The 107,059-nt window shown below is 41.9% G+C and carries 96 protein-coding genes, 1 tRNA gene, 2 pseudogenes and 2 riboswitches; of the genes and pseudogenes, 56 read left to right on the plus strand and 43 right to left on the minus strand.

Translation table 11 applies throughout. The features are described 5' to 3' along the window. Window positions 1-72: 72 nt before the first annotated feature. The 4 genes from HWQ36_RS02925 to HWQ36_RS02940 form a co-directional block, all read right to left on the minus strand. On the minus strand, window positions 73-444 hold the full coding sequence (locus HWQ36_RS02925; protein ID WP_292697919.1) for a transposase: 372 nt from the start codon (window positions 442-444) through the stop codon (window positions 73-75). A gap of 201 nt (window positions 445-645) precedes the next feature. Then, complete coding sequence (locus HWQ36_RS02930) at window positions 646-1,758, minus strand: ferrochelatase (RefSeq protein ID WP_292698075.1); 1,113 nt, start codon at window positions 1,756-1,758, stop codon at window positions 646-648. Window positions 1,759-2,164: 406 nt separating this feature from the next. Beyond that, window positions 2,165-2,497, minus strand: a complete 333-nt coding sequence (locus HWQ36_RS02935; protein ID WP_292697921.1) for a LemA family protein — start codon at window positions 2,495-2,497, stop codon at window positions 2,165-2,167. Beyond that, window positions 2,455-2,823, minus strand: a complete 369-nt coding sequence (locus HWQ36_RS02940) for a LemA family protein (protein WP_292697923.1) — start codon at window positions 2,821-2,823, stop codon at window positions 2,455-2,457. The genes HWQ36_RS02935 and HWQ36_RS02940 overlap by 43 nt, the downstream gene beginning before the upstream one ends. A 283-nt stretch (window positions 2,824-3,106) precedes the next feature. On the opposite strand from HWQ36_RS02940, the gene HWQ36_RS02945 reads away from it, so the two are divergent. The 3 genes from HWQ36_RS02945 to ilvB all read left to right on the plus strand — a co-directional run bounded on the left by HWQ36_RS02945 (window position 3,107) and on the right by ilvB (window position 7,282). Beyond that, window positions 3,107-3,727, plus strand: a complete 621-nt coding sequence (locus HWQ36_RS02945; protein ID WP_292698077.1) for a hypothetical protein — start codon at window positions 3,107-3,109, stop codon at window positions 3,725-3,727. Between the two features lie 246 nt (window positions 3,728-3,973). Next, window positions 3,974-5,236 (plus strand): MFS transporter, encoded by a 1,263-nt coding sequence (locus HWQ36_RS02950; protein WP_292697924.1) that lies wholly within the window; start codon window positions 3,974-3,976, stop codon window positions 5,234-5,236. 132 nt (window positions 5,237-5,368) lie between these two features. Further along, window positions 5,369-7,282 carry a biosynthetic-type acetolactate synthase large subunit gene (ilvB, locus tag HWQ36_RS02955; protein WP_292697925.1) on the plus strand — a complete coding sequence of 638 codons (1,914 nt, stop codon included), beginning with the start codon at window positions 5,369-5,371 and terminating at the stop codon, window positions 7,280-7,282. A 375-nt stretch (window positions 7,283-7,657) separates the two neighbouring features. Here the strand turns inward: ilvB and HWQ36_RS02960 are convergent, their stop codons facing one another. After that, window positions 7,658-8,122, minus strand: a complete 465-nt coding sequence (locus HWQ36_RS02960; RefSeq protein WP_292697927.1) for a CYTH domain-containing protein — start codon at window positions 8,120-8,122, stop codon at window positions 7,658-7,660. 300 nt (window positions 8,123-8,422) lie between these two features. On the opposite strand from HWQ36_RS02960, the gene HWQ36_RS02965 reads away from it, so the two are divergent. Both HWQ36_RS02965 and HWQ36_RS02970 read left to right on the plus strand, forming a co-directional pair. Continuing rightward, on the plus strand, window positions 8,423-8,782 hold the full coding sequence (locus HWQ36_RS02965; protein WP_292698079.1) for a VOC family protein: 360 nt from the start codon (window positions 8,423-8,425) through the stop codon (window positions 8,780-8,782). 309 nt (window positions 8,783-9,091) lie between these two features. Beyond that, window positions 9,092-10,432 carry a recombinase family protein gene (locus HWQ36_RS02970; protein WP_292697929.1) on the plus strand — a complete coding sequence of 447 codons (1,341 nt, stop codon included), beginning with the start codon at window positions 9,092-9,094 and terminating at the stop codon, window positions 10,430-10,432. A 226-nt stretch (window positions 10,433-10,658) separates the two neighbouring features. On the opposite strand, the gene HWQ36_RS02975 is transcribed toward HWQ36_RS02970, so the two are convergent. The 3 genes from HWQ36_RS02975 to HWQ36_RS02985 all read right to left on the minus strand — a co-directional run bounded on the left by HWQ36_RS02975 (window position 10,659) and on the right by HWQ36_RS02985 (window position 13,552). Beyond that, entirely contained in the window at window positions 10,659-11,741 is a 1,083-nt protein-coding gene (locus HWQ36_RS02975; RefSeq protein ID WP_292697931.1) for a glycosyl transferase, read from the minus strand. A gap of 21 nt (window positions 11,742-11,762) precedes the next feature. Beyond that, window positions 11,763-12,275, minus strand: coding sequence for an ATP-binding protein (locus tag HWQ36_RS02980; protein ID WP_292697933.1), 513 nt, complete (start codon window positions 12,273-12,275; stop codon window positions 11,763-11,765). 86 nt (window positions 12,276-12,361) lie between these two features. Next, window positions 12,362-13,552, minus strand: a complete 1,191-nt coding sequence (locus HWQ36_RS02985; protein ID WP_292697935.1) for an aminotransferase class V-fold PLP-dependent enzyme — start codon at window positions 13,550-13,552, stop codon at window positions 12,362-12,364. Between the two features lie 530 nt (window positions 13,553-14,082). Here HWQ36_RS02985 and HWQ36_RS02990 point away from each other — a divergent pair. The 12 genes from HWQ36_RS02990 (at window position 14,083) to HWQ36_RS03045 (ending at window position 29,246) form a co-directional block, all read left to right on the plus strand. Further along, on the plus strand, window positions 14,083-15,543 hold the full coding sequence (locus HWQ36_RS02990) for a TM0106 family RecB-like putative nuclease (RefSeq protein ID WP_292697937.1): 1,461 nt from the start codon (window positions 14,083-14,085) through the stop codon (window positions 15,541-15,543). A gap of 132 nt (window positions 15,544-15,675) precedes the next feature. Continuing rightward, window positions 15,676-16,860: an esterase-like activity of phytase family protein gene (locus HWQ36_RS02995; RefSeq protein ID WP_292697939.1), complete on the plus strand. Its 1,185-nt coding sequence runs from the start codon at window positions 15,676-15,678 to the stop codon at window positions 16,858-16,860. 296 nt (window positions 16,861-17,156) lie between these two features. After that, window positions 17,157-18,779: a serine/threonine-protein kinase gene (locus HWQ36_RS03000; protein WP_292697941.1), complete on the plus strand. Its 1,623-nt coding sequence runs from the start codon at window positions 17,157-17,159 to the stop codon at window positions 18,777-18,779. A 95-nt stretch (window positions 18,780-18,874) separates the two neighbouring features. After that, the gene (locus HWQ36_RS03005) at window positions 18,875-20,401 is read left to right on the plus strand and encodes a serine/threonine-protein kinase (RefSeq protein WP_292697943.1); all 1,527 of its coding nucleotides are present in this window, start codon (window positions 18,875-18,877) and stop codon (window positions 20,399-20,401) included. 110 nt (window positions 20,402-20,511) lie between these two features. Beyond that, window positions 20,512-20,585 (plus strand) — tRNA-Asp (locus tag HWQ36_RS03010). 138 nt (window positions 20,586-20,723) lie between these two features. Continuing rightward, the gene (gene gltX, locus HWQ36_RS03015) at window positions 20,724-22,169 is read left to right on the plus strand and encodes a glutamate--tRNA ligase (protein WP_292697945.1); all 1,446 of its coding nucleotides are present in this window, start codon (window positions 20,724-20,726) and stop codon (window positions 22,167-22,169) included. Between the two features lie 223 nt (window positions 22,170-22,392). Further along, complete coding sequence (locus HWQ36_RS03020) at window positions 22,393-22,887, plus strand: hypothetical protein (RefSeq protein WP_292697947.1); 495 nt, start codon at window positions 22,393-22,395, stop codon at window positions 22,885-22,887. Between the two features lie 447 nt (window positions 22,888-23,334). Continuing rightward, window positions 23,335-25,221, plus strand: a complete 1,887-nt coding sequence (gene ftsH2 / locus HWQ36_RS03025; RefSeq protein WP_292697949.1) for an ATP-dependent zinc metalloprotease FtsH2 — start codon at window positions 23,335-23,337, stop codon at window positions 25,219-25,221. A 129-nt stretch (window positions 25,222-25,350) separates the two neighbouring features. Further along, window positions 25,351-27,651 (plus strand): tetratricopeptide repeat protein, encoded by a 2,301-nt coding sequence (locus tag HWQ36_RS03030; protein ID WP_292697951.1) that lies wholly within the window; start codon window positions 25,351-25,353, stop codon window positions 27,649-27,651. Between the two features lie 23 nt (window positions 27,652-27,674). Then, window positions 27,675-28,034 carry an ADP-ribosylglycohydrolase family protein gene (locus HWQ36_RS03035; protein WP_292697953.1) on the plus strand — a complete coding sequence of 120 codons (360 nt, stop codon included), beginning with the start codon at window positions 27,675-27,677 and terminating at the stop codon, window positions 28,032-28,034. Then, complete coding sequence (locus HWQ36_RS03040; protein ID WP_292697955.1) at window positions 28,025-28,636, plus strand: ADP-ribosylglycohydrolase family protein; 612 nt, start codon at window positions 28,025-28,027, stop codon at window positions 28,634-28,636. Before HWQ36_RS03035 ends, HWQ36_RS03040 begins: the two co-directional genes overlap by 10 nt. Window positions 28,637-28,700: 64 nt before the next feature. Continuing rightward, window positions 28,701-29,246 carry a hypothetical protein gene (locus HWQ36_RS03045; protein ID WP_292697957.1) on the plus strand — a complete coding sequence of 182 codons (546 nt, stop codon included), beginning with the start codon at window positions 28,701-28,703 and terminating at the stop codon, window positions 29,244-29,246. Window positions 29,247-29,510: 264 nt separating this feature from the next. Here HWQ36_RS03045 and HWQ36_RS03050 read toward each other — a convergent pair whose 3' ends face one another. Continuing rightward, window positions 29,511-30,821 (minus strand): aminopeptidase P N-terminal domain-containing protein, encoded by a 1,311-nt coding sequence (locus HWQ36_RS03050; RefSeq protein WP_292697959.1) that lies wholly within the window; start codon window positions 30,819-30,821, stop codon window positions 29,511-29,513. 812 nt (window positions 30,822-31,633) lie between these two features. On the opposite strand from HWQ36_RS03050, the gene HWQ36_RS03055 reads away from it, so the two are divergent. Then, window positions 31,634-32,875, plus strand: a complete 1,242-nt coding sequence (locus tag HWQ36_RS03055; protein WP_292697961.1) for a VCBS repeat-containing protein — start codon at window positions 31,634-31,636, stop codon at window positions 32,873-32,875. Window positions 32,876-33,048: 173 nt separating this feature from the next. Here HWQ36_RS03055 and HWQ36_RS03060 read toward each other — a convergent pair whose 3' ends face one another. From HWQ36_RS03060 to HWQ36_RS03095, 8 genes are all read right to left on the minus strand, one after another. Then, entirely contained in the window at window positions 33,049-33,816 is a 768-nt protein-coding gene (locus HWQ36_RS03060; RefSeq protein ID WP_292697962.1) for an MBL fold metallo-hydrolase, read from the minus strand. A 3-nt stretch (window positions 33,817-33,819) separates the two neighbouring features. Next, the gene (locus HWQ36_RS03065) at window positions 33,820-34,419 is read right to left on the minus strand and encodes an aminodeoxychorismate/anthranilate synthase component II (RefSeq protein ID WP_012408079.1); all 600 of its coding nucleotides are present in this window, start codon (window positions 34,417-34,419) and stop codon (window positions 33,820-33,822) included. 237 nt (window positions 34,420-34,656) lie between these two features. Beyond that, window positions 34,657-35,112, minus strand: coding sequence for a diacylglycerol kinase family protein (locus tag HWQ36_RS03070; protein WP_292697968.1), 456 nt, complete (start codon window positions 35,110-35,112; stop codon window positions 34,657-34,659). A gap of 152 nt (window positions 35,113-35,264) precedes the next feature. Then, window positions 35,265-35,792, minus strand: a complete 528-nt coding sequence (gene ybeY, locus HWQ36_RS03075; RefSeq protein ID WP_292698081.1) for an rRNA maturation RNase YbeY — start codon at window positions 35,790-35,792, stop codon at window positions 35,265-35,267. Between the two features lie 222 nt (window positions 35,793-36,014). Next, on the minus strand, window positions 36,015-36,170 hold the full coding sequence (locus HWQ36_RS03080) for a DUF3285 domain-containing protein (protein ID WP_012408076.1): 156 nt from the start codon (window positions 36,168-36,170) through the stop codon (window positions 36,015-36,017). Between the two features lie 175 nt (window positions 36,171-36,345). Beyond that, a protein-coding gene (gene prfB / locus HWQ36_RS03085) for a peptide chain release factor 2 (protein WP_292697973.1) occupies window positions 36,346-37,468 on the minus strand; the annotation gives its coding sequence in 2 pieces (ribosomal slippage) (window positions 36,346-37,395 and window positions 37,397-37,468; 1,122 coding nt in all). 116 nt (window positions 37,469-37,584) lie between these two features. Next, window positions 37,585-38,755 (minus strand): PCRF domain-containing protein gene (locus HWQ36_RS03090; protein WP_292697974.1). Its coding sequence is split into 2 segments (ribosomal slippage): window positions 37,585-38,679 and window positions 38,681-38,755, totalling 1,170 coding nucleotides; the frame shifts between segments, so codons are not numbered across the junction. Between the two features lie 241 nt (window positions 38,756-38,996). Next, window positions 38,997-39,725 carry a Bax inhibitor-1 family protein gene (locus tag HWQ36_RS03095; RefSeq protein WP_265272475.1) on the minus strand — a complete coding sequence of 243 codons (729 nt, stop codon included), beginning with the start codon at window positions 39,723-39,725 and terminating at the stop codon, window positions 38,997-38,999. Window positions 39,726-40,062: 337 nt separating this feature from the next. On the opposite strand from HWQ36_RS03095, the gene HWQ36_RS03100 reads away from it, so the two are divergent. Beyond that, entirely contained in the window at window positions 40,063-40,848 is a 786-nt protein-coding gene (locus HWQ36_RS03100; protein ID WP_292698083.1) for an RNA polymerase sigma factor SigF, read from the plus strand. Window positions 40,849-40,985: 137 nt separating this feature from the next. On the opposite strand, the gene HWQ36_RS03105 is transcribed toward HWQ36_RS03100, so the two are convergent. Together HWQ36_RS03105 and bchD are read right to left on the minus strand one after the other, a co-directional pair. Further along, the gene (locus HWQ36_RS03105) at window positions 40,986-41,612 is read right to left on the minus strand and encodes a Uma2 family endonuclease (protein ID WP_292697975.1); all 627 of its coding nucleotides are present in this window, start codon (window positions 41,610-41,612) and stop codon (window positions 40,986-40,988) included. Window positions 41,613-41,646: 34 nt separating this feature from the next. Further along, a complete protein-coding gene (bchD, locus tag HWQ36_RS03110) occupies window positions 41,647-43,680 on the minus strand; it encodes a magnesium chelatase ATPase subunit D (RefSeq protein WP_292697977.1) in 2,034 nt (677 codons plus the stop codon). Between the two features lie 75 nt (window positions 43,681-43,755). Between bchD and HWQ36_RS03115 the strand changes: the two are divergent. The 5 genes and pseudogenes from HWQ36_RS03115 to HWQ36_RS03135 form a co-directional block, all read left to right on the plus strand. Next, window positions 43,756-44,172 (plus strand): annotated as a pseudogene (locus HWQ36_RS03115) (hypothetical protein); the annotation flags it as partial. A gap of 515 nt (window positions 44,173-44,687) precedes the next feature. After that, window positions 44,688-45,452 (plus strand): NYN domain-containing protein, encoded by a 765-nt coding sequence (locus tag HWQ36_RS03120; RefSeq protein ID WP_292697979.1) that lies wholly within the window; start codon window positions 44,688-44,690, stop codon window positions 45,450-45,452. Window positions 45,453-45,586: 134 nt separating this feature from the next. Further along, complete coding sequence (gene rnc / locus HWQ36_RS03125; RefSeq protein WP_292697981.1) at window positions 45,587-46,273, plus strand: ribonuclease III; 687 nt, start codon at window positions 45,587-45,589, stop codon at window positions 46,271-46,273. An 82-nt stretch (window positions 46,274-46,355) separates the two neighbouring features. Then, window positions 46,356-46,772: a XisH family protein gene (locus HWQ36_RS03130; protein ID WP_292697982.1), complete on the plus strand. Its 417-nt coding sequence runs from the start codon at window positions 46,356-46,358 to the stop codon at window positions 46,770-46,772. Further along, a complete protein-coding gene (locus HWQ36_RS03135; RefSeq protein WP_292697984.1) occupies window positions 46,760-47,095 on the plus strand; it encodes a XisI protein in 336 nt (111 codons plus the stop codon). The genes HWQ36_RS03130 and HWQ36_RS03135 overlap by 13 nt, the downstream gene beginning before the upstream one ends. A gap of 25 nt (window positions 47,096-47,120) precedes the next feature. Here the strand turns inward: HWQ36_RS03135 and HWQ36_RS03140 are convergent, their stop codons facing one another. Beyond that, window positions 47,121-48,311, minus strand: a complete 1,191-nt coding sequence (locus HWQ36_RS03140) for a HAMP domain-containing sensor histidine kinase (RefSeq protein WP_292697987.1) — start codon at window positions 48,309-48,311, stop codon at window positions 47,121-47,123. Window positions 48,312-48,727: 416 nt separating this feature from the next. Next, window positions 48,728-48,939, plus strand: a riboswitch (cyclic di-AMP (ydaO/yuaA leader). Between the two features lie 97 nt (window positions 48,940-49,036). Between HWQ36_RS03140 and ntrB the strand changes: the two genes are divergently transcribed. The 5 genes from ntrB to HWQ36_RS03165 all read left to right on the plus strand — a co-directional run bounded on the left by ntrB (window position 49,037) and on the right by HWQ36_RS03165 (window position 54,581). After that, complete coding sequence (gene ntrB / locus HWQ36_RS03145) at window positions 49,037-49,888, plus strand: nitrate ABC transporter permease (protein ID WP_292697989.1); 852 nt, start codon at window positions 49,037-49,039, stop codon at window positions 49,886-49,888. Between the two features lie 303 nt (window positions 49,889-50,191). Further along, window positions 50,192-51,634 carry an ABC transporter substrate-binding protein gene (locus tag HWQ36_RS03150; RefSeq protein WP_292697991.1) on the plus strand — a complete coding sequence of 481 codons (1,443 nt, stop codon included), beginning with the start codon at window positions 50,192-50,194 and terminating at the stop codon, window positions 51,632-51,634. A gap of 107 nt (window positions 51,635-51,741) precedes the next feature. Then, window positions 51,742-52,602 (plus strand): ABC transporter ATP-binding protein, encoded by an 861-nt coding sequence (locus HWQ36_RS03155; RefSeq protein ID WP_292698085.1) that lies wholly within the window; start codon window positions 51,742-51,744, stop codon window positions 52,600-52,602. 17 nt (window positions 52,603-52,619) lie between these two features. Continuing rightward, window positions 52,620-52,752, plus strand: a riboswitch (cyclic di-AMP (ydaO/yuaA leader). Between the two features lie 206 nt (window positions 52,753-52,958). Continuing rightward, window positions 52,959-53,576, plus strand: coding sequence for a universal stress protein (locus HWQ36_RS03160; RefSeq protein WP_292698087.1), 618 nt, complete (start codon window positions 52,959-52,961; stop codon window positions 53,574-53,576). A 633-nt stretch (window positions 53,577-54,209) separates the two neighbouring features. Then, window positions 54,210-54,581 carry a DUF2237 domain-containing protein gene (locus tag HWQ36_RS03165; RefSeq protein ID WP_292698089.1) on the plus strand — a complete coding sequence of 124 codons (372 nt, stop codon included), beginning with the start codon at window positions 54,210-54,212 and terminating at the stop codon, window positions 54,579-54,581. Window positions 54,582-54,702: 121 nt separating this feature from the next. Here the strand turns inward: HWQ36_RS03165 and HWQ36_RS03170 are convergent, their stop codons facing one another. Both HWQ36_RS03170 and HWQ36_RS03175 read right to left on the minus strand, forming a co-directional pair. Further along, entirely contained in the window at window positions 54,703-56,748 is a 2,046-nt protein-coding gene (locus HWQ36_RS03170; protein ID WP_292697993.1) for a response regulator, read from the minus strand. A 4-nt stretch (window positions 56,749-56,752) separates the two neighbouring features. Further along, a complete protein-coding gene (locus HWQ36_RS03175; protein WP_292697995.1) occupies window positions 56,753-57,325 on the minus strand; it encodes a chemotaxis protein CheB in 573 nt (190 codons plus the stop codon). Window positions 57,326-58,119: 794 nt separating this feature from the next. Here HWQ36_RS03175 and HWQ36_RS03180 point away from each other — a divergent pair. The 5 genes from HWQ36_RS03180 to HWQ36_RS03200 all read left to right on the plus strand — a co-directional run bounded on the left by HWQ36_RS03180 (window position 58,120) and on the right by HWQ36_RS03200 (window position 62,645). After that, on the plus strand, window positions 58,120-58,620 hold the full coding sequence (locus HWQ36_RS03180; protein WP_292697997.1) for a DUF2231 domain-containing protein: 501 nt from the start codon (window positions 58,120-58,122) through the stop codon (window positions 58,618-58,620). Beyond that, a complete protein-coding gene (locus HWQ36_RS03185) occupies window positions 58,617-59,213 on the plus strand; it encodes a DUF2231 domain-containing protein (RefSeq protein WP_292697999.1) in 597 nt (198 codons plus the stop codon). Before HWQ36_RS03180 ends, HWQ36_RS03185 begins: the two co-directional genes overlap by 4 nt. Before the next feature lie 132 nt (window positions 59,214-59,345). After that, entirely contained in the window at window positions 59,346-60,272 is a 927-nt protein-coding gene (locus tag HWQ36_RS03190) for a cytochrome c oxidase subunit II (RefSeq protein WP_292698001.1), read from the plus strand. A 13-nt stretch (window positions 60,273-60,285) separates the two neighbouring features. Next, window positions 60,286-61,947, plus strand: a complete 1,662-nt coding sequence (gene ctaD, locus HWQ36_RS03195) for a cytochrome c oxidase subunit I (protein WP_292698003.1) — start codon at window positions 60,286-60,288, stop codon at window positions 61,945-61,947. A gap of 95 nt (window positions 61,948-62,042) precedes the next feature. After that, window positions 62,043-62,645, plus strand: coding sequence for a heme-copper oxidase subunit III (locus tag HWQ36_RS03200; RefSeq protein WP_292698005.1), 603 nt, complete (start codon window positions 62,043-62,045; stop codon window positions 62,643-62,645). A 151-nt stretch (window positions 62,646-62,796) separates the two neighbouring features. Here the strand turns inward: HWQ36_RS03200 and HWQ36_RS03205 are convergent, their stop codons facing one another. The 4 genes from HWQ36_RS03205 to HWQ36_RS03220 all read right to left on the minus strand — a co-directional run bounded on the left by HWQ36_RS03205 (window position 62,797) and on the right by HWQ36_RS03220 (window position 66,191). After that, window positions 62,797-63,558, minus strand: coding sequence for a DUF4058 family protein (locus HWQ36_RS03205; protein WP_292698007.1), 762 nt, complete (start codon window positions 63,556-63,558; stop codon window positions 62,797-62,799). A 155-nt stretch (window positions 63,559-63,713) separates the two neighbouring features. Then, the gene (locus HWQ36_RS03210) at window positions 63,714-64,493 is read right to left on the minus strand and encodes a hypothetical protein (protein ID WP_292698008.1); all 780 of its coding nucleotides are present in this window, start codon (window positions 64,491-64,493) and stop codon (window positions 63,714-63,716) included. 176 nt (window positions 64,494-64,669) lie between these two features. Then, on the minus strand, window positions 64,670-65,506 hold the full coding sequence (locus tag HWQ36_RS03215; protein WP_292698091.1) for a protein-glutamate O-methyltransferase CheR: 837 nt from the start codon (window positions 65,504-65,506) through the stop codon (window positions 64,670-64,672). Between the two features lie 148 nt (window positions 65,507-65,654). Next, window positions 65,655-66,191, minus strand: a complete 537-nt coding sequence (locus HWQ36_RS03220) for a hypothetical protein (protein WP_292698010.1) — start codon at window positions 66,189-66,191, stop codon at window positions 65,655-65,657. A gap of 233 nt (window positions 66,192-66,424) precedes the next feature. Here HWQ36_RS03220 and HWQ36_RS03225 point away from each other — a divergent pair, with 233 nt between their 5' ends. The 4 genes from HWQ36_RS03225 to HWQ36_RS03240 all read left to right on the plus strand — a co-directional run bounded on the left by HWQ36_RS03225 (window position 66,425) and on the right by HWQ36_RS03240 (window position 68,173). Next, a complete protein-coding gene (locus HWQ36_RS03225) occupies window positions 66,425-66,559 on the plus strand; it encodes a Uma2 family endonuclease (protein ID WP_366828305.1) in 135 nt (44 codons plus the stop codon). 299 nt (window positions 66,560-66,858) lie between these two features. Further along, window positions 66,859-67,410 (plus strand): DUF2231 domain-containing protein, encoded by a 552-nt coding sequence (locus tag HWQ36_RS03230; protein ID WP_292698011.1) that lies wholly within the window; start codon window positions 66,859-66,861, stop codon window positions 67,408-67,410. A gap of 141 nt (window positions 67,411-67,551) precedes the next feature. Then, window positions 67,552-67,968 (plus strand): DUF2809 domain-containing protein, encoded by a 417-nt coding sequence (locus tag HWQ36_RS03235; protein ID WP_292698012.1) that lies wholly within the window; start codon window positions 67,552-67,554, stop codon window positions 67,966-67,968. Beyond that, window positions 67,946-68,173, plus strand: a complete 228-nt coding sequence (locus HWQ36_RS03240) for a DUF167 domain-containing protein (RefSeq protein WP_292698013.1) — start codon at window positions 67,946-67,948, stop codon at window positions 68,171-68,173. The genes HWQ36_RS03235 and HWQ36_RS03240 overlap by 23 nt, the downstream gene beginning before the upstream one ends. 101 nt (window positions 68,174-68,274) lie before the next feature. Here the strand turns inward: HWQ36_RS03240 and HWQ36_RS03245 are convergent, their stop codons facing one another. Continuing rightward, window positions 68,275-68,886 (minus strand): glutathione S-transferase family protein, encoded by a 612-nt coding sequence (locus tag HWQ36_RS03245; RefSeq protein ID WP_292698015.1) that lies wholly within the window; start codon window positions 68,884-68,886, stop codon window positions 68,275-68,277. Between the two features lie 198 nt (window positions 68,887-69,084). On the opposite strand from HWQ36_RS03245, the gene HWQ36_RS03250 reads away from it, so the two are divergent. From HWQ36_RS03250 to HWQ36_RS03265, 4 genes are all read left to right on the plus strand, one after another. Then, entirely contained in the window at window positions 69,085-69,786 is a 702-nt protein-coding gene (locus HWQ36_RS03250) for an SOS response-associated peptidase (protein ID WP_292698016.1), read from the plus strand. Between the two features lie 226 nt (window positions 69,787-70,012). Further along, window positions 70,013-70,534: a photosystem I assembly protein Ycf3 gene (locus tag HWQ36_RS03255; protein WP_094328752.1), complete on the plus strand. Its 522-nt coding sequence runs from the start codon at window positions 70,013-70,015 to the stop codon at window positions 70,532-70,534. Window positions 70,535-70,617: 83 nt separating this feature from the next. After that, the gene (gene gatC, locus HWQ36_RS03260) at window positions 70,618-70,911 is read left to right on the plus strand and encodes an Asp-tRNA(Asn)/Glu-tRNA(Gln) amidotransferase subunit GatC (protein WP_292698020.1); all 294 of its coding nucleotides are present in this window, start codon (window positions 70,618-70,620) and stop codon (window positions 70,909-70,911) included. A 1,100-nt stretch (window positions 70,912-72,011) separates the two neighbouring features. After that, window positions 72,012-72,524, plus strand: coding sequence for a hypothetical protein (locus tag HWQ36_RS03265; protein ID WP_292698022.1), 513 nt, complete (start codon window positions 72,012-72,014; stop codon window positions 72,522-72,524). 166 nt (window positions 72,525-72,690) lie between these two features. On the opposite strand, the gene HWQ36_RS03270 is transcribed toward HWQ36_RS03265, so the two are convergent. From HWQ36_RS03270 to HWQ36_RS03285, 4 genes are all read right to left on the minus strand, one after another. Beyond that, window positions 72,691-73,473, minus strand: coding sequence for a peptidylprolyl isomerase (locus HWQ36_RS03270; protein WP_292698093.1), 783 nt, complete (start codon window positions 73,471-73,473; stop codon window positions 72,691-72,693). Window positions 73,474-74,123: 650 nt separating this feature from the next. Next, window positions 74,124-75,671: an HlyD family efflux transporter periplasmic adaptor subunit gene (locus HWQ36_RS03275; RefSeq protein WP_292698024.1), complete on the minus strand. Its 1,548-nt coding sequence runs from the start codon at window positions 75,669-75,671 to the stop codon at window positions 74,124-74,126. A gap of 207 nt (window positions 75,672-75,878) precedes the next feature. Further along, window positions 75,879-78,917: a peptidase domain-containing ABC transporter gene (locus HWQ36_RS03280; protein ID WP_292698026.1), complete on the minus strand. Its 3,039-nt coding sequence runs from the start codon at window positions 78,915-78,917 to the stop codon at window positions 75,879-75,881. Between the two features lie 21 nt (window positions 78,918-78,938). Beyond that, on the minus strand, window positions 78,939-79,538 hold the full coding sequence (locus HWQ36_RS03285; protein ID WP_292698028.1) for a helix-turn-helix domain-containing protein: 600 nt from the start codon (window positions 79,536-79,538) through the stop codon (window positions 78,939-78,941). 1,511 nt (window positions 79,539-81,049) lie between these two features. Between HWQ36_RS03285 and HWQ36_RS03290 the strand changes: the two genes are divergently transcribed. Both HWQ36_RS03290 and HWQ36_RS03295 read left to right on the plus strand, forming a co-directional pair. Beyond that, the gene (locus tag HWQ36_RS03290) at window positions 81,050-81,232 is read left to right on the plus strand and encodes a hypothetical protein (protein WP_292698030.1); all 183 of its coding nucleotides are present in this window, start codon (window positions 81,050-81,052) and stop codon (window positions 81,230-81,232) included. A 36-nt stretch (window positions 81,233-81,268) separates the two neighbouring features. Then, the gene (locus tag HWQ36_RS03295; RefSeq protein WP_292698095.1) at window positions 81,269-81,916 is read left to right on the plus strand and encodes a Uma2 family endonuclease; all 648 of its coding nucleotides are present in this window, start codon (window positions 81,269-81,271) and stop codon (window positions 81,914-81,916) included. Window positions 81,917-82,053: 137 nt separating this feature from the next. Here the strand turns inward: HWQ36_RS03295 and rpmB are convergent, their stop codons facing one another. From rpmB to HWQ36_RS03310, 3 genes are all read right to left on the minus strand, one after another. Further along, on the minus strand, window positions 82,054-82,290 hold the full coding sequence (rpmB, locus tag HWQ36_RS03300; RefSeq protein WP_292698032.1) for a 50S ribosomal protein L28: 237 nt from the start codon (window positions 82,288-82,290) through the stop codon (window positions 82,054-82,056). Window positions 82,291-82,497: 207 nt separating this feature from the next. Continuing rightward, window positions 82,498-84,486 (minus strand): molecular chaperone HtpG, encoded by a 1,989-nt coding sequence (htpG, locus tag HWQ36_RS03305; RefSeq protein ID WP_292698033.1) that lies wholly within the window; start codon window positions 84,484-84,486, stop codon window positions 82,498-82,500. A gap of 218 nt (window positions 84,487-84,704) precedes the next feature. Next, on the minus strand, window positions 84,705-85,346 hold the full coding sequence (locus tag HWQ36_RS03310) for a methyltransferase domain-containing protein (RefSeq protein ID WP_292698035.1): 642 nt from the start codon (window positions 85,344-85,346) through the stop codon (window positions 84,705-84,707). A 602-nt stretch (window positions 85,347-85,948) separates the two neighbouring features. Here HWQ36_RS03310 and HWQ36_RS03315 point away from each other — a divergent pair. The 3 genes from HWQ36_RS03315 (at window position 85,949) to HWQ36_RS03325 (ending at window position 88,796) form a co-directional block, all read left to right on the plus strand. Next, the gene (locus HWQ36_RS03315; protein ID WP_292698037.1) at window positions 85,949-87,274 is read left to right on the plus strand and encodes an AAA family ATPase; all 1,326 of its coding nucleotides are present in this window, start codon (window positions 85,949-85,951) and stop codon (window positions 87,272-87,274) included. Beyond that, window positions 87,271-88,398: a tetratricopeptide repeat protein gene (locus HWQ36_RS03320; RefSeq protein ID WP_366828311.1), complete on the plus strand. Its 1,128-nt coding sequence runs from the start codon at window positions 87,271-87,273 to the stop codon at window positions 88,396-88,398. Before HWQ36_RS03315 ends, HWQ36_RS03320 begins: the two co-directional genes overlap by 4 nt. A gap of 95 nt (window positions 88,399-88,493) precedes the next feature. Next, complete coding sequence (locus tag HWQ36_RS03325; RefSeq protein ID WP_292698039.1) at window positions 88,494-88,796, plus strand: hypothetical protein; 303 nt, start codon at window positions 88,494-88,496, stop codon at window positions 88,794-88,796. 108 nt (window positions 88,797-88,904) lie between these two features. Here HWQ36_RS03325 and clpB read toward each other — a convergent pair whose 3' ends face one another. Together clpB and gloA are read right to left on the minus strand one after the other, a co-directional pair. Beyond that, the gene (clpB, locus tag HWQ36_RS03330; RefSeq protein WP_292698040.1) at window positions 88,905-91,547 is read right to left on the minus strand and encodes an ATP-dependent chaperone ClpB; all 2,643 of its coding nucleotides are present in this window, start codon (window positions 91,545-91,547) and stop codon (window positions 88,905-88,907) included. Window positions 91,548-92,382: 835 nt separating this feature from the next. Further along, window positions 92,383-92,817, minus strand: coding sequence for a lactoylglutathione lyase (gene gloA, locus HWQ36_RS03335; protein ID WP_292698042.1), 435 nt, complete (start codon window positions 92,815-92,817; stop codon window positions 92,383-92,385). A gap of 256 nt (window positions 92,818-93,073) precedes the next feature. On the opposite strand from gloA, the gene eno reads away from it, so the two are divergent. Continuing rightward, a complete protein-coding gene (gene eno, locus HWQ36_RS03340; protein WP_292698044.1) occupies window positions 93,074-94,363 on the plus strand; it encodes a phosphopyruvate hydratase in 1,290 nt (429 codons plus the stop codon). Between the two features lie 2,071 nt (window positions 94,364-96,434). Here the strand turns inward: eno and argC are convergent. Beyond that, a complete protein-coding gene (gene argC, locus HWQ36_RS03345; RefSeq protein ID WP_292698046.1) occupies window positions 96,435-97,493 on the minus strand; it encodes an N-acetyl-gamma-glutamyl-phosphate reductase in 1,059 nt (352 codons plus the stop codon). 445 nt (window positions 97,494-97,938) lie between these two features. Between argC and ribBA the strand changes: the two genes are divergently transcribed. Then, entirely contained in the window at window positions 97,939-99,612 is a 1,674-nt protein-coding gene (gene ribBA / locus HWQ36_RS03350; protein WP_292698048.1) for a bifunctional 3,4-dihydroxy-2-butanone-4-phosphate synthase/GTP cyclohydrolase II, read from the plus strand. 61 nt (window positions 99,613-99,673) lie between these two features. On the opposite strand, the gene HWQ36_RS03355 is transcribed toward ribBA, so the two are convergent. Further along, the gene (locus HWQ36_RS03355; protein WP_292698050.1) at window positions 99,674-100,552 is read right to left on the minus strand and encodes a peptidoglycan recognition family protein; all 879 of its coding nucleotides are present in this window, start codon (window positions 100,550-100,552) and stop codon (window positions 99,674-99,676) included. Window positions 100,553-101,282: 730 nt separating this feature from the next. Next, the gene (locus tag HWQ36_RS03360) at window positions 101,283-101,513 is read right to left on the minus strand and encodes a type II toxin-antitoxin system HicB family antitoxin (protein WP_292698052.1); all 231 of its coding nucleotides are present in this window, start codon (window positions 101,511-101,513) and stop codon (window positions 101,283-101,285) included. 35 nt (window positions 101,514-101,548) lie between these two features. Between HWQ36_RS03360 and HWQ36_RS03365 the strand changes: the two are divergent. Next, window positions 101,549-101,965 (plus strand): annotated as a pseudogene (locus HWQ36_RS03365) (transposase); the annotation flags it as partial. Between the two features lie 190 nt (window positions 101,966-102,155). Here the strand turns inward: HWQ36_RS03365 and HWQ36_RS03370 are convergent. Genes HWQ36_RS03370 through ndhC form a run of 3 tightly spaced genes read right to left on the minus strand, consistent with a single transcriptional unit; the run spans window position 102,156 to window position 103,769 of the window. Next, window positions 102,156-102,686 (minus strand): NAD(P)H-quinone oxidoreductase subunit J, encoded by a 531-nt coding sequence (locus HWQ36_RS03370; RefSeq protein ID WP_292698054.1) that lies wholly within the window; start codon window positions 102,684-102,686, stop codon window positions 102,156-102,158. Continuing rightward, window positions 102,679-103,416: a photosynthetic/respiratory NAD(P)H-quinone oxidoreductase subunit K gene (gene ndhK / locus HWQ36_RS03375; RefSeq protein WP_292698056.1), complete on the minus strand. Its 738-nt coding sequence runs from the start codon at window positions 103,414-103,416 to the stop codon at window positions 102,679-102,681. Before ndhK ends, HWQ36_RS03370 begins: the two co-directional genes overlap by 8 nt. Next, complete coding sequence (gene ndhC / locus HWQ36_RS03380) at window positions 103,407-103,769, minus strand: photosynthetic/respiratory NAD(P)H-quinone oxidoreductase subunit C (protein ID WP_104908259.1); 363 nt, start codon at window positions 103,767-103,769, stop codon at window positions 103,407-103,409. The genes ndhK and ndhC overlap by 10 nt, the downstream gene beginning before the upstream one ends. Window positions 103,770-104,060: 291 nt before the next feature. Here ndhC and HWQ36_RS03385 point away from each other — a divergent pair, with 291 nt between their 5' ends. The 6 genes from HWQ36_RS03385 (at window position 104,061) to HWQ36_RS03410 (ending at window position 106,530) form a co-directional block, all read left to right on the plus strand. Continuing rightward, complete coding sequence (locus tag HWQ36_RS03385; RefSeq protein WP_292698061.1) at window positions 104,061-104,396, plus strand: rubredoxin; 336 nt, start codon at window positions 104,061-104,063, stop codon at window positions 104,394-104,396. Window positions 104,397-104,628: 232 nt separating this feature from the next. Beyond that, window positions 104,629-105,648 (plus strand): photosynthesis system II assembly factor Ycf48, encoded by a 1,020-nt coding sequence (locus tag HWQ36_RS03390; RefSeq protein WP_292698063.1) that lies wholly within the window; start codon window positions 104,629-104,631, stop codon window positions 105,646-105,648. 165 nt (window positions 105,649-105,813) lie between these two features. Beyond that, window positions 105,814-106,062 (plus strand): cytochrome b559 subunit alpha, encoded by a 249-nt coding sequence (psbE, locus tag HWQ36_RS03395; RefSeq protein WP_012411800.1) that lies wholly within the window; start codon window positions 105,814-105,816, stop codon window positions 106,060-106,062. 9 nt (window positions 106,063-106,071) lie between these two features. Beyond that, on the plus strand, window positions 106,072-106,209 hold the full coding sequence (gene psbF, locus HWQ36_RS03400) for a cytochrome b559 subunit beta (protein WP_012411801.1): 138 nt from the start codon (window positions 106,072-106,074) through the stop codon (window positions 106,207-106,209). A gap of 8 nt (window positions 106,210-106,217) precedes the next feature. Next, complete coding sequence (locus tag HWQ36_RS03405; protein ID WP_094332364.1) at window positions 106,218-106,340, plus strand: photosystem II reaction center protein L; 123 nt, start codon at window positions 106,218-106,220, stop codon at window positions 106,338-106,340. A gap of 70 nt (window positions 106,341-106,410) precedes the next feature. Then, complete coding sequence (locus tag HWQ36_RS03410; protein ID WP_012411803.1) at window positions 106,411-106,530, plus strand: photosystem II reaction center protein J; 120 nt, start codon at window positions 106,411-106,413, stop codon at window positions 106,528-106,530. 219 nt (window positions 106,531-106,749) lie between these two features. On the opposite strand, the gene HWQ36_RS03415 is transcribed toward HWQ36_RS03410, so the two are convergent. Then, window positions 106,750-106,860, minus strand: a complete 111-nt coding sequence (locus HWQ36_RS03415) for a photosystem I reaction center subunit VIII (protein ID WP_084227157.1) — start codon at window positions 106,858-106,860, stop codon at window positions 106,750-106,752. Window positions 106,861-107,059: the final 199 nt, after the last annotated feature.

Below are 107,059 nucleotides of genomic sequence, written 5' to 3' on the forward strand. Positions count from 1 at the left end.
TCTATCTCATGATATTGACAAACTCCTTGCCCTTGTGGAATGAATCAGCCCTGCCATGCTGCGGGGTCTAAGTTAGATGCACGAAGTTTTGCGGCTAGTATTTGCTCGCTTTGAATTAATCACTTTTCCAACTGTCAGCGCAAATATTGGGTCGTGACGTAGAGTTTCATGGTCATTTATATCTTCATAACCCATGATTAAGCCATATATCCTTTGTGCAATTAAGCTGTGAACTGGATGTAAAACTTTATTTGGCTCTCGGTAATCTTTGAAACATGCTGCCAATTGTGATGTTATTTCTCTTTTCCTGTCTAGTTCCGCAATTAGTATTAATCCTGCATCAGATGTTACAGGCTCACCCTTGAAATTAACTACAACTGGACGTGACTCTACTTGTCCAAATACGAACTGTTCCGGTATACAATGATTTTTATTTGGGGTCATACTTTAAACTGCTGGAATTGTTTTGCAATATACATTTTGGCAGTTTTTGACCCCTATTTCTTCAAACTTCGTGAGAAATCCGGGTATTGTGGTGTACGTAAGAGCCAAAAGAATAAAAAATCCCATACCTTAAAGCATGGGAGTATCAAATTATTACACCATAAATGTAGGATGAGCAAAGCTTTACCCACCACACTCAACTTAATGATGGTGGTGATGATGATGCCCAGCGAGTTGGGGATTAACTGCCAAAGCTTGCTCTGACAACAACTCTGCAATATGATCGTTAGCCCATTGGGCCACCATTGCCAAAAATTCTGGGCGATCGTTAACGCAAGCCATTTGCACGTAGTTTGTGCCAGGATGCTGTTTCTCTAAAGCATGGATGATATGGTGTACATCCAATAGAGTTTCGTGGTTTTCTGTGGCAAAGCCAATTGGCATAAAAATTACCACTTTTGCACCCAATTGAATCAGGTTATTTGCTGCTTGCTCGGCGTTTGGCTGTGTCCAATCAATTAAGGGCGTGTCATGATTGAGCCAACCCACCGAGATTAACGGATAGCGATTAATCAACTTATCCCGAACTAAATCGTACATTGCTTCACTTTCGGCAATCCCAGAAGTAAAGCCTTTAGCTTTATGGGGACAGCCGTGGTTCATTAGCACAATGCCGATTTGAGAAGGCAGATAAGCTGCGGCTAACTCAGCAATTTTCTCTTCAACCAGATGAGCCATCAAATCGATGTAAGCTGGTTCGTTGAAGAAAGAAGGAATGTAACGCTGTGCTTTAACCCAGTGTTCCTCACCATCAGTCAACTCAACGAGAGCATTGTTAACTTGCTCGATCGCAATGCCACTGGTAAAGATAGAATCAACAACTAGCAGTGGGTAAATCAGCAGCTTATCGAAGCCTTGGTTTTTGATTTCTGCCAAGACTTGGTTGGGTAGAAAAGGAGCGCAAAAGTTAAAAGCCTTGAAAACTTGAACCTTATCGCCCCATTTTTCTTGTAAATTCTTCTCAATCCCAGCCCGTTGCTGTTCAAAGATGGCATTGTGTGGGGAGATAAAATCGTGGTGTGTGTGTCCCCACTCATGGCGGTCAAATAGCGCCAAAAGCTTTGCTAGGGGCGGATAAATCCAGGTTGGTACTGGTGCAAATTTTGCTGTCAGTAGATTTAAAGCCTGTTCGTTATAGTTGGCGAAATCTTCGTAGCTTTCGACTTCGCCGTAGCCCATAAGCAGTACGGCTACACGGTCTTTACCTGATATTTGCTCGTGACTATGTTGTACTTTTTCCGGCGTGGCAACCACAATTAGTTCCTCAATATAACCAGAGTGCAGAGACATTTGGAGTTAGAGAATAGTTTACACATTTTCCCTACTAGTAACTTATCCTATCCCATCCAGGGGGATAGGATGGGTGGGGAAATCAAGATAATACATCAAAAGACATACAAAACTTACGTGGGGCATTGGGCATCCCTTCCCTGCGGGACGCTACGCGAACGACTTTGCGGTTCCTGAGCATAGCCGAAGGGCAGGGCAAGTGGGCATGGAAAATTGAACCAATGCTAATACGGTTCGGTTAAGCCAAGAGACGCGATAAATCGCCGTCAAGACGAAGGATTGATTATTGTAGAGATAATTTAACTATTACGTTTAATCATTCTTGATTGTGTGTGGAAGTAAATTTTGACATATTTTTTCAAATTAAAAATTACTTAGAATTTATTTCAATATTTACATTATTTTTGGCTTGTGGATTAGCTTTAAACTGTAACTTTAATTGATATTTCATCCACCAAGCTATAATGTTTGTCGGAAACATTTCTACAGCATTGTTGTATTCAGTTACGGCAGAGTTATAAAATCTTCTAGCGGCGGAAAGTTGTTCTTCTACTTCATTCAAGGAATATTGTAATTTGATAAAATGGTCATTTGTTTTTAATTCAGGATATGCTTCCACTGCTACTAGAATTCTGCTTAACATTCTCGAAATTTGGTCTTCTACGGCAACTCGGCTATTACAGCGCTTCCGGCTATTATGCAATACAGTTTTTTTCCTTGCCCTCTCCTATCAAAGCTTTCAGATTTGGGAATGTACCTCATAGCTGCCGTAAGTGCTGTATTACTTAAACTTTTTGAATTTACTGTAGTTATGAGCCTACTAATTTCTATCAATATTTTTTGCTCAAATTGCATATACATTTGAGCTAATGTGACAAGTCTAGGTATCAAATCACTTCTTTTTTGTAGAATTACATCAACAGTAGAAAACGCATTATCAAATTGATTCTTTTTATAAATTAAACTATTGTATAAAACGATAGAATATATTAACAATAAAATTATAAAAACAATTATGAAAACAAGCATCTGATTGATAGAATTAATCTAATGCTATTTATAACTTAAATTAATACTTTTTTGAAATAGTATTCTTTCGGAATAATATGTAAAGCAGGTATATTTGCTCAGTAGAAATAAGGTAATATATAGCCATGCTATCTGATTTGTGAAAATTCGCGTGTGCAGATTCCCGACTTCTTTAAGAAGTAGGGGATCTAACTTTTCATGATAACTAAAAGCTAGCTGGTACGATATATATCCGAGTGTAAGCACAAAGAATTATCTTCCAATGCCCAATCCGAATATACAGATGAGTATAATTATTTGCCCTGGAATTCATGAACCAGAGTTAACTGAAAGCTTTAAAGTCGGATTATTAGATATGGTTTCTAATGGCGATATTGACCAAAATTCAGCAAATATACTGATTTATCCGGGTAAAGATGTTTTAGTTTTATCAGCATTGCACATTTTGCAGTTTTTGCGCGTTAGCGTAGCTCACCACAGGTATCGCTTGACCGGCTCTTTAAAATCACCAATTATATTTATTAGCTTTAGTGCTGGTGTAGTGGGGGCAATAGGGGCAGCGCATTTGTGGCAACTCTTGGGTGGTAGTGTGAAAGCTTTTATTGCTATAGATGGATGGGGAGTACCACTACAGGGTAATTTTCCGATTCATCGGATGAGTCATGATTATTTCACGCATTGGAGTTCTTGTTTGCTAGGTTGTGGGCAAAATAACTTTTATGCACAACCAGCAGTCGATCATTTGTCTATGTGGCGATGTCTAACGAAAAGCCGCTCTCCATCTACCTCCCAGACTGTACAAGGCTGGTGGGTAGATTCATCCATTGAAATTTATCCACCCAAAGGTTATCTGACAGCAGATGAGTTTTTGCTTATGCTGTTAAAGCGCTATGAAGCAAATTAGTCCGGACAATGGAATTACGAGTTAGGAGTTAGGAGTGGGGAAGGGAAAAGGTTACAGGTGACACGGTACAGGGGACAGTCAAGAAAAACTATGCCCCAATGCCCCATACCCAATGCCCAATACTTCGACTTACCTCGGCTTCGCCCTTCGGCTACGCTCAGGACAGGCTCGGCACAAGTCGCTCAGTACAAGTGCCCAATGCCCCATCCCCCATGCCCCATCTACCCAAAGAAAGAAAGTATCTAAATGTTTCCAACTGAACCGGCTGCTGTTAATAACGGGTTTGGCGCACTGCTAAAAAACCGTGGTTTTATGCTCCTGTGGATTGGGCAACTGGTGTCCCAGTTAGCAGATAAGGTTTTCTTCGTTTTGATGATTGCTCTCTTGGAGAATTACTCACCGCTTCCTGGGTTAGCACAAAACTCGATGTACTCAACTTTGATGCTGTCCTTTACAATACCAGCCATTTTGTTCGGTTCTGCTGGTGGTATCTTTGTTGACCGCTTGCCAAAAAAGCTAATTATGGTTGGCTCAGATGTCGTGCGGGGAATATTAACGCTGTGTCTTCCCTTGTTACCACGACAGTTTTTGATTCTATTAATCCTGACTTTTGCCATCTCCACGGTGACGCAGTTTTTTGCACCAGCTGAACAAGCAGCCATTCCCCTGTTGGTGAAGCGAGAGAATTTGTTAGCAGCTAATGCGCTGTTTACCAGCACGATGATGGGAGCTTTAATTGTTGGCTTTGCTATCGGAGAGCCGATTTTAAGTTTGGCGAAAAGCTGGATGGGAGAAGAATACGGTCAAGAGCTTGTGGTTGGTGGATTATACATATTATCGGCTGCAATCATGCAACCGATTAAGTTTAGAGAACCCAAACGAACGAGGGAACATCGGGCATCAAATAACCCTTGGACTGAATTCACTGAGAGCCTGCGCTATCTCAAGAAAAACCCTTTGATTTTGAACGCCATGCTGCAACTGACAACTTTATATTGTGTGTTTGCAGCGTTAACAGTGCTGACGATTCGATTAGCTGAAGAGTTTGGTTTAAAAGAAAAACAGTTTGGCTTTTTCTTGGCAGCAGCAGGGGTGGGTATGGTATCTGGTGCAGCGATTTTAGGTCACTGGGGTGATAAATTGCATCACAAGCCCCTACCCTTAATTGGATTTTTGATGATGGCACTAGTTTTAGGGGTGTTCACTTTTACGCACAACCTATTACTGGCGCTAGCACTCTGTGCATTTTTGGGTATAGGTGCTGCCCTAATTGGCGTACCCATGCAAACTTTAATTCAACAGCAAACACCACCTACCATGCATGGTAAAGTATTTGGCTTTCAAAATCATGCTGTTAACATCGCTCTGGCTTTACCCTTGGCGATTACTGGGCCATTAACTGATGCTCTGGGCTTGCGAATTGTGCTTGTAGGAATGAGCGTTATTGTTGTAGTTGTCGGTGTTTGGGCTTGGAAAAATACCCGCAATGTCTTGCAAGACGTAATTTAATTAATGTAGGCTTATAATCTAGCTTTATATTTAATATATAAAATTATCAGATTTTGATTGAACTTTTCAATTAAAATGAAATCTTAAATACAGAATTCAGCATTAACTTTAGCTATAGTCTGAGGTTTGACCGTGCGTTCACTAAGTGTCTCCGCAGGAGAATCGCTCTCCCAAATTAGTCTCCCACAAACTGAGAATCACAAACAATCTCGTGCTTCTAGCCCGCCAGTCCTGCCCAAACGCGCATCTGGCGGTTTTGCTCTACTTGACAGCCTTCATCGTCACGGCGTTGATTATATTTTTGGTTATCCTGGTGGAGCAATTCTACCAATTTACGACGACCTGTATAAAGTTGAAGCGACTGGTGCTATGAAGCACATTCTCGTGAGACACGAACAAGGCGCAGCCCACGCCGCAGACGGTTACGCCCGTGCAACGGGAAAAGTAGGAGTATGTTTTGGCACTTCTGGCCCAGGGGCAACTAACTTGGTGACAGGGATTGCCACTGCCTACATGGATTCAATCCCGATGATTGTGGTTACGGGGCAGGTAGCACGTCCGTCCATTGGTACAGATGCCTTTCAGGAAACCGATATTTACGGGATTACGCTACCGATTGTGAAGCACTCTTATGTAGTGCGCGATCCTAAAGATATGGCGCGAATTGTCGCCGAAGCTTTCCACATCGCTAGCACTGGGCGACCGGGGCCAGTTTTGATTGATGTCCCCAAGGATGTAGCTTTAGAAGAATTTGACTATGTACCCGTAAAACCAGGTTCAGTGAAGTTACGCGGTTATCGTCCCACGGTGAAGGGTAATCCAAGGCAAATTCATGCTGCAATTCAGTTGATTACTGAAAGTCGCCGGCCGCTATTGTATGTCGGTGGTGGTGCGATCGCAGCTGGCGCCCATGAAGAAATCAAAGAACTAGCTGAATTATTCGACATCCCTGTCACCACAACCTTAATGGGGATCGGTGCATTTGACGAACATCATCCCCTCGCGTTGGGAATGTTGGGGATGCACGGCACTGCTTACGCTAACTTCGCCGTAAGTGATTGTGACTTGCTGATTTGTGTCGGCGCTAGATTTGACGATCGCGTTACAGGTAAATTAGACGAATTCGCCTCCCGCGCCAAAGTCATTCATATCGACATCGATCCCGCAGAAGTCGGCAAAAACCGCGTTCCCGAAGTGCCCATCGTCGGCGATGTGCGGAACGTCTTAGTAGACTTGTTGCGTCGCTGCAAAGAAACAGGCGTTAAGGCTACCCCTAATCAAAACCAAGAATGGTTAAATTTAGTTAACCGTTGGCGCGAAGAGTATCCTCTAATAGTGCCGCACCATGCCGACAGCATTTCACCCCAAGAAGTGATTGTAGAAGTCAGTAGTCAAGCACCACACGCTTTCTACACCACAGATGTGGGACAACATCAAATGTGGGCAGCACAATTCCTCAAAAACGGCCCAAGGCGCTGGATTTCTAGCGCGGGTTTGGGAACGATGGGTTTTGGCTTACCTGCTGCTATGGGCGCTAAAGTAGCGTTTCCTGATGAAGAAGTGATTTGTATCAGTGGCGATGCTAGTTTCCAAATGTGTTTGCAGGAATTGGGAACATTAGCACAATATGAGATAAATGTCAAGACAATAATTATCAATAACGGCTGGCAAGGGATGGTGCGCCAGTGGCAGCAAGCCTTCCATGGTGAGCGTTATTCATGCTCCAATATGGAAGTAGGGATGCCAGACGTAGAGCTATTGGCACAAGCATACGGGATTAAGGGTATGGTGATTAGCGATCGCAGTCAATTAAAAAATGCGATCGCCGAGATGCTGGCACACAAAGGCCCAGTGATCTTAAATGTCCACGTCACCAGAGACGAAAACTGCTATCCAATGGTAGTCCCTGGTAAGAGCAACGCTCAAATGGTCGGCTTGCAAAAGCGATCGCCCAAAGCAGCAGCAGAGCCAGTGTATTGTAGTAACTGCAATGCCAAAAATGCTCCTACCCACAACTTCTGCGCTGAGTGCGGGACGAAGTTGTAACGCTTTTTAGATAATTCTGACCAGAGAGCAGGGGGGAAATGCTAGAATTCCCCTGCAAAAAGGGTTTCAGAGCAAATAAATTTTGATAACCATAGTTTTCGCCCTCACCCTAAATCCCTCTCCCAGAGATGGGAGAGGGACTTTGTGAAATTCTAGCTCCCCGAATCCCAGATATGGGGGATAGGTTGGGGGATGAGGGTAAATCCTTATTCATTAGAGTTGAACTACAGGTTTCAAGATAGACGTGGTTTAGTTCCCAATATTTTCGCAATTAAGCTGAAAAGCATCTAAGTTGAATAATCAAATTAAATAAAAATCTTGTGGGGTGGGCAACATGAGCGCCCTAATTATACAAATTAAATGCGGAACAGCTGCTTACCATTGTGAAAAAGGGTGTTTTACTAAATTGCTGTTGAAATATCTGGAATCATCAGAAACTTCTTGTCCAATCCAACTTGGTAGTTCAATTTTTTGATTTTCATCATTCAGTTCAACTTCTGCTAAAATCAATCCTTTATTAACACCATCAAACTCATCTATTTCCCAAATCAAACCACCCGATTGTATTTTATATCTGATTTTTTCTATAAAGGGACGTTCACATAATGCCTCAAGCATTTCTTGAGCATCTTCAACAGGAATAGGATACTCAAACTCTAATCTCGAATATTTTATATTGGGGCCTTTAATAGTCAAATAACTTTTTTCCCCTACTATACGTATACGCACAGTCGCTTTGTCTTGTGTGGCAATGTATCCTTGACGATATACACTACCTTCACATAATCCTCTCCAGCTATCTCCTCTCACTAAATATTTCCGCTCTATTTCTTTTGCCATTTTACTTACCTGATTATTTGCTTTTGTTTAGAAACAAACTGAGTTATTTTCAAAAAGAAATCCATGCGATCGCTCTTTTGCACAATGACTATCCCCTAATTCAGCGTTTCCCCATTAGTCAACTGCTGTCAGGATTCAAGTCTGTCAAATTTTTCAACTGCATACTCTGACTCTAATACACCCTTACCTGACTTTAAAATATGTTGGTAATAACAAGCCCTACTAGGGGTGAGGAATAAGCATTCCGTAAGGGTTCAAAGTACGTCAAAATTTAGATAAATGCGATCGCACTTACCGACAATGCAGATTACCCAAAGTCTCCATACAGCAATTCTTGTGACTGACTTAGAACGCTCTGAACACTTTTATGGCAAAGTATTAGGATTATCCAAAATAGATCGTTCTCTGAAATACGCTGGTGCATGGTATCAAGTCGGTAACTATCAAATTCACCTGATAGTTGCACCTACTGTCCCCACCGAAAACCCTAACGAAAAATGGGGACGCAACCCCCACGTCGCTTTCTCAGTGACTAACTTGGACGCTGCAAAACAAGAGTTGCTCAATCATAATTATCCCATTCAACCCAGCGCTTCCGGTCGCCCTGCCCTATTTACTCAAGATCCTGATGGAAATATTATTGAGTTGAGTCAGGAGTGAGGGGGAGTGGGGAGTGGGGAGTGGGGAGGTAGGGGAGGCAGGGGAGCAGGGGAGGCAGGGGAGGCAGGGGAGCAGGGGAGCAGGGGAGCAGGGGAGGCAGGGGAGGCAGGGGAGGCAGGGGAGGCAGGGGAGGCAGGGGAGGCAGGGGAGCAGGGGAGGCAGGGGAGGCAGGGGAGCAGGGGAGGCAGGGGAGGCAGGGGAGGCAGGGAGGCAGGGGAGCAGGGGAGGCAGGGGAGCAGGGGAGCAGGGGAGGCAGGGGAAGAAGAACTATTTATTGATTATTGACCAATGACAAATGACAAATGACCAATGAAAATAATTGCCTACTCTTACACCAATCCGCTATTAGAATCTGCTCCCGATCAAGCTGATTGGGGATGGGAGGTGGATTGGATTTATGAAGATTTGGGTAAGCCAGAGTCTTCTGGACAGACTACGCGAGAGTCCTTTGGACACGCTACGCGAACGCAATTACAACAATTATTTACCGATTGCGAAACTGAAGCAGCAGATTATCTTTTGATTCGTCGGTTGGAGGAATTGGGGGATACTGTAGAGGAAATTAGCGATCGCTTGCATAAACTCGAAGCGATGGGAGTAGCGATAATCGCCACAGAACAGCCCTACACTTCCGAAAATTACCCTCTGGGTGCTGACTTGCTAAATTTGCTAAATGCAATCCAACGTCAACAACGTAGTCGTCGCATCCGTCAAGGACACGCCCGGAATCGTCTTGAGGTTGCACCGCCACCCGGTAAAGTTCCCTACGGCTATCGCAGAGGTAAGGGAAAATATACTATCGATCGCAGTACTTCACCAGTAGTCAAAGATTTTTTTGAACACTTTTTACTCTATGGTTCCCTGCGGGGTTCGGTTCGTTACCTGGCGAAAAAATACGGCAAAAAAATCTCTGTCACAACTGGGCGACGCTGGTTGACTAATCCAGTTTATCGCGGCAATACAGCTTACCAAAATGGTGAAATTATTTCTAATACCCATATTCCGATAATTTCTAAAGAAGAAGCAGCCCAAGTTGACCGACTTTTACGCCGTAATAGCCGTTTACCATCCCGAACTGCTAGTGCTAGGCGTTCTTTAGCTGGGTTGGTTGTCTGTGCTGAGTGTCAGTCACATCTGACAGTTACTCGTGTCACCCAACGCAACCAAGATAAGGAGTATCTTTATTTACGTTCTACTAGCTGTCTTCAACGCCCTAAGTGTAAGGCTATTCCCTACCAAGAAGTGTTGGAACATACAATTGAAACCGTTTGCCGCGACTTACCCTTAGCTGTAGCGGGGATGAATTTTCCCCAATTGGATGCAGTCAAGAATAGTTTAGGACAAGCGATCGCTCGTCAACAAGAAATACTTGCTCAGTTACCCGCTTTAATCGAAACTGGAATTTTAGATGTTGAAACAGCAAAGCTAAGGGCTTACAAACTCCGCACAGAAATTTCTACACTCGAAGCAAAATTGGCGACTCTTCCCCCAGTTAATTTGCGTTCTGTTGCTCAAGCTGTTTCAATACCGCAATTTTGGTTAGATTTGTCGGAAACAGAGCGACGATTTTACTTTCGAGAATTTATCAGACAAATTGAGATTACTATTCAAAATAAAGAATTAAAACTCAAAGTTATCTTTATTTTTTAATATAAAAAATATTAAACTCAACAAGCACACCCATAGTCCTCTAAGAAGTCGGGGATCTAATTTTTCACCAATGACTTAGGATTGCTATATTCATATATAGCTTTTCCTAATCAAATGAGATACATCATAGCCCCCTATCGAAGAGCGGGGAGGGGGTTGGGGGTGGGGTTTTTGTACCTCACTCAACTGGGAACCGCTATATTAATTTATACTATTTTGAATGACTTTATTTGGTCTGTAAATAATTGAGAACCGCTTTAGCGATCGCTTCATTACCATCCTTAGCAATTAGCTGGGATTGCTTTGGTCGTTGGGGTAACTGATGCAGAAAATCCCAAGTCCCTTGAAAAAACTCAGATGGGGTGATGATTTGATGCTGGTTATAATTAGTTATGCCTTCTACTAGAAAAGTTGCTTCGGCAAAATCCTCACGGGGGATAGTAACAATAGGTACACCGAGTAGTGTAGCTTCAGCAAAAGTACTATAGCCAGGTTTAGAGACGACTCGCCCACAAATAGGCATAAAATCTACAGGTCGGTATTTACGGTCATTAATTTTCACTAAATTAGGCAAATCAGGCGCAGATTGATCGAAGACGATAAATTGCCAATCTGGGAATTGCCGCAGGTTATCGTAGGGGATTTGCTGCAAACCCAAGCCGCCAAAGGTCAACAAAATAGTTTTTTCGATAGGTGCAGTTATTCCCCAAAAAGAACGTAAATCATCAGCAGAGTAATGGGGGGAACCGCCTGTTAGTCCGACATCTGTGATATTGTTGAAAGCTTGCATCGGTTCGTGGAAAGGGAGACGGAATAGGCGATCGCACTTTGAGTACCAATCACTAATCCAATCTGCAACTGCTGTAAATTCTCCTCCCCAATCCCGGTAGATCAAGTCCCAGCCAAAGTTACTCATCATCCAGCAAGGGATATTTGCACCTTTGGCAAACCCAGGAGCAAGGAAGGGAATATCTGCCAAGATGAGATGAACGCGATTTTGGCGGATAAAATTCACTTCTGAGGCAATCAGCGAATTTTGATGTTTCTTAATATCCAGCAACTTTTCTAAAGTCGCTACTTTATCCATTGTCAAGCTATCGGTTTGCACCACACCCAAATCAAATGCACGGGGACGATAGATGAAATCGCCTTCTATATAGCACTCTAGCAACCAGCGCGGGGCAGTAGTAACAAGAATTAGCAGGACTTCTGGACATAATTTTTGAATTGTCGCAGCTACAGAAGCAATGCGGGTAGCATGACCAAAACCGTGGTTAGTTATGGCTAAGTATAAGATTGGGCGTTCCATTTTAATTTTAAAAATTATGAATTATTGGATAATACAATTGAGTTCTAGCCAATCTTTGATAGTGCATTCATTCTGGAATAGCAAAATATTTTCATCTACTTCAGGAGGCTGAAAATTTTGCATTAGTTCGGCGAAAATTTCCTTTTTGATTCCTTGACGTTTTTTAGTCTGTTCATTCATTTGCATTCTTATGTAAATTTCCTCTAGCGGAACATCGAGGTAAATTACTTTGGTTTCATAATTATGTCGTTTGGCGACCTCTCTAAATCTGTCACGCAACCAACGAAAACAGTTTGTATCATCAAGAACGATGTCTTGTTCTAGCTGCATTAAATTATCCAAAATACCAATTGCGATCTGGTGAGTATTTTCCCACTCTTCAACGGAAATACCATCTCCACCAAAACCAAGTCCTCGCTCTTTATTGATATCATCCAGACTTACAGATGCACAGTTTAGGTAATTGACTATTGCTTTAGCCAAGGTACTTTTACCGGAAAACGCCAAGCCACAAAGTAAATAAAGGGTTTTCATTTAGTTCAGCAGAGTTAAGTACAGCCTCTTAACTGGAGATAGCATAACGCACTAGTAAAAGTGCGTTACAGCACACCCTACTTATCCTACATTTTGCAAAAGCTTTGAATCGCCTCAAGCAATTGGTCGATTTCCGATTCTAAAGTCAGGTAATGGGTGGTGACACGTATACAGCTAGGATCGGCAATTGTCCGAGTTAATATGTTTTGTGAGTCTAAAAATTGTACTAATTTGAGATTAGCTTGGGGCTGATTATTTGCAAGTTGGAACGATACTATACCGCATTCGGGTGGGGATGTTCGCAAACATTTAACATCGGGTAACGATACTAAGCGCTGCCAAAGATACCCACTATTTTGACAAATTTGCTCGTAACGTTCCTGTGAAGTTCCCCATTGCTGATGAATTGCGATCGCTTCCTTTAACCCAACATACAACGGATAAGCTAAGGTAGACACTTCATACCGTCGCCCATCTGGAAGCCAGTCAACAGGCTGAGATTGACTATCCACAACAATACCATTCAAGCCAATAAACGTAGGTTTCAGGCTTTCTCGTGCTTCTGGTCGGACATACAAACCACCAGCACCCGTAGGGCCACATAGCCATTTGTGACCAGTGAAAGCATAAAAATCTACACCCAATTCTGTCAAGTTTAAAGGCAATAAACCAACAGATTGGGCAGCATCTATCAATAAAAAAGAATGATTATTTCTGCATACTTCGGCAATTTTGTCAAGAGGTAAAACTTGACCAGTATTCCAGAAAACATGACTTAATATTACAAGACGGGTATTAGGACGTAAGTGGTGGGCAATAACTTTTACAGGATCGCCCTCATTTAAAGTCGCCTTCAGAGGACAGGTAGTAACTTCTACCGCAAATCTCCGCGCGATTTCCTGTGTGGTGGCAATCACGCCTGGATGTTCGCAGTCTGAGAGCAGTATATGGTCGCCAGAATGCCAGTCGATACCCCACATAGCGATATTACAGCCAACTGTGACATTCTGGGTAAGGGTAATTGTCTCACTTGGTGCATTTAACTCCGAAGCGATCGCAACTCTTGCGGCTTGAGTCTGCGGTGCTATCCAGCGATACGCCTCATTACCAAAGGGGCCTATTTGCTGAACATAAGCCTGAGTTTCGGTCATAGCATCCATTGCCCTTTGGGGCATTGGCCCTTGTCCCCCATAATTGAAATAAGTCTTATTGGCTAAAGCGGGAAATTGCTCTCGATGGCTATGCAGCCTGGTTTGGGCGACAGAAAGACTAGTCATAATTTCTAAGGGATATCTTTTGTTTACAGGCTATTGATACCTAGTAGCAATGGTAAAAATAGGCATGAGATTAATTTTAGCGATCGCAGCCAAATCTTATCTCGTAATCAGTAACGTTGCAGGAGGCAGAAGGAGTAAATCAGTAGTGACAGTATAGAATAAACGGCAAATCATGTGTAATATAGCGCTTCTCGAATGGATACAATACAGTTTGACCTCTCTCCAAACCTCTCTCCTAAGAGGAGAGAGGCTTTGAATCTTGCTCCCCTTCCCTACAAGGGAAGGGGCTGGGGGTTATGTCTGTATTGCACTCAACTGAGAACCGCTATAGTCTGTGAATTCAACTTTGACGAGTAGATAAATTCTTCAATTTCTCTTCTTTCCTTCTTCCTTGGCGGACTTCGCGTCTTTGCGGTTCGTTCTTTCCCCTTCAAACTTCGCTTGACAGACCAGTAGAGGCGATCGCCACTTGCAAACTTTAGTTGTCTAAGTTACCCCCACATAATACTAATTCTTGTTAACTTAAAAGAATGCTAATTAATGCTGAACTCCTACTGCAATATCAACGCTGTAAACGCCGAACTTTTCTAGATATCCACGGTGACAAAAGTCAGCGCGATGCACCCAATGAGTTGCTGCGGAAACTGCAACAGGACAAAATCGCTCATCAGCTAGGTGCTTTGGCACAGATGACTTACCACCAACCAGATTATTCTTATGGAAACTGGGAAATAGCAGAGAAGGCAACTTTAGAATTGATGGAGCGTGGGGTTGAGTATATCTATAAAGGAGTACTCCTAGCAAATTATTCTGAAGCATACACTTTACTGAGTCGTCCAAATTTACTCGTCAAACAGCCAGGAAAGTCTCGTTTTGGAGATTGGATGTATGTCCCGGCTAGTATTGAACTGGGTAAGCGCCCTAAGCAAGAATATCAAGTTGTCGCTGCATTTCATACCCAAGTTTTGGCAACAGTGCAGGGAGTTGTACCAGAAACAGCTTTGCTGATATTGCGAACCAAAAACACCAACTATACGGTGGATTTGTTTAAATGGATGCCACGGATGCAGCAAATTCTGGAGGAGTTTATTGAAGTTTTAGAGTTACCGAATTCGCCAGAGGTGTTTATTTCTCGGCAAAAGTGCAATTTTTGCCACTGGTATAGTCAATGTTATGCGATCGCTCAATCTGAAAAACATCTCTCACTATTACCAGGCGTAACACCTCTTCGCTACACTCAACTCCAAGACGTAGCCATAACCACACTAGAATCTCTTGCTAATACCAGTCCCAGCACCTTAGAAAATCTAGTTGGTTTTGACCCTAAAATAGCACCCAAGCTAGTAGTGCAAGCTCAATCTGCATTGCAAAAACGACCCCTAATTTTACCCTACCCGCTACCAATAGAAGATATTACATTCACAGCACCCATAGAGCTTTACTTTGATATTGAGGCACAGCCAGACTTAGATTTAAATTATCTTTTGGGGGTTTTGGTAGTTGATAGACTTGCCAACACAGAACAGTTTTATTCGTTTTTAGCAGATAAACCAGAAGACGAAGAATTAGTTTGGCAGCAATTTTTGGATTTAGTTTGGCAATATCCCGCAGCGCCAATTTATCATTTTTGTGTCTACGAGTATGATACAGTCAAACGGCTAGCAAAGCTTTACAACACTCCCAACGCCTCAGTGCATCCTGTACTGAACCGATTTGTGGATGTGTATGAACAATTAACCCAGAGTGTAGCATTACCTGTAGAAAGTTATGCCCTCAAAGCGATCGCCCGTTGGTTAGGATTTGAGTGGCGGGAAAAAGAAGCTAGTGGTGCCAAATGTATTTACTGGTACGATCAGTGGTTAGAAACAGGCGATCGCACCTTACTAGAAATTATCCAAAGCTACAACGAAGATGACTGCCGCGCTACCCACAGAGTAAAAGACTGGCTTGTAAACTTTTTTCAGGACGAATATGGTTTGCGACTAGCTTAAGTGATTTCGTATTTTATAAAAGTTTTCAATTTGTTGGAATATACATTATTTTTAGCAGCGCACAGATGTGTAGTGCTATATTCTTCAGCGTGATATCTTATTTGTTAATTTTACACTCTCACAAAAAACTCTATGCGGCTAATTAAAAAAACCTTCGCAATCCCACGAATTATCTACTTCTTTATCCCGATTATAGTTATCAGTTTTTTCTTCACAAACTTACCATCAAGCGCCGTTGAAGTTAGTAACATAGAGTTTATCGGTGAAGCTACTTTACCGAAAGGTTTAATCTTTAAGAAAACCGAGGTTGGAGGTTTATCTGGAATTACATATAATGCAAAAGACAACCTTTATTATGCTATTTCTGATGACCGTGGACAAAAAGCGGCTGCCCGCTTCTACACCCTGAAAATAGATTTAAGCAAGGGTTATCTAAAAAAGAGCGGAGTTATTCCCGTAGATGTCACCACATTATTAAATGAAACCGAGCAAACATTTCGTCCTGGTGAAACTGATACAGAAGGTATTGCATTAACTAATAAATCAACTGTATTTATTTCTTCTGAAGGCGATGCTGCAAAACTAATTAATCCTTTTATTAAAGAATTTTCACTATCTTCTGGCAAAGAAATTACAACACTTCCCATCCCAAACAAATTTTTGCCAGATAAAACTGCTAAACAAGGCATCCGCAACAATTTGGCTTTTGAAAGTCTCACCATCACACCCGATAAAAAGAATCTATTTACAGCCACCGAAAATGCTCTTATTCAAGATGGTGTTGCAGCTAAACCTAACATCGGTAGTCCTTGCCGGATTTTGCAATACAACTTGCTCAACAGCCAGCCAGAAAAGGAGTTTCTTTACCAGACAGAACCAGTTTCACCCTTTTTAAATCTGACTGGCAAATTTGCTAGTGGATTACCTGATTTACTTGCTCTCGATGATCAAGGGCACTTCCTAAGTTTAGAACGGTCTTTTACCGGTTTAGGATTTGCTATTTCCCTGTTTCAGGTTTCTTTAGAACAAGCTGATGATATTCATCACATAGATAGTCTTTTAGCAGTTGACTCCAAAAATATTAAACCAGTTCAGAAAAAACTACTGTTAGATTTGAGAACCCTAGATGTACTGCTAGACAACATCGAAGGCTTAACTCTTGGTCCTAAACTACCCGATGGTCAACAATCATTAATTCTTGTGAGCGATAACAATTTTAACTCACTGCAACGTACCCAGATACTAGCCTTTAAAATTAAAATTGAAACACCACTGATCAGATTACTACGCCGTTTACTGCCGAATCTCAATCGTTAACTGTACAGATTTATCGCGCCTTTACTGCTATTTACTTGTTTAAAGCTTATTCCTGTGTATTCACGGAATTTACTAGGTAGCTTTATCTAGTCTATTCGTAGTTTCCGTGTAATTTCTCAACCGTATTCATTAATAAATATGTTACATAATATTTAGGAAATTTTACAGACAGATTAACCTTAATAGCAGGATATGATTAATTTCCTACAAATTCTGATATTTTTTAGATTTAAATGTAGTACTTAACTAGACTTATTAAAATAATTTGCCAACAATATTTTTCATAAATGATTTTTATGCCACAAAAAGAAATTGAGAATATGGTAGGGCAAAAAGCACAATTAGACAATTACATTGGACAATTTTTAGATAATCGCTACTTAATCAAGCATTTGATTGGCAAAGGGGGAATGAGTAGAGTTTATTTAGCAGAAGATACTGCTAAAGGTGGTATGCCGATCGCAATCAAAATCTTATCATTTAGTTTGGCGAACCAGCACATGTCCCAACGCTTTGCCAGAGAGATTTTTATTGGCGCTCAATTGGGCCGCAAAAGTAAACATATTGTTCGTATTTTAAATTATGGGTTTACTGAGGATAAAACCCCTTTTTATGTCATGGAATACCTCAAAGGAAAAAATCTCAAGCAAATTCTTAAAATTCAGCCCTTAACAATATCGAAATTTTTGAAGATTTGTAATCAAATTTGTTTAGGCTTACAATGTGCCCATCAAGGTATCAGCCTTAAAGGAGAAATTTATCCCATTGTTCACAGGGATATAAAACCCGAAAATATATTCCTTAGTGAAGATAGTAAAGAAGGGGAAATTGTTAAAATACTTGATTTTGGCATCGCCAAATTTTTAACAGAACGAAGTGGAATGACTCTGACAGATTCTTTTATTGGCAGTTTACCTTACTGTTCTCCAGAACACATGGAAGGTCGCAAATTGCTAGATGTGCGCTCTGATATTTACAGTTTGGGAGTACTAATGTTTGAGATGCTAACAGGAAAACATCCATTTCAGACCAAAAGTAACTCCTTTGGTACTTGGTATCAAGCGCATCGCTTTCAAATGCCACCTACAGTTGAAGAAGTGAATCCGCAAGTCAAAATACCGCAGGTATTAGAAAAACTATTGATGAGTTGTTTAGCGAAAGAAGTAAGCGATCGCCCGCAAAATGTCAACCGAATATTAGAATATTTAGAAAAGGTTAATAGTCAGATTAATGATGTTATTCCTAACAATAGTAGCGACATTATTAAAGTCTCACTTCCAGTTCAATTAGTACCTGCAACTTTCTTATCAGAACAAGAGTGTTTACAGAAAAATTGGCCTAAGAACAAACCAATTGGCGCAATTGGTTTTCCCCATTTATTACAAACTCCTCAAAGACCTATACCAACTTTTTGGGCAATGTTGCCCAAACAAGAGATTACAAAATTTTTGAATAAAGTACACAGCACTGAATTTATTAGTCAAATTAATGTATATCCGATGCTATTGTGGGTAACAGTGCTATACGATGCCCAGCCTTCTATGACTAAGTGGCTACCTTATTTTCTAGATTTGAAAGATAATAAAGGGCAAAATATAGCACGTAGTTTAGCAGAGGTAGGCTACTATCATCTACTATTTTTTCCCCTAGAAGATCCAAACCGTTGCTCTCATGTAACAACCTTAAGTCTCACAGCTAATCAGCGCCAGCAACTTATAGATTGGTTAGATATGAGTCAACAGTCAAATGAATTAATTTTGTCTAATCAAGCTAAAAATCTTCTAAAAACAGAGTACGAAAAACTGAAATTAGACATTTTACAAAAGTTAGCCGCAGAGCATAAAGCTGACAAAGAAGGGTTAAAAAATTGGATGAATAAATTATTGGGGATTTTTTTTAAACTTTTATCGCGTTCTTAAAAGTGCGTGATTAAAATGCTAGCCACCATTACCTAATTATATTCTTATGTGTGTATTACTAACTTTAAATAGACTCAGTAGCAGAGGTAAATAAAGTGAATCAAAGCCCATTTACATCTCCAAGTAGTACGGGCTTACTTGCCAATCGTTATCAACTCAAGCAATTAATTGGTAGCGGTGGTATGGGTGAAGTTTTCTTAGCAAATGATATTTTGTTAGGAGGTATACCAGTTGCTATCAAGTTTTTGACTCAGACTGTTGTTGATAGCAAGATGCAACAAGACTTTGCTCGTGAAGCTTTAATGAGTGCAGCTTTGAGTCAAAAGAGCTTACACATAGTCCGGGCGTATGATTATGGTGTGAATGAGAAAGGAAAACCATACTACGTTATGGAATATCTATGCGGTAAGAGTTTAAAGGATTTAATTCCGCTACCATTGTCGATGTTTTTGACTCTTTCCCGCCAAATTTGTTTGGGCTTACAGTGTGCCCATCAAGGCATTAATATTGACGGCAAAATTTGTCCGTTGGTTCATAGAGATATTAAGCCTGCTAATATATTAGTTATTCCCGATCCGATATTAGGTCAGTTAGTTAAAATTCTCGATTTTGGGATTGCTAGATTTTTAAATTATGCATCAACAGCTAGTACAAGCAGAGGATTTAATGGCACTTTACCCTACTGTTCTCCAGAACAGCTAGATGGAGAAAAATTAGATAGTCGCTCTGATATTTATAGCTTGGGTGTAATGATGTTTGAAATGCTCACAGGTAAAAAGCCTTGGGAACCCGAAACTGATTACTTTGGTGCTTGGTATAAAGCACATCACTTTGAACAACCCAAAACGATCGCAGATGTTAAACCCACTCTTAAAATACCTCAGAAGCTAAATAATTTAATCATGTCTTGTCTTGCAAAAAAATCTTGCGATCGCCCCCAAAATATCGCTCAAATTTTGCAAGTATTAAATAGCTTAGAACAATCTAATTCTACCACTTTACCAACAACTTTATCCTCTAATCCCATCCTTAGCCGTCCCCTAGATTCTGGATTACCAATTGCAGTAGAACAAAGCTGTCGGCAACTTTTGTGGCCTCCAAATAAACCAATTCAAGAAATTGTTTTTCCCCAGCTTCTAGATACCACACAAGGAACTATGACAGCACTATGGTTGATGTTGCCTAAACAAGAAATCAAAAACTATGCTCTTTCTACCCGTTACAACCAGTTTATCTTCATAACATCCCCTCACCCAATGCTGTTATGGGTAACTGTACTCTACAATCGGGAATTGGCTCCTAAGTGGCTACCCTGCTATTTAGATATGCAAAATCCCCAAAATCTTAGGATGGTAACTTTCCTGGCTGAAAATGAACACTATCCTTTGATTTTATTTTCTTTGGAAGCACCACATTCCTGCATGAACGTTCTCAGCTGTCGCATCGAGCCAACTCAGCGACAAATGTTGAAAACCTGGGTGCAACAGAGTTATAGTCTACCACCAGCTTCTAAGCCCCAGTTGGGCAAACAGCTATTAAAGCAGCAGTATAAACAAATGCAATCCCGGATATTGCAGCATCTGGAATCCAAGCCCCAGGTTGTATTATCAAGGTCTATTTAATGAAAATTCGTAATTTGGAGAGACGGGGCGAAAATAATTTATAGTTTCCCACTCCAAAATACTTGACAAGCAGAAAAAAAATAGTGATAATAGCAAAGTTGACCAAACAAGGGACTGTAGTTCAATTGGTTAGAGCACCGCCCTGTCACGGCGGAAGTTGCGGGTTCGAGCCCCGTCAGTCCCGTTCTAAATTTATGAGTAGTGAATCACCGAACTGAACTTCGGTGCTTTTGGGTTTCGAGTTCCCCAAAAGGATTGACCCAGAATTTGGGGTTTGAATATAAGCTACATTTATCATGCTTTGCGAAAGAGAGAATTAACTGTGACTGTTAGAGTCCGTATTGCACCGAGTCCAACCGGAAATTTACACATTGGTACAGCTAGAACGGCTGTATTTAACTGGTTATTTGCCCGTCACCACGGCGGAAAATTTATATTACGAATAGAAGATACAGACCTAGAGCGATCGCGTCCCGAATACACCGACAATATTCTTGAAGGACTGCGCTGGTTAGGACTGAACTGGGATGAAGGGCCATTTTTCCAATCCCAACGCCTGGATCTTTATAAAGAAGCAGTACAAAAACTGCTAGAAAAAGGATTAGCCTATCGCTGCTACACCACCAGCGAAGAACTAGAAGCACTAAGAGAAGCCCAAAAAGCTAGAGGCGAAGCTCCTCGTTATGACAACCGTCACCGCAACCTCACCCCAGAACAACGCGCCGCATTTGAAGCAGAAGGTCGTTCTTCTGTGATTCGCTTCAAAATTGAAGATGGGCGGGAAATTGTCTGGAATGACCTAGTAAGGGGAAAAATGTCTTGGCGAGGTAGCGATTTAGGTGGTGATATGGTCATCGCCCGCGCCTCAGAAGAGGGTAGCGGTCAACCTCTATACAATTTTGTCGTTGTAGTGGATGACATCGATATGCAAATCACCCATGTCATCCGGGGAGAAGACCACATCGCCAACACCGCCAAGCAAATTCTGCTATATGAAGCAATGGGTGCAAAAATTCCAGAGTTCTCCCACACGCCGTTAATTTTGAACATGGAAGGGCGCAAGCTTTCTAAGCGGGATGGTGTTACTTCCATTTCTGACTTTCAGAAAATGGGCTTTACCTCTGAAGGTTTGGTGAATTACATGACATTGTTGGGTTGGTCGCCACCAGACTCGACGCAAGAAATATTTACTTTAGAAACAGCAGCCAAAGAGTTTGGCTTTGAGCGTGTAAATAAAGCAGGCGCAAAGTTTGACTGGGACAAGCTGGATTGGTTGAACAGTCAGTATATCCACAATACGCCAGTAGATAAACTCACAGATTTACTCATACCCTTTTGGGAAGCGGCTGGCTATAAATTTGATGGTGGAAGAGAACGCCCCTGGTTAGAACAGTTAGTAACTTTAATTAGCCAGAGTTTGACTCGTTTGGTAGATGCAGTAGCTCAAAGCCAACTGTTTTTTAGCGATACAGTTGAATTTAGCGAAGAAGGCAGTACGCAACTAAAGCAAGAAGGTTCTACTGCTGTCCTTGAGGCGATTGTCACAGCTTTAGAAAATCAGCCGCAACTGTCGGAAGCCGCCGCCCAGGATATTATTAAACAAGTGGTGAAAGAGCAAAAAGTCAAAAAAGGCTTATTAATGCGATCGCTCCGAGCAGCCTTAACTGGAGATGTTCATGGCCCCGACCTCATTCAATCTTGGTTATTACTAAATCAGATTGGTTTGGATAAGTCGCGTTTGAGTAGGGCAATAACAGAAGCTAATTAGCAACTACTTCCAGATTTTAGAAATATTTTAGATTTTAGGGGCGCACAAACGTGTGCCCCTATCCATAAGGTAGAGCAACTATAAAAACAAGAAATCATTGACTAATTACTAATGAATCATCCCAAATTTCAAATCTAAAATAGGTAGTCAATTCTCCCCACATTGGGAACTTGGTGTGTAAAATTCATGTCTTCAAAAACACTTAGAAGCGAACGTAATTACAATGCCGACAAAAGCGCTCAATAGAGGGATGAGATTATCGTTGATGATACTTACGCTCTTCATCACATCGACAGTTAACTCTGTGACTGATGCTCAAGAAGCGCCAACGATATTTGGAGATGTCACCATTAGTCCCCAGTTTTCGCCAGACCCCCTGACAGTTCGCGGGATGAGTGGTGGTTCAATATCTGGGAGTCAAGTAGGTGCCAGAAGTGAAACAGCCACTGGCCCTTGTACCGGATTTGTTGATGAAACACCAGACCACACATTAGCCCTAACAAGTAAATTCGACTACCTAAAGTTGCAAGTCCAAAGTCCTGAAGACACCACCATAATTATCAAGGGGCCAGGCGGTACTTGGTGCAATGACGATTTTGATGGCAAAAATGCCGGCATTGTTGGTGAATGGCTGCCTGGAAGTTACCAAGTTTGGGTTGGTTCCTACGAAAAAGGTAAGTATCTTCCTTACACTCTCAAAATTACCGAAGTTAAGTAGGGAATGGGGCATTGGGCATGGGGCATGGGGCACGAAGAAGAGACAAGGGAGACAAGGGAGACAAGGAAGAGGGGGGAGACAAAGAAGAGACTATTCAATAATTCCCCCTTGTCCCCCTTGTCCCCATCATCTTCCTCACTCCCCCTAAATAGATGATTGTCAGGGGCTGGAACGACATGAAAAGCATTGTGGAGAAATTATCCGTGGCTTTGCATCCCGTTGCGCTCTCTTTTCTCGTGCGATTTTGTATTAAAATTAAGTTAACTTTGATTAAGATTCTTGTTGGCATTGCCATAATGCTTTAATCAGCTTATGGCAGTGGATGTAAGAGATCAAATTAAACAAAATGGATTTATAGACATCCGTTTAACAGCTTAAAGTGACAGAGTGATTAACATTCGGTTGCTAATGCTAACGAATTGTATAGGCATCTAGAGGCAAATTAAGATGAAATTCTCTTGGAAAGTCGTAGTACTCTGGACATTGCCGGCTTTGGTAATTGGTTTTTTCTTCTGGCAAGGGGCCTTTGCAGGCGCTCCTACTGACATGAATAAGAATACAGCCAATACCCGCATGACTTATGGTCGCTTTCTAGAATACTTGGATGGCGATCGCGTCAGCAGTGTTGATCTCTACGAAGGCGGTAGGACAGCTATTATCGAAGCCCGCGATCCAGACATCGAAAATCGCGTCCAAAGGTGGCGGGTAGATTTGCCTGTTAACGCTCCTGAGTTAATTAGTAAGCTCAAAGAAAAAGATATTAGTTTTGATGCTCATCCCATGCGGAATGATGGCGCAATCTGGGGATTGTTGGGCAATCTCGTGTTTCCAGTTTTATTGATTACCGGATTGTTCTTTTTGTTCCGGCGTTCTAGCAACCTCCCCGGCGGGCCAGGTCAAGCGATGAACTTCGGCAAATCCAAGGCGCGTTTCCAAATGGAGGCGAAAACCGGGGTCAAATTTGATGATGTAGCGGGTATTGAAGAAGCTAAGGAAGAACTACAAGAAGTTGTCACCTTCCTGAAGCAGCCAGAAAGATTTACTGCTGTAGGCGCACGGATTCCCAAGGGAGTGCTGTTAGTTGGGCCTCCTGGAACTGGTAAAACTTTACTAGCAAAAGCGATCGCTGGCGAAGCAGGCGTACCTTTCTTCAGTATTTCCGGTTCGGAATTTGTGGAAATGTTCGTTGGTGTGGGTGCATCCCGCGTCCGCGATTTGTTCAAGAAAGCTAAAGACAACGCTCCTTGTATCATCTTCATCGATGAAATCGACGCAGTAGGACGGCAACGGGGCGCTGGTATCGGTGGCGGTAACGACGAGAGAGAGCAAACTCTCAACCAGTTGCTCACTGAAATGGACGGGTTTGAAGGTAACACAGGCATCATTATTATTGCTGCTACCAACCGTCCCGACGTACTAGACTCAGCCTTGTTGCGTCCCGGTCGCTTTGACCGCCAAGTAACAGTTGATGCACCCGATATCAAAGGGCGTTTGGAAATCTTGCAAGTCCATTCACGCAACAAGAAACTAGACCCTAGCGTATCTTTAGATGCGATCGCTCGCCGCACTCCTGGATTCACTGGGGCTGATTTAGCCAACTTACTCAACGAAGCGGCAATTTTGACTGCTAGAAGACGCAAAGAAGCGATCACCCTCCGCGAAATTGATGATGCTGTAGATCGGGTAGTCGCTGGGATGGAAGGCACTCCTTTGGTGGATAGCAAGAGCAAGCGCTTAATTGCATACCACGAAATTGGACACGCCTTAGTGGGAACTTTGTTAAAAGACCACGACCCAGTGCAGAAAGTTACCTTAATTCCACGGGGACAAGCACAGGGTTTAACTTGGTTTACTCCCAACGAAGAACAAGGGTTAATTTCTCGTTCTCAGTTGAAAGCTAGAATCACTGGTGCTTTGGGCGGTCGCGCTGCTGAAGAGGTGATTTTTGGGGCTGCCGAAGTCACAACTGGCGCTGGTGGAGACTTGCAGCAGTTGTCGGGAATGGCCCGGCAGATGGTGACTCGGTTCGGGATGTCCGACTTAGGGCCACTTTCATTGGAAAGCCAGCAGGGTGAAGTGTTCTTGGGTCGTGACTGGACAACTCGATCTGAGTATTCCGAATCAATCGCTTCTCGCATTGATGGACAAGTCCGAGCGATCGTGGAAGAATGCTACGAAAACTCGAAGAAGATTATCCGTGAGCATCGCACTGTCACCGATCGCTTAGTCGATTTGCTGATCGAAAAAGAAACCATTGACGGCGAAGAATTCCGCCAGATTGTGGCTGAGTACGCTGAAGTTCCTGAGAAGCAGCAGTACGTACCGCAACTGTAACCACTGTTCTAAAATCACTGAAATGGGTATGGTCAAAAGGCTATACCCATTTTTATTTTAGGTATTAATACTAAGTCATTTTATTTAGTGTCAGGGAATACTAAGCATAGTTAAAAATTTGATATTGCTATGCAATACCTAATCTACCCGATCGCAATTTACGTTCTACTGATTGTTATTCGCTATTTCATTCTCTTTTTACTACTTTGCAAATCTCAGATTCAATATCCCAAGTACCAGATTACAAAGGCTGATACAGTTCCTATCTATTTAAAAGATTTATTTCAAATTCCCATTAAAGAACTAGAGCAATTCGGTTTTCTTCCATGCAGCTATTTGCAATATCAACCAATCAGCAAAGCCTATCAGCAAATAAATTGGGAACTTCTTTTATATAACAAAGCACTCAAAAGCTATGCCACAGTAGTTATTCGTCGTTTAGTCGAATCTGTCAATTTATTTGATATAGAGTTTTATACCTTTTTTAAGGATAAAACTTTATTGCTGACTGTCAACGGCAAACAGCATGGACTTATCGGTGAGTTTCCCAACACTATTGTTCAGGATGTTTATACCAGCGAAGTATCAGTACAATGGCAGACTCATCAAGATCATCTCAAACAATTAACTACCAGCAAAACACCTTGTGGTTTATCACCAGAGTCTTTTGCTCAAGCACTACAGATACAGATGAGTGGCTATGTTAGTAACTTAGCCAAGACGGGGAAAATATCACCAATCAAGGGAACAGAGTTATTTCAGATACATTGGTTAACAGTCCTGAGATCGCTTAACCCGATGACGCAGGGTAACAAGAAAGCAGCAAATATCATCAAGCAACGCAGACAACAAGCCAAAACTGATTCCAGCATTTTACAAGAAATCCCTATAGAACTGGAAGTAGAGGGATTTAAACAAATGCAGTATACCCAAACCGGTCTGGTGGGTAAAAAATTTCGTACTTGGCTTTTTTTGGGTAGTCTAGGGTTGTTTATCGCCAGTTATACAAGCTTTCTTACTCCACAAAGTGTGGTGATTTTCATCGCTGTATTGTTTTTCCATGAAGGCGGACATTTATTGGCGATGAAACTGTTTGGTTATCGTGATACCTCTGTTTTATTCGTACCGTTTTTAGGCGCTTTAGCAACAGCCCATAAAGATGACGCCACACTCACCCAAAAGTTTTGGATATCTTTAGCAGGGCCATTACCAGGGTTAATTTTGGGGATTGGGTTGGCGGTTCTTGCACCTTTGGGTAGTGATTATCCTGATTGGGTACAAAAAACAAGTTGGACGCTGATATTTCTAAACTTGTTCAATCTACTCCCGATTTATCCTCTAGATGGAGGACAAATTGCTGATTTACTGGTGTTTTCTCGTTTCCCTTACATTGGTGTTTTATTTAAAGTCTTTGGTGTGATTATCTTAGGATTTATAGGAAAAGATAGACCAATGTTGTTGTTATTTGCGATGTTGATAGCTATGGGTATCCCTAATAGCTTTCGCAGCGCTAAAATTAATCATAAACTTCAAAAAGAACTACGACGAAATCCACCCATAGATCGGGATAATCTTCTGCATTTCATATTCAAGTATCTGAAGCAACTCGGATATGGAAACTTGCCTTTCAGTAAAAGATACGCCTTAGTAAAGGGATTGATTCAACAGCAGCACGAATACCATAGTAAATGGAAAACTAGAGTTTTTCTATTAGTTATATACTGTGTAACCTTGTTAGGTGGAATGGTAGGCACTCTGCAAGCTATTACTCCTAGTTGGGTAAGTTTATTAACTAACTATTCTAAAAGTTCTCAGCAAAGACTTGAGCAGATCAGAAAAAATAGACAACAACAAATTGAGCTTACAACTACTGCTTTACGTACAAATCCCAATGATGTTAATCTTTATGTAAAGCGATCGCGGGCGCGTTTGGGACTGCATGACTATAAAGGCGCACTAGCAGATTATGACCAAATTGTGCGCTTAAAACCTGACGATATTGAATCTCGGATGACTCGTGCCAACTTTCGTAATAGATTAAAAGATTATAAAGGCGCGATTCAAGATTATAACGAGATTTTGCGGCTTAACCCCAAAAATGTCAGTAGTGTCTATTACCAGCGAGCGCAAGTTCTTAATCATCTGGAAGACTATAAAGGAGCGATCGCTGATTACAACGAAATTATTAAATTGAATCCCAAAGATAACTACGCTTATATCTCTCGTGGATATACTCGTCAAAAACTCCAAGATTACAAAGGTGCGATCGCAGATGCTAACTATGTAATTCAGCTAAATCCTAAAGAAGCAGAAGCATATATGCTACGTAGTGAAGTTCGTCGTCATTTGGGAGATAATCAGGGAGCGATCGCAGATGAACAAACTGGAAATACTCTTTTTAAAGCTATGGATGAGGAAGATCCTAGTTGATAAAAACCAATTATTAATGATTTATGTCAACAAATAACGATCTTCGCCTAATTCGCGCTCAATCCTCCCTTGAAGGTTTATCAGTGGGTGATGCTTTTGGAGAGCGATTTTTTCTGCATCCAGATGTGGCAAAAAGTCTGATTGTCGCCCGTGCTATCCCTCCATCACCTTGGTACTACACTGACGATACCCAGATGGCGCTCTCAATTGTGTCTATTCTCCAAGAATACGGGGAAATTAACCAAGACGGTTTGGCACAAAGCTTTGCCAACCAATACGATAGCCAGAGGGGTTATGGTGCAGCAATGCACGGGCTGTTAACGCAAATACACAATGGCGAATCTGTGCTTGTGATTTATCGGAGAGAACGCCAGTGGAATTAGCAGCTACTCTGCTGGGAAATGGCGCTCATGTCTCAGCACAAGATACAGTCCCTTTTGCACTATGGTGTGCTGCCCAACACCTTTACAACTACGAAGAAGCACTGTGGTTAACTGTAAGTGGCTTGGGAGATAGAGATACTACTTGTGCGATCGCAGGTGGTATTGTGGCGATATCTACAGGTGTAGAAGGTATTCCCACGGCATGGGTGCAAGCGCGAGAACCTTTGCCTAACCATAAGCAAGAAACAATCACACTCTTCCGTCCCACTGGGCCAAAAGAACTGGCTTTGATTAGGGAAAGTGGCGATCGCAAATTTCCTCCTCGAATACCTGAACAGCCTATTTTCTACCCGGTACTTAACGAAGAATACGCCGCACAAATTGCCCGGAACTGGAATGCGGCAAGTACTGACACAGGATACATCGGCTATGTAACACGTTTTCAGGTGCGTGCAGAGTTTTTAAGCCGCTACTCCGTAAAAACTGTAGGCGGTTCTATACATCAGGAATATTGGATACCTGCGGAAGATTTACCTGAATTCAACCGTAATATCGTTGGTTTGATTGAAGTAATATCAGAATTTCGCCAATCAACAACTTGAAAATCTGAAACTGTTAGCATAGGTACTGTGTGCAAAAATCTACCTACTTTTATTCCCACAATTGATGAATAATAAAGTTAAATTATTGACTCTTGCTTCCTTAACGTTGGCAGTTTCTTCTCTAACTGTCAGCACAGTTGTTGCACAGATAAAACTGACAAATCAATCGAAATTGTTCATCAATGGAATCGGCACAGTACGAGTTGGGATGACTGTTTCCCAAGCGGCAAAGGCTTCTGGTACTAAGCTAGTGGGCGATTCACCGAATAACAGTTGCTACTACGTTAAGCCACAAAACGAACCCCAAAATATTTTGTTTATGGTTACAAAAGGTCGTATTTCTAGAGTCGATGTGCGGCAGAATACCCAAATTACTAGCCTCAAAGGTGCAAAAATTGGAGACACCGAAGCGCAAATCAAGTCCCTCTACCCAGGACGAATTAAAGTCACACCTCATAAATACGTCAAAGGTGGACACTACTTGACACTTATCCCGAAAGACCGTGCTTACCAGAACTATCGTGTGATATTCGAGACTGATGGTAAGGTTGTTACTCAGTTTCGCTCAGGTAAACTACCAGAAGTTGAATTTGTTGAGGGCTGTTCATGATCTGAGATACGATCAAAGTCAGTTTCTTAGATTCAGCAACTTGCGTAGCTTGCCGCCATAGGCATCAATTTTAGGAATTCTGACAATGACTCTGATGGCTTGTCCGCAATTTTAGCTTGGGGATAGTTAGTACAATGTCTAAGCTAGTAATGAAAAGTTTGTAGTAAGCACTTTAGTGCTTAGAAAATAAGGACTAAAGTCCTTACTACGAACTTGCTTACCCATCAATTGAAACTTGACATACTAGTACACACCATCCCTTTTTTATCTTTCCAATTCATCGATTGCTTTGGGAACCCCCGCAGTTAATACCTCATGTCCATCAGATGTAACTAACACATCATCCTCAATCCGAATACCAATGCCAATCCATCGGGGATTAGTCTCTGGTTGGTCTTCTGCTAGTTTGGTGTCAGGCACAATATATAGTCCCGGTTCCACTGTCAAAATTTGGCCTGGTTGTAAAATCTGCGGTTTGTCTTCACCGTGCTGGTAAACTCCCACATCATGAACATCTAACCCTAACCAATGACTGGTGCGGTGCATATAATATGGCTTATATTTCTCTTCTTCAATTAACTTATCAATTTCACCTTTGAGGATGCCAAGTTCAACTAAACCTTCCGTGATAACACGCACTGCTGTGTCGTGAACTAATCTGAAGGGATTACCTGGTTTCACTTGAGCGATCGCTTGTTTTTGCGCCTCCAATACAATCTCATACAGCGTCTTTTGTTCTGGCGTAAATTTACTCCCGACAGGAAATGTCCGCGTAATATCCGAGTTGTAATAACCGTAAGCACAACCGGCATCAATTAGCAGTAATTCTCCATCCTGCATTTGACGATTATTTTCAATGTAGTGGAGTACGCAAGCATTCACACCAGAAGCCACAATCGAAGGATAAGCTGGCCCCATTCCACCCCGCACTCGAAAGATGCGTTCCATCTCCGCCTGAATTTCATACTCATAACGTCCAGGTGCGGCGATTTCTTGGGCGTAATTGTGTGCAACAGTAGCGATCACTACTGCTTGACGCATTAACCCCAACTCAGCTTCACTTTTAATTAGTCTCATACTGTTGAGAACAGGGCCAGTATCTTCAATAGCGATCGGCCCAGTACCGCGTTTAGGATAAGTCCGCAGTAAACTTTGGTAATGTTGCAGGATTTGGTCATTAAAAGTGCGATCGCGTCCTAAGTGATAATAAATACGGCTGGCTTTTTCCAAATACTGCGGCAACTTTTCATCTAACTCGCTAATGGGGTAGGCTTCATCAGCACCATAAATTTCCTTGGCTGCATCTACCCCAGAAAGATAACCAGTCCATACTTCCTTTTCGCGATCCTTCGGTTGGACAAACAGCACAAACCGATGTTCTGAATGATGTGGCGCTAACACTGCTACTGCCTGTGGTTCGTTAAAACCAGTCAGGTAGAAGAAATCACTGTCTTGGCGATAAACATACTCGACATCGTTGTGCATCACTGCCATTGGCGCACTGCGAAAAATGGCTGTGCCATCACCAATTTTTGCCATTAACTGCTCACGACGCTGCCGATATTCTGCTTGCATAGCTGATGTATATATTAAAGTATTGTGTTATTTTACACTTGTGGCAACCAGCAGATGCACAGATTATGCTTCTTGGTAGTTGCTAATCTAAGTTATTCTAACCAATATTTGTTTGAACTCAAGTCATAAATAATTGCTGAATAATCAATTATCTTCAGGACTTACGCAAACAATAGATAGCCGAAACCTTGATTTCTAGGTAGGGGCAATTCATGTAGAGGCAAAGCGGTGAGCCAGTCCGGTGGGCGGGTTCCCCCGCATAAAGGAACTGGCGTTAGCGTAGCGGTAGCGAGGTACAAGTAAGTGTCACCCGCAGGGTATTTCCCCTACTGCGTGTAGTTTTGCGTAAGTTCTAATATAAATTTTGGGAGTTCAGAAATTCAACAATATACCGTAAAAAATATAGCTGGTGTAGATATTTTTAATGACTACTTAACTATATTTAAATGTCACAAAATATAGATAATCATAGGGCTGAACTATCTACAAATCATCATATATGATTTGGTTTATTTAAGGTATTTTTTTTTAATAAAATCTTTAATATTGTAGTCTCAATCTGCTTATCATAATTCAAATTAAATTTATGTGTACATATAACACAGCAAAATATTTTGTAATTGCTTATCTAAGACTTGAAATTTTAGTAGCGATCGTTTAAAACAAACATATATTTATCTTAAAAGACTGACATTTATCAAAAATAAATGCTTATAAAGAAATATTTAAAAACTAGTAAATGTTATTTTGTTACAGAAAAGTATTTCAAAAAAAAGTTAAAAAAATATGACAGCCAATAATAAAAATTCACCATGCCTGAAAATCCAAATTCCTCACCCTTAGCTTTGAATACATCTCGATTAGCATCAGATTCTTTTGCAAAATCAGAAATCTTGACAACTTCTCTTAAAAGTTTAAATTATGATTTGGGATTTGGGAGTAAGAGTTCCTCGTATGCCCTACAAAATGAACCAGCGACCCTGCCTGTCAAAACGTCAGCAAATCCCAATCCTAATCCTTACCTAACCAGTGCAGCGATTACTCCTGACTTCAACGGTGATGGCAAAACAGATAAAGTTTGGGTTGATTCTACAACCGGTGAGATTATCATTCGGTTGATGGATGGCACAAAGGTTCTTGAACAGGGTTCTTTGGGTCAATTTGACCTATCCGCCTATGATTACAAAATTGCCGATTTCAATGCTGATAGTAAAACCGACTTCTTATTACGCAATAAGACAACCGGCGAGAACAGCATTGTGCTGATGGATGGAACTAAAGTTGCTTCTGCAGCTGCTCTATCTAGCGTTGATGCAGCCTGGAGTCCTCAGATAGGGGATTTCAACGGCGATCGCAAAACCGATATCTTCTGGCACAATACTACAACCGGTGAAAACGCTATTTGGGAGATGGATGGCACCACAGTTGTCAATGCAACTGTTCTAGACACTACAGATACCGCTCTAACTCCTACCATTGTTGATTTTGACGGCAATGGCAAGAGCGATATTTTCTGGCGCAATGCGACAACTGGCGATAACAGCGCTTGGTTTATGGATGGTGCCCAAAAGACTGAATTTGCGCTGCAATCCCAAGACGCAGCCTGGACTGCTAGCCTTGGTGATTTCAACGGCGACTATAAGACTGACATTCTGTGGAGAAACGCTCAAACAGGTGAAAACAAAGTTTGGACGATGAATGGTATCTTAGTCACAGAAGGCGCTTTGGGAACACTTGACTCATCCTGGACTTCCAAAATTGGTGATTTCAATGGTGATGGTAAGACCGATATCTTCTGGCACAATGGAACCACAGGTGCGAACACCGCTTGGTTAATGGATGGCACAACAGTTGCGACTGAAGCTTTCTTACCAACTAATAACGCGGCTTTGACACCATCCCTTGGCGACTTCAACGGCGATGGTAAGACCGATATCTACTGGCGCGATCAGACAGCAGGTTCAGACAACATTTGGACTCTAGATGGGACAACAGCCGTTGAGAATCCCATCAGCGATGCAGATAAGCTTGGTTCAGGGTGGTATACGTTCTAAAAATTAAGGGCATGGGGCATGAAGAAGAGACAAGGAAGAGGGGGGAGACAAGGGAGAGACTTGTTCAATAATTCCCCCTTGTCCCCCTTGTCCCCCTGCTCCCCTGCTCCCTCATCCCCCGGTTGGTGAGCGAAGTCGAACCACATCTCCCTCATCCCCATTTCCCCTACTGCTCAAAACTTGTAAGTCAAAACCTGAATTTCCCCCTTTTCTGGCAATTTACCAGGGCTAATGGAAATACTATCTCCATTGCTACGCCGCACTGTCGTACCTTGCATTAAGGTCAAAAAATCATCAAGTGGTGAAATATCGCACTTAGTAGCATCAGCCGCCTGTGTCCGGTAATGAGTCGGAATCACCAGCTTGGGATTTAACACTTGAATAGCCTGCTTTGCTTCTTGAGCATTGTAGGCTTTTGCGCTGCCTCCCACTGGAATAAATACTACATCGGGTCGTCCCATCAAGATTTTTTGCTCAATGGAAATGGGTGCAGCAGCTCCCCCTAAGTGTAAGATATTAATCCCGGCTTGCTTCCAACTCCAAGCAGTATTTGAGCCAAATTGCTTACCACTTTTGCGATCGTGGTCTATGGCGATTCCTTGGAATTTAATACCTTTAAACTCATAAACTCCTGGTTCATAGATGAGTTTTGCATTTCCCGGTAGTACGTCCACAGCACCTTCATCCAGCAATTGACTACTAATCAGTACCAAATCTGCTGCAACTTTCGGTGGACGATATTTAGCAGTACAGCCAACTGTCCGAAATGGATTGACGAGAACTTTCGCACCACCACCAGTAAAAAGAAAGCAAGTATGACCCAACCACTGAACTGATAAACCGCTAGATTGTGCGTCAGCTTGAGATTTAGAACCCAAGGTAGTAACTAAAGCTGTGGCCAACCCCGCCCCAGCATAGCCCATCAACTGTCGTCGTTTCATTAATTATGCTCTTGACTGTAACTGTTCCAGAAAATTTCGCAATAACTGTTTTCCTGAAGATGTCAGGACACTCTCTGGGTGAAATTGGACGCCCTGAATGTGAGGATAGTTCCGGTGTCGCACTCCCATGATGGTGTTATCTTCAACCCAAGCGGTGATTTCTAACACATCTGGGCAAGTCTCACGTTCGATTACCAAACTATGATACCTAGTGGCGATGAGAGGATTTTCTAATCCCCGAAAAACCCCCACCCCAGTGTGAGATACCTGAGAGGTTTTGCCATGCATCAACTCTGGAGCAGGAATTATTTTACCACCGAATACCTGACCGATGCTTTGATGTCCCAAACAGACACCCAAAATTGGCAACTCTTGTCCTAGCTGTTCAATCAATTCTAAGGATATACCCGCATCTTCTGGGCGACCAGGCCCAGGAGAAATAACTACGGCTTCCGGCTTTAATGCCCGAATCTCATCTATGGATATCTTGTCGTTACGAAAAACTTTAATATCATCTGCTACTGAGAATTCTGCTGCCAATTCTCCCAGATATTGCACTAAATTATATGTAAAACTGTCGTAATTGTCGATAACTATAATCAAAGGTCATCACTCCTGGTTTTTAGCTCTCATCAGATTACTCATACTATTTGTTCGCTAGATATAAAAATAACGCTAACGTAGATACATAAATATGAAGCGACTACTCTCCGACAAGCCACTTCTCAAATTTTGAATTTATTATAATATCTTCTCCACAGTGGATTGGGTAGAGTGCGATTCTCTTACCAAGTCGCTTGGCGATGCCTGGGTTGGGCTATTCGGTCTCGCAAATTATATTTACAAAGCCGATATAATTAACCTTACCAGAGGAGGGAGCAATAGCGTACCAGCTACCAGAACCGCTACCAAAGCAGAGACAAGGACTGCACCAGCCGCACAATCTTTAGCAATTTTTGCCAATTCATGGTATGTCTGCTTAACGGTTAAGTCTACAAGAGACTCGATCGCTGTATTTAGTAACTCTAATGCCAAAACTAAACCACTAGTTATACCAATTACCGCTATTTCCACGGCTTGCAGTTGCAAAAATACGCTTAAACCGATCGCCATTGCACAAACACTTACGTGGATGCGAAAATTACGTTGAGTTTGAAAACTATAGCTGATTCCAGCCCAGGCATATTTAAAGCTAACAAATAAATTAGAGGCTACTTTCCAGGAAAATTCCCGTTCGTTAGACACCAGTGTTTGTAACGAGGTAGGCGTTGGTGATGGAGAAATTTTTGGGGACATAGACTTAAAAAATACAAAAATAGAGTTGCTACAGTGGGAATATTCGCCGATCTTAATGGCAGAATTAACTTTGAGGCAATCTTTAAGCAATTTTCCACAGAAGTATTATAAAAGTATTACCCAAAATTAACATTAAGGACACATAACTACTGCTATTCCATGTCAATAGCAATACCTATTGCCTTCAGCAATCTTACTTGCTGTTTTAACATTCGCCCCAAACTTTCCTCATCAGGATGATCCCAGCCCAACAGGTGTAATAAACCGTGAGATGCTAACCAAGCTAGCTCAGTTGGTAAGCTATGTTCCTGCTGTTTAGCTTGACGCTGTGCTGTATCTACAGACACGATAATATCACCTAAGTATAATGGTACAGACGCAAGCATTTCTTTGCTTTGCGGAAAATCCACTTCTAAAGCAGCAAAAGCTAAAACGTCTGTGGGCTTATTTTGTTGACGATACTGAGCATTCAGTTCTTGAATTTGCGAGTCATCTGTCAAACGCAGCCCAATTTCATAACTTGGCGCTGGCGGAATTTGAGGGTGAAGTATTTCCAGCCAGCGATTAAACCAATTTTCCCAAGTTTCAGGAGGAATTCGAGTATCAGTGTCCGCAATTTTTACAGATGTTGTCGGGGACAAATCGTAAAAAGAATCTTCTACATATAGTTCAACGCTCAGGGGCACATAGTCTCCTTGTCTCCTTGTCTGAGGTTTACGGTTTGTCGTTAAGACTGTCCTTTGTCATTCGTCATCTGTCCTTTGAAATATAAATGACAAATACTTCGGCTTACCTCGGCACGAGTTGCTCAGTACAAATGACAAATGACTAATGACTAATGACTAATGACTAATGACTAATGACTAATGACTAATGACAACCCTCACCAGTTGCGTAATAGCTTAGTGAGTTAAGTAAGCAAGACCAACAAGGAGAGCTAAAAGCCCTACAGCAGTCAACGCAAAATGCTTCAGGGAAGTTGCACCTTTCCGCACCATGTTTCGCATGGCGAGTTTTACGTAGCTAGGTTGAGGTTCTGTTGAAGGAGAGTTGCTCATAGTTATTTGCCTACAGACTCTTTTATAACTGTAACAGTTGGTCTGGGACAGAATGGCGATCGCTTGCATATTACTCAGAAATTTCTCTGAAAACGCCCCAATCTGAAATCCTCAAAAATCAAAAGTGCTAAGTAATGTTAAAAATCATTACTTAGCACTTGTAAATAATCCCAAATTATGATTCAGGATTTTCTACTAATTTGTTTTCTTGTCGTAAATAAGCCTGGATGAATGTATCAAGTTCGCCATTCATTACATCGCCAATCCCCGTTGTTTCTGTATTTGTACGTAAATCTTTCACCATTTGATAAGGGTGAAATACATAGTTACGGATTTGGTTTCCCCACGAGGCCTCGACCATATCGCCACGAATTTCGGCAATTTCTTGGGCGCGTTGCTCTTTGGCGATAACCAAAAGCTTTGCTTTGAGGCGATTTAGGGCTTTCTCTTTATTTTGCAGCTGCGATCGCTCTTCTGTACAGCGCACGGCAAGACCCGTGGGAAGGTGAACAATCCGCACCGCAGTTTCTACTTTGTTGACATTCTGCCCACCTTTACCACCAGACCGGGTTGTGGTGATATCCAAATCTTTATCTGGAATATCCAATTGCACAGAGTTATCAATCTGTGGCATTACTTCCACCCCTGCAAAACTAGTTTGTCGTTTACCGTTGGCATTAAAAGGGGAAATCCGCACTAAGCGATGTGTACCCATTTCTGAACGCAAGTAACCATAAGCATAGCGACCAGTAATTTCTAGGGTTGCCGATTTAATTCCGGCTTCATCACCTTTCGACTCTTCAGCTAAAGTTACCTTATAGCCATGAGCTTCGCCCCAACGGATATACATCCGCATGAGCATAAATGCCCAGTCTTGGGAATCTGTGCCACCGGCACCAGCACTAATCGTCAGTACAGCACCTTCTGCATCATAAGGGCCAGAAAGTAACTGTTGTAACTCCCACTGATCCAGGTCACGATTCAGTTTAGTGATGGTAGATTCCGCTTCTTGGAGTAATGCCTCATCGGTTTCTAACTCCAACAACTCAACAACTGCCCTAGTATCTTCTAAATTAGCGTGCCAGCGATCGTATTGCTGGAGGTGGGCTTTTAGGTCGTTAAGTTCTTGTAGCGTTTGTTGGGCCTGGGTTTGGTCATCCCAAAATTCTGGCTGTGCTGATATTTTTTCGAGGTCTTGAATTTTGGCTGTCAGTGCAGGTACGTCAAAGATAGTCCTGGGTTTTACCCAGGCGGCTAGACAACGTTTCGATTTCGCGTTTTAGTTCTAGGACATCCATAATGCTTGCTGAATGATAAATAGAGCGCTTTGGATTAAAAAATTGCTCTTTATTCTACTTATGTTTCTTGATTTTAGCTGTAGTTGGACAAATTTTTTCTGCACTAGTTACAAAAGTTACTTGAAATTATCAAGTGCTTCTTTACCCACTGAAGTAGTGTGATTTAGCTGTTGCAGATAGGCTTTGATAAACAAATCAATTTTACCGTCTAATACCTCTGTCGCAGCAGGTGTTTCTACATTGGTACGTAAATCTTTCACCTTGGTGTAAGGATGCAAGATATATTCCCGGATGAGCTTGTTGGATAGAGATTGGATGAGCCGAGGTTGAATTGCTTCAACTTGCTGGACATTTTGGGCTAGTGCGTAGGCGTAGCCAGCCGTAGGCATCGCAAACAGTTTACTCTTGAGAATAGCTAAGGCTTTCTCTTTGTTTTGCATCTGACTGCGCTCGTTATTAGAAATCACAGAAATTCCGGTAGGAATATGAACTACCCGCATTCCTGTTTCGGTTTTGTTTGCGTTTTGACCACCACGGCCAGAATATTTTAATGAGGTAATTTCCAAATCCTTCTCTGGAATCTCAAAATCAATAGACTCATCTAAAATCGGGCTGACTTCTACACTGGCAAAGCACGTGTGCCGCTTGCTGTTGCTGCTAAAGGGAGAAATTCTTATTACGCGATGCGTTCCTTGTTCTGATTTAAGCAGACCATAGGCGTAGCGCCCTGTAATTTCTAGGGTTGCATATTTGAACCCTCCTAAATCACCTGCGGACTCTTCCACTATATCTAGATATACTTTCTGATTATGATTTACTGCCCAACGATGATATAGCTGCAATAACATCGCTGCCCAGTCTTGGGCATCTATACTTCCAACCTCTGCTGTAATTGTCAAGAATGCCCCCTTTTGGTCGCAGGGGTCAGACATTAATTGTTGTATTTCTACTGTTTCGAGTTCTTGCTGGAGTTGGGTAAGGTTGGTTTGCGCCTCTTGCAGCAATTCCTCATCAACAGATAATTCTAGTAGTTCTAGTGCAGCCTTGATATCTTCTAGAATAAAGTGCGATCGCTGATATTGTTTCTTTGTAGCGTTGAGGGATTCAATTTCTTGAAGTGTCTGATAGAAAGTGACATAATTATCCCCAAAAGTAGCTTGAGAAATTAATTGATTCAACTTTTCAATTCTTGAACACAGTTCTGGGAGGTCAAAGACAGCCTTCAGCCTTGGCCAAGATATTAGACAACCTTTCTACTTCGCGTTTGATATTTAAGAGTTCTAGCATGGTTTTGCTCACTTGAGGCTGAACTTATCTACATATTCTAATACGGTTCAGTTAAGGGTTACTGGCAACAATTTTGGGTTTTCAAGACGCGATAAATCGCCGTCTCTACAAGTGTTTTGGGCTTATCTGAACTGTATTGCTACATATTCTACTATTAAAACGATAAAAAACCGTGGTTGCTAAAAATTTAACCACGGTTTTTAATTTATAAAACTTTACTTTTGTGATTGCCTACAGACAATTAATCGCGGCCATTGATGGCAATTAGCAACCGCAAGATGAAGACGAACAAGTTGATGTAGGTGAGGTACATCGACAAAGCAGCAGGCAGATATTGGTCATCGCTGTAAGTGCGGGGCAAAATATAGAAATCGACAACAGAAACCCCAACAAACAGAAATACTCCTAAACCGGAGATGGCAATTTCTAACCAATTTGGCGTGTAAACACCAAACATAGCAAAGCCGAATTGCGCTAAACACACAACCACCAAGGCGATAACACCAAGATTGATGGTTTTCGTCAAAGCCATCCCATCTTGTTCAGAGAGATTTGAACCTATTTGACGGGCGAAAATAAAAGTAACGCCACAACCAAGGGCTGCTAAACCAATGCCTTGAATGCCAACACCCTGGGATCTCAAAGCGACAAATACCAAGCCACTGAGAGTATATCCAGACAACAAGCTGTAGGTTGCCAACAGGGGTAGCGCAAGACCCTTGTTACCTTTTTGAGCAACATTTTGGGCAACAAAAAACAAAATTAACTCTAAAATCACCGCACCAATGAAGGTGGGAAAGAATATTCCGGGGTTAGTACGGATAACTCCCAAACCACCGTAGGTTCCTAATGCCGTTAGCACCAATCCACCACCGACGTAGGGGAGGGCGTTGGCAATCACGTTTGGGCCAACGAGGGCGTGAGATTTAGCCTCACGGATAGCTTCACGAAAATTACTGGTATTGCTCATATTGAAAAACTGTTTTTTAGGAAAACGTTCTGCCTATTCCTATTCTTACCAAGATTTTGGGCGATAAACCAACAAGGGGTTACGCAAGTTGGGAGACAACTAAACAAAAAAGATTATGCAAAGTTGAAATTTTATCTATAAAACAAACATAAACTGCAACAGTTATGGAAATAAAATCATGCGTACAAATACTGAATTGTGGAGTGCGACCCCTCACAAGTTCAGTGAAACGACGATGGCTTATTCAGCCCTAACTAAGGAAAATAATGACAGCTTAGAAGAAAATATACGCAACTCTATTTTCTCAGAAATTAGGAGTTACAACAAAGGAATGTATATGGCAACAAGTGAGTCCTCTTTACGAACTGATGGTATAGAATTATTACACTTGTACCACCAGAATCCTTCTATTAAACTTCGTAATAAACTTGTACAATTACATACTGGCTTAGTACGGAAGATGGCTCATAAATTCAGCCATCAATGTAATGAACCTTATGAAGATTTAGAACAAATTGGTTATTTTGGTTTGATTAGAGCTATTGAGCGTTTTGATCCTAGCCAAGGATATGCTTTTAGTTCTTTTGCAGTGCCATATATTCGCGGTGAGATGCTGCACTTTTTGCGCGATCGCAGTACTTTATTAAAAATCCCCCGTCGTTGGCAAGAATTATATAATGAAGGGCAAAAAATTCGCAAGGACTTAGCAATGTCTTTAGGTCGCCAGCCCAAGGATGCTGAAATTGCCAGCCAACTCCGAGTATCTGTGCAAGAATGGCAAGAAACAAAGTTAGCTGCTCAAAATCGGATGCCTTTGAGTTTAGATGCAACCGCAGTGAACTATATTGATTGCCAAATAACCTTAGGTGAAGCACTTCCTTGTCCTCGTTCTCATGTTCTTTTACAACAAGAAGAAGAACGCCAACAACTGCAAGGTGCAATCAATATGTTGGAAGAAAAGCCCCGCATGGCAGTTGAAATGGTATTTTTAAAGGAACTTTCTCGCAAGGATGCTGCTAAAAATATCGGCACTAGTCCGATGACAGTAACGCGGTATCTGCAAAAAGGAATTCAAGATTTGATTTGTTATTTGCAACCACAGGTAATGCCCACAGGTTCGTAGTAATTTCAGGGAGATGAGAAAGTAGGGGGAGATGAGGGAGAAGAGTACAATAGTTATTAAAGATCACAAGGATTTAGAAGTTTATAAAATGGCTTTTGATTCAGCCACGATCATTTTTAAACTATCAAAAATTGCAACTATCCGGTATATCCACCTGCTTGAAAAATCTGTTCGGCGGTTAAATTTAACTCTGGGAAAGCAGATGAGATGATGCAATCACTGCCTCGAAACTGCTTGATTTGGTATTCTCCTTCAACTAACGAGTAAACCCAGATAGTTGGTTGTTTGGGATTGCCTATAAACCGCTTACCACCTAAAGCTGCATAATCTACAATCCAGTATTCGGAAATGCCTACTGCCTCATAGTCAGCTACTTTTTTTAAATAATCATCTCTCCAGTTAGTACTTACCACTTCAATTACTAAGGGAATTGATGCTGCTTGGCTTACAGTCGATTCTTTTTTCCACAGAGGTTCATTTACTAAATTAGTCCGATTTAATATCAGCACGTCTGGAGAATAAGCTGATTGACCTGACAATGGTTTAATGAACGCCGTTTTGGGAAGGAGATAGGGAAGTTTTAGCCTCTTAATTTCGGCAGATATTTCTAGTGCCAAAAATCCAACGACCTCTTCATGGTCGCCTGTTGGTGGTGCCATCTCAACAATTACTCCATCATGCAGTTCATAGCGTTGTTGTGGGTTTTCTGGATACCAAGCGATAAATTCATCGAATGTTACTAGTTTACGTAAGGCTTGAATCATAATTTATTCTCCCCCTGATACTGAATTATATCGGCTAACGAGATTTTAAATCAGCGATCGCACCTTTAGTCATAGCAGCAATAGCTTGGTCTGTCGCTTTTGGCAAATGATAATATTTACCGCCTGCTGTTTGCGATAATTCTTTAGCAAAGCCAGTAGACACAAATTTACTTTCCGTATCAATTACTAATAGTTGCATCCCCAAAGCCCGGATTCTGGCAGCAATTTCTAATAATTCTCCTTTGATATCTGGCTTTTCTCCTGGTTCTAGCTGTTCACCCAAAGAACGCGCTAAGGGAATATTACCCCGCCCATCGGTGATTGCTACAAGGACAACTTGCCCTATATCTCCACTCATCTGGGCATTTAAGCCAACGCGCACAGCTTGAGTTAAACCATGTGCCAAGGGCGAACCCCCACCACAGGGCAACCTTTCCAAGCGGTTACGCGCTAAGGCAATAGAACGTGTTGGAGGTAATAATACCTCTGCCTGTTCTCCCCGAAAGGGAATTAATGCTATTTGATCGCGGTTTTGATAAGCTTCTGTTAACAGTTGCATCACTGCACCTTTAGCCGATTGCATTCGATTCAGGGCCATTGAGCCAGAAGCATCTACCACAAATACTACCAACGCCCCGGCTTTGCGTACCAGGCGTTTCGAGCGAATATCAGCTTGTTCGACAATAACTTTTCTATCTGGTTGTCTTTCTCTGCGTGCTTTTTGATAAGGAGCAGCTGCTCTGAGGGTAGCATCTACTGCAATGCGTCGTGCTTTCCCTTTGGGCAACATCGGCTTAATGTAGCGTCCCCTGTCATCGGAAAATATGACGCTGCGACTACCAGATTTACCTTGCCGCTTCGCCATTTGAGTAAAGTACAGCACGTTGTCATCCAGGATTACCCCTTCTGGATCAAAGATAAACTCTTCCGGGATGCTGGGGGGTTCTTGCTCTTGATTTTCTTCCTGTTCCTGTTCGTCTTGTTCTTCGTCTTCAGATTCGTCCTGGGGTTCTTCTTGATTCTGTTGTGGCGGTGGTGGTGGCGGTGGTGGTGCTTGGTCGGGTGGCGGTGTCTGCACAACTGTGGCGCGTGGTACAATTACCAGTTCTACAGCACGACGCAAATCTTCGGCATTGACTGTTGTCCGTCCCTCCAAAGCCGCAGCAGCTTTGGCAACCCGCGTGGCGAATAACTCGGCGCGATGTCCCTGAACTCCTCCACGAATGGATTCATCCACTAAATAGGCAATTTGTTCATGGGTGATGATGACTTCTTTCAACCATTCCCGTGCCAAGATGATTTGGGTTTTGAGGGAATCTAAATCTTCGTTGTATTGCTTGAGGAAATCTTGAGGAGATTTAGAATAAGCGATCGCAACTTCAACTGCTGCTACTCTTTGATCTAAGCCGAGTACACCGTCAGCAGAGAGGGCGATCGCAATTCTATCTAACAAATGCTCCCGTAATCCGCCTTCTTCTGGATTGTATGTGGCAATAAATAAGGATTTGCACGGATGCTGAAAACTAATCCCTTCCCGTTCAATCTGGTTGCGTCCCTCAGATAATACTGTTAAAAGCTGATTTGATATTTGGTCATCTAATAAATTAATTTCATCTACGTACAGTACACCCCGGTTTGCTGTAGCGAGTAATCCAGGCTGAAAAATGGTATCACCTTGTTTTACAGACTTTTCAACATCTACTGAACCTAATAGTCGGTCTTCTGTAATACCTAGAGGGATTTGTAAAAAAGGCGCGGGAATGATTTCGACGGGTACATCTTGAATATCTTTGTCTGCGTACTCCGCCAAAAGTTGATCGTCCCATTCTTCTGGGTGATTGGGGTCACAATTACTGATTGAGCCTTTGACAACTTCAATCGGCGGTAGTAGAGCGTGGATAGCACGAGCCATTACAGATTTTGCCGTACCGCGACGACCTGCGATCGCTACTCCTCCCAAACCAGGATCAACTGCGGCTAACAGCAAGGCTAATTTAATTGCTTCTTGACCGACTACGGCACTCAAGGGAAAGGCAGTGATGGTGGGGTTGATAGTAGGCGCAGGCATTGTTTGCTTTTATAGCGAGTCTCGGCCTTTAGCATACCAATTTCTGGCACATTTAGAATATAAGTGCGATCGCCTCCAATTTTATTAGAAATTAGACGCAAATTTAATTATGAGATAAGTTTGTTTTCTGGAGTTGATTTCACTGTCGATATTCAACGAGGATTAAACGGATTTTGTGATTTTATTTTGAGTCTTTCTTCGGAGCAGTTACTTATACGCAGTCCGGTGATTGTCTTAGTAGAAAGTAAAAATGAGAATTTGAGGTCTGGTTTGGCGCAATGTATCGCTGAAATGGTAGCTGCTCAGTTATTTAACGAGAGAGGCGGAAATCAAATCAAAGCTATATATGGTGCTGTTACTATCGGTACGCTTTGGCAATTTCTCAAGCTTGAAGGTAATATAGTTTCGATTGATTTGAGTGAATATTATATTAAGGATATTAAGAAAATTTTGGGCATTTTGTATGGTGCGATCGCTCAAAGCAAACCGTAAATTATTTATTAGGTAAAATATTATTTAAATAATACTATAGAGCATTTTTAAAGTTTATGGATATGGGTGAGCGCTTTTACGAAATCTTCATAAATAATTATATTGACATCCAGGAGCCGCTATGCAATTCTTTATTTAAGACAGCAAAGTAACCGCACTCTAAAGCGCAGGTTTTTGGTGGTTGTCTCAGCAGCAGAATTCCTAGTTTCCTGCCGAGCTTCGTGTCATCCCTTCGGCTGAGTATTCAGTCCAATGTAAGGTCACACTGATTGACTAGACTTTCAATGGGAAGACGAGATGTTTGGATAAATATTCAGGGGAGGGGATGACGCGAAACTTGCTAGGAAACTGGGAGTTCTACTGCTGAGACTTAAACCAAACGAAAGCGACGGTAGATATTTTTATTGCAGGGTAGTACTTTTTGAGTACACATTCCTTGTATAAAGCCCTGCTACTGCTAGATGTGTAATTTGTTGAAGCTGTCCGGTTTACAAACGAATTCTGGATATATTACAATGCCACACGCTAATCAATTTTCCAATAGACAAACAAGCCAGCAGCAACTAAAGGTTGGCATCTATTGCGATTTTCAAAATGTTTATTTAAGCGAAGAACAAGCAAGTTTATTGTTTGCTTTTGCCATCACAAAAGGAAGTTTGATTAGTAGAAAAGTATACTATAATTCACTATTTGAAAACCAGGCTTCTGCAAAAACTAATCTCCAACGCATTGGTTTTAAATGTGAAGATGTTACTTGCTCTTTAAAGAACAGTGCAGATAATCAACTTAAATCTGATTTAATTGACGATGTGTATAACAATCAGTCCCCAGATATAGTTATCCTTGCGTCAGGAGATGGCGACTTTGTAAACGCAGTTCAATTTCTGCAAGAAAAGGGTGTAAATGTCATAATTTTTGCACAAAGAGGTAATGTAAAACAAAAGCTGAAAGAGCGTGCTGATGAATTTCACTTTGTAGATGAATTGTCTCAATTAGTTAGCTACAAGACTCAGCCTCTTAATTACAATGAGGCTGTAGAGTGCCTAATTGAATGTACTAAAACTTCCTTAAGCCAAGGCAAGCCTACCGGATTTGGATACATTGATAAATTGATGCGTCAGCGTTGCCATAGATATCAGGGTTTTTCCTCTATCTCTATGTTTGACGGCAAGAAGTTTAAAAACTTTAGTCAGTTTATTGCTGCTGCCGTAAGGGATGGTAAAGTTCAAAAGCAAAGTCAGGAATTGTTTTTAATCGAGTTAGACAAACTGGCTGCTTAAAATAGCTTTTAAAAACCCAGTTTTTCTAAACTGGGTTTTACCAAAACCGCGATTTGCGGTTTTTTCATGTCTAAACAAAAGAACACTTGTCAAGTTTCCCAACAGTCAATTTCTGCAACAAGACACGAGATAAAATGCACAAAATTCTGATATTCCATGATGAAAAACTTCTACGCCGTGCGCTTACCCACCGTTCTTATGTCCATGAAAACCCCACAGAAGGCGAACATAATGAACGCCTAGAATTCCTCGGTGATGCTTTGCTGAATTTCTTAAGTGGTGAGTATCTATATAGTTGTCACCCAGAAATGGGAGAAGATGAATTAACCCGGCGACGTTCGGCGCTGGTAGATGAGAAACAATTAGCAAAGTTCGCCGAGGAGGTAGGTTTAGACTTTAGAATGCGGTTAGGAAAAGGCGCAATTCGAGATGGAGGCTACCAAAATCCTAATTTGCTCAGTAGCACCTTTGAAGCAGTCCTTGGTGCTTACTATTTGGATAATGATTCTAATATTGAAGCAGTTCGCGCAATTATAGAACCACTATTTGATTCTGTAGATCCTAAACATATAATTGTGTCTCGTTCTAATGTAGACTCAAAAAATCGCTTTCAAGAATGGGTGCAACGCAACGTTACCCCCACTCCTCCTAAATATTTCACAGAACAAATAGGAGGCCCTTCTCACGCGCCAGAATTCATCGCCAAAGTATTGGTAGATGCAAAAATTTACGGTGAAGGTAAGGGACGCAATAAGAAAGATGCAGAGAAAGCTGCTGCTGAAGATGCACTAGCTAAGTTAAAAAAACAAGGGTTGTTGTAAAAATATTTTTCTCTCACGTAGAGGCGCATAAATCAAATCAGAACCAGTCGAAGAATAGTTGTTTAAATTAATATACTTTGATATGCCTGCAAGAGATATTTATCATGATGCTGTTAAGAATGCCTTAATTCAAGAAGGCTGGATAATTACAGATGACCCTCTACATTTAAAGTGGGGTCAAAAAGATATGTATGTAGATTTAGGAGCTAAACAACTTTTAGCCGCAGAACAAGGAACTAAAAAAATAGCCGTAGAAATTAAAAGTTTTGTGAGTCCTTCAGAAATGGCAGACCTCAAAGATGCCATTGGGGGATTTATCATGTATCGTGCTGTTATCCATCGCTTGGAACCAAACAGAACATTGTATTTGGCGGTGCGCGACAGCGTATTTACAGCTTTGTTTGAGGAACCAATTGGTACACTTTTAATAGAGACCGAGAATCTAAAGTTAGTCGTTTTTAATCCAGAAACTGAGAGGATTATCCAATGGATACCTTAGATAATTATCGACGCATCATCAAACAAGTATTAGTACCCTACACACAAATTCCTTATTCCCACGCAGCTATTGAATGTAAAGCAGTCTTTGATAGCGAAAATGACAGCTATTTACTGATAACTCTAGGATGGGATGGTATAAAGCGAATTCATGGCTGCTTAGTTGATATTGACATTATTGATGGCAAAATCTGGATACAACGAGATGACACAGAAGATGGCGTAACCTACGAATTAGTAGCAGCAGGAATTCCTAAAGATAAAATTGTCTTAGGATTTCACCCGCAAAATGTCAGGCAACATACAGGATATGGTATTTTATAAGTTTAAAAATATACTTTAAACTTTCTCACATCTTCACTTCTAAAGGCAAAATTACACTGAAGGTAGAACCAACTCCTACCTCGGATGCTAGGTTAATTGTACCTTGGAGTAGTTTTACTAACCGCGAAACGATCGCTAACCCCAATCCTGTACTATCAGGGAGATAGGGACGATCGCTAAAACTCACCCGAAAGTAGGGTTCAAATATCTGGGTTTGGTTTTCTGGTGCAATGCCAATTCCAGTGTCAGAAACTGCGATCGCACATCTCTGGTTCTCCAACACCTGACACATTATAATAATAGTCCCCGACTCTGTATAGCGAATTGCATTACTAATAAGATTTGTCACAATTTGTTGGCATTGAAAAGGATCTGTGATTAATTCATTAGGAGCGCGATCGCAATCCACCACCACTTTTAAATTTTTCTCAGCAGCTAAAGGTTCCAACATTTCACAGACATTATCAATTAATTCACGCACATCTGTGGGTGCTAGTTGGAGTTTTATCTGTCCTGCTTCATAGCGCGAAAGTTCTAATACATCGTTAATCAGGTGGAGTAATTGTCTACCGTTACGCAGTACCCGCTCAATATGTTCTAAATTAGCTGAGGTGTCTTTTAGCTGTGTCTTGCGTCGTTGTTGGCGTAAAAACAGATCAGAGTAACCAATAATGGAAGTTAGAGGATGTTTCAATTCGTGGGCTAGTTGCGAAAGATACTCTTGATTGGCGCTCATTAAGCGCGTAAGTTCTTCATTATGGAGCGTTAGTGATAATTGCAACTGCTGTAATTCTCGCAAACGTTCGTCAACATAACTCTTAAAACATCGAGCGATCGCTTCGTCTATGATAGCGTCAATCAGACGCATAGAACGAATTATATCTCCAGGTGTTCCCCCCAATAAATCTGCTTGTAGAGCATCAAATATTACTGTTCGCAGCAGATGATATTCTCTGGCAATTTCTGCTGGGTCAAAACCTTGTTCTGCTCGAATAGCTCCATGCTGAAAACTAGCAGTAACTATCGACTGAATATCATTATCCTGAGATTTTGAAAGCACTGTTACCATTGCTTGTAAAACATCAGGGATATGATCTTTTACTGCTGTATAAGATAGGTCATCAGCACTTTCAATCCGTCTATCCTTGCGAACTGCTGTAATCCATTTATCGAGAATGGTATCCGTTTTTTCAGCCAGTATTTGACTAAAATCCATTATGTTAAATTCAGCTAGGAGATAGATGAGCAAACTGCCATATCCAATTAGTTTAACGATTGCGGTGGCTTTTTACCAAATTTGGGAATTTTATTCACCTACCAAAAGAAATAGATTCTACATATTCATTTTTTTGCTGATTAACTCTCCGTGTCTAAAATTCTTCCAGTATAATCTATATTCTCTTAAGAAATATTAAACAAGCAGATAACAATATTGATGCTTGACTAAGCTATATTGTTTAGTTTTCTGTGCAAGAAGTTGACTCACAACACCATTAAAAGTATAAATTGTACTTATTACCCAGAAGCAAGTAGAGCCGCTGAATTCTGGTATTTAAATAAACAACATTTCTTCTCAGATAGATGGCTTTTACTGAGCATCAATGTTATATTGTCCATAATTTAGTATCCATTAGAGTAAGTCAGCCTAATTCAGCGTGTCACAGTGCATAACGCTGGAGCGGAGGAACCAAATTGTGGGGCGTATCTCATAGAAAGTGAGGAGTTAAAGTGAGAAGTGAAGAGTTAACTCAGCACTCAGCACTAGGTACTCAGCACTCTAAAAAGAAGGGCATCTCTCAGCCCTAGCCCGTCAGCTAACTTCGTAGGCATTGGGAGGAGACTGAAGAGACGGCATTTTTATAATGTTCCGATCTCATCGGTGTCCAAGGCTGGTACTGCTCGAATTTTTTGTACCTGCACTTAAATCTTTTGAGGTCGTAAATGATATTTCAACTAAATTTGGCTGCGATCGCAGCGATCGCAACACAAGCTGCGTGGAAAAAGACAAAACCTGTCATCCTCAGAGATGTATTCATTTTACCAGTATTGGGCTTCTTGGGAATAATTGTGCTGTGGTGGATTATTGCACTTGCCAACCATGAATTAATGCCCACCCCACCAGAAGCCCTCATCGCTAATCTAGACTATATCTTAAATCCCTTCTACCAAAGAGGCCCAGGTAACTTGGGAATTGGTTGGTTATTGATCGCAAGTCTGCGCCGGGTATTACTGGGTTTTTTGTTAGGTGCGGTAGTAGCGATTCCTGTGGGGTTTTTAATTGGCATGTCCAGACCGGCAATGCTAGCTCTCAATCCTATCATTCAAATTTTTAAACCCGTATCGCCCTTAGCTTGGCTGCCCATCGCCTTAGCAATTTTCAATTTAGCAGATCCTTCCGCCATTTTTGTAATTTTTATTACCTCCTTATGGCCGACAATTATTAATACCGCATTAGGAGTTTCTAGCGTTCCCAAAGATTATTTAGATGTGGCACAAGTGCTAGAAATGCCCCGTTGGAGGCGGATTACCAAAATAATTTGGCCTGCAAGTTTACCGTATATTTTTACAGGTTTACGAATTAGTTTAGGCATAGCTTGGCTAGTAATCGTCGCCGTGGAAATGCTTACAGGTGGTATTGGTATCGGCTTTTTTGTCTGGGATGAATGGAGTCGTTTAAACCTGAGTTCAGTCTTTTTAGCTGTGTTCATAATTGGCTTAACTGGGTTAATTTTGGATTACGCCGTGGGCAAAATCGAAGAATTAGTCACCCATCGCCCGAAAGCTTCCAACTAACAAAATTCGACTGCTATCAAAACAGCAAGATGTAACCAGACTCTGCGCTTGGAGCGTGAGCAATTCATCATCGAATTTTAGATTTTAAATTTTGGATTTTGGAATTGAATCAAAATCCAAAATATAAAAAGGTCTGAGAGCAAGCGAATTTAAACGCGAGAATACATCTAAAATCCAAAATCGTTCGACTGAGCGTAGGTAGTCGAAGTCTAAAATTAATTGACAAGCTCCTAACTTGATTGCTGGGGTCAATCTAAAATCCAAAATCCAAAATCCAAAATTGTGTGACATGGAGCTACAAAAATGGGTGATATAAACTGGACTCGACGAGATTTTATTAAGGGAATAGGAGCAACCACAACTGGAATAGCGCTGTCCTCCTGTGGAATTTCAGGAGATAGATCCGCCAAAGGGCTAACAGAAGAAGCTTTAGCTGTACAACCATTAATTAGATCCCAAGACCTAGAAAAATCCGATCTGACAATTGGTTACGTTCCCGTTAATGATTGTGCGCCATTTGCGATCGCCTGGAAAAAAGGCTTCTTCCGCAAATATGGTTTGAACGTTACACTTAACCGCGAGGCCAGTTGGGCCACCTCCCGCGACGGTTTAATATTTGGTCGCCTAGATGCTTCACCCGTAGTATCTGGTGCCGTTACCAACGCCAGAATTGGTGCTGAAGGCGCACGCCACGCCCCCTTGTGTGCAGCCATGACCATCCACCGCCACGGTAACGGCATGACCATGAACAAAGCCATGTGGGATTTTGGGCTGCGTCCGTGGTATGAATATCAAGAAAAATATGGCGATGGTGCTTTAGAAGCCTTTGGGCGTGATTTCCGAGGCTACTTTGACAAGCAACCGCCAGAAAACAGAGTTTGGGCGGTAGTATTAAGTTCCGCCATTTACGAATACTTTGTCCGCTACATATCCGCCGCCGCAGGAGTTGATCCGCTTAAAGAGTTTCGCGTCATCATCGTTCCGCCTCCCCAAATGGTGACAAACGTGCGGATTGGTGCAATGCAAGCTTACATGGTTGCAGAACCCTGGAATACAAGGGCAATAACAGGTAACGAAAACATCGGCTTTACCTTTGCACAAGGTAAAGAAGTCTGGTTAGGACACCCAGATCGACTTTTGGGAGTGATGGAACCTTTCATCGACAAATATCCCAAAACTTATCGTTCCTTAGTCAAGGCAATGATTGAAGCTTGCCAGTATTGCAGCAAAGTAGAAAACCACCAAGAAGTAGCCGAACTGCTTACAGAGCGCTCTTTTACAGGTGCAAAACCAAAAAACAAAAATGCTCCAATTACGAAATTTACTGGTCCGGGAATTCTCGGCAACTATAACTATGGCGGCTTTGATGGCAAAGACCGCATCATCAAAGCTGCTGACACCACAATTTTCTTCGATATTCCTGACAACCTTCCCAAACAGCCAGGAGAACACTCAACATTCTTATGGAGATCGAGAAGTCTCTGGTTAATGACACAAGCAGCGCGGTGGGGACAAATTAAGAAATTCCCCAAAAATGCTGAGAAACTAGCCGGACAAGGCTGGAGAACAGATTTATATCGCGAGATAGCATCTGAAATGGGCATCAAATGTCCAAAGGATGATTACAAGGTCGAACCACCAGAAGTATTTATAGATAAGAAAGGCTTCGACCCCAGCGATCCTGTAGGTTATCTAAATAGTTTTGCTATCAGGGCTAACGCTCCCACTAACTTTTTCATGTCTTAAATTCCAAAATTAAATATTGACCCTGGCAATTTGAGATTTTAGATTTTCGGTACAAGTCGCGGTTAATCCAAAATTGATTGACTAAATTATTTCGGGAGCCTTTGATGATGGAATATACCTCATTACCTATTAATACCCAGACCGGAGTTCTTCCCCGCCCTGGATTTTTAGAAATTGAAAATTTAGTCAAGTCTTATCCGACACCTGATAAAGATAACTTTGTCGTTTTAGATGGAGTTAATCTAACGATTGGTGAAGATGAATATATTTCTGTAATTGGTCACTCTGGTTGTGGAAAATCAACCCTATTAAAGATAGTAGCTGGTTTAGAAAAAGCCACTTCCGGCTCAGTCCGGCTCGATGGAAAAGAAATCTGTCAGCCAGGAGCCGAAAGGATGATGGTATTTCAGAACTATTCGCTGTTACCTTGGTTAACAGTCCGAGAAAATATCCGTTTAGCTGTGGATGAAGTGCTAAAAAATGCTAATCGGGCTGAAAAAATTAGCATTGTAAATGAACACTTGGCAATGGTAAACTTGACGGCGGCAGCTGACAAATATCCTGATGAAATCTCTGGAGGGATGAAACAACGAGTAGGCATTGCCAGAGCCTTAGCAATTCGTCCTAAAATGTTGCTGATGGATGAACCTTTTGGGGCACTAGATGCGCTAACTCGTGGCAAATTGCAACGGCAGGTATTGGATATTTGGGAAAACCATCGGCAAGCAGTGATGATGATTACACACGATGTAGACGAAGCAATTTATATGTCCGATCGCATCGTCTTGATGACTAATGGCCCATCTGCTACTATAGGGGAGATTTTAGAAGTTCCTTTTGAGCGTCCACGCGTTAGCGAAGCTCCTCTGAAAGAGGCTCGCGCCGCCATGCGAAACTCAAAAGAATATTTTGAACTCCGCAACCACGCCTTAAATTTCCTCGATCGATATTTTACCCAAGACGAGTAAATTAGATTATCATTTTTTTTAGTGGGTAGCCTAATTCAAATTCATGAAAGCTGGATTTGGAACGGAGGAACCAATGTTTGGGGCTAATCTTACGAGAGACACCTTCCAGTCTTAGCCCGTCAGCTAACTCCGTAGGCAATGGAAGGAACCCCCAAGATTTTGGCTGTAATCCAGTTATTATTGGGGTTTCCTTGACTGATTTCAGATTTTAAATTTTGGTTATCGTTACTCAATCTAAAATCCAAAATTGTTCGACTGAGCGTAGCCGAAGTCCAAAATCCAAAATTTGTCCCCCTGCTTCTTTCTCATTACTAATTCATTTCATTGGGAGAAGTAAAGCTGTGCAAATCAAGCCAATGTTAGCACGTCTGCAAAGTGCCACAGGTAGAGATGACTTAATTGACCAAATGGTACTAGTGCCAGAACCAAAAAAACCTTTTTCTAAAGAACCTCAAAAAGCAAAAGCAGTTAATTTAATTGTTGCTTATGACGCATCTCCTAACAGTCATACGGCGCTAGATATTGCTTTCTGGATTGCACATCAAACTCGTTTAGCTACTAATGCACAAGTTACAGTCCAAGCCGTTTATGTGGTAGAAGACAATCAAAGCAGTCAATATCCAAATATATTGAATTTTCCACAACAGCCTTCATTTGAATGTCAAGTTAGTGAAGTATCAAAGTCTGTCACACAGGTATTAACTCAACCCAAATTGCAGACAGTTGTAACTCCCCTGCAACAAGCAGATATAATTCTCTGGCAAGCCCGAAGTTTAGCTGAAGAATGGCAAGGTTCCTTCAAATCTCATTTGCGGTTTGGTAGCATTTCTATAGAACTTCACAAAGTTGTTGAATCAGAAGCTGCCGATATTCTATTTCTCGGTTGCCAATCTGTTAATCATCCGATGATTGAGGCATTAGGTTATAATTTTCCCTGCGCGGTTTTGGGTATTCCCAGTTGTATTGATCAATAATCGCTGTTTAAAATTACGGTAATTTTAATCCAATTGTAATCATACATAAGTCACCTAGAACTAGGTGGCTTTTTTGGTTAATATACAACAAATTAGATAAGTCGGAATGGGCTACGCCCCGCTACGCTAACGGAAGTACAGTTTTATAATCGGGTATCTTTGTATAAAACCAAAATCGTTTAAGATCCCCCTAAATCCCCCTTCTTAAGGGGGACTAGAGGAGAGAGGAATGGAAGTGAGGTTAAACTGTATTGTATCCATTCGAGAACCGCTATATTTACGGGATGATTTTATCTATTTTTGTGGGATGGGCCGAAAAGCCATTGGTGTCAAGTTAAGAAAAATAAAATCTTGTCAAGTGGTTAAAGCTCAATAGTTAAACTCAACACAAGGATGTTGATTTGAGCTATGAGTAAGCCACGAAAAAAACAAGGCGGGCAAGATGCCCACCCCACAAGATTGGATAATTTATTTGTTGGAAGTCCCTAACCCTAATATTGGCAGCTTAAATATGAGTTGATTCTAGAATTCCATGCTTTTGTGAATTAATCAGGGATAGCAATTTTTATTTAACTAGGGAAGTGTCAATATAGGCTTATGTCGGAGTGAAAAGTCAAGTGCAATAAATTAATGATGATAGAAGCTAAAAACGTAATCGGTGGAAATCTAGAAGCCTGCTGCACTTCTCCTATGACTGGGTTTTACCGCGATGGTTTTTGTCGCACAGGTGGTCAGGATTTCGGATCGCACGTCGTATGCGCCGAAGTGACTGTAGAATTCCTGGAGTTTACCAAATCGCGGGGGAACGACCTAAGCACACCTGTTCCTGATTTTAATTTTCCTGGATTGAAGCCTGGCGATCGCTGGTGTTTGTGTGCTTCTCGCTGGCAAGAAGCTCTCGAAGCTGGCGTTGCTCCACCCGTCATTCTCTCTGCAACCCATGCTAGAGCTTTGGAAGTGGTTTCTTTAGAAGAATTGAAAAAACATACCGTAACTTCGTCTTGATTGGGCATGGGGGGGAGATGAGGGAGATGAGGGAGCAGGGAGCAGGGAGCAAGGGAGAAGAGTTTTCACCCTGCCCCCCTGCCCCCTGCCCCTCTGCCTCTTTTCCATGCCCAATCACCCACTAACTTACTGGAACTTGAACAGGTAGTTTTAATACATTGGCAACCATCGCAATCAATTTAGTGGGGTCTATTGGCTTAGATAAATGCTGCTGAAACCCTGCTGAAAGCGCTTCTAAGCGGTCTTCTTCCCGCGTATATGCTGTTAAAGCGATCGCTGGGATACATCCACCTTTTTCTGGTTCTAAAGAGCGCAGTTTCCGAATTAGGGTATAACCATCTTGCTCTGACATGCCGATGTCGCTAATCAGGATATCTGCTTTTGCTTGCTCAAGTACTGCTAATGCTTCATCAACTGATGCTACCGCAGTGGCGATCGCTCCATACTCCTCAAACATAAAACGGAGAAAGTTACGGGTATCTGCTTCGTCATCTACAACTAAAACTTTTAATCCAGCAAGCGGTGTCGATGCCACAGGGGAAGAAATTTCTCCTGTGGCTTCTCTATTTCCCCTGTTCCCCCGATTGTCTTGTAGCAGTGGTAGTTTCACCGTAAAGGTTGCTCCCTGTCCACTGCCTGGACTTTGGGCAGATATTGTACCCTTGTGCAGTTCCACTAAATGACGGACGATCGCTAGTCCTAATCCTAGTCCATTGTGCGATCGCGTTGTGGTGCTGTCTGCTTGCCGGAAACGCTCAAATACTTTCGGTAAGAACTCGGAACTGATGCCAATACCCGTATCGATAACTTTAATTTGGGCGTATTTTTGAGTTGTTTGTTGTTCTTCACCACAAACTATTGACAGATTCACTTCTACCCTGCCGCCCTTGGGGGTAAACTTAATGGCATTAGTTAGTAAATTCCATACTATTTGCTGTAACCGCGCTGGATCGCCATAAACTGAACCGACTGAAGTATCTAATATAGTATTTAATTGAATCTCTTTTGGCTCTGCTAAGGGACGCACTGCTTCTAAAGCTGCCTCCATCACTGAGATGAGATTTACCGCAGAGACATTTAATCGCAACTGTCCACGGATAATTCGGGATACATCTAAGATATCCTCAATTAGTTGCATCTGAGATATGGCATTGCGTTCAATGGCCTCTAGGGCGCGGGAAGTGGCTTTGTCATCAAGTTTTTTAGAGCGGAGAATTTTTGACCAACCCAGCATCGAGGTGAGGGGTGTACGGAGTTCGTGGGAGAGAACGGCAAGAAACTCATCTTTCATCCGATTTGCTGCTTCTGCTTCTTGTCTTGCGGTCTGTTCTCTAATTACTTGAGCGCGGACTTCTTCTGCTTGCTTGCGTTCAGTAATATCTTCGAGAGTGCCTACATATCCCAGCAATTCCCCTTGACCGGAAAGCATTGGTGATGAGCGAACCTGAACCCAACGAATGATGCCTTGAGCAGTTTGAAAGCGAAATTCTTCAGAGTAGTCACGACCTTCACAAATGTAGGTAGACCAACTAACAACTGCTCGTTCTCTATCTTCTGGATGTACAGATTCCAGCCAGATTTTTTCTAAACTCTCTGCCGCCTTCAAGCCACAAATTATTTGATAGCGAGGATTAGTATATCTACATCCTCCTTCAGTATCAATTTCAAAAATGCCGACGGGTGAACAGGTACTTAGCGATCGCAATCGTTCTTCACTTTGCCTGAGTTCCGCATTCACAGCTACCAGTTGTGCTGCTTGTTGCTTGATGGCTTCTGTTTTCTTAAATAGTTCTACGAATACTGTGACTTTGGAAGTCAAAATATTGGGGTCTAATGGTTTGAGCAAATAATCAACTGCACCCAAGGCATAGCCTTTAAACAGCATTTGGTCGCTGGTACTAAAGGCAGTGAGAAAGATAATAGGAGTGTGACGCGATCGCCCCCGATTGCGAATCAAGGTAGCAGTTTCAAAGCCATCCATTCCAGGCATTTGCACATCTAGCAAAATCACTGCAAAGTCTTGATGTAGCAGACACCTCAAAGCTTCTTCCCCAGAAGTGGCTCTCACCAAATTCTCTCCCAGTTTTTCCAGGATTGCTTCTAGTGCTAGCAAATTTTCTAGTTTATCATCCACTAGGAGGATGTTTACTTTGGGTTCCATCTGCATGGGTTTATTTCCGTGATGAGTGACAAAGCTTGACCACTTGGGAAGCAATGTTTGAGAGTGTCAAAATCCAGTCTACTGTAACAGCAGAAATTGCGGCTTCTGGCATAATATCGCTCTGGGCTGTAGTGGGTTCCTGTACGATAGTTATTCCTCCCCGCGCTTTTATTTTCTTAAGACCTTGCTTACCATCTTGATTGGCCCCTGTCAATATTATACCAATCACTTGCTCAGTGTAGACATCGGCTGCTGACTCAAACAGCACATCAATAGATGGTCTGGCATAAGAAACCGGCTCATCAGTTGAAAGCGCAAAGTGACCTGGTTCAACCAGTAAGTGATAATCTGCTGGAGCTAGATAGATATGTCCTGATAGTATTTCTTCTTTGTCTTCCACTTCTCGAATCGGTAGTGAAGTAGATTCTTGCAATAATTCCTGGAGTGTGTTGTTAGATTCCTTGTGACGGTGTTGCACGATCGCGATCGGCACTATGAAGTCTGCTGGTAACTTCTCCAAGATAATTTTTAATGCTGATAATCCACCTAAAGAAGTACCAATCACCACAATTTTAAACGACACTTGTTTAGTCCTCACACTTGTAGAATGTGGGCTTTAATCTTAGTGTGACTAATCTTAGTGTGACTTGATGGCTCATAAAATCCTTTTAGCATTCTCCTGCAACACACAGCTACTAACCTATCTTGATTAGCATTTACACCAACTAGTCAAAATTATATATTTTTGTCATAACCATTACAATTAGAAATTTTATCATTGTGAACTAATTGACAGAAAAGTATGATTTTTAGGCTTTTTAAAATCTTCATTAATGCCAGAATCGCTACATTATATAAATATTTTTTTGTAAACAATTAACTTTTAAAAATTTAATTATTATTGTTTTGACAATTCATAAAAATTTACTTAAGCTAAAAGATAGGTTAAGCAAATCAAAAAACAACAGCAATTTAGTTTAGCTCCATGAAAAGTTGCTGTTGCAGACTATTGGCATGAGGAAATTAATCGCCATTAAAAATATTCTCTGTAGGTAAGCTGACGAGATTTAGCTGCAAAAAGCTAAGACATGATTAAGCGTATTGCACCGCGCACATATTGAACATATTCCGGTCAATTATAGATGGATACTTGTGGTGATATTAGTATCTATCAATCATGGAAGTTTGACTAGCGATTTTAGATTTTGGATTTTAAATTTTGGATTAGGGTCTTCTGGTGTATACCCAATCAGGGGCGGAATAAATCTAAAAGACGCTCCATTATTCGTTAACACTGCGCTGTCGAAATCCAAAATTGGCAATCCAAAATCCAAAGTTGTTTAACCACAGTGCGGTAGATATGTCCAGGAGAATCCAATGTTTGAGTATTTTACATCATTGAACGACCACAATTTACCCTATCCAGATACGGTTCATCCCATCGTTGTCCACTTCGTAATTGCGATGGTATTGTTTTCCTTTTTCTGCGATGTAATTGGCTATTTTACTGGTAAATCCAGTCTTTTTGAGGTGAGTTGGTGGAATATGGTAGTTGCCACGATCGCCATCTTCGTTGCGATCATTTTTGGTCAGTTTGAAGCGGGTTTAGCACAACCTTACAGCCTAGCTAAATCGGTACTGAATTTGCATACGCTGATTGGTTGGTCGCTTTCGGGAATCATCACAGCAATTACAGCTTGGCGCTATGTAATTCGTTCCCGCAACCCGCAAAAATTACCAATTTATTATTTGGGAGCCGGACTAGTTTTAACTTTGATAGTTGGCTTGCAAGTATATCTCGGAGATGAACTTGTTTGGGTGTATGGATTGCATACAGTGCCAGTTGTGGAAGCAGTAAAGGATGGTCTGTTGCGATGAACTCAGAATTAATTGATCAATTGAGCGGCTCTTTAGGCGCAAACGGATTACCTTACACAATTCCCATTCATCCCAACTTAGTCCATCTGACAATAGGTTTGTTCATCATTGGGATGACCTTTGATATTGTGGGTGTTCTGTTCCCCTTTGAAAAATGGGTCTTCAAATTTTTAGCAATTACTGTGGAACGTAACAACTTATTTGATGTTGGCTGGTACAACATGCTAGCTGCCAGCATCATCACATTTTTCACAGTGGCAGCAGGCTTTTACGAAATGCTGTTGGCAACACCAGCAGCTGATATGAAAAGTGCCTGGGGATTGCAGGCAATGGAAACTATGCTTTGGCATGGTGTAGGTGGTGTGTTTTTATTAGCGCTGATTGTTGTCCTGACCATCTGGAGAGCATGGCAGCGCTTCGTTTGGGCCAAACAAGAATATAAACAGACAGATAGAGAAGTGCAATGGATCTATCTGTTGGCAGGCATAGCAATCATGTTCATTCTGTACGTCCACGGGACACTAGGGGCGCAAATGGCTGCCGAGTTTGGCGTACACAATACAGCAGATAATTTGCTGCGGATTAGTCATTAGTCATTGGTCATTTGTCATTTGTCATTTGCCCAATGCCCAATTCCCCATGCCCAATTCCCAATGCCCCATGCCCAATGCCCAATTCCCAATACTTCGACTTCGCTCAGTACAAGTGCCCAATAACCAAAGACAATGAAAATCCAGAAGATTTTAAATATTTTGACGCTGCTTACAGGCGCGATCGCAGTGACTGTTACCAGTCTCTGGATCGGTCAGCAGGCTTACTCCTGGCTTCCCCCGCAAGCAGCAGCCGAATCCCTACTAATTGATGATTTGATTAGCTTCTTAGTAACCCTCGGTGCCTTCATTTTCTTGGGAGTAACAAGTACTCTGATGTATTCTGTGATCTTCCATCGGGCAGTCAAAGATGACTTCACTGATGGCCCTCCAATTGAAGGTAATATCACCCTAGAAGTTGTCTGGACAGCAATTCCCATTCTGTTAGTGTTGTGGATTGCGGGCTATAGCTACCAAGTCTACGAACAAATGGGAATTCAAGGCCCATCGGAAATAGTCCACCTGCATAATCCATTGGGAATGGAATCGGCTTATGCAGAACCAAAAGATGCCCCAGCTAACGCTTTAGCAGAACCCGTTGAGAAAATCGACGTACTCGCTAAACAGTGGGCGTGGGTGTTTCATTACCCAGAAAGAGATATTACGAGTACCGAATTGCATTTACCTAGCGATCGCCGGATACGTTTAGCATTAAAATCGCAGGATGTTCTCCACGGCTTTTATATACCTGCATTTCGCCTCAAGCAGGATATTATTCCCAACCACGCGATCGACTTTGAATTTACTCCCATCCGCCCTGGCAAATACCGATTGACCGATTCCCAATATAGCGGTACATACTTTGCCACGATGCAAGCGAATGTAGTCGTCGAATCTCCTGAAGATTATCAGCAATGGCTAGCAAAAGCTGCAACCCAAAAGCCATCTCCAGCAAAAAATCAGGCAGCTTCTGAGTATGCCCAAACATCCCATCAATCAGTTCAAACTGGTTGGGTTACAGTTCCACCTGCTGCACCTCCTCTAGTTAATTCACCTGGTTGAAAGGAAAGTAACCATGACTAATGTTCCTATTGAAGGTATTCTTCTCCCTGATGAGAAGCCTAACCACGAATCTCCCAATAACTGGAAAGAATACTTCAGTTTTAGTACCGACCATAAGGTAATTGGTATCCAGTATCTCGTTACCTCCTTCTTCTTCTTTCTCGTCGGCGGCATCTTTGCAATGGTGATTCGGGGAGAACTGATGACACCCGAATCAGATTTAGTCGATCGCACCGTCTACAACGGTATGTTCACCATGCACGGCACTGTGATGCTGTTCTTGTGGACATTTCCCTCACTAGTTGGTTTTGCCAACTATCTAGTACCCCTGATGATTGGGGCGCGAGATATGGCATTTCCCCGCCTCAACGCCGTCGCCTTTTGGATGGTGCCAGTAGTCGGAATTATCATGATGGGTAGCTTCTTTGTCCCTGGTGGCCCAGCCCAAGCCGGTTGGTGGTCTTACCCGCCAGTCAGTCTCCAGAATCCCACAGGTAACTTAATCAATGGTCAAGTTCTCTGGCTGCTAGCCGTGGCAATATCCGGCGTATCCTCAATTATGGGGGCAGTGAACTTTGTCACCACCATCGTCAAGATGCGGGCCCCAGGCATGGGCTTTTTCAAAATGCCCTTGTTTGTCTGGGCAGTATTTAGCGCCCAAATCATCCAACTATTCGGACTACCTGCATTGACAGCAGGTGCGGTGATGCTACTACTCGACCTCACAGCAGGCACCGCCTTTTTCGACCCCGCCAAGGGTGGTAATCCAGTAATGTTTGAGCATTACTTCTGGTTCTACTCCCACCCTGCCGTTTACGTGATTATTTTGCCCATCTTCGGGATTTTCTCAGAAATCTTCCCAGTTTATTCACGTAAACCCTTATTTGGTTACAAAGTAGTTGCCGTTTCATCGATCTTGATTGCAATAGTTAGCGGTATTGTTTGGGTACACCACATGTACGTCAGTGGTACACCAGGCTGGATGCGGTTGATTTTCATGCTGACGACGATGTTTGTATCTGTCCCCACAGGAATTAAAGTATTTGCTTGGGTAGCAACTATTTGGGGCGGTAAACTGCGGCTAAATACCCCCATGCTATTTGCCTTGGGCGGATTAATCATGTTTGTCTTCGCCGGAATCACAGGCATCATGCTTTCCTCCGTGCCCGTTGATGTCCACGTTAACAATACCTACTTTGTAGTGGGACACTTCCACTACGTCCTCTACGGCACCGTGACGATGGGCTTGTATGCTGCCATCTATCACTGGTTCCCCAAAATGACCGGGCGGATGTACTCCGAAAGCTGGGGTAAAATCCATTTCTGGTTAGCCTTCATCGGCACTAACCTCAACTTTTTGCCCATGCACCCCTTGGGATTGCAAGGGATGTTACGCCGAGTTGCTTCCTACGCCCCAGAGTATCAATTCTGGAACATCATCGCCAGCCTCGGCGGATTTCTCTTAGGAATGTCCACTTTGCCCTTCATATTCAACATGATAATTTCTTGGATGCAAGGCGAGAAAGCACCCGCTAACCCTTGGCGAGCAATTGGACTAGAGTGGTTAGTCTCTTCACCCCCTCCAGTAGAAAACTTTGAAGAAATCCCCATCATCATCTCCGAACCCTACGGCTACGGCAAATCAGAACCCTTAACATCCAACCTCCCAGAATAAACGCAAACTATCGGGAAGACGCAAAAACCCTCCGCGTACCTCTGCGCTTCCCTCCGCGAACCTTTGCGTTTCAAACTCCCCCCTCTAAAACCAAAATGGACACTTATATAAATACCCCTGAATCGCACCACACAGCCGCAGAACATACCCACGATGAAGAAGGCAACAAAATGTTTGGCTTCATCGTCTTCCTCCTGTCAGAAAGCGTCATTTTCTTGAGTTTTTTCGCCGGATATGCAATCTACAAAACAACAACTCCTAACTGGCTACCAGCTGGTGTTTCTGGGCTAGAAGTAAAAGAACCGACAATCAATACAATAATTCTTGTCGCCAGTAGCTTCGTAATTTACTTAGCAGAACGCGCCCTACAACGCCATGACTTAGTAAAATTTCGCCTATTTCTCTTGACAACAATGGCGATGGGAACTTACTTTTTGGTTGGGCAAGGGATTGAATGGAACGGCCTCGATTTTGGCTTCACCACAGGGGTATTTGGCGGAACGTTTTACCTGCTAACAGGTTTCCACGGTTTGCACGTTTTTACTGGCATTCTGTTGCAGTCAATTATTTTGGTACGTTCTTTCATCCCTGGCAACTACGACACAGGCCACTTCGGTGTGAATGCAACCTCACTGTTCTGGCACTTCGTCGATGTCATCTGGATTATTTTGTTTATCCTCATCTACGTCTGGCAGTAGAAAATAAGAAATCCCCAGCAGACTGTTTGAGCGATCGCTGGGGATGATTAATGTTATTGTAAGACCATTAAGATTTCACTAAATCAAAACGATTTTCTTTCCCTTGCTCCCTACCGTAAAAGCAATGGGATATTTTTTTATGTGAAAGTCCCTAAATCCTCTGTAAAATTTCTCTCATCCAAGCTTCTTCCTCTGGTGAGCGCAATATTTTTAAAGGTTGTGTATAATCAATTGCCAAGTCAAATCTAGCACGTTCGTAAACTTGATTTAGTAACCTTTGCAAGTCAACTATTGGCTCAGATTCTCCCTCACGCAAAGGCACAGGAAAAACAGGAATTGGATTTTTTAAGTTGAAAGTATATAAATCTGCATCAGGTCTGTTGTAACTGCGACTGACCAAAATACTATAATCTGCGGCTGTAGCTCCAAAAATAGGCATTGACTCTCCTTGCCTCAAGAGGTCGATTTCTACCAAGTTGGTTGCAGAAGCCAAAATTTTCTGTCTTTTGCTCTCGTAAGCGGCTCTACCTTCTTTGGAGCGTTTATTTTTGGGTGAAAGTATTTCAATTACAGCAACAACTTCTTTACTTTGAGTTGCTCTTACCTCTAAAAATCGCTCAGTTAGCTGTTCAGGTATGGGAACTCTTACTTTACTGGGTTCGGTAAGTTTTGCAGCTGTCAAAGTTGTGCCAGTATCTGTAGTGTTCCGATTAGCAACTGCTACATCAGCAATTCCCACCAGTAAGATATCATCTACACTTTTAAAAACTCGCTCTTCGATGGAAACTCGGTATTTAGGCGCGATTTGAGGAGTCAAATCATCAGCTATAGCTACAATCAAACGATTGTGAACTTGATGCCAAAGTTCTGGCTGTTCTAAATAGGGGTTCATTCCCGGAAATGGATTTCCCATTACGTTTTTCTTTAGTTAGTTCTCCTCAATTGAGACTATTCTATCTTTTCTCATCTTCTGTACCTGATTTCAATGAGAATCGCTGGCGTTGCTGAATTGAGGTATGAACTTGATATAGAGACGTAAAATTCTACGTCTCTATAAGGATTTTCAAATCAAACCAAATAACTCGTATTTGGTATGATCGCAAATAAGGCATACTCATACCAAGCAGTCCAAATGAAACTGCGAATCCATCGCTGACGCTTTTCGGGACTCAATTCATATTCAAAGGCCCCACGAGATACATCAATGGAAGATAGGTGAGAGTTGCAACCACAGCCGTGTTGATAAGTAAAACCGTACTTTGAGGCAATACTTTGCACCTTCATCTGAATCGCAAACACCTTACCTGCATGGAGTATGGCATCCCAAGAACGTTTGTGTTCGATATCGCGGGGGTCAAATCTTAAAGCACGTTCTTCAAAAACATGATCGCGGTAAATTGGTGCTAGATGGACATGATAGAAGCTGGCAGGTAGTTCATAACCAAATTCGTTGAATAAATCTATCCCAATGTGAGCCACTTTTACTTCATCAGCATATTCTGTCCCCTTTGACTCCACATTTTGGAGAATTTCTGCAAAGTTCGGATAGCTGTCTTTGAGAAAGTCTTGCCCAAAAAACTCTAGGGTTTCCCATGCTAGTTGTGCAAATAGCTGAGAGAATGAGGGTATCAAGTGAGCTAGTTGCGGGCGATCGCTAAACAAGTCAACGTCACCATGCTGTAATTTATATAGGAACAACTGCGCCATCTCAACATAGCTTTGGGGATGGGAAAGTCCGACACTCGTGTTTCCTCTAGCAATGTCTTGCCATGTAGAAGGTAATTGAGAAACGTGTACCGCATTTTCTCCAGCAATGACTGCAACAGGAGGACATTCCAGAAGCTGCATCGACAATCTCCTTTAAGACTTTAATGTGTAATTTACCTTAAGCGATCGCTAAGTGTATCTTTTGAACACAATTAAAAATGTTTGACAGACTGTCTTTTGACAGAATTGCAACTTTATTATACGGAAAATACTTACGCTCAATCTAAAATCTAAAATTGTTTTACACAACCAAAATTTTAAGCACCAGCTATTTTCTTATATAGTTTCTCACCTTTAACTATCTCTTCATAGTGCTGTTCATAAGAGGTGAATCTGATGGATTCTTGTTTTCCTAAACCCAAAATACCAAAGGTGCAAAGGCTATTATAAAACAGTTGGTGTACCCGCTTTTGAAGTACCTGATTGAAATATATCAGGACGTTACGACAAAGAATGACATTAAACTCATTAAAAGAACTGTCAGTTGCTAAATTATGCTGGGCAAACACAACGTTTTCTCTTAGGGATGCTCGAAAAATAGCATTGTCATAAGCTGCTGTATAATATTCTGAAAATGACTTCTTGCCGCCTGCTTTCAGGTAAAGCTGAGTATATTCCTGCATCAGTTTTAGGGAAAAAATACCACTTTTAGCACTTTGTAATACCTTCTCATTAGTATCAGTTGCATATATCCGGCAACGGTGATAAAGTCCTTCTTCTTGTAGTAGAATTGCCATTGAATAGACTTCTTCACCCGTAGAGCATCCAGCGTGCCAGATGCGAATAAACGGATAGGTTTGCAAAAAGGGGACAACTTGATTTCTGAAGGTGTTATAAAAGCTCGGATCGCGAAACATTGATGTTACATTTACCGTCAGAGCAAGCAAAAATCGTTCTAAATAAGCACGGTTGTGCAGTAAACGCTCTTGCAAGGCAGAAATATTAGCTAACCCCTCCAATTGGATGAAGCTCTGAATGCGGCGCTTGAGTGAGGAAGGAGCATAATCGCGGAAGTCATAGCCATAATACTGATACACACCTTCCAAGAGGAGATGTATTTCGATATCCTCTAAGGTAGGTTTGGGCAAAGTCATAGTCCGAATTAGCATATATGCTGAACCAGCTATTTAAATATGCTGGCAATACAACGAGGCTGCTAGAGTTTTTAGAACCCAAGTGCATCTTACGCCGAAAATATCTTGCTGAATCTATTAAATTTGATAATGGTGCTACTTATGGGTTTCAGTTTAACTTAATTGCTGTCACTGCTAAAATAGCGATCGCTATTATTGAAATCCCAACTAGCCATCTAACCTGGGAACGCAGATTTTTAATCTCTTGGCTGAGATTTTCTGTCGGTGGTATAGGATATGGTTGAAGTTCTGCAACTTCAACAGCTACTTGTTGAGGTATATTTTCGCTACTTTTAAAAGTTACCTTCGAGTGTAGCCAATCAGTAATCAGTTGAGGACAGTTTTTCTTAAACCAATTTAAAGCTAAAGTTCTAAAAACTGGTTTAGACATTCGGGCAATTAATTTCATCACCCTGTTTAGAGGCTTTATACGAAGCTTTTGGTTGATCAGATTAACTGAACCAACATCATAGAGACAATCCAGAATTAGTTTTACAGTAGCTTCTTCACTATTAATCAAGTTTTGCAGCAAAAGCAGAACGTCACGCATCCGCTCTGCTTCAATAACCTGTTCTGCCAATGTTTCTGGAGTGTTTACTGAAGTACTTACGGTTTTATTTAGGGTGTTTTGTCTTACTATTGTCATATTGGTAACATAGCATTCCTAATAATGTCAGTACACCTATCTACCGAGAGAAAGATTTTTTATCTAGAGAGAGAATATAAAAGCCAAAATTTGTTTGTGATAGATATTACTATATCGTCTCTGGAAAAAAGCTATTTGTCTAGTTCCTATGAATCTTTTATCGACTTTTTTTGATCGCAAACTGCAAATACACACAATAGAACGCAGAGCAGGAGAAGGGTACAGGGAATAATTTGAATATAGCACCTGATTTTGTAATTGAAATTTGTTCTAAAAATGACAGCTTGGCAAAACTAAAAGTCAAGATGGAAGAATATATTACTACTAATGGTGTTCAATTAGGATGGTTAATTGATAGTAAAAACTAGCAAGCTTTAATTTAACGTCGGGATGTTTCAAGTACTTGATATCCAGCTATTGCAATATTAAGAGGTGAAGATGTGGTGCTTGATTTTACCTAACTTTTTAACCAAACTATTATAAAATTGGGCATACTTTATATGAATTATAATAAATTATTTAGGACTGCTATCCATTATGGAATTCTACTTTAAGATAGACAAAATTTAAATCTATATTCCATCGCCAGATAGATAAAATTATGATAACAGTTGATTAAATTAATCCCAGGATATGTTATTTAGCTATTTATAGTAGTTAATTAAAGATGGAAACTACAGATACAACGCAAACAAGTTCAACACCTTTCCCAAATATTCCACCAGTTATTGAAAGTAACGATAGTGAGTACCTGGATACTGGCGTACCTAGCACAGTTGCGATCGCAGGACATCCCCTACATCCCCTGAGTGTAATCTTCCCCATCGCCTTTTTAGCCGCCGCTTTGGGAAGCGACATTGGCTACTGGTTAACTGGTGATTTTTTTTGGGCTAGGGCTTCACTATGGTTAATCGGACTGGGATTATCTGGAGGTTTACTTGCATCTGCCATCGGACTCAGCGATTTTATAAAAATTGAACGAGTTCGCAAGCGCACCGCCGGTTGGGTGCATTTGATCCTTAACGTTTCTATCCTAGTTTTATCACTCGTTAACTTCCTCCTCCGTTGGGGCGACGCTGAATCCCGAATAGTACCCTGGGGACTGTTAATCTCACTCGTTGTTGGTACATTGACTAGCGCTTCCGGCTGGTTCGGTGCCGAACTCTCCTATCGCCACAAAATCGGCGTGGTTGGCGCTGGAAGCAGAAGATATCCATAAGTCAATAATTCGTAATTCGTAATACTTCGGCTACGCTCAGTACAAGTTCGTAATTCGTAATTAACAATTCAATATTGCGAATTATTGGGAAAGAGCATTTTATCGAGGCTAAAATTTTCGTTAGTCTTTAGTCTCGATAAAATGCTTCAACATCGCAATCAAACAATATTTATTATTATTTCTATGCTCATCGTTGTACCGATGGGCCTTTTGTCTAAGTTTTATGGTGGGCCTGGTCATCAGTGGTTTAATGACTACGGAGGAGATATACTTTATGAAATATTTTGGTGTCTGTTTGCTTTTTGGTTGTTCAGAAGTAGGGCGGCCATAATCCAAATTCCTATATGGGTTTTTGTCATCACCTGTATATTAGAATTCTTGCAACTTTGGCATCCGCCACTATTAAATGAAATTCGTGCCACCTTGATAGGTAAATTATTACTTGGTACTACCTTTGTATGGTGGGATTTTCCTCATTATTTATTGGGTTGTGTTTTAGGTTGGTTATGGCTGCGACAATTATATAAAATGGGTTATGCAAAAAAAAGTCAAGGTTAAACCTAATTCAAAACAGCAAAAAATTGAAGAACAATCTGATGGCAGTCTGACTGTATATTTAAAATCGCCCCCAGTTGATGGTAAGGCTAATGAAGAGTTAATTAAACTCCTAGCAAAAAAATTTGATGTAGCCAAATCTGACATCAGAATTAAGTCGGGTTTGTCTTCTCGCCAAAAGCTGATAGAAATTGATACAGATATTTAGTTGTTGCTAAGTAATATCTTCTTGAAAAATTCTACTTTCTTCTCAAGATATCCCCTATCAGAGCCAAGAAATGAGAGATCCAAACTTGTAAAATCGACTTTTTATGCTTCTGTAATGCTGATATATCTTGGTTGAGCTTTGACTCTTTCTATCCAGGCTTGAATAGCAGGAAATGGTGTTAAATCGAACCCACCTTCGTCAGCTACATGAGTGTAAGCAAATAAGGCAATATCAGCAATCGTGTAACGCTCTCCTACAAAAAAAGTATTAGAGGTTAAATGTTTTTCCATCAAGCTAAGTGCTGCATAACCTGGTTCACGTTTTTCCTTGATAGCTTCACTATATTCTTCAGTTTTACCTAAAATAGAAATCCAAAATCTTGATGTAGCAATAAAAGGTTCATGGCTATACTGTTCAAAAAATAACCATTGCAGCACTTGCGATCGTAAAAAGCGGTCATAAGGCAAAAATTCTGTCCCTTCACTCAGATATACCAAGATGGCATTTGATTCTGCTAAGTATTTTCCTGGCTCAATTTCTAGAATAGGTATCTTTCCGTTAGGATTTTTACTTAAAAATTCTGGTGTTCGAGTCTCACCTTTCAAAATATTAAGCTCTACCCTCTCAAAAGGCATACCTAGTTGTGTGAATAAAAGACGTATCTTATAACCATTACCGGAAGGTAAAAAATCGTACAAACGCAGTAGTTCCATGCTAAAATGCAGTTATCAATATGTTGATAAGTGAAGGTTTAAAATACAATATCTTACCAAAATATTTTCCTATAACCGGATAATTTCTTTTAAAATTAAGCTTTTAAGTACTAGATAAAATTATCTGGAAAAATAAAAAAAATATTATTGATTTTTAAATTGAGATATTTAATTTAGTTAGTGGTTGGGAATAAAAGTATGTGTGGAAGATTTACTCTAAACCAGTCAGCAGAAGCTTTAGCTCAAGTTTTCCATGTCGAGCCAGTTCTGGATTTAGCAGCCGATTTTAACATTGCACCTACCCAAATGGTCGCAACAGTGTTACAAAACCCCGAAAGCCAAAAGCGCGAATTTAAACAGTTGCATTGGGGATTAATTCCCTCATGGGCAAAAGATGCGGGAATGGGGGCAAAGCTGATTAATGCTAGGGCAGAAACTGTTGCCGAAAAACCGTCTTTTCGTTCGGCTTTTAAGCATCGTCGCTGTTTAGTGTTAGCTGATGGCTTTTATGAGTGGCAACGTCAACAAGGTAAAAAGCAGCCCTTTTATTTTCGCCTTGAAGATGGAAAACCCTTCGGCTTTGCAGGTTTATGGGAGAAATGGCGATCGCCTGCTAACGAAGAAATAATCTCTTGTACAATTTTGACAACGGCAGCAAACGAATTACTTCAACCTATCCACGACCGGATGCCAGTGATTCTAGAGCCAAAAGATTACGATTTATGGCTAGATTCTCAAGTCCAAACGCCCCAGACCCTACAGCAGCTATTTCGTCCCTATCCAGCGCCAGCAATGATTGCGTATCCAGTTAGCACCTTGGTAAACAACTCTCGGCATAATAGCCCAGAGTGCATCATCCCACTCAGTGAGGAGAATGCCCCCGCAAATCAGTTAAATTAACTATTGAGCGTGCTAAGGGATGAGGGAGATGAGGGGGATGTGGTTCGACTTCGCTCACCAACCGGGGGATGAGGGAGAGGCAGAGGGGCAGGGGGAAGGGTGCAGAGGAGAAAGATGTAATTTTGTATTCTCTCCCTTGCCCCCTGCTCCCCTGCTCCCCTGCTTCTTCTCCATGCCCAATGCCCCATGCCCCATGCCCCATATCTAGTAATATCCAGAGACAAATATGCCAAGAACACAAAAAAACGATAATTTTGTTGACAAATCCTTTACAGTGATGGCAGATATCATCTTGAAGATCCTGCCAACCAACAAAAAAGCTAAAGAAGCGTTTGTTTATTATCGAGATGGCATGTCAGCCCAAGCAGAAGGGGAATATGCTGAAGCATTGGAATACTATGAAGAAGCTCTAACACTAGAGGAAGATACCAACGATCGCGGTTATATTCTCTACAATATGGGGCTAATCTATGCCAGCAACGGCGACCACAACAAAGCTTTAGAACTATATCACCAGGCAATTGAGTTAAATCCACGTATGCCCCAAGCTTTGAACAACATCGCCGTGATTTATCACTACCAAGGCGAAAAGGAAAAAGAAAGTGGAGATAACGAGGCTGGCGAAGCACTGTTTGACCAAGCCGCAGATTATTGGATTCGAGCTATTCGCATGGCTCCCAATAACTACATTGAAGCCCAAAACTGGCTGAAAACTACCGGGCGATCGCAAATTGACGTATTCTTTTAGTCATTAGTCATTAGTTCTTTGTCACTTGCTAAGAACTAATGACCAATGACAAATGACAAATGACCAATGACAAATAACAATTTATGATTGACCAAGAACAAGTTCATAAAGTAGCTAATCTTGCTCGTTTAGAATTGACTCCAGAAGAAGAGGAACAATTTACTACCCAGTTGGGAAATATTCTGGATTATATTCAACAGTTGGATGAACTGGATGTCAGTAATGTGCCCCCAACAACACGGGCAATTGATGTCAGCAATATCACACGAAAGGACGAATTGCAACCCTATCCTAACCGTGAAAGTATTCTTAACAGTGCGCCTGAACAGGAACGCGAATTTTTCAAAGTTCCAAAAATTCTTAACAGTAATGAGTAATTAACAAGACTGTTGAGCAGAGAAAATAATTGCAAAAAAGTTCTAGATTAGTTATTTCGTATCTGGGTAATCAAGAGACAGTTAAATAATTCGTAATTCGTAATTCGTAATTCGTAATTCGTAATTCGTAATTAAGTTTTGCATTAGCGTTCGCGCAGCGTCTGGGGATTTTAACCCCACCGCAAAACTTGTCACTTGTTAGAAGCGAGGGACTTAGACCCCTCAAAAATGTTCAAGAAGTCGGAATGGGCTACGCCCTGCTACGCTAACGGAAGTATAGTTTTGTCATGAGTATTTAGATTGTGAAGACCACCAAATTTTCTTGTTTTGTGGGGGTGCAAAAACGCCGATTATTCATCCGCTTTTTCGGTCAGAATACCTTTCCTGTATTCTGTTAGCGGATAGCTAGGGTTTAGGCCGTCTTGACTCCTGAATTCTGTTCAATAAATTAATACCTTCAAGTATAGGAATATTAACTTCCCCTAAATGATACTTTTTTGTAATAGATTCGATATAAATTTCAAGTAGTTAGCTATGCCTGCAATGTTGTTCGTTAACCCAAACTCTAGGCTGCATTAAGTATTTATACTCAATAAAATTGGTAAACATTTAAGGTATTTTTGTAAAATAAATATATAGTACATTTTGAAGTGCGGTATCTGGGTTATAACAGAAGCCGATATTAGGATACACTGGCTTTTGAATACATCGGAAGTTCAGCAGCGACTTTGTTTTTTACTGCTGGTGACTTATTGCCAGTATCCTATCACCTTTTGATGTATGAAACTTACTTCAAGCTACTGTAAGTCTCCCTCAAGAAGGTTTCTTAGCATCCAAAACGACTCTCACTGTTTTAAGGCTATAGCCTTAGAATATTTACAAGCTTTGCTTACGAATTAGCTGTCTCTAGAAAAAGTCCCGCTTTTGCTGTCTAAGCTGACATTACACCTGTTTATATGCGGATTTATGTAGCTTAATAACAAATTAGCGGATTCATTAATATTAAGCCTGTTTTACTATTTAGTTCCTTATCCTGATTTATTAGACAGCTAGAGTGTTCATTTCACTTTGTTCAATAGCTTTTAGCCCTTATCGCTCCCATGCTGACTCATCACCGCAAGCCCGTGTGCTTATCACTCATTTCCACTGACCTACCAATCTGGTCTGTTGTCGAAACTGCTGCGACATTGTATCAAAAAGATACTGATAGATTTCATTTGCTGCTAACTGCACCGCCCTTAATAAGCTGCGAAGTCGAGAGTGTCGTAAGTCCAGAGGACACGCTTCCCCAAAGTAAGAGCAAAGCTTACGCCGCTAACAGTCCTAGAATTTTGTGGCTGGAGATTTCCCCTTATCGGGTCATCATGACTATGCAAGGTAACGCTCAAGTGAGTTACCGTCACTTTTGGGAACAGGGCGTTTATGGTATTAGTCGCTATTGGTTGCCAACTGAGTCGTTGCAACCTAACGATCCTATTCGTTTACGAAATTTTACTAGTAGCCTAACTCTCAACGGACATCCTTTACCAGAGCTTATGCGTCTGGAATATGAATTGTGGGCAGAAAAAGTCCAGTTAGGATGCTACATACTTAATTTGGAAATTAAACACTGATATTTAAGGGGATTGGGTACAGATTATTCTCTATCACCTGTCACCTCTCCCCTAACATCAATAGTTGTAGCAATCCTAATCTTAGAACAGTGGTATGGTTGCGTTGCGAAAAAGATTGGCTGCAACCAGAAAATCGCTAAAGGCATCATCATTTGTGGTGATGATATTAAGCCTGTATTAACACATCTTTAGATACTTGAGGACTAATATCCTTTGTGAGCTTTGTTACTATTTCCATAGCAGCAATTTGTGACTTTAACCAATTAGTAAACAAGTCTCCGATGATTTTTAGCCGTCGTTGTTCGTCTAATTGAGGTTTAATGATTTCCTCAACTGCAATTATATGCACTCCTTTGGGAGTAGTTATTGGCTTGAGAATTTGTGGGGGATTAGCAGCAAATATAGCTGCTGCAATCTCCGGTCTAAAATCAGTGCGGAGACGTATTCCTTGATATCCTCCAGCCCGACGGATTTCGATATTTTGAATATATTGGCGGGCGATTTGTTGAAAACCAATTTCCCCTTCTTGTAGCGCATAAAATAGTTCTAGAGCTAAATCTTCATCATCTAATACAACTTCATAAGTGACTGCTGCAATGTAATCGAGCTGGTGTGCATAAAAAAATTGTTCAGCTTTGTCTGCAAATAAATGATTTGCTAATTTGGCAGAGAGAAGGTTGGTTTCGGCTATTGCTTCAAAGTCGTCTAAAGAAAGATGATATTTTTCTAACCATGTCCAGGTATCTTCTGCTTTGACCAGTTGGTTGGCTAAACGCAGGCTATCTGCTGCGCGTTGCAGTTCTTCTAAACCAATTTGAATACCTGCTTTTTTCGCTTCCTGTTCAATAATTTTTCGGGTTGCGATCGCCTCCACTATGTTAGGGATTTGGCAAGCAAGCTTTATTTGGTCAAGAATATCATCAGGAGAAACAGTCAATTCATTTGACATCATCTAATTCCTCCAATGGTTAACCTAAATTAATAGGATACTATCAGGATTAATCGGACAATATTAATTATATCTATACTATCTTTTTAGATTTAATTATTTATTGCCTCTGTCTAATAGTAGCCTTAATATTTTATTTTGTGTCATTGTAAAAAGCTTTTTATAAAAACAATATTTTTTATTATTTTTTCAATCATATAGAATAGAAAATTTGTATATAACGGTTCTCGCTTGAGTAGGTACTGAACCCCACCCCCAACCCCCTCCCCGCAAGCAAGGAGGGGACTATCCCTCTTTTATTACTCCGAATAAAATATTCGTAGGTTGGGTTGAACTTTAGTGAAACCCAACAAAACCAGGGATTGTTGGTGTTGGGTTTCGTTCCTCAACCCAACCTACACCTAAATTCATCAAAGTCTTTAAAAATAAGAGTGGATGATTTTTATCCGACGAGAGTCATAAAAGAGCGCTATGATGTACCTTGTATGATTAGGAAATGCTATATCTATAAATAAACAATTAAAATCCAATATTTATCTGAATAAAAGTTAGTAATGCTTTATATAAATTAAATCACGAGGCTTAGATCCCGAATTCTTAGAGAATTCGGGATCTCTTGCTTTGGAAAGTTGCTGTAAGTTGACGAATTGCTAGAGCTCCAAACCACCTTGTTGTAACTTCTTAAACGGATCTAAAATAAAATCTACGATCCGGCGTTGGCGGATAACTACCTCTGCGCTTGCAGTTTGACCTGGTGTTAGAGGGATATGTCTGTTGGCAGTTTGGATATAGGGCTGAAGTAGGGAGATTTCCAACTCATACGTTTCGATGTTACCTTGATTAGTCGTTTGAACTTTCGAGTTAGGCGAAATCCAGCTAACGCGCCCTTGCACTACCCCATAATCTTGGAAGGGATAAGCATCAAATTTGATTTTAACTGGCATTCCTACCTTTAAAAAACCGCTTTGTTGGCTAGGCATTTGTGCTTTAAGAATCAAAGGAGTATTGTTAGGCGCAATTTGGGCAATCATCTGTCCTGGTTCTACTACAGATCCTGGTTTGTGGATAGGTAACTCGAAAACTGTGCCATCAATAGGCGATCGCACTATTCGTTGTTGCATCTGTAGCTGTAAGGATGCGATCTGGCTTCCGGTTTGAGCAATTTCTGATTGCAGGCTAGTAATTTGTCCTTGTAAATCTTTAAGCTGTTCCTGATTTTTCAGCACTGCTAGTCTACCTGCTTGCACCACACTGCGATAGCTGCTTTGCTGTTCTTGCAGACTAAGTTTTGCCTGCTGAATATCTGAAAGAGCTTGACTCATCAACGACTTATAGCGGTTAAGTTCTTCTTTTAAGCGTAACTGGGCTTGTGTGATATTAGATTTTGCTTGTTCCTGTAAGCGTTGACTTTCTTCGGCAATCTTTTCTAATTCCACAACTTTGATTTGGGGAATCGCACCTTGTCGCAAAAGCTGGCGATAACGCGCAACTTCTGTGACATCTCGGCTGAAACGACTCTTCGCTAACTTTTGAGCAATTTGGGTAGAACTGATATTCTGGCTAGCCTGTTGCACTAAAGCCAGTTTTTCTAGTCTTTGTGAGTTATAGGTACTCTGTTTAGCATCAAGATTTTGCTGTGCCTGACTAACTTGAGCAAGTTTTTCTAATTCTTGGGATTTATTTTGTTGCTCTTGGATGTTAATCGTCAAGATAATTTGGTTTTTCAGGAGATCCAGTTGCGATCGCCGATTCAATAAACCTTCCAGTTTTGTCTGCACTTGCTGCAAATCCGTTCGCAGCACATCAGACTCTAATTGAACTAAAATTTGTCCTGCCTTTACAGTTGCGCCTTCTTTGACATTGACGGCGGTAATGCTACCAGTAACTGGACTATCTAATTTTTGGGTTGCTCCTTCAGGTTCCATCCGCCCTCTAGCACTCCCTGTTTCATCAACTTTAGAAAGCATTGCCCAAGGTAAGATGATTCCAGCAAAGCCTACCAGTAAATACAACATGGAGCGCGTCCAGAGTTTTGGTAAGGCATCTAGTAGTTCCTCGGTGCCATAAAACCAATCGTTTGCTTCAGATGTTTTCTGTGTCTGAGGATGAAAGATGGCATTTGTGTCTTCAACCAGGTGAAATTCAGTCGGTTTTGGGATGGCGAAGGCGGATGATGAATTATTAGATGGGTTTGGCATAGTTAATTATGAATTGGGGATTGGGCAGGGGGCAGGGGGCAGGGGGAAATGACCCTAGCTGAGAACCGATGAAGCAGAGCGGAACATGGGTCTGAGTCCTCCACTTCAACAAGCGTGGTTCTCGTACCCTGTGGGAAGCTGGCGCAATAAGGGGGTCGAATCCCCGCCTGAACTATCCCCCTTGCTCCCTGCTCCCTTGCCTCTTTTTCAACCTGTTTGCGCTAGTTGTTGCTGATTGAGATAAAAATAATGTCCTTTTTTGGCGATTAATTGATCGTGAGTGCCGCTTTCGACCAAAATGCCCCGATCTAAAACCAAAATTAAGTCAGCATTACGCACTGTAGAGAGACGATGAGCAATAATTAAACTTGTGCGTCCTTGAAGAATTTTTGTCAGGTTGTGCTGAATAATCCGCTCAGATTCAGCATCTAAGTGACTGGTTGCTTCATCGAATATCAAGAAGCAGGGGTTTCCTAACAAAGCACGAGCGATCGCTAGGCGTTGGCGTTGTCCACCGGATAACATACCCCCACCTTCACCAATTTGGGTTTCGTAGCCCATTGGCATTAGCTTAATAAACTCATCTGCTCCTGCTAGCCGCGCCGCTTCAATAATTTCTTCTTGCGAAACTTCTGGATGAGCAATGCTGATATTCTCCTGAATCGTACCGCCAAACAAAAAGGTATCTTGGTCTACAACGCCAATTTGGGAACGGAGCGATCGCAGAGAAATATTAGTCACATCTTGACCATCAATCAAAATTTTGCCATCCGTCGGCAGATATAGCCCTAAAATCAATTTGGAAAGGGTAGTTTTTCCAGAACCACTACGCCCTACAACGGCTATAGTTTGCTCAGGTTTGATTTCAAAACTGAGATTTTCTAACACGTTAATATCACTTTCTGGATGATAGCGAAAAGTCACATTTTCAAATAAAATATGACCGCGTAAACTACTTAAAGTCTGACGGGGTTGAAATTGTAAATCTTCTTCTGGCTCTGCTTCTAAAACATCATTAATTCGCTCAGTGGAAATGATCACCTCTTGCAACTGATTCCACAAGACAACGAGCCGTTGGAAAGGTCGAATGACGTTGCCTAACAACATATTGAAGGCAATTAATTGTCCAATAGTCAGTTGGTTTTGAATTACCTGCCATGCACCAAACCAAAGTAATCCTGTAGTTACTAGTGATTCGATACTAGAACTGAAAATTTGCAGTTGGTTACTAATTACCTGGCCGCTAAAGGTCTTTTTAATGACATTATTCAGCAGTTCTTCCCAATGCCATCGGACTGTTTGCTCAATTGCCATTGAGCGAACTGAGCGAATACCCGTGAGAGATTGAATCAAATAACTGTTTTCTTTAGCTGAAGCATTAAAAACTTCGCGGCTGATGCGACGCAAAAAAGGTGTAGCTATCAACGCCAATAATACAAAAGGCGGGACGATCGCTAAACTGAACAATGCCATTTGCCAGCTATACCAAAACATCAATGCCACATAGACAAATACTGTCATCAAATCCAAACCAATAGACAGTGCTTCTCCAGTTAGAAAGCGCTGAATTTTTTGATTTTCTTGGACGCGAGAGACAATATCGCCAACGTACCGCGACTCAAAAAAAGCTAGGGGCAAGCGAAAGGTATGCTTAATAAAACCTACCAGCAATGTTAGTGACAGACGATTCGCTGTGTGATCTAGTAGATATTGCCGCAGTCCATTCAAAGCAACGCGGAAAAAACCAAAAATTAGTAATCCTAAACCAACGGCGTTTAAAGTTAGGGTACTACCCTGGACAATTACTCGGTCTAACAGTAGCTGGGTAAATAGAGGTGTAACTAGTCCAAACACCTGAATCAACATCGAAGCGATAAACACTTCTAGTAGTACTTGCGAGTGAGGTTTGACTAAATCAAAAAACTGCCAAAATTGTGTAGTCGCTTCTTGGGTTTCTCTGAGTAAGTCTGTGGGTTGTAATAACAGGGCATAACCAGTCCAACTGGCTTTAAATTCGCTAGCAGTAAGGGTGCGTTGACCGATCGCAGGATCGCCAATAATCACCCGTTTTTTATTGACTTCATAGACGACAACATAGTGCTTACCTTCCCAGTGAGCGATCGCAGGTAGGGGTTGTTGGGCTAATTTATCGAAGCTAGCTTTCACCGGACGGGTAGCAAAGCCGATACTTTCTGCGGCGGCTGTCAAACCCCGCATTGATGCCCCACTGCGACTGACGTTAGTTAAATCTCGGATGCGGTTGACATTAAAACGTTTACCCCAATAGCGACTAATCATCACCAGGCAAGATGCCCCACAGTCAGAGGCGCTTTGTTGTTCAAAAAAGGGATACCGTTTAGTCAAGCGTCCCAGCCAATGTCCAGCCTTTACTTTTGGGCTAGGAAAGTACGGCCGTTGTCTCTTTTGCTTTTGTTTTGGCTCAATGCTGGGGATTGGGGATTGGGAAGAGTCTTTCCTAAAATCCCCACTCTCCAGGAGAGTTTGAGGCTCTTGGGAATCTATCAATTCTGCTAATTGCGGCCAGTGTTGTAGGGCTGTTTGCCAATCAGTATTACTCAAACTGTAAGCGATCGCTGATTGCGCTACCTGCAAACTTCCCTGTTTGGGATTCACGTAGATGTTTCCAGGTGTCAATCTTCGCCCGTGAGAATCTAGCAGTTCGCCCCGATGCAGCAACCAAAGCTTGATATCTTTAGTGAGATTGGCACTTAAAGAACCACTTTCTAGATTGTGCCGCTCAAATAGAGATAGCGCTTTAAACGTCTCCTCAACAGAGCCATTACGCCCAATTAAGGAGTTGTAACAACATAACAGCAGCAAATCCCAGACCTCTGCGCGTCTTAAAATGCGATCGCGGACACTAAGCGATGTCCGAATTACCTCTTGTAAAGTCTCTGCATTGATATAGCAAAGCTTTAAGTTTGCCGAAGCTCTAGCCACATAAGGACTGAATTCCTTTTCTGGAAATAAAGTCAACTCGCCAAATGACGCTCCAGAAAAGAGGGTAGTAATTAAATTATTAGAGCTATCCAGCAGTCTGACTTTACCACTCAAGACAATATAAACTCCTGTGTCAGTTGTAGTTGCTTGCCAAAACTGCTTTGCTATCTGTGGTTCGACAATTTTCAGCCCTCCAAGACACGTATCAAGTTCTTCCTTTGACAGCGACTTACCCAAGACTTGGGTAATTTGTTCAGCTAAATATTGCTGGGAAAATGATGGCATTTTCTAACCTCCAAAACAGTATTAGTTATTGGTCTGAATTAGATTAAATGACCAATGCAAACTAGGTTCAGAGTTAGATTGCAAGTCGCAGATCGTAATACCAGTATCTTTATTTTTGTCAGTTTCTTGGGGAGAAGAATTTTTGCGTTTAGTAGAAAGTCCCATTTTTTTTAGCAGACGATTAACATGGCGATCGGTAATTGCAATGCCAAATTCATTTGCTAAATGTTTACTTAACCATTGTGCTGTCCAGCAGCTAAATGCGTAGCCATATTCACGCGGACTATTACTTACCAATTCTTTCAAGCGTTCAATGTATTGATCGTTAACAGTCTTAGGTCTACCTATCGGTCGCTCATTCCATTTATGTGCTAAACCTGCCTCTGCTACACCAATCCAGTACCGTGCCATTTCCTGGGAACAACTTAATATTTCACAGATTTGGCTTTGAGATTTACCTTTATCAGCAAGTAACATAATTTCAATCCGCCGACGATATTCTGGTTGTAAATTAGCTTGCAGATTTTTCAGCAGTGCCTTCCGTTGAAAAGGCGTTAAGAACTTGCTCTCGTGCATGTCATAGCATTCAAAAGCTTTCTCTTGACTGAAGTTTTCTGACATAATTTTTATCAGTTGCTACCAACTGTCAAATGTGGGCAAATGTGTCTTTTGCAACTGTTTTTAATCCTGAAATATCAGGATATACAACTGCAAAATTAATTAGTCCTAGAAGGTTAATTAAATATTGACGTGGTGTGCAAATAAAGCCAGGTATATATACCCCTAATATTCTGATAATTTAGGAGCGATATTACTGTCTTGATTCAGATTTTAATAAATTAAAATTGGACGTTAATGGTCTTCACTTGGAATAAAAATATTTCAAACCATTAAACTAATCACTGACTAGCCGCTAGAATTTGACAGATTTTCCTGAAGCCCGGTGCAATAATGGTCTTAACCAATACCATTGCCCTTTGTTGATGGTAATAGGCAAACACTTTCGAGGCTTCGGGTAGCCCTTATATTGATGATTTTACTGAATTCTACAATACGGTTTATAGATTAACCTACTAATATTTAAGTAGGTTAAGTTTTGATTACCAACAAAAAATTGGATCTTGTTACGTTAATGGGAAGCTAAAAACAGTCAAGGTCAGGTATGAATATAAATCTACTTCTTAGACTATCTAAAACTAGTTACTTTCTCATCAGTAGATAGTCCTAAATTTGAACCTATCTCGAATAAAATTGCAACGCCAAAGTGACAGTTACTCAATCTTTATCTTAATCCACTATTCCTTATTTAAGAATAATCCTACATCTAGTCAATAGCTTTGACAAAAAATAAAAAATATTTATCAAAACTTGATAATAGTTTCACTAAAATATTACAAATTATCTGAAGAAAAAAAGTAAGAGTTTAACCATAGAGTTTCTACTCTAAGAATTATTGCTAATTTAAAATTTCTTATCGGAACAAATTGCAAGATACCTAACTTATTGATTGCTAAAAAATACAATACTTTTATGAATTCATATTAAGTCTACATCTGTCCATAGTAGGAAAACCACATACATTACTATCTGCCATATTTATGATGTAGATATCTATCTATAGTATGAAAATAATCTAGTTTGGCTAAAAAGGATTTGTAGACGTGTTTACAAATAATTTGCTCTAGCTAAAGACAGGTTTTACTAAACTTTTGAAAAAGTTGACAATTTCCTCTGGTTCAATAAATATTTTTGCAAGGTCATTCACTAGTCTTCGCTTTAGTATATTTAGACACCTCTACGAGGTATGCTTACGCTTAATTCCTTTCAAATCAAATAATTTCCTTCTCTATCTGGAAATGACTGAGGACAAATTGTAGTAACCAGTAGAAACTAAATCAGGAACCAAAACCTCTGGGGACTCCAGAGGTTTTTTCTTTAAACTACGTTCCCCTGCTGACACTTCTATGAACAGGTAAGTAAGTCGGTGAGAATAAACCAAAACCCTTATCAATCAAAACGCTTGGGTTAAGCATTTCTTTTTTCTCTCTGCGGACTCTGCGCCTTGGCGGTTCGTTAAAAAATTGACTTCGATCGCAGAGTTTTAGCTTTAACCCAAGCGTATTGCCTTATCAATGACAAAGGACAAAGGACAAAGGACAAATGACAGTCCTCTCCTGTCGGAGACGCTACGCGAACGCCAGTTAGCTTTAATTGTGCCGACTTACTTAGGTGATATCCGACAACAAGCTGCGGCGTGTAAACATTCGACAATTCGATGTAGCAGCAAAAATTGTCGCAATGAATTAGTAGAGTAAGCTAAATTTAGATATAAGCTACTGGGAGTGGAGATGATGTTGTTGGAATTAAAGCGCATCCATGTTCCACCAGGACAAAGAGTGTTACTACGAGATGTAACCTGGCAGGAATTGGAAACAATTCTAGAGGATTTAGGGGAACACCGTGCAGCACGAATTGCTTATGACAGGGGAATACTGGAGATTATGGCACCACTGCCAGAACATGAATATGATAAAGAAATTATTGGCGATTTAGTCAAAGCACTTCTGGAAGAGCTAAATACTGAGTTCATCAGCCTTGGTTCTACCACTTTGAAAAACCAAGCAATGGCTCAAGGTATAGAACCTGACCAGTGTTTTTATATAAAAAATGAATCTAAGATTCGTGGGAAGAAGCGTCTAGATTTAACAGTAGACCCCCCTCCAGATTTAGCTCTAGAAATTGATATTACTTCTCGCACTCATCCTAATATTTATGAAGTATTAAAAGTTCCTGAACTTTGGCGTTTTGCTAAAGGGAAACTTCAAATTAATATTCTTCAAGACGAGCATTATGTAGAGTCTCAGCAAAGTCTAAATTTTCCTCAATTTAAACTAGTTGAAGCGATTCCCCAATATCTCAAGCAAAGTACAACAGCAGGAAGAAATGCAACGCTCAAAGCTTTTCGGCTTTGGGTACAAAAGCAGATACAACAGGAATAATTTGTAATTAAGAATTAGTTTTGGGTAATGAGCCGCCTAATTTCAGTCCTATTTTGGTAGGGAACCAGGATGAACAGCGACCAAAGCCGCTTATCCTGTCTCCCGTACATAGTCTCAGGTCATTAAATCCAGATTACCTAGTAATGATTGAGGTTAATACCAGCTTCTTTCGCCATTGCTTCTAACCCTTTAACTTCTAGGGTTTTAATTGCTTTGGTAGACAGCTTTAATTTTACCCAGCGATTTCCGCCTTGCCACCAAATACGCTTGCTTTGCAGATTGGCGTGCTGAAGGCGTTTTGTACGACGGTGGGAGTGGGAAACAGCAAAGGCGTTATTTGCCTTTTTACCGGTTAGTTCACAGCGACGAGACATAGCAAGTATCTCCAGATTGTTATTTTAATACAGCCTTTCCATTCTATGTCTTAGACAACAGAAGTGGAGAGGGGAGTGGGGGAGATGAAGGAGATGAGGGGGATGAGGGAGCAGGGGGAAGTCACAGTAAGTTTTTCCCCTCTGCCTCTTGTACCCAATGCCCAATGCCCAATACCCAATGCCCCATTCCCCATTCCCCATTCCCCACTATTTACTAGCTTGTTCCGTCAGCTTGGTGAGTACCTCATTCGATCGCTCGACGAAAGATTTCATTCCCTCAGCGTCAAAGCCTTTCTGAGACATCAGCGCTAAATCGTAGACGTGTTGGCAAATCAAGTTTACTAACTGATCGGTAGGCGATTGACCGTCACCTTGAATAATAGTACCTTGGTTCAGATTTGCCAGATTTTGAATGAGTGGGTGAGCAGTATTAACCAGCAAAATGTGATCTTCGGGAAACTCTGCTGTCCCCTGCTGCATCATAGCGTTCATTTCTCGCAGGCGGCGAAGAATCTCTGGTAAAAGCACGATCGCAGGTGGTGTACCTTGAGGATCGTCTGATTTCAACGCTTCGGTACGGATGTTGAGTTTGGGTTTGTTGAGAGATTTTTCAAATAACTCTTTAATCGTCTCACTGCGGGTTTTATTCGTCTTGGGATCGACAATTTCTTTATCTTTATCTTGTTCCAGCAGAGTATTATCTAAATCTGAGTCTACCCGCGTAAACTTGACATCCTGATATTCCCGCTCTAGGAAGTTGATAAAGTGGGTGTCGATGAAGGAGTCCATAAACAGAACTTCCAAGCCTTGATTTTTGTGTAGTTCTATGTATGTAGCTTGGGTTGTTTCATCGGTGCTGTAGAAAACCCGGTTTTCGTTACGTTCTTTGTTGCGTTCTAGATACTCTTTCAGTGTGGTGTAAGGAGCGCTGGGTGTTGAGTTTTCAGCACTGGGTGAAGGAGTGACATCTTGCCAAGCATCCCCGTCTGAAGACTGGACTTCAACCACTGGAGTTTCAGCAGCAGCTTTTTCTGTCAGCTTGGCGGTGGTGCGGAAAACGATGATATCTTCGATTTGTTTTTTGAATTTATCGTCGTTGAGAACGCCGAATTTTACAAAAGTACCAAGATCCTTCCAAGCACTGATATATTGTTCACGATTATCGCGGAAAAGTTCTTTGAGGCGATCGCCTACTTTTTTAGCAATGTAGTCACCAATTCGCTTCACAGTGCGATCGCCTTGCAAGGCACTACGCGATACGTTCAAGGGAATATCGGTGCTATCAATCACACCCCGCATCGGCATCAAAAATTGCGGGATAATTTCTTCGCAGTTGTCGCTAACAAAAACTTGATTGCAAAATAGCTTGATCTGCCCTTTCGTAACATCTACATCCGGCCTCATTTTGGGGAAATACAGAATGCCGTTAATGATAAAGGGATAGTCAGTATTTAAATGTACCCACAACAGAGGTTCTTCCTGAAAAGGATACAGGTAGCGGTAAAACTCTAAATAATCTTCTTGACTCAGATTACTCGGAGACTCTCGCCACGGTGCTTTTTGCTTATTTAATACTTCGCCTTCTAGTTTGATTGGTACTGGCAAAAAATCGCAGTAAGTCTTGACAAGATTCTTAATCCGTGCGTCCTCTAGAAATTCCTCCTCTTCTCCTTGCAGGCTGAGAGTAATAGTAGTGCCGCGAGTTGTCCGGGACGAATCTTCTAGGGTGAAAGCGGGGGAACCATCGCAAGTCCAGTGAACCGCCTCCGCCCCTTCTTGGTATGAAAGCGTATCAATTTCTACCTTTTGCGCCACCATGAAGGAAGAGTAGAAACCAAGACCGAAGTGGCCAATTATGGGTTGATCTGATTTGCCTTCATACTTATGAATAAATTCTTCAGCACTAGAGAAGGCAACCTGATTGATATATTTCTTAACTTCATCTGCCGTCATCCCGATACCGTTATCGGAAATGGATAGGGTTTTGTTATCTTTGTCAATGGCAATTTTAATTTCCGGTTCGCCGATGTCTCCAGCGTAATCTCCGGCGCGGGATACCATTTTCAGCTTTTGGATAGCGTCTACAGCGTTGGATACCAGTTCCCGCAAAAAGATTTGGTGATCTGAGTAAAGCGACTTCTTAATGATCGGGAAAATATTCTCAGTATGAATACTGATAGTGCCTTGTTCTAGCATAATTGGTAATTTTCGATGTTAGTATCTGAAATGATGATAGTGGCTAATATAGCCTAACCCTCTGCTTTCCAGGATAAACCCGGAGAACACAGGAGAGTATGATACCAATTAGGATTTTAAAAGCATAGCTAAGGTAATCGCACCTTTTTTGAGCATTGTTTGCCCCCATTTTCTGATTCGGATTTCCCTACTCCCTCATCTCCCCCACTCCCCACTCCCTAAGTATTGCTAGAATTTTTCTCTAACACCAAAAAATAGTGATACGGATAACTAGGATCGATAAATTCTTGCTTGACAGTTAACCCAGCATTGGCAACAGAGTTTAAAATCCGTTTTTTGGGATATCCTTTCAAACCCATTTCCCAGTAATGCTCGTTACATACTGGCGTTGTACTCCAGAATTTGGGCACATTGAGTAATAAATGCCTTGGTCTACCTGAGAAAGAGGTTTTGCTCTGAAATGACAAGTATTGAGTACAATAAGGAATCGAAATCACCAAAAATTTCTTTGTTGCTTCGGCAAGTTTTTTCAGTGCTTCTTCTGACTGTTCGTAAGGAAAGTGTTCCAGCACTTGAAACAGGACAATCGCATCAAATTTATCTTTTGGCAACGAAAAATCTGTAGTCAAATCCAAAATCATGTCTGGCTTGAGGTTGGGATCAACATCAGCAGTAGTGACGTTGTATCCATTATTCTTCAAGATGTCTGTTAACAGAGAATTAAAAATCCCAATTTCCAGAACGTTTTTTACCTGATTACCCAGCGAAAAAATTAGACGCAACTGGTGGTGATAACTGACGAGTCGATTTTTTGATAAATATTCCGAATTTCTAATATCTAACGAAGTGATAAGTTGCATAAATACTGCCTACCTAATCTGATGGAATAACTAATTTGGTGGGTACACAACTACAGGATTCCCCGAAAAATAGTGAAAATAACAGCACCTTGCCTCGATGACTGGAATAATACTGGTGCTATATTTTACTCTTTACTGATTTAGAGCTTACGCATAAGAGATCCCCCAACTCACTTAAAAAGGGCAGGGTGGTTTCATACGAAGAAAGAAAAATACATAAATTCTGATTTCTCGTTTTGTAGCATGGCTTTTTACCCCTCTCCAAAACGGAGAGAGGCTTTGAAACCCAGTTTTAGTTTTTCTCTGCTTGTATGAAACCACTCTGCCCAACTCCCTTAAAAAGGGGAGGATTTCAAAAGCCACCTTTTTAAGGCTACGGTTTACACACAAGTCTTTTAGAGTTGTCCCATAGCATTTAGATCCTCCTAAATCCACCTTAAAAAGGGGGACTTTGACTCCGGTTCCACCCTTTTTAAGGGGGGTTAGGGGGGATCTAGGCTCCAGGTTTTGAATGCGTGAGTCCTGTAATTTCTTCTTTTACCCAGCACCTTAATTCTCTATAATCTCCATTATTATGAGCAACATTGCAATATTTTTTACCTATGGTTAATAGTTCTGACTTACTCGCAAAACTCTACAATGCCTTTAACCCCTTTGAACCCTTACCCGCAGGCGATCCAAAATATGTAGATTGTCAGGATGTGCGCGGAGATGCGGATATCGAGCAAGAGTTGGGAAATCGGATGCGATTAGCAGATACAAATACTTGTCAATTGTATTCTGGACATCGGGGTGCGGGTAAGTCTACAGAATTACTCAGGTTAAAGAAATATTTAGAAAATCGGGAATTTTATGTTGTGTATTTTGCGGCTGATGAAGAGGATATCGATTCAGAAGATGCCCAATATACAGATATACTCCTCGCCTGTACCCGCCGTTTACTCAAAGATTTAAAAGAAATTGCTAGTCCTGATCCTATACTCGACTGGTTAAAAGGTCGTTGGGAAGATTTGAAAGATTTAGCGCAGACTCCCATAGAATTTGAGAGTCTGGGAGTAGAAGCACAGCTAACTCAATTCGCCAAGTTGACCGCAAATTTAAGGGCTGTTCCTGAATTACGCCAGAAGATTCGCCAAAAAATTGATCCTTACACCGTTACCTTAATTCAGGTGTTAAATGAGTTCCTACTGGATGCAAAACAGCACTTACCTAATGGCTATAATAAACTGGCGGTAATTATTGATAACTTAGACCGGATGGTGTTAGTCAAAGATGGAGAACGCACCAACTATGAAGAAGTCTTTTTAGACCGTAGCGAACAACTCCAAGCTTTAGATTGCCATTTGATTTACACTGTCCCCATTTCAATGGTCTATTCTACAAGGGCAACAGACCTCAGAGATATCTACGGCGACCCCCAAATTTTGCCGATGATTATGGTAAACACTCTCAAGGGAGACGTTTACCAGCCAGGACTCAAGAAAGTTAAAGAAGTAATTAACAAGCGAGTCCGGCAAATTGCACCGGAACTATCACTAGAGAAGGAAATTTTCGACAGTCCCCAAACCTTAGACAGACTTTGTTTAATGAGTGGAGGTCATGTGAGGAATTTGCTATTGTTAACTCAAGATGCCATTGGACGTACTGAAGAGTTACCTGTTTCAGAAAAGGCGGTGCGACGAGCAATTACTCAAGCCAGAGATACTTATCGCCGCGCTGTGGAAAATCATCAATGGTGTCTGTTAGCGGAAGTGTCTTGTTCTAAGCGCATTATTAATGATGACTTGTATCGCAGTTTGATGTATAACCGTTGTCTTTTAGAATACCGCTATTTGGATGATGATGGAGAAATGCAGCGTTGGTATGATATTCATCCATTGATTCAAGGAATTCCAGAATTTAAAGAAGCCGTAGCGAAACTTGCATGAACCCAAATTTAAGTGATTGGGATGATGATTTACCCCCAGAACCAGAAGAAGTTTATCAAGATTTGCTTCGCGCACTGAGGCGAAAATCAGGATTTGGTTTGTTTTTTGTCCAATGTACACCTGTGGAAGCAGACAAGTTTATTGTCAAACTTCCCCAGGAGATTCCGAAGAAAAATATCGCAGTTTTGCGCTTGGTTGAGGCAATAGATAATTTATATCAGCCAGTAGCAGAGTTTGTTAAAGACAAGCAAATTGATATTTTATTGATTAAAGGTCTGGAATATTCTTTATACAAATATGAAAAAAGAAGTTTTGGGGAAATTACGGAAGGAAAATTTAGCAATTTAACCAGTGTTCCGCATATTTTAAATCACTTAAACCAACAGCGAGAACGCTTTAGAGATGATTTTCCCATTAGCTTTGTTTTTATTTTACGTTCATTTTCGATAAACTATTTTATTCACCGCGCCCCAGATTTTTTTGATTGGCGTTCTGGAGTGTTTGAATTACCGACTACACCAGAATTAGTAGAACAAGAATCAAATCGTCTTTTGTTGGAAGGAGACTATGAAGAATATTTGCATCTCAATACTGAACAAAAAATAGAGAAAATTTTGGAAATTCAGGAACTTCTTGCTGAAACATATCAAAAAGTAATTCGTAGGTCTAATTTATTATTTAAGATGGCAAATTTGTTAGTTTCTGTTAACGAATATGAAGGATCTCTCACATCCTATGACCAAGCACTGAAAATTCAACCTGATTATCACTATGCTTGGAATGGTAAAGGTAATGCGTTAGCGAATTTGGGGCGCAATACAGAAGCGATCGCATCGTATGATCAAGCGCTGAAAATTCAACCTGATTTATACCAAGCTTGGTATAACCGAGGCAATGCGTTAGGTAAATTAGGACACAATGAAGAAGCGATCTCATCTTACGACCAAGCACTGAAAATTCAACCTGATTTATACCAAGCTTGGTACAATAGGGGTATTGTGCTACGCAAATTAGGACGTTTTGAAGAAGCGATCGCATCCTACGACCAAGCATTGAAAATTAAACCAGATTATTATCTTGCTTGGAACCTTCGGGCCATAACACGATGGAATTTAAAAAGCTAGGAAAATGCGATCGCATCCTACGACCAAGCACTGAAATTAATAACAATGCACATTACTAAATATAAAGTTAACCCCTCTTCAGGAACTTAAATTAAATGCCAGAAAATTCCCAAGAGCAAAAACAGCTATCTATCCAAGAAATTGCTAGCCAATCTTTGGTAGAACGTCACAAAATACTAGAACCTTTTATCGCCGCCATAGCCGAAGATTTTTTGAATGACCCTGAATTAACAGAATTCTCAGTTTTGGATGGTGAAGACTGGGAAACTGAGAATGAAAACATAATTCATGTGGAAGAAATTGAAAGCATCCGTAACCATGATGGCTTTTTAAATGGCTATACATTAGAAGATGAAGGACTTTATGACGACTATACAAATCAGAAGGGAAATGCTTAAAAGAAGTATGAAATTTGTATATTAAGCCTCAGTTTTAAGCAGCTTAAATTAAAAGCGATCGCACATACATTACTAAATATAAACTGATGTAGCGATCGCCTCCTCTGACTATGTAGCAATCTGTGGTACTGACACCTTCACTGGCACTTTTTTGCTAAAAGACAGACCATTTTCATTTTTGTCAATGATAATCGTGTCTCCAGAGATAAAAGTATTCTCCAATAACTTGGTGGCGAGGGGGTTTTCTACTTCTCGCTGAATTGCGCGTTTGAGTGGACGCGCACCATAAACTGGGTCATAGCCTGATTCGACAAGGTGATCGCAAGCTGATTGGGATATCTCAAAGAAGATTTTTTGCTCGCGCAGGAGATTTTCTACTCGCTTGAGTTGAATACGGATGATATGCCGCATTTCCGTGCGATTGAGGGTATGGAAGAGAATAATATCATCAACGCGGTTGAGAAATTCGGGGCGGAAATGCGATCGCAAACCTTCCATTACCCGCTTCCGCATCGTTTCATACTGGGAATCATCACCAGCTACATCCAAGATATGTTCGCTACCAATGTTACTAGTCATCACAATAACGCTGTTGCGAAAATCTACCGTCCTTCCCTGAGAGTCAGTAATTCTCCCGTCATCTAACACCTGCAACAAAATATTGAATACATCGGGATGCGCTTTTTCCACTTCATCCAGCAGCACCACTGAATAAGGACGGCGGCGAACTGCCTCGGAAAGTTGACCGCCTTCTTCATATCCTACATATCCTGGAGGCGCACCCACTAACCGAGAAACTGAGTGTTTTTCCATATATTCAGACATATCCAAGCGCACTAAGGCATCATCAGAATCAAAGAGAAACTGAGCTAAAGCACGGGCGAGTTCGGTTTTGCCCACACCTGTGGGGCCCATGAACAAAAATGAACCAATGGGGCGCGACGGGTCTTTCATCCCCGCACGGGCGCGGCGAATCGCTGCTGATACCGCTTCTACAGCCTCTTCTTGCCCAATGACTCGTTGATGTAAATGACTTTCTAATTGCAGCAATTTTTGCCGTTCCGATTCCAACAAGCGATTGACGGGAATTCCTGTCCATTTGGCGACGATTTCGGCAATATCAGCTTCAGTGACTTGTTCTCGCAGCAACGTCGAACCTTGGTTTTGAATTTCTAAAAGGCTGGCTTCTTTGGCTTCGCGATCGTGCTGCACTCCTTCCAATTTGCCATACTTCAGTTGAGCAGCTTTATTGAGGTCATAAGCGCGTTCTGCTTGTTCAATTTGTACTCGCAGCGCATCTTCTTCTTTTTTTAAGGCGCTTATTGCCTCTAATAGCTGCTTTTCACCTTGCCATTGTTCATTAAATATTTGCTGTTTTTCAGTTAAATTGGCGATTTCTTGCTCAATGCGCTGCAAACGCTCTTTAGTTTGGGGAGTACCCTTTTCTTCGCCAGCTAATGACAGCTTTTCCATTTCTAACTGCATGAGGCGGCGATCGATGGTTTCCAATTCTGCTGGTTTGGAGGTAATCTCCATTTTCAACTGTGCTGCTGCTTCATCTACCAAATCGATGGCTTTATCTGGTAAGAAGCGATCGCTAATATAACGCGCTGACAGGGTTGCTGCTGCTACTAAGGCCGAATCAGAAATTTTGACATTGTGATGCACTTCATAGCGTTCTTTCAACCCCCGCAAAATGGAAATAGTATTTTCCACACTTGGCTGATCCACAAATACTTGCTGAAAGCGACGTTCTAAAGCAGCATCTTTCTCAATGTGTTTGCGGAACTCATCTAGGGTAGTTGCGCCAATACAACGCAGTTCTCCCCGCGCCAGCATTGGTTTGAGTAAATTTCCGGCATCCATTGCCCCTTGTTGAGTGGAACCTGCGCCAACTACGGTATGTAGTTCGTCAATAAACAGAACAATGTCACCGTTAGATTCAGTAACTTCTTTGAGAACTGCTTTTAGGCGTTCTTCAAATTCGCCTCGCAATTTTGCTCCAGCAATTAAACTGCCGATATCTAACGAGATCAACTTGCGGTTTTTCAGAGATTCGGGAACATCACCGTTTACCATCCGTTGTGCTAAAGCTTCTGCGATCGCAGTTTTACCTACCCCAGGTTCACCAATCAATACGGGGTTATTTTTGCTCCGACGAGACAATACTTGAATTACCCGCCGAATTTCGTCATCTCGCCCAATTACTGGGTCGAGTTTTCCAGCTTTTGCCTGTTCTGTCAAATCTCTGCCAAATTTTTGTAAGGCTTCATAGCGCGATTCTGGCGTTTGATCTGTTACCTTTTGGCTACCACGAACGACTTTGATAGTAGCTTCTAGTTTAGCGGTATCGGCACTAAAGCTTTTGAGGATCTTTCGTCCGATGCGATCGTCTTCAGCAAAAGCTAAAAGTATGTGTTCCACAGAAATGTAGGAGTCTTTCATCCTGACTCTAGCTTCCTCGGCTTTGTCTAGTAAAACATCTAAACTACGGCTAAGATAAAGCTGATCGCTTTTACCAACTTTGGGCTGACGTTGGATAAAGGCTTCTAGCTGCTGTTGAAAGCGGATTGGATCGACCTCAGATCGAGCCAGGATACGTATTGCTAGACTCGTAGGTTCTTCTAACAGGGCAATAATTAAATGTTCAACATCTAGTTGCTGTTGTTGATAAGCACGGACTATATCCTGAGATTTAACAATTGCTTCCCAGGCTTTATCAGTAAATTTATTCGGATCTGTAGGTTGCATCTTTATAATTTTAGAATTTTGATTTTTAGTTTAGGGCTTGGGGATTGGGAGTTTAGAGTTAAAAGAGTTTGGAATTCTCCCCTGATCTCCAGTCCTTAATTATCCAAGCATTCTCAGCGTATGTCCGCGTGTATCTCCAGTGGCAATCTAGGATTGGTAATTTGGTGATAGTTTGATCTATTACCTATTTCCTAATTTAAAACGAAAACACTATTCTGAACTGACTTTGCTAGATTGTGTTATTAGAGTGATGTCTATGACGGGCTACGCTTATGCTCTTAGGGACTTCCAAATAAAAAAATGTTCCAAACAAAACTGACCCAAAAACTCTCTCTATTCCTCCTCTCTCTGTGTTCTCTGTACGGCAGTCGCTCATGGGGGAAACCCCCAAGACCGCGCTGCCTTGTCTCTGTGGTTCGTTTATTTGGATAATTTATTTCTTGGAAGTCCCTTAGTGTTGCTGATACTAATAGCACGTGAGTTCGACGAGTGCTATTTTGACCTCTCCCCCAGCCCCTCTCCTACGAGGAGAGGGGAGCAAAAACCCTCTAATTTCATTACTCCTCCCTCGCCTTTTAGGAGAGGGAGGCTGGGAGGGAGAGGTCTGTCGAACTCACGTTAATAGCATTTACGCAGAGGAGATCACCTAACCCGTCTAAAAAGGGTATGCAAAAGGGAAAAGTCTCGCACTCTGTTAAGCAGACGCACGAGACACCCATCTGCGGGAAAATCAATCTACCCGCATCTGGTTCAACTTTTCAAGACATCAGTGGGTATTTTCCTACAGCTTTATTGCCTTCAAATGAGAACCGCTACATATTCTTAATTATAAGAATTACTGACTCACAAGTTGCTCTTGTGATTCCTGTTTGACTGCTGAACCTTGAGATCCCAGTTGAATCAGTTCAATTTTATACCCATCTGGATCTTCCACAAAAGCAATTACTGTCGAACCATGTTTCATCGGCCCGGGTTCCCGTACAACTTTACCGCCCTGATTGCGGATTTCCTCACAGGTAGCGTAAATATCATCAACCCCAAGGGCAATGTGACCGTAAGCATTACCCAATTCGTATTTTTCCACTCCCCAGTTGTATGTTAGTTCAATCACTGCGTTATCGCTTTCGTCACCATAGCCCACAAAAGCTAAGGTAAATTCTCCCCCTGGATAATCGTTTCGGCGCAGTAATTTCATACCCAAAAGTTCACAATAAAACTTTAAGGACTCTTCCAGGTTGCCTACCCGTAGCATTGTGTGTAGTAATCGCATATTGACCTTTTCTGTGTAAGTGATTTAGTGTTATTCTCTGCAAACATTTTACCTAGCTGAAAGTCGTCAGGTAGAAATGCCATCAGCCAAAGAATTAAATAAACATTCCCTTACCCATTTTTGGCTTGCTCCCTATCCATACAATGGAAATCTTCTTTAATCTCAGCCAATAAAGTCTTTTAACAGCATAAGCTAGCGATTGGGTTAGGCAACTGGACTGGATGCGTAACAGACTCGAAAAAAGGATAAAGTACAGATGAGTAAATTTCTAGATACTGCAATTGTTGCGATCGCAGCCCGTGAAATTCTTGATTCACGCGGTAGACCAACAATTGAAGCCGAAGTACATTTAGCCAACGGTGTTGTCGGACTAGCGCAGGTTCCCAGTGGTGCTTCCACAGGCACTTTTGAGGCTCACGAACTGCGTGATGGCGATAAAAGCCGTTATGGGGGCAAAGGCGTACTCAAGGCAGTACAAAACGTCAAAGAAGCACTTGCGCCAAAATTACTAGGCTTGGATGCCCTCAACCAAGAACTGCTAGACCGCACAATGATCGCCATAGATGGTTCTGCTAACAAATCCAATTTGGGCGCGAATGCGATTTTGGGGGTTTCCTTAGCAGCAGCCAAAGCAGGTGCAGAATCTCTGGAAATTCCCCTATATCGCTATTTGGGTGGCCCTTTAGCGAATTTGCTCCCAGTGCCGTTGATGAACGTAATTAACGGTGGCGCACACGCATCAAACAACGTAGACTTTCAAGAGTTTATGATTGTCCCAATTGGCGCAACTTCCTTCCGGGAAGCATTGCGCTGGGGTGCAGAGGTGTTTGCTACCCTCAGTCAAGTATTAGATGAAAAAGGTTTGCTTACTGGTGTAGGCGACGAAGGCGGTTTTGCCCCTAACTTAGAATCTAATCAAGTGGCTTTGGAATTGCTGGTTGCTGCCATTAAGAAAGCTGGTTATAAGCCAGGAGAAGAAGTAGCTTTGGCTTTAGATGTGGCAGCTAGCGAATTTTACAAAAATGGTCAGTATGTTTACGATGGTAAACCTCACACCCCGGCTGAGTTTATTGATTATTTAGGACAACTTGTTGACCAATACCCAATAGTATCAATTGAGGATGGTTTGCACGAAGAAGATTGGCAAAGTTGGCAATTGCTGACCCAGAAATTAGGTTCGCGGGTGCAATTGGTAGGAGATGATTTGTTTGTTACCAACGCTACTCGCTTACAAAGAGGTATCCAGGAAAAAGCCGCTAACGCTATTTTGATTAAACTCAATCAAATTGGTTCTCTCACCGAAACCTTAGAAACAATTGATTTGGCAACTCGTAACAGCATTCGTTCAGTAATTAGCCATCGTTCTGGTGAAACAGAAGACACAACGATCGCTGATTTAGCTGTAGCAACCCGTGCTGGTCAAATCAAAACAGGTTCCCTCTGTCGCAGCGAACGAGTAGCAAAATATAATCGTTTGCTGCGAATTGAAGATGAACTAGGCGATCGCGCAATTTATGCCGGTACTGTGGGAATGGGACCGAGATAAGAGCAGGGGGAGCACCGGGGAAGGGGGAAATGAGGGAGATAGGGGAGATGAGGGGGCACAACTTCTCCCATACGTATCAACTTAAAGTGAAACCCTTGTCATTACCTCATATCATGCCTTATTGTACTCGTCGGTAATTGTCGCCTCACCCCACCTCGGTTTTGTCTTACGCCAAAACCTCCCCTCCCCGAACTCGCGGGGAGGGAACTATCAAATCGCTGATTATGATACACAGAAGACTCAGGGCAGCATCCCAAATGTGTAAATTCATCGGTCATGCTGAATGGAGCGTGCCTCCTGCAAAAAAGCTACGAATCGGCGCAGCGTGTGCCCTTGGAACTCAGCGCAATGTAGACAGGAAGTGGCTTCTTCCCGCAAGCGCCGATCTCACGATTCGATGTCTTTCAGACACGCTTCGCTCTTTCCTGCACTTCGTTTCGCTCAGAATGACAATAGTGAACGTTTCTTTAAATCTTTTTTGTAGTATCCATATCCAATAAAACAGACAAAAAAGGGTAGCATTCCCTAGAGACTTCACCATCTACTTTGGATAAGAAAGATGAAAACAACAAACGCGGAAACCAACTTACGAATCGGTGGAGATACATCCGACGCGATAAAGAAAACTCAATCTTCAACGCAAATCTTGTGGGCGGTTTGTCGGCGGGTTTGTGTGTCAGCGGGTTTGGTTGCGGTTGTGGGGGGCGCTTTGGGGGTGGATTTGTCGGCGGCAGAGGCTCTGGGGGCTAGGGAAGAGGGGCGAGTAGTTGCGGGGGAGCGACTCAACCAAAAGACCCCGACCCCGACGGGACTATATATGCCCAGCGATCCATCGATCACAGACGAGCCCGATGGTGTGGGCGGTGATGGGCGGCGGCGCGTTGGGGGTGGAGGCTCTGGGGGCGCTAGGGAAGAGGGGCGAGTAGTTGCGGGGGAGCGACTCAACCAAAAGACCCCGACCCCGACGGGACTATATATGCCCAGCGATCCATCGATCACAGACGATACCTGTGGTCCGGGCGGTGATGGGCGTGGGACCCCGAGACCGTGGTGGTGCGGGCGGTGATGGGCGGCGGCGCGTTGGGGGTGGAAAAAACGGGTAAATAATCCGTACGGTCCGGATGGGAGGGGAAGGGGGGGAGGAAAAGAATAATCTCGGACGACATCTATTTTATGCCTCATAAATGCAACTTCCGTCAAATGCTCTATTAGCTTGGATAAACTTATCTACCACAACTCAAGTTCGGGGCGACCCAATACCTGGCACTGCTCCCAAACTTGAGTTGACTAGGTGAGGATTTGTGCTTACTTTTATTCAGGCTAATTGTATGACCAGCCAGCAGGTGACTTCCCCAGTTTGACTTGCTGGCTGGTTTTGGTTTTGATTTATCTCGTTGACAAAAGCCCCTGTACTTCTTGGCGCGAGTCATTTTTGTTGTTGTAATCGAAATCTCACTCTGCCGTGTCGGGCATCCCTCTGGGAACTCCGGCTACGATGTACACACAAGTCCTTGAATTACCCACTCATTCCCGCAAAACCTCACCCTGCCCTGTCGGGTATCCCTCTCCTTACTAAGGCTACGGTGTACACACAAGTATGACCAGCATAGGTTTCAACTCTTCTAGTAATTTCGTGGGGTACGTTATGGACACGCCGAAATAACAAATGCGTAGGTGAAGCCCGCCGTAGGCATCGCCGAAATAACAAATGCGTTCGCTGAAATAACAAATGAGTACGCCGAAATAACAAATGAGTTCGCCGAAATAACAAATGCGTTCGCCGAAATAACAAATGCGTTCGCTGAAATAACAAATGAGTACGCCGAAATAACAAATGAGTTCGCCGAAATAACAAATGCGTAGGCGTAGCCCACCCCAGGCATCGGCATGATTGCAACAATTTAGCTTTATCACGCCAGCGTAACGCACTGCAATCTTAGGTTGATGTAGTTTTTCAGACTTGTGTATACACCGTAGCCTTACTAAGGAGAGGGAAAGATTTTAGCTACGCTAAAAGCGAGGGTGAGGTGAAAAGCGATACGGTGTAGACACCGTAGCCCCATCTCCCCAATTAAGGATAAAATCCCAACTTGGGCAACCCCAAGGTTTCATCCCAGCCCATCATCAAGTTCATACATTGGATAGCTTGACCCGCTTGACCTTTAATTAGATTGTCAATTGCTGACATGACAATCACGCGACCTGTGCGCGGGTCAACTTCTACACCGATATAACAAAGATTACTACCACTCGCCCATTTAGTTTGGGGGTAAATGCCGCTACCGCAGACTTTTACCCAAGGAGAGTTGCGGTAGAAGGCTGAGAAAATTGTGATTAAGTCATCTCGCACTAGACCTGGATCGCTCATCTTAGCATATACTGTTGCCAAAATCCCGCGTACCATTGGGACAAGGTGTGGTGTAAATTGGATCATCAGTTCGTGACCAGCTAAGTCACTGCAAATTTGCTCAATTTCTGGGGTGTGACGGTGACGACCGATATTGAAAGCTGCAATGGAATTATCTGCTTCAGATAGTAATAAGTTGGTTTGAGGTTGCCGTCCACTGCTAGATGTGCCAGCCTTGGCATCGATAATAGCTGTTTCTGGGACGATTAAGCCTTGCTTTAAGAGTGGCGAAAGTGCAAGGAGACTAGCAGTGGGATAGGAACCAGGACAGCCAATAAGTTGAGCTTCGGCAATGCGATCGCGATAAAGTTCTGGTAATCCATAAACTGCTGTAGCTGCAATGGTGCGATCGTTTCTCTCAATGCCATACCAATTTGTATAAGTTGTCAAATCACTGAACCGATAATCTGCACTCAGATCCAGTACTTTACATCCTTTTTCTAAAAGCTTGGGCGCGATTTGGCAAGCCAGACCATTTGGTAAAGACAGGAAAACTACTTCACAGCGATGAGCAATTATTTCTGGTTCTACCGCTTCTATTGGTAGATTAGCTGCATGAGCCAGATGTGGGTACAAATCCCCAAAGGATTTACCAATACTACTCTCACCGCCTAAATAAACCAGTTCGACTTCTGGATGATCCATCAGTAGCCGTACTAACTGTACTCCGCCATAGCCCGACGCGCCAACAATCCCAACGGGTACGCGTCTAAATTTGCCCATGATCTGAAATCCTTATCCCATGAATAGTTAATTCGTTCTCAGCTATCAACAATATCAGCGACTAGACTCACAGCGTACAAAACACCCCAAAGGGGGAGCATTGGCCACTTGTACTGAGCGAAGTCGAAGTATTGGGCATGGAAAAGAGACAAGGGAGACAAGGAAGAGGGAGGAGACAAGGGAGAGACTTAATTTTAATAATTCCCCCTTGTCCTCCTTGTCCCCCTGCTCCCCTGCTCCCGACTCTCCACTCCCCACTCCCCACTCCCTGCTCCCTCTCCCTAATCCTTCACTGTCGCTGCACTTTAAATCCCCACTTTGAACGGTAGAAATTTTTGCCCCGTTATCAAATCATTGCTAGTCTACTTCTCTGCCTTATAAAGGAGCTACAATCTAAAATAAGAAATTGTAAAAAAAATTTACGTTGGTAGCTGGAAATCTATCTGTGTCACAGCCTAATACTACCCAAGCTTTTAAATTTGATTCGATTGATGCCGCTTTAGCAGACCTAAAAGCTGGTCGTGTAATTGTAGTGGTAGATGATGAAAATAGAGAAAATGAAGGCGACTTAATTTGTGCTGCCCAATTTGCCACACCTGACACGATTAATTTCATGGCGGTGGAGGCTAGAGGGCTGATTTGTTTGGCAATGACAGGCGATCGCTTAGACGAGCTAGACTTACCTTTGATGGTAAGCAACATTACAGATACCAACCAAACTGCCTTCACTGTTAGCATTGATGCTGGCCCAGAATTGGGTGTCACCACCGGCATCTCAGCAGAAGACCGCGCCCGCACTATCCAGGTTACTCTCAATCCAGCCACAAAACCTACCGATTTACGTCGTCCTGGTCATATTTTCCCCATTCGAGCGAAAGCTGGAGGCGTACTCAAACGCGCAGGGCATACGGAAGCAGCTGTAGACTTATCTCGACTGGCAGGGCTATATCCAGCCGGAGTAATTTGTGAAATTCAAAACCCCGATGGTTCAATGGCGCGGTTGCAACAGTTATTTGAATATGCCAAACGTCACAATTTAAAAATAATTAGTATTGCGGATTTAATCAGCTATCGCCTACAGCACGATCGCCTGGTGTATCGTGAGGTAATTACCAAACTACCTAGTCAATTCGGCCAATTTGAAATTTATGCCTACCGCCATACACTAGACAACACAGAACACGTTGCAATTGTCAAGGGCGATCTAGCTAACTTCAAAGATGAGCCAGTAATGGTGCGGATGCACTCAGAATGCTTAACTGGTGATGCTTTAGGTTCTTTGCGCTGCGATTGTCGGATGCAGTTAGAAGCCGCACTGAAAATGATTGAGGCTGCTGGTCAAGGTGTAGTTGTATACCTGCGTCAAGAAGGACGGGGCATCGGCTTGATTAACAAGCTAAAAGCCTACTCATTGCAGGATATGGGACTGGATACAGTAGAGGCAAACGAGCGTTTAGGATTTCCTGCTGACTTACGAGACTACGGGATGGGCGCACAAATGCTGATGGATTTGGGTATTAAAAAGATTCGTTTGATTACCAATAATCCCCGTAAAATTGCTGGAGTTAAGGGCTATGGGTTAGAAGTAGTAGATCGCGTGCCATTGTTAATTGAAGCAACCGACTACAATTCTTATTACCTGGCAACAAAGGCGAAAAAGCTGGGTCACATGCTGTTACAGACTTATCTGGTGACAGTAGCAATCCATTGGCAAGATGACCCGGAAGCTGTGACGGAACGTTATGAACGCTTAGAGAAACTGCGACATTTAGCGAAAAGTAATGATTTATTATTGCAAGAAGAAGCGCGTCCGTTAGCGATCGCTATATTTGACGAGCCATCTTTGACAGTACACTTGGGTTTAGATCAAGCAAAAGTTGCTAGCTCTGATTGGTATCAACAAAGTGGTCATCCTTATATACAGGCTATTTTCCAAATTCTGGACAACCTCGCAACCTTGCCATACATCCAAAAACTAGAATTTCTGATTTCCTCTGGTTGCGATCCCTTGAGTAATTTACAAGTCCAACTGGATCGACAGACCTTCTCAGATGGTACACTGCCTTCATCAATTAGCGATCGCCTGGAAAAGCAGCAAATCTATAGCTTTAGTAAATAGCCTGGTTCAATAAATTTTGTAGGGTGTATTATCGCGTAGCATAACGCACCTTACGAATAAATTATTTACTTGCTCTATAAATTGGTCTAACCTGACGAAAAGTATTAAGTAAACTCAGAAATTTATTACCATCAAAATTGATTGGGTCAACTTTTTTACCAGAACGGTCTACGAGATGATGAGTAGTGATTCGATAATCTGGAACTTGACTTTGAGCAATTAACCAAGCAAGAGATTTATATTGATACTCTGTGTAGCCGCTATGAGTTTGTTGACTGCTACTGTCATAACTATCTGGCGGTGTTTCCAGAGAAACGTGATAAGCAAAATTATTCACAGACGCAGGTAACTTCGGATTAGTCTGCACAGTTTCCAATCCCTGTGGACTCTCAAATACTGAGTTAGCTGCACCAAAAGCTCGCTTTTCTGGCGGTACTAGATAAACCACTACCCCGTCTAGCTTGATTAAAGCGTGGTAACTTGCTTGCACACTTTCATCGTTATGGGCTACTTGAAAGAAATTAATAGCGCTGGAAGCAGAATAACCAGTTTCATGGAGGACGACAATCGGTTGGTTGTTGAGAGGTACGCCATTAACATCTTGGGCGTACCGTTCGCCATAGTTACTGGGATCAACCGAAGCAACTTGATAACTAGGTCTGTACTTTGCAAAAGCTTGAGTGGTTATGTACCTTGCTACAGGCTTATTAGTCTTGACTGGGGACTTGAGAATACGTTGAGATTTCTTCTCTAGCTCTTTTGCTGATTGGAATTGTGCCTGAGGATATTGACTCCAGGCTGTAACCTGTGGATTAGATGGATGGTATATTATCGAATTATTTTGTAATTTTGTCGCTCGTCCAATTAGCAGCACTACAATTAGAGCGGCGAACATCAGCCAGATTAGTAGCACCCTAGTCGCCCAGTCTGTAAACTTCATTTTTCTAATACCCGTAAAACGGTAGATATTAACTTATAGCTAAACTGGCATGTCTTTCGTAGAGTGCGCACTTCCGTAAACCCCTACCGTAGATGGTATCCAAACGAGAATCACTATAACACTTTAATTCTAGTCAAATATACGTTACTAGTATATGTTGGAATGCTAAATAATCGTTTTAGACACTTCTTCTGTCTATAGAGTTATTTAAATGCTATAAAAACCATCGCCTATTGCTTGAGGGAATAGTTGATAAGTTGTATCTCTACAACTCAAGATCGGAATCTCAAATCTAAGATACAAGGTTGGGTTTCGTTCCTAACCAACCTACGCAGTTTCAGGTTTTTGACTTGACAAAAGCGATCGCACTCTCACACAAACTTAGATAAAATCACGATGGTGCTACTTAACCCTAAATCTCATGAAAAGCGATGTCTGATTACAAGCCGCTCTGCGTCTACGCTCTTGTTTTTGCCCCCTTTGATACTTCCCTAATTAAGTTAACCAAACTCTCTAACTATTGTTGCTATCGGCAGAAATAGTGAGAGTTCATTACCTCCAGGTGAATTAAAATACCATGCAGATAGCGGTATCTTCATCTGCGAGACGCTATGTGTAGCTCTCTCCCCCACAAATTTAGATAAAATCACTATGGTGCTACTTAACCTTTCCTAAATCTGATGAAAAGCGATCGCTCCGCTGGGGTATGCCTACGTGCTGGAAAAAAGATTTAAGCCACTTTTAACGGTTTTTGAGGAAAAGTAATTGGCTCTGGCAAAGGTTTTCCTTGTTCTTGATACCATTCAATTAGAGACTCAATCACTTCATGTCCATGTTTAGCGGCTTCTTCATAAGTCTTACCATAAGTGTGGAATTGCTGCCAAGGGAATTCTGGTAAGTGTACCAAGTAGCAATTATCCTCATCTGACCATTGAATTACCATACTGTAGCGATCGCTCATTCTTCCTCTATTTCTCCTAGTTGCTTCAAAACACAATTCCTGATATTGTTGCTGGCGAAATTCTCAACTCAGAATTTCAGTGGCTAAGTCGAGAAAGTGATGTTTTAATCCGTGTCGAAAGTCCCCAGTATGGAAAATTTCTCGTTCTTAACGAATTACAACTCCGCTAAAAACCGGAAATGCCGCGAAGGATGCGTGCATACACAGCACTCGCAGAAGAAAAATATAATTTGCCAACGTATCCAGTACTAATTAATATTCTCAAGGCAAGTGACGCTGAAATACCGACAAGTTACGCATTAAATATTGCTGGTTTACGTGCTATTCAAGATTACCGTGTCATAAATCTGTGGGAAGTCGATGTAAACATTGCCTTTGCACAACCATTACCATCACTACTTCCATTTGTACCCATCCTCAAAGGAGGTGATAACGAGTCTACAATTCGGGAAATTAAAAGCAATTCAACAGGCAATTAAAACTGTAAATACAGTCAATGAATTACAGCAAATTTTGTCAACCAACTTGACATGAAAGACCAAAAACATAACCCCTCTCCGCCACCGGAAAGGGGTTAATCACTGCCGAAACTCAGGACTATATTGTACAGACGCGATTCATCGCGTCTCTATTCAGCAATCTCTAATAAGCGTCCTGCAACTCATAAAAATCAGGCGAGATGTAATCCTTCCGCAAAGGCCAGCCTACCCAATCTTCCGGCATCAAAATTCGCTTGAGATTTGGGTGTCCTTCGTAGATAATGCCGTACATATCGTAAGACTCGCGCTCTTGCCAATCTGCGGTCTTCCAAATCCAGTACACAGAAGGCACTACAGGATTTTCCCGTGGTAAGAACACTTTAACTCGAACTTCTTCCGGGCGATCGCTATTATCACCTACTTTATTCAAGTGATACACACTCACCAATTCCTGTCCTGGCCCAAGGTCAACACCACCTTGAAACTGGAGATAATTAAACCCATAAGCATAAAGGGCTGTAGCGGTGGGAAGCAAGAAATCTGCCGCCACCTTAATTATCTCTACACCATTCTTATCCGGTGCTGAAAACTCATGGTCAAAGCCATTTTCCGTTAACCACTGGGAAACTTTACCCGCCTGTACCAATGACTCTTCTTTCTCTGCTGGTACTGGTTTAGATTCTTCTTCAGCCACGGGTTTGTTCCTCCTTTTGCGCCTTTTCTGTCAGCAGTGCAGGTGGTATTGGCATACCAATCGCTTCTGCTAATTCCTTAGGTGGTGCAGAGCGAGTGTCTGACTGCAAATACTTACCAGTTAAGATTTCCTCTACTGGCTTCAGGTTATGAGTCGTGCTGTAGTAGCGGTGAGTTTGCTTAATTTTATCCCGCTCTTGCATCGATTCATTGGCGATTTTCTTCCGCAGCTTAATGATTGCGTCGATAATTGCTTCTGGACGGGGAGGACAACCAGGCAAGTACACATCCACAGGAATCAGTTTATCGACTCCGCGCACTGCCGTGGGGGAATCAACACTGAACATCCCGCCAGTAATTGTACAAGCTCCCATCGCAATTACATACTTCGGCTCTGGCATTTGTTCATAAAGACGCACCAGTTGGGGAGCCATCTTCATCGTAATAGTCCCTGCCGTAATAATTAAATCAGCTTGGCGGGGGCTAGAACGGGGAATTAGCCCAAAACGGTCAAAGTCAAATCGGGAACCAATTAAAGCTGCAAACTCAATAAAGCAACAAGCAGTACCAAACAGCAACGGCCACAAACTAGAAAGCCGCGCCCAGTCGTAGAGGTCATCAACCGTCGTCAAAATGACGTTTTCTGAAAGGTCTTGAGTGATTGTAGTCCGCTCAATGGGGTTGATGATTCGCTCTTTGTCCTGAGTTGTTAAGTTAGAATTCAAGACCATTCCAAAGCTCCTTTACGCCATGCGTAAACTAAAGCGACTACAAGAATTGCAATAAAGACTAGCGCTTCAATAAAAGCTAATAGCCCCAAACGGTGGAAAGCTACTGCCCAAGGATACAAGAAAACAGTCTCCACATCAAAGACGACGAAGACCAAAGCAAACATATAGTAGCGAATGTTGAACTGAATCCAGGCTCCCCCGATGGGTTCCATACCAGATTCATAAGTGGTGCGCCGTTCTGGGCTGTAACTACTAGGTCGTAGGAGCTTGGATGCTGAGAGCGCTAAGGCAGGTACTAGGCTACAGATTATGAAGAAGCCTAGAAGGTACTCGTAACCGCTGAGGACAAACACAATGAGTATCTACCGCTATGGAGTATTTTAAGTGGGGAGTGGGGGGATGAGGGGGATGAGGGAGCAGGGGGAGTAAGAATTAATAACTAATGCCCAATGCCCAATGCCCAATGCCCAATCCCTTGAATTACGTTACTTTCTTTTACATTATATATGTTTGGTTTTTCTGAAATCTGGGAAATAGATACACTTCAAGTATTTAATTAGCTTTTGATAGTGATAGAAAAGCCTGACAATTATGTCATAATTTTTAACGTATATTTAAGAATTCTCCTTTGCGAGGCCCTAGCCATGAGCGAACCAGCTGTTGAGACTCCAGTGTTAGACCACTATGAGTGTCGCGCCTGCGGTTATGTTTACGAACCCGAAAAGGGAGACGACAAGCATGATATTTCTTCGGGGACACTCTTTGCAGAACTGCCTATAAATTGGCGCTGTCCAGTTTGTAGTGCCAAGAAAACCGCTTTTGCCAACATTGGCCCCGCCGGTACTGCATCCGGTTTCAAAGAAAATCTCGGTTACGGTTTGGGTGTCAATAACCTAACGCCAACCCAAAAGAATATCTTAATTTTTGGCGCTTTAGCCCTTGGCTTCTTGTTTTTTATCAGTCTCTACGGCTTACAATGACAGCCGTTATTTGGGAAATAAGGAGTTATCGTGTAATTAAAATCACATAATTGTGTCGTTTTACCAGTTCCGTAGAGCGGCGATGACCCTCAATACCATATTGGGATAAGATTTTTTGGGATTTTTGGAAAGCTTTGTCATTCCAAATCTAAAATCCAAAATCCGAAATTGGTATAAGGTAAACCTTTTAGAGAACACCTACAGAAATTTAGAAACAACTTAAGAAATACTAATGCATTCAATTGTGAAAGGTTGGCAACGAATAGCTGCCTTGTTAATAGTAGTCATCATGTGCATCGGTTGTAGCAAAGTTCCTTCTGTGAGCTACAACCCTTGGAAAGTCATTTCTGTACCAACAGACTCGAATCTACTGGATATTGCTTTTACTAATAACTCTGAGCATGGCTACTTAGTAGGTAGCAATGCCACCCTATTGGAAACCAATGACGGTGGTAATACCTGGAAACCAATAACACTGCAACTGGATGAGCAAAAGTATCGCTTTGACTCAGTAAGTTTTGCAGGTAAAGAAGGCTGGATTGCCGGAGAACCTGGACTGTTGCTGCACACTACCGATGAAGGTGCTTCTTGGTCGCGTATTCCCCTGAGCGAAAAGCTACCAGGTAGCCCGATCGCAGTTAAGGCACTGGCAGATAATACAGCTGAAATGGCTACTGATGTGGGAGCCATATATAAGACCACAGACGGCGGCAAAAATTGGAAAGCCCAGGTGGAATCAGCAGTTGGTGTAGTGCGTAACTTGGAACGTTCTGCTGATGGTAAATACATTGCGGTTTCCGCTAAGGGTAGTTTCTACTCGACTTGGGAACCAGGGCAAGATGCTTGGGTACCTCATAACCGCAATAATTCTCGGCGGTTAGAAAACATGGGTTTTACGGAGAATGGGCAATTGTGGTTGCTAGCTAGAGGAGGTCAAGTACAGTTTAGTGATCCGACTAAACCTGAAGAATGGCAAGAGGCAAAATATCCAGAGTTATCCACCAGTTGGGGTTTACTAGATTTGGCATATCGTACACCTGATGAAATTTGGCTCGGTGGCGGTAGCGGTAATTTGTTCCGAAGTGCTGACGGTGGTAAAACCTGGGAAAAAGATCGTGAGGTAGAAGAAGTTGCTGCTAATTTGTACAAGATTGTGTTCTTAGAGCCAGAACGCGGATTTATAATTGGCGATCGCGGCGTTTTGCTCAAATATCTCCCAAACCCTGAAACCACTTCTCAAGAAGCCGCTTAGTGAGTAAGAGGGAGTGGGGAGATGAGGGAGATGAATTAATAACCAATGCCCCATTCCCAATGCCCAACGAACAATTTCTGAGAAGAACTTTGCAACTTGTAACTCTTTCTTAACTTTGTAGGATAATAAACTCAATAACACTCTATGTATAAGGTAGGGAGATAAATGTCAGGTACCACTGGAGAACGTCCGTTTTCGGACATCATTACTAGCGTTCGTTACTGGGTAATTCACAGCATCACCATCCCGGCATTGTTTATTGCTGGTTGGCTGTTTGTCAGCACTGGGCTGGCTTATGATGCTTTTGGTACACCTCGTCCCAACGAGTATTTCACACCAGCGCGGCAAGAAGTGCCAATTGTGAAGAACCGTTTTGAAGCTAAAAAACAAGTTGAACAATTTATTGGAAAGTAGTTTGAGATCATGACTAGCGGCAATAACATCAATCAACCAGTTACCTATCCAATTTTTACCGTTAGATGGCTGGCAGTACACACATTAGGTGTACCAACTGTATTCTTTTTAGGCGCGATCGCCGCAATGCAATTTATTCACCGTTAGGAGCAATTATGGCAGAAAGATCGCCCAATCCCAATAATCAGCCGGTTGAACTAAACCGGACTTCGCTATACCTGGGACTACTACTAGTTTTCGTTCTGGGGATTCTGTTTTCTAGTTACTTCTTTAACTAACTGGAACTACTCTTGTTAATTTTTGTTTATTGAACGTGTATTGATTTGTTGTTAAGGGAGGAGAGAAGCTGTGTCTGGAAGTGGGAGAATTCCCCTGTGGGTCGTCGCTACGATCGCAGGTTTAGGTATAATTACAGTCTTGGGCATTTTCTTTTATGGTGCCTATGCCGGACTCGGTTCTTCGATTTAACATTAGTTAGTTTGAACCGAACACTATAAGTTAGAATTTTCTAGCATTTGTTGAGAAATCAACCTTAAAAAAACCGCCTGTCTCTATGAGATAGGCGGTATTAATTTTGGTCATTTGTCATTTGTCACTTGTACTGAGCGACTTGTGCCGAGCGAAGTCGAGGTAAGCCGAAGTATTTGTCATTTGCAAATAACTAATGACTAATGACTCATGACTAAATCAGCTGATATCGTCGCTTTCAATGTATAAAAACAGAAATGCGAAGGTTATAGCTGGCAAAACCCAACCAATGATGGGAACGAAGATCGAAGGCAAAAAGGAAGCTGCCATAGTAAAAGTTCCTACTAAATAACACTACAATTCAAAATGAGCTTACTGCAAATTCTGCCAGATTTTTGAAATTCTTTCATATTTTTAACACAGGCAATATGGGGAGTGGAGAGTGGAGAGTCGGGAGCAGGGGAGCAGGGGGCAGGGGGGAGCAGGGGGACAAGGAGGACAAGGGGGAATTATTAAAATTAAGTCTCTC

The organism is Nostoc sp. NMS2 (assembly GCF_017115105.1).
GTDB lineage: Bacteria > Cyanobacteriota > Cyanobacteriia > Cyanobacteriales > Nostocaceae > Nostoc.

What these genes read in the sequence shown, in the direction of transcription:
- HWQ36_RS02925 (WP_292697919.1), bottom strand. Translation starts at nt 444, where the DNA reads ATGACCCCAAATAAAAATCATTGTATACCGGAACAGTTCGTATTTGGA.
- HWQ36_RS02940 (WP_292697923.1), bottom strand. Translation starts at nt 2,823, where the DNA reads ATGCTTGTTTTCATAATTGTTTTTATAATTTTATTGTTAATATATTCT.
- HWQ36_RS02945 (WP_292698077.1), top strand. Translation starts at nt 3,107, where the DNA reads ATGAGTATAATTATTTGCCCTGGAATTCATGAACCAGAGTTAACTGAA.
- HWQ36_RS02950 (WP_292697924.1), top strand. Translation starts at nt 3,974, where the DNA reads ATGTTTCCAACTGAACCGGCTGCTGTTAATAACGGGTTTGGCGCACTG.
- HWQ36_RS02960 (WP_292697927.1), bottom strand. Translation starts at nt 8,122, where the DNA reads ATGGCAAAAGAAATAGAGCGGAAATATTTAGTGAGAGGAGATAGCTGG.
- HWQ36_RS02965 (WP_292698079.1), top strand. Translation starts at nt 8,423, where the DNA reads ATGCAGATTACCCAAAGTCTCCATACAGCAATTCTTGTGACTGACTTA.
- HWQ36_RS02970 (WP_292697929.1), top strand. Translation starts at nt 9,092, where the DNA reads ATGAAAATAATTGCCTACTCTTACACCAATCCGCTATTAGAATCTGCT.
- HWQ36_RS02975 (WP_292697931.1), bottom strand. Translation starts at nt 11,741, where the DNA reads ATGGAACGCCCAATCTTATACTTAGCCATAACTAACCACGGTTTTGGT.
- HWQ36_RS02980 (WP_292697933.1), bottom strand. Translation starts at nt 12,275, where the DNA reads ATGAAAACCCTTTATTTACTTTGTGGCTTGGCGTTTTCCGGTAAAAGT.
- HWQ36_RS02985 (WP_292697935.1), bottom strand. Translation starts at nt 13,552, where the DNA reads ATGACTAGTCTTTCTGTCGCCCAAACCAGGCTGCATAGCCATCGAGAG.
- HWQ36_RS02990 (WP_292697937.1), top strand. Translation starts at nt 14,083, where the DNA reads ATGCTAATTAATGCTGAACTCCTACTGCAATATCAACGCTGTAAACGC.
- HWQ36_RS02995 (WP_292697939.1), top strand. Translation starts at nt 15,676, where the DNA reads ATGCGGCTAATTAAAAAAACCTTCGCAATCCCACGAATTATCTACTTC.
- HWQ36_RS03000 (WP_292697941.1), top strand. Translation starts at nt 17,157, where the DNA reads ATGCCACAAAAAGAAATTGAGAATATGGTAGGGCAAAAAGCACAATTA.
- HWQ36_RS03020 (WP_292697947.1), top strand. Translation starts at nt 22,393, where the DNA reads ATGCCGACAAAAGCGCTCAATAGAGGGATGAGATTATCGTTGATGATA.
- ftsH2 (WP_292697949.1), top strand. Translation starts at nt 23,335, where the DNA reads ATGAAATTCTCTTGGAAAGTCGTAGTACTCTGGACATTGCCGGCTTTG.
- HWQ36_RS03030 (WP_292697951.1), top strand. Translation starts at nt 25,351, where the DNA reads ATGCAATACCTAATCTACCCGATCGCAATTTACGTTCTACTGATTGTT.
- HWQ36_RS03035 (WP_292697953.1), top strand. Translation starts at nt 27,675, where the DNA reads ATGTCAACAAATAACGATCTTCGCCTAATTCGCGCTCAATCCTCCCTT.
- HWQ36_RS03045 (WP_292697957.1), top strand. Translation starts at nt 28,701, where the DNA reads ATGAATAATAAAGTTAAATTATTGACTCTTGCTTCCTTAACGTTGGCA.
- HWQ36_RS03050 (WP_292697959.1), bottom strand. Translation starts at nt 30,821, where the DNA reads ATGCAAGCAGAATATCGGCAGCGTCGTGAGCAGTTAATGGCAAAAATT.
- HWQ36_RS03055 (WP_292697961.1), top strand. Translation starts at nt 31,634, where the DNA reads ATGCCTGAAAATCCAAATTCCTCACCCTTAGCTTTGAATACATCTCGA.
- HWQ36_RS03060 (WP_292697962.1), bottom strand. Translation starts at nt 33,816, where the DNA reads ATGAAACGACGACAGTTGATGGGCTATGCTGGGGCGGGGTTGGCCACA.
- HWQ36_RS03070 (WP_292697968.1), bottom strand. Translation starts at nt 35,112, where the DNA reads ATGTCCCCAAAAATTTCTCCATCACCAACGCCTACCTCGTTACAAACA.
- HWQ36_RS03080 (WP_012408076.1), bottom strand. Translation starts at nt 36,170, where the DNA reads ATGAGCAACTCTCCTTCAACAGAACCTCAACCTAGCTACGTAAAACTC.
- HWQ36_RS03095 (WP_265272475.1), bottom strand. Translation starts at nt 39,725, where the DNA reads ATGAGCAATACCAGTAATTTTCGTGAAGCTATCCGTGAGGCTAAATCT.
- HWQ36_RS03100 (WP_292698083.1), top strand. Translation starts at nt 40,063, where the DNA reads ATGGCAACAAGTGAGTCCTCTTTACGAACTGATGGTATAGAATTATTA.
- HWQ36_RS03105 (WP_292697975.1), bottom strand. Translation starts at nt 41,612, where the DNA reads ATGATTCAAGCCTTACGTAAACTAGTAACATTCGATGAATTTATCGCT.
- bchD (WP_292697977.1), bottom strand. Translation starts at nt 43,680, where the DNA reads ATGCCTGCGCCTACTATCAACCCCACCATCACTGCCTTTCCCTTGAGT.
- HWQ36_RS03120 (WP_292697979.1), top strand. Translation starts at nt 44,688, where the DNA reads ATGCCACACGCTAATCAATTTTCCAATAGACAAACAAGCCAGCAGCAA.
- rnc (WP_292697981.1), top strand. Translation starts at nt 45,587, where the DNA reads ATGCACAAAATTCTGATATTCCATGATGAAAAACTTCTACGCCGTGCG.
- HWQ36_RS03130 (WP_292697982.1), top strand. Translation starts at nt 46,356, where the DNA reads ATGCCTGCAAGAGATATTTATCATGATGCTGTTAAGAATGCCTTAATT.
- HWQ36_RS03135 (WP_292697984.1), top strand. Translation starts at nt 46,760, where the DNA reads ATGGATACCTTAGATAATTATCGACGCATCATCAAACAAGTATTAGTA.
- HWQ36_RS03140 (WP_292697987.1), bottom strand. Translation starts at nt 48,311, where the DNA reads ATGGATTTTAGTCAAATACTGGCTGAAAAAACGGATACCATTCTCGAT.
- ntrB (WP_292697989.1), top strand. Translation starts at nt 49,037, where the DNA reads ATGATATTTCAACTAAATTTGGCTGCGATCGCAGCGATCGCAACACAA.
- HWQ36_RS03150 (WP_292697991.1), top strand. Translation starts at nt 50,192, where the DNA reads ATGGGTGATATAAACTGGACTCGACGAGATTTTATTAAGGGAATAGGA.
- HWQ36_RS03155 (WP_292698085.1), top strand. Translation starts at nt 51,742, where the DNA reads ATGGAATATACCTCATTACCTATTAATACCCAGACCGGAGTTCTTCCC.
- HWQ36_RS03160 (WP_292698087.1), top strand. Translation starts at nt 52,959, where the DNA reads ATGTTAGCACGTCTGCAAAGTGCCACAGGTAGAGATGACTTAATTGAC.
- HWQ36_RS03165 (WP_292698089.1), top strand. Translation starts at nt 54,210, where the DNA reads ATGATAGAAGCTAAAAACGTAATCGGTGGAAATCTAGAAGCCTGCTGC.
- HWQ36_RS03170 (WP_292697993.1), bottom strand. Translation starts at nt 56,748, where the DNA reads ATGCAGATGGAACCCAAAGTAAACATCCTCCTAGTGGATGATAAACTA.
- HWQ36_RS03180 (WP_292697997.1), top strand. Translation starts at nt 58,120, where the DNA reads ATGTTTGAGTATTTTACATCATTGAACGACCACAATTTACCCTATCCA.
- HWQ36_RS03185 (WP_292697999.1), top strand. Translation starts at nt 58,617, where the DNA reads ATGAACTCAGAATTAATTGATCAATTGAGCGGCTCTTTAGGCGCAAAC.
- HWQ36_RS03190 (WP_292698001.1), top strand. Translation starts at nt 59,346, where the DNA reads ATGAAAATCCAGAAGATTTTAAATATTTTGACGCTGCTTACAGGCGCG.
- ctaD (WP_292698003.1), top strand. Translation starts at nt 60,286, where the DNA reads ATGACTAATGTTCCTATTGAAGGTATTCTTCTCCCTGATGAGAAGCCT.
- HWQ36_RS03200 (WP_292698005.1), top strand. Translation starts at nt 62,043, where the DNA reads ATGGACACTTATATAAATACCCCTGAATCGCACCACACAGCCGCAGAA.
- HWQ36_RS03205 (WP_292698007.1), bottom strand. Translation starts at nt 63,558, where the DNA reads ATGGGAAATCCATTTCCGGGAATGAACCCCTATTTAGAACAGCCAGAA.
- HWQ36_RS03210 (WP_292698008.1), bottom strand. Translation starts at nt 64,493, where the DNA reads ATGCAGCTTCTGGAATGTCCTCCTGTTGCAGTCATTGCTGGAGAAAAT.
- HWQ36_RS03215 (WP_292698091.1), bottom strand. Translation starts at nt 65,506, where the DNA reads ATGACTTTGCCCAAACCTACCTTAGAGGATATCGAAATACATCTCCTC.
- HWQ36_RS03220 (WP_292698010.1), bottom strand. Translation starts at nt 66,191, where the DNA reads ATGACAATAGTAAGACAAAACACCCTAAATAAAACCGTAAGTACTTCA.
- HWQ36_RS03230 (WP_292698011.1), top strand. Translation starts at nt 66,859, where the DNA reads ATGGAAACTACAGATACAACGCAAACAAGTTCAACACCTTTCCCAAAT.
- HWQ36_RS03235 (WP_292698012.1), top strand. Translation starts at nt 67,552, where the DNA reads ATGCTTCAACATCGCAATCAAACAATATTTATTATTATTTCTATGCTC.
- HWQ36_RS03240 (WP_292698013.1), top strand. Translation starts at nt 67,946, where the DNA reads ATGCAAAAAAAAGTCAAGGTTAAACCTAATTCAAAACAGCAAAAAATT.
- HWQ36_RS03245 (WP_292698015.1), bottom strand. Translation starts at nt 68,886, where the DNA reads ATGGAACTACTGCGTTTGTACGATTTTTTACCTTCCGGTAATGGTTAT.
- HWQ36_RS03250 (WP_292698016.1), top strand. Translation starts at nt 69,085, where the DNA reads ATGTGTGGAAGATTTACTCTAAACCAGTCAGCAGAAGCTTTAGCTCAA.
- HWQ36_RS03255 (WP_094328752.1), top strand. Translation starts at nt 70,013, where the DNA reads ATGCCAAGAACACAAAAAAACGATAATTTTGTTGACAAATCCTTTACA.
- gatC (WP_292698020.1), top strand. Translation starts at nt 70,618, where the DNA reads ATGATTGACCAAGAACAAGTTCATAAAGTAGCTAATCTTGCTCGTTTA.
- HWQ36_RS03265 (WP_292698022.1), top strand. Translation starts at nt 72,012, where the DNA reads ATGCTGACTCATCACCGCAAGCCCGTGTGCTTATCACTCATTTCCACT.
- HWQ36_RS03270 (WP_292698093.1), bottom strand. Translation starts at nt 73,473, where the DNA reads ATGTCAAATGAATTGACTGTTTCTCCTGATGATATTCTTGACCAAATA.
- HWQ36_RS03275 (WP_292698024.1), bottom strand. Translation starts at nt 75,671, where the DNA reads ATGCCAAACCCATCTAATAATTCATCATCCGCCTTCGCCATCCCAAAA.
- HWQ36_RS03280 (WP_292698026.1), bottom strand. Translation starts at nt 78,917, where the DNA reads ATGCCATCATTTTCCCAGCAATATTTAGCTGAACAAATTACCCAAGTC.
- HWQ36_RS03285 (WP_292698028.1), bottom strand. Translation starts at nt 79,538, where the DNA reads ATGTCAGAAAACTTCAGTCAAGAGAAAGCTTTTGAATGCTATGACATG.
- HWQ36_RS03290 (WP_292698030.1), top strand. Translation starts at nt 81,050, where the DNA reads ATGACAAAGGACAAAGGACAAAGGACAAATGACAGTCCTCTCCTGTCG.
- HWQ36_RS03295 (WP_292698095.1), top strand. Translation starts at nt 81,269, where the DNA reads ATGTTGTTGGAATTAAAGCGCATCCATGTTCCACCAGGACAAAGAGTG.
- rpmB (WP_292698032.1), bottom strand. Translation starts at nt 82,290, where the DNA reads ATGTCTCGTCGCTGTGAACTAACCGGTAAAAAGGCAAATAACGCCTTT.
- htpG (WP_292698033.1), bottom strand. Translation starts at nt 84,486, where the DNA reads ATGCTAGAACAAGGCACTATCAGTATTCATACTGAGAATATTTTCCCG.
- HWQ36_RS03310 (WP_292698035.1), bottom strand. Translation starts at nt 85,346, where the DNA reads ATGCAACTTATCACTTCGTTAGATATTAGAAATTCGGAATATTTATCA.
- HWQ36_RS03315 (WP_292698037.1), top strand. Translation starts at nt 85,949, where the DNA reads ATGGTTAATAGTTCTGACTTACTCGCAAAACTCTACAATGCCTTTAAC.
- HWQ36_RS03320 (WP_366828311.1), top strand. Translation starts at nt 87,271, where the DNA reads ATGAACCCAAATTTAAGTGATTGGGATGATGATTTACCCCCAGAACCA.
- HWQ36_RS03325 (WP_292698039.1), top strand. Translation starts at nt 88,494, where the DNA reads ATGCCAGAAAATTCCCAAGAGCAAAAACAGCTATCTATCCAAGAAATT.
- clpB (WP_292698040.1), bottom strand. Translation starts at nt 91,547, where the DNA reads ATGCAACCTACAGATCCGAATAAATTTACTGATAAAGCCTGGGAAGCA.
- gloA (WP_292698042.1), bottom strand. Translation starts at nt 92,817, where the DNA reads ATGCGATTACTACACACAATGCTACGGGTAGGCAACCTGGAAGAGTCC.
- eno (WP_292698044.1), top strand. Translation starts at nt 93,074, where the DNA reads ATGAGTAAATTTCTAGATACTGCAATTGTTGCGATCGCAGCCCGTGAA.
- argC (WP_292698046.1), bottom strand. Translation starts at nt 97,493, where the DNA reads ATGGGCAAATTTAGACGCGTACCCGTTGGGATTGTTGGCGCGTCGGGC.
- HWQ36_RS03355 (WP_292698050.1), bottom strand. Translation starts at nt 100,552, where the DNA reads ATGAAGTTTACAGACTGGGCGACTAGGGTGCTACTAATCTGGCTGATG.
- HWQ36_RS03360 (WP_292698052.1), bottom strand. Translation starts at nt 101,513, where the DNA reads ATGAGCGATCGCTACAGTATGGTAATTCAATGGTCAGATGAGGATAAT.
- ndhK (WP_292698056.1), bottom strand. Translation starts at nt 103,416, where the DNA reads ATGGTCTTGAATTCTAACTTAACAACTCAGGACAAAGAGCGAATCATC.
- HWQ36_RS03385 (WP_292698061.1), top strand. Translation starts at nt 104,061, where the DNA reads ATGAGCGAACCAGCTGTTGAGACTCCAGTGTTAGACCACTATGAGTGT.
- HWQ36_RS03390 (WP_292698063.1), top strand. Translation starts at nt 104,629, where the DNA reads ATGCATTCAATTGTGAAAGGTTGGCAACGAATAGCTGCCTTGTTAATA.
- psbE (WP_012411800.1), top strand. Translation starts at nt 105,814, where the DNA reads ATGTCAGGTACCACTGGAGAACGTCCGTTTTCGGACATCATTACTAGC.
- psbF (WP_012411801.1), top strand. Translation starts at nt 106,072, where the DNA reads ATGACTAGCGGCAATAACATCAATCAACCAGTTACCTATCCAATTTTT.
- HWQ36_RS03405 (WP_094332364.1), top strand. Translation starts at nt 106,218, where the DNA reads ATGGCAGAAAGATCGCCCAATCCCAATAATCAGCCGGTTGAACTAAAC.
- HWQ36_RS03415 (WP_084227157.1), bottom strand. Translation starts at nt 106,860, where the DNA reads ATGGCAGCTTCCTTTTTGCCTTCGATCTTCGTTCCCATCATTGGTTGG.